The 84,419-nt window shown below is 45.0% G+C and carries 79 protein-coding genes, 1 pseudogene and 1 riboswitch (1 of these 81 only partly in view); of the genes and pseudogenes, 21 read left to right on the forward strand and 59 right to left on the reverse strand.

The window, feature by feature from the left end; genetic code table 11:
• From nuoF to DSOL_RS07555, 11 genes are all read right to left on the reverse strand, one after another.
• Positions 1 to 134: the 5' portion of an NADH-quinone oxidoreductase subunit NuoF gene (nuoF, locus tag DSOL_RS07510; RefSeq protein ID WP_075364250.1), read on the reverse strand. The gene continues 1,654 nt to the left of window position 1, outside the view; the window shows 134 of its 1,788 coding nt (coding positions 1-134); the start codon lies at positions 132 to 134; its stop codon lies off the left edge, out of view.
• Positions 135 to 146: 12 nt separating this feature from the next.
• Positions 147 to 629 carry an NADH-quinone oxidoreductase subunit NuoE gene (gene nuoE / locus DSOL_RS07515; RefSeq protein WP_075364251.1) on the reverse strand — a complete coding sequence of 161 codons (483 nt, stop codon included), beginning with the start codon at positions 627 to 629 and terminating at the stop codon, positions 147 to 149.
• 12 nt (positions 630 to 641) lie between these two features.
• Positions 642 to 1,241, reverse strand: a complete 600-nt coding sequence (locus DSOL_RS07520) for a 5-formyltetrahydrofolate cyclo-ligase (RefSeq protein WP_075364252.1) — start codon at positions 1,239 to 1,241, stop codon at positions 642 to 644.
• A 287-nt stretch (positions 1,242 to 1,528) separates the two neighbouring features.
• Positions 1,529 to 1,777 carry a hypothetical protein gene (locus tag DSOL_RS27900; RefSeq protein WP_170871464.1) on the reverse strand — a complete coding sequence of 83 codons (249 nt, stop codon included), beginning with the start codon at positions 1,775 to 1,777 and terminating at the stop codon, positions 1,529 to 1,531.
• A 314-nt stretch (positions 1,778 to 2,091) separates the two neighbouring features.
• Positions 2,092 to 3,120: a tRNA (adenosine(37)-N6)-threonylcarbamoyltransferase complex transferase subunit TsaD gene (tsaD, locus tag DSOL_RS07525; protein WP_075364324.1), complete on the reverse strand. Its 1,029-nt coding sequence runs from the start codon at positions 3,118 to 3,120 to the stop codon at positions 2,092 to 2,094.
• On the reverse strand, positions 3,117 to 3,584 hold the full coding sequence (rimI, locus tag DSOL_RS07530; RefSeq protein ID WP_075364253.1) for a ribosomal protein S18-alanine N-acetyltransferase: 468 nt from the start codon (positions 3,582 to 3,584) through the stop codon (positions 3,117 to 3,119). Before rimI ends, tsaD begins: the two co-directional genes overlap by 4 nt.
• Complete coding sequence (tsaB, locus tag DSOL_RS07535) at positions 3,577 to 4,311, reverse strand: tRNA (adenosine(37)-N6)-threonylcarbamoyltransferase complex dimerization subunit type 1 TsaB (protein ID WP_075364325.1); 735 nt, start codon at positions 4,309 to 4,311, stop codon at positions 3,577 to 3,579. The genes rimI and tsaB overlap by 8 nt, the downstream gene beginning before the upstream one ends.
• A gap of 121 nt (positions 4,312 to 4,432) precedes the next feature.
• Positions 4,433 to 4,909 carry a tRNA (adenosine(37)-N6)-threonylcarbamoyltransferase complex ATPase subunit type 1 TsaE gene (gene tsaE / locus DSOL_RS07540; protein WP_075364254.1) on the reverse strand — a complete coding sequence of 159 codons (477 nt, stop codon included), beginning with the start codon at positions 4,907 to 4,909 and terminating at the stop codon, positions 4,433 to 4,435.
• 291 nt (positions 4,910 to 5,200) lie between these two features.
• Complete coding sequence (locus tag DSOL_RS07545) at positions 5,201 to 6,136, reverse strand: DMT family transporter (protein WP_075364255.1); 936 nt, start codon at positions 6,134 to 6,136, stop codon at positions 5,201 to 5,203.
• 4 nt (positions 6,137 to 6,140) lie between these two features.
• Complete coding sequence (locus DSOL_RS07550) at positions 6,141 to 7,322, reverse strand: amidohydrolase (RefSeq protein WP_075364326.1); 1,182 nt, start codon at positions 7,320 to 7,322, stop codon at positions 6,141 to 6,143.
• Positions 7,288 to 8,220: a DMT family transporter gene (locus DSOL_RS07555; RefSeq protein WP_075364256.1), complete on the reverse strand. Its 933-nt coding sequence runs from the start codon at positions 8,218 to 8,220 to the stop codon at positions 7,288 to 7,290. The genes DSOL_RS07550 and DSOL_RS07555 overlap by 35 nt, the downstream gene beginning before the upstream one ends.
• A gap of 165 nt (positions 8,221 to 8,385) precedes the next feature.
• Here DSOL_RS07555 and DSOL_RS07560 point away from each other — a divergent pair, with 165 nt between their 5' ends.
• Positions 8,386 to 9,681, forward strand: coding sequence for a glycosyl hydrolase family 18 protein (locus DSOL_RS07560; RefSeq protein ID WP_075364257.1), 1,296 nt, complete (start codon positions 8,386 to 8,388; stop codon positions 9,679 to 9,681).
• Positions 9,682 to 9,687: 6 nt separating this feature from the next.
• On the opposite strand, the gene DSOL_RS07565 is transcribed toward DSOL_RS07560, so the two are convergent.
• The 5 genes from DSOL_RS07565 to DSOL_RS07585 all read right to left on the reverse strand — a co-directional run bounded on the left by DSOL_RS07565 (position 9,688) and on the right by DSOL_RS07585 (position 17,932).
• Positions 9,688 to 11,838, reverse strand: a complete 2,151-nt coding sequence (locus DSOL_RS07565; protein ID WP_075364258.1) for a Tex family protein — start codon at positions 11,836 to 11,838, stop codon at positions 9,688 to 9,690.
• A 111-nt stretch (positions 11,839 to 11,949) separates the two neighbouring features.
• Positions 11,950 to 12,636: a DUF2225 domain-containing protein gene (locus DSOL_RS07570; RefSeq protein WP_075364259.1), complete on the reverse strand. Its 687-nt coding sequence runs from the start codon at positions 12,634 to 12,636 to the stop codon at positions 11,950 to 11,952.
• A gap of 109 nt (positions 12,637 to 12,745) precedes the next feature.
• A complete protein-coding gene (locus DSOL_RS07575; RefSeq protein WP_075364260.1) occupies positions 12,746 to 14,806 on the reverse strand; it encodes a methyl-accepting chemotaxis protein in 2,061 nt (686 codons plus the stop codon).
• Positions 14,807 to 15,023: 217 nt separating this feature from the next.
• Positions 15,024 to 15,118: riboswitch (cyclic di-GMP riboswitch) on the reverse strand.
• 178 nt (positions 15,119 to 15,296) lie between these two features.
• A complete protein-coding gene (locus DSOL_RS07580; protein ID WP_075364261.1) occupies positions 15,297 to 16,655 on the reverse strand; it encodes an MATE family efflux transporter in 1,359 nt (452 codons plus the stop codon).
• 116 nt (positions 16,656 to 16,771) lie between these two features.
• Complete coding sequence (locus DSOL_RS07585; RefSeq protein WP_075364262.1) at positions 16,772 to 17,932, reverse strand: aminotransferase class I/II-fold pyridoxal phosphate-dependent enzyme; 1,161 nt, start codon at positions 17,930 to 17,932, stop codon at positions 16,772 to 16,774.
• Between the two features lie 235 nt (positions 17,933 to 18,167).
• Between DSOL_RS07585 and DSOL_RS07590 the strand changes: the two genes are divergently transcribed.
• Entirely contained in the window at positions 18,168 to 18,545 is a 378-nt protein-coding gene (locus DSOL_RS07590; RefSeq protein WP_075364263.1) for a YopX family protein, read from the forward strand.
• A gap of 79 nt (positions 18,546 to 18,624) precedes the next feature.
• Here DSOL_RS07590 and DSOL_RS07595 read toward each other — a convergent pair whose 3' ends face one another.
• Genes DSOL_RS07595 through DSOL_RS07610 form a run of 4 tightly spaced genes read right to left on the reverse strand, consistent with a single transcriptional unit; the run spans position 18,625 to position 22,165 of the window.
• The gene (locus DSOL_RS07595) at positions 18,625 to 19,041 is read right to left on the reverse strand and encodes a cobalamin B12-binding domain-containing protein (RefSeq protein ID WP_075364264.1); all 417 of its coding nucleotides are present in this window, start codon (positions 19,039 to 19,041) and stop codon (positions 18,625 to 18,627) included.
• A 21-nt stretch (positions 19,042 to 19,062) separates the two neighbouring features.
• Positions 19,063 to 20,700, reverse strand: coding sequence for an acyl-CoA mutase large subunit family protein (locus tag DSOL_RS07600; protein ID WP_075364265.1), 1,638 nt, complete (start codon positions 20,698 to 20,700; stop codon positions 19,063 to 19,065).
• Positions 20,701 to 20,705: 5 nt separating this feature from the next.
• Complete coding sequence (gene meaB / locus DSOL_RS07605; protein ID WP_075364266.1) at positions 20,706 to 21,650, reverse strand: methylmalonyl Co-A mutase-associated GTPase MeaB; 945 nt, start codon at positions 21,648 to 21,650, stop codon at positions 20,706 to 20,708.
• Positions 21,647 to 22,165 carry a cob(I)yrinic acid a,c-diamide adenosyltransferase gene (locus DSOL_RS07610; RefSeq protein WP_075364267.1) on the reverse strand — a complete coding sequence of 173 codons (519 nt, stop codon included), beginning with the start codon at positions 22,163 to 22,165 and terminating at the stop codon, positions 21,647 to 21,649. Before DSOL_RS07610 ends, meaB begins: the two co-directional genes overlap by 4 nt.
• A 316-nt stretch (positions 22,166 to 22,481) precedes the next feature.
• Between DSOL_RS07610 and DSOL_RS27905 the strand changes: the two genes are divergently transcribed.
• Complete coding sequence (locus DSOL_RS27905) at positions 22,482 to 22,622, forward strand: hypothetical protein (protein ID WP_170871465.1); 141 nt, start codon at positions 22,482 to 22,484, stop codon at positions 22,620 to 22,622.
• Between the two features lie 159 nt (positions 22,623 to 22,781).
• Here the strand turns inward: DSOL_RS27905 and DSOL_RS07615 are convergent, their stop codons facing one another.
• From DSOL_RS07615 to DSOL_RS07650, 8 genes are all read right to left on the reverse strand, one after another.
• Complete coding sequence (locus tag DSOL_RS07615) at positions 22,782 to 24,176, reverse strand: GntP family permease (RefSeq protein WP_075364268.1); 1,395 nt, start codon at positions 24,174 to 24,176, stop codon at positions 22,782 to 22,784.
• 60 nt (positions 24,177 to 24,236) lie between these two features.
• Positions 24,237 to 25,415: an acetyl-CoA C-acetyltransferase gene (locus tag DSOL_RS07620; protein WP_075364269.1), complete on the reverse strand. Its 1,179-nt coding sequence runs from the start codon at positions 25,413 to 25,415 to the stop codon at positions 24,237 to 24,239.
• A gap of 22 nt (positions 25,416 to 25,437) precedes the next feature.
• Entirely contained in the window at positions 25,438 to 26,184 is a 747-nt protein-coding gene (locus tag DSOL_RS07625) for an SDR family NAD(P)-dependent oxidoreductase (protein ID WP_075364270.1), read from the reverse strand.
• Positions 26,181 to 27,761: an acyl CoA:acetate/3-ketoacid CoA transferase gene (locus DSOL_RS07630; protein ID WP_075364271.1), complete on the reverse strand. Its 1,581-nt coding sequence runs from the start codon at positions 27,759 to 27,761 to the stop codon at positions 26,181 to 26,183. The genes DSOL_RS07625 and DSOL_RS07630 overlap by 4 nt, the downstream gene beginning before the upstream one ends.
• A 307-nt stretch (positions 27,762 to 28,068) precedes the next feature.
• Positions 28,069 to 29,802 (reverse strand): sigma 54-interacting transcriptional regulator, encoded by a 1,734-nt coding sequence (locus tag DSOL_RS07635; protein WP_075364272.1) that lies wholly within the window; start codon positions 29,800 to 29,802, stop codon positions 28,069 to 28,071.
• Between the two features lie 64 nt (positions 29,803 to 29,866).
• Positions 29,867 to 30,727 carry a hypothetical protein gene (locus tag DSOL_RS07640; protein ID WP_075364273.1) on the reverse strand — a complete coding sequence of 287 codons (861 nt, stop codon included), beginning with the start codon at positions 30,725 to 30,727 and terminating at the stop codon, positions 29,867 to 29,869.
• Positions 30,724 to 31,227: an anti-sigma factor family protein gene (locus tag DSOL_RS07645; protein WP_075364274.1), complete on the reverse strand. Its 504-nt coding sequence runs from the start codon at positions 31,225 to 31,227 to the stop codon at positions 30,724 to 30,726. The genes DSOL_RS07640 and DSOL_RS07645 overlap by 4 nt, the downstream gene beginning before the upstream one ends.
• A 20-nt stretch (positions 31,228 to 31,247) precedes the next feature.
• Complete coding sequence (locus DSOL_RS07650; RefSeq protein ID WP_075364327.1) at positions 31,248 to 31,757, reverse strand: RNA polymerase sigma factor; 510 nt, start codon at positions 31,755 to 31,757, stop codon at positions 31,248 to 31,250.
• 264 nt (positions 31,758 to 32,021) lie between these two features.
• Between DSOL_RS07650 and DSOL_RS07655 the strand changes: the two genes are divergently transcribed.
• The 8 genes from DSOL_RS07655 (at position 32,022) to DSOL_RS07690 (ending at position 41,560) form a co-directional block, all read left to right on the forward strand.
• Positions 32,022 to 32,627 carry an undecaprenyl-diphosphatase gene (locus tag DSOL_RS07655; protein ID WP_075364275.1) on the forward strand — a complete coding sequence of 202 codons (606 nt, stop codon included), beginning with the start codon at positions 32,022 to 32,024 and terminating at the stop codon, positions 32,625 to 32,627.
• Positions 32,628 to 32,731: 104 nt separating this feature from the next.
• Positions 32,732 to 34,312 (forward strand): PucR family transcriptional regulator, encoded by a 1,581-nt coding sequence (locus DSOL_RS07660; RefSeq protein ID WP_083642371.1) that lies wholly within the window; start codon positions 32,732 to 32,734, stop codon positions 34,310 to 34,312.
• Between the two features lie 167 nt (positions 34,313 to 34,479).
• A complete protein-coding gene (locus DSOL_RS07665; RefSeq protein ID WP_075364277.1) occupies positions 34,480 to 35,205 on the forward strand; it encodes a TorD/DmsD family molecular chaperone in 726 nt (241 codons plus the stop codon).
• Positions 35,153 to 37,354: a molybdopterin-dependent oxidoreductase gene (locus tag DSOL_RS07670; protein ID WP_075364278.1), complete on the forward strand. Its 2,202-nt coding sequence runs from the start codon at positions 35,153 to 35,155 to the stop codon at positions 37,352 to 37,354. Before DSOL_RS07665 ends, DSOL_RS07670 begins: the two co-directional genes overlap by 53 nt.
• 13 nt (positions 37,355 to 37,367) lie before the next feature.
• Positions 37,368 to 37,934 (forward strand): 4Fe-4S dicluster domain-containing protein, encoded by a 567-nt coding sequence (locus tag DSOL_RS07675; RefSeq protein WP_075364279.1) that lies wholly within the window; start codon positions 37,368 to 37,370, stop codon positions 37,932 to 37,934.
• A gap of 3 nt (positions 37,935 to 37,937) precedes the next feature.
• Positions 37,938 to 38,765: a dimethyl sulfoxide reductase anchor subunit family protein gene (locus tag DSOL_RS07680; RefSeq protein ID WP_075364280.1), complete on the forward strand. Its 828-nt coding sequence runs from the start codon at positions 37,938 to 37,940 to the stop codon at positions 38,763 to 38,765.
• Positions 38,766 to 38,958: 193 nt separating this feature from the next.
• Positions 38,959 to 40,989 (forward strand): molybdopterin-dependent oxidoreductase, encoded by a 2,031-nt coding sequence (locus tag DSOL_RS07685; protein ID WP_075364281.1) that lies wholly within the window; start codon positions 38,959 to 38,961, stop codon positions 40,987 to 40,989.
• Positions 40,990 to 41,011: 22 nt separating this feature from the next.
• Positions 41,012 to 41,560 (forward strand): 4Fe-4S dicluster domain-containing protein, encoded by a 549-nt coding sequence (locus tag DSOL_RS07690; RefSeq protein WP_075364282.1) that lies wholly within the window; start codon positions 41,012 to 41,014, stop codon positions 41,558 to 41,560.
• A 159-nt stretch (positions 41,561 to 41,719) separates the two neighbouring features.
• Here the strand turns inward: DSOL_RS07690 and hydE are convergent, their stop codons facing one another.
• The 16 genes from hydE to DSOL_RS07780 form a co-directional block, all read right to left on the reverse strand.
• Positions 41,720 to 42,799: a [FeFe] hydrogenase H-cluster radical SAM maturase HydE gene (hydE, locus tag DSOL_RS07695; protein WP_075364283.1), complete on the reverse strand. Its 1,080-nt coding sequence runs from the start codon at positions 42,797 to 42,799 to the stop codon at positions 41,720 to 41,722.
• Between the two features lie 89 nt (positions 42,800 to 42,888).
• Positions 42,889 to 44,133: a [FeFe] hydrogenase H-cluster maturation GTPase HydF gene (gene hydF / locus DSOL_RS07700; protein ID WP_075364284.1), complete on the reverse strand. Its 1,245-nt coding sequence runs from the start codon at positions 44,131 to 44,133 to the stop codon at positions 42,889 to 42,891.
• An 18-nt stretch (positions 44,134 to 44,151) separates the two neighbouring features.
• Complete coding sequence (locus tag DSOL_RS07705; protein ID WP_075364285.1) at positions 44,152 to 45,558, reverse strand: aspartate ammonia-lyase; 1,407 nt, start codon at positions 45,556 to 45,558, stop codon at positions 44,152 to 44,154.
• 29 nt (positions 45,559 to 45,587) lie between these two features.
• Positions 45,588 to 47,003 carry a [FeFe] hydrogenase H-cluster radical SAM maturase HydG gene (gene hydG / locus DSOL_RS07710; RefSeq protein ID WP_075364286.1) on the reverse strand — a complete coding sequence of 472 codons (1,416 nt, stop codon included), beginning with the start codon at positions 47,001 to 47,003 and terminating at the stop codon, positions 45,588 to 45,590.
• A gap of 2 nt (positions 47,004 to 47,005) precedes the next feature.
• Complete coding sequence (locus tag DSOL_RS07715) at positions 47,006 to 47,260, reverse strand: TM1266 family iron-only hydrogenase system putative regulator (RefSeq protein WP_075364328.1); 255 nt, start codon at positions 47,258 to 47,260, stop codon at positions 47,006 to 47,008.
• 457 nt (positions 47,261 to 47,717) lie between these two features.
• Positions 47,718 to 49,460 carry an NADH-dependent [FeFe] hydrogenase, group A6 gene (locus tag DSOL_RS07720; RefSeq protein ID WP_075364287.1) on the reverse strand — a complete coding sequence of 581 codons (1,743 nt, stop codon included), beginning with the start codon at positions 49,458 to 49,460 and terminating at the stop codon, positions 47,718 to 47,720.
• A gap of 105 nt (positions 49,461 to 49,565) precedes the next feature.
• Positions 49,566 to 51,452, reverse strand: a complete 1,887-nt coding sequence (locus DSOL_RS07725) for an NADH-quinone oxidoreductase subunit NuoF (protein ID WP_075364288.1) — start codon at positions 51,450 to 51,452, stop codon at positions 49,566 to 49,568.
• 130 nt (positions 51,453 to 51,582) lie between these two features.
• Positions 51,583 to 52,065: an NADH-quinone oxidoreductase subunit NuoE family protein gene (locus tag DSOL_RS07730; RefSeq protein ID WP_075364289.1), complete on the reverse strand. Its 483-nt coding sequence runs from the start codon at positions 52,063 to 52,065 to the stop codon at positions 51,583 to 51,585.
• A gap of 267 nt (positions 52,066 to 52,332) precedes the next feature.
• Positions 52,333 to 53,502: a cache domain-containing protein gene (locus tag DSOL_RS07735; protein ID WP_075364290.1), complete on the reverse strand. Its 1,170-nt coding sequence runs from the start codon at positions 53,500 to 53,502 to the stop codon at positions 52,333 to 52,335.
• A gap of 280 nt (positions 53,503 to 53,782) precedes the next feature.
• Positions 53,783 to 55,186 (reverse strand): sensor histidine kinase, encoded by a 1,404-nt coding sequence (locus DSOL_RS07740; protein ID WP_075364291.1) that lies wholly within the window; start codon positions 55,184 to 55,186, stop codon positions 53,783 to 53,785.
• The gene (locus tag DSOL_RS07745) at positions 55,164 to 55,706 is read right to left on the reverse strand and encodes a response regulator transcription factor (protein WP_075364292.1); all 543 of its coding nucleotides are present in this window, start codon (positions 55,704 to 55,706) and stop codon (positions 55,164 to 55,166) included. Before DSOL_RS07745 ends, DSOL_RS07740 begins: the two co-directional genes overlap by 23 nt.
• A gap of 773 nt (positions 55,707 to 56,479) precedes the next feature.
• Positions 56,480 to 57,772 (reverse strand): DedA family protein, encoded by a 1,293-nt coding sequence (locus DSOL_RS07760; protein ID WP_075364295.1) that lies wholly within the window; start codon positions 57,770 to 57,772, stop codon positions 56,480 to 56,482.
• Between the two features lie 30 nt (positions 57,773 to 57,802).
• The gene (locus DSOL_RS07765) at positions 57,803 to 58,876 is read right to left on the reverse strand and encodes a hypothetical protein (protein ID WP_075364296.1); all 1,074 of its coding nucleotides are present in this window, start codon (positions 58,874 to 58,876) and stop codon (positions 57,803 to 57,805) included.
• Positions 58,873 to 60,789 (reverse strand): asparagine synthase (glutamine-hydrolyzing), encoded by a 1,917-nt coding sequence (gene asnB, locus DSOL_RS07770; protein WP_075364297.1) that lies wholly within the window; start codon positions 60,787 to 60,789, stop codon positions 58,873 to 58,875. The genes DSOL_RS07765 and asnB overlap by 4 nt, the downstream gene beginning before the upstream one ends.
• Before the next feature lie 241 nt (positions 60,790 to 61,030).
• Positions 61,031 to 62,434: a sensor histidine kinase gene (locus DSOL_RS07775; RefSeq protein WP_075364298.1), complete on the reverse strand. Its 1,404-nt coding sequence runs from the start codon at positions 62,432 to 62,434 to the stop codon at positions 61,031 to 61,033.
• Positions 62,412 to 63,107, reverse strand: a complete 696-nt coding sequence (locus tag DSOL_RS07780) for a response regulator transcription factor (protein ID WP_075364299.1) — start codon at positions 63,105 to 63,107, stop codon at positions 62,412 to 62,414. The genes DSOL_RS07775 and DSOL_RS07780 overlap by 23 nt, the downstream gene beginning before the upstream one ends.
• 245 nt (positions 63,108 to 63,352) lie before the next feature.
• On the opposite strand from DSOL_RS07780, the gene DSOL_RS07785 reads away from it, so the two are divergent.
• Positions 63,353 to 63,712, forward strand: coding sequence for a hypothetical protein (locus tag DSOL_RS07785; protein ID WP_075364300.1), 360 nt, complete (start codon positions 63,353 to 63,355; stop codon positions 63,710 to 63,712).
• A 167-nt stretch (positions 63,713 to 63,879) separates the two neighbouring features.
• Here DSOL_RS07785 and DSOL_RS07790 read toward each other — a convergent pair whose 3' ends face one another.
• The 3 genes from DSOL_RS07790 to DSOL_RS07800 all read right to left on the reverse strand — a co-directional run bounded on the left by DSOL_RS07790 (position 63,880) and on the right by DSOL_RS07800 (position 65,511).
• On the reverse strand, positions 63,880 to 64,542 hold the full coding sequence (locus DSOL_RS07790; RefSeq protein ID WP_075364301.1) for a DedA family protein: 663 nt from the start codon (positions 64,540 to 64,542) through the stop codon (positions 63,880 to 63,882).
• Between the two features lie 385 nt (positions 64,543 to 64,927).
• Positions 64,928 to 65,299 (reverse strand): type II toxin-antitoxin system PemK/MazF family toxin, encoded by a 372-nt coding sequence (locus tag DSOL_RS07795; protein WP_075364302.1) that lies wholly within the window; start codon positions 65,297 to 65,299, stop codon positions 64,928 to 64,930.
• A gap of 11 nt (positions 65,300 to 65,310) precedes the next feature.
• The gene (locus tag DSOL_RS07800) at positions 65,311 to 65,511 is read right to left on the reverse strand and encodes a hypothetical protein (RefSeq protein WP_075364303.1); all 201 of its coding nucleotides are present in this window, start codon (positions 65,509 to 65,511) and stop codon (positions 65,311 to 65,313) included.
• A 338-nt stretch (positions 65,512 to 65,849) separates the two neighbouring features.
• On the opposite strand from DSOL_RS07800, the gene DSOL_RS07805 reads away from it, so the two are divergent.
• Together DSOL_RS07805 and DSOL_RS07810 are read left to right on the forward strand one after the other, a co-directional pair.
• Positions 65,850 to 66,095: a hypothetical protein gene (locus tag DSOL_RS07805; RefSeq protein WP_075364304.1), complete on the forward strand. Its 246-nt coding sequence runs from the start codon at positions 65,850 to 65,852 to the stop codon at positions 66,093 to 66,095.
• A complete protein-coding gene (locus DSOL_RS07810) occupies positions 66,095 to 66,490 on the forward strand; it encodes a retropepsin-like aspartic protease (RefSeq protein WP_075364305.1) in 396 nt (131 codons plus the stop codon). Before DSOL_RS07805 ends, DSOL_RS07810 begins: the two co-directional genes overlap by 1 nt.
• Positions 66,491 to 66,796: 306 nt before the next feature.
• Here DSOL_RS07810 and DSOL_RS07815 read toward each other — a convergent pair whose 3' ends face one another.
• From DSOL_RS07815 to DSOL_RS07840, 6 genes are all read right to left on the reverse strand, one after another.
• Positions 66,797 to 69,454: an FtsX-like permease family protein gene (locus DSOL_RS07815; RefSeq protein WP_075364306.1), complete on the reverse strand. Its 2,658-nt coding sequence runs from the start codon at positions 69,452 to 69,454 to the stop codon at positions 66,797 to 66,799.
• Positions 69,451 to 70,113, reverse strand: a complete 663-nt coding sequence (locus DSOL_RS07820; RefSeq protein WP_075364307.1) for an ABC transporter ATP-binding protein — start codon at positions 70,111 to 70,113, stop codon at positions 69,451 to 69,453. Before DSOL_RS07820 ends, DSOL_RS07815 begins: the two co-directional genes overlap by 4 nt.
• Positions 70,106 to 70,771 (reverse strand): ABC transporter ATP-binding protein, encoded by a 666-nt coding sequence (locus DSOL_RS07825; protein ID WP_075364308.1) that lies wholly within the window; start codon positions 70,769 to 70,771, stop codon positions 70,106 to 70,108. Before DSOL_RS07825 ends, DSOL_RS07820 begins: the two co-directional genes overlap by 8 nt.
• 1 nt (position 70,772) lies before the next feature.
• On the reverse strand, positions 70,773 to 71,402 hold the full coding sequence (locus DSOL_RS07830; protein ID WP_075364309.1) for a PsbP-related protein: 630 nt from the start codon (positions 71,400 to 71,402) through the stop codon (positions 70,773 to 70,775).
• A gap of 103 nt (positions 71,403 to 71,505) precedes the next feature.
• Complete coding sequence (locus DSOL_RS07835; protein WP_075364310.1) at positions 71,506 to 71,712, reverse strand: hypothetical protein; 207 nt, start codon at positions 71,710 to 71,712, stop codon at positions 71,506 to 71,508.
• A gap of 128 nt (positions 71,713 to 71,840) precedes the next feature.
• Positions 71,841 to 72,803: a phosphodiester glycosidase family protein gene (locus tag DSOL_RS07840; protein ID WP_075364311.1), complete on the reverse strand. Its 963-nt coding sequence runs from the start codon at positions 72,801 to 72,803 to the stop codon at positions 71,841 to 71,843.
• A 194-nt stretch (positions 72,804 to 72,997) separates the two neighbouring features.
• On the opposite strand from DSOL_RS07840, the pseudogene DSOL_RS29475 reads away from it, so the two are divergent.
• Together DSOL_RS29475 and DSOL_RS07850 are read left to right on the forward strand one after the other, a co-directional pair.
• Positions 72,998 to 73,249, forward strand: a pseudogene (locus DSOL_RS29475) (diguanylate cyclase domain-containing protein); the annotation flags it as partial.
• A gap of 117 nt (positions 73,250 to 73,366) precedes the next feature.
• Positions 73,367 to 74,563, forward strand: coding sequence for an anaerobic nitric oxide reductase flavorubredoxin (locus DSOL_RS07850; protein WP_075364312.1), 1,197 nt, complete (start codon positions 73,367 to 73,369; stop codon positions 74,561 to 74,563).
• Positions 74,564 to 74,661: 98 nt separating this feature from the next.
• Here DSOL_RS07850 and DSOL_RS07855 read toward each other — a convergent pair whose 3' ends face one another.
• On the reverse strand, positions 74,662 to 75,822 hold the full coding sequence (locus tag DSOL_RS07855; RefSeq protein ID WP_075364313.1) for a metallophosphoesterase: 1,161 nt from the start codon (positions 75,820 to 75,822) through the stop codon (positions 74,662 to 74,664).
• A gap of 267 nt (positions 75,823 to 76,089) precedes the next feature.
• On the opposite strand from DSOL_RS07855, the gene ilvA reads away from it, so the two are divergent.
• On the forward strand, positions 76,090 to 77,298 hold the full coding sequence (gene ilvA, locus DSOL_RS07860) for a threonine ammonia-lyase (protein WP_075364329.1): 1,209 nt from the start codon (positions 76,090 to 76,092) through the stop codon (positions 77,296 to 77,298).
• A gap of 40 nt (positions 77,299 to 77,338) precedes the next feature.
• Here the strand turns inward: ilvA and DSOL_RS07865 are convergent, their stop codons facing one another.
• Positions 77,339 to 79,213, reverse strand: coding sequence for a heavy metal translocating P-type ATPase (locus tag DSOL_RS07865; RefSeq protein WP_075364314.1), 1,875 nt, complete (start codon positions 79,211 to 79,213; stop codon positions 77,339 to 77,341).
• Positions 79,214 to 79,329: 116 nt separating this feature from the next.
• Entirely contained in the window at positions 79,330 to 79,749 is a 420-nt protein-coding gene (locus tag DSOL_RS07870; protein WP_075364315.1) for a MarR family winged helix-turn-helix transcriptional regulator, read from the reverse strand.
• Between the two features lie 173 nt (positions 79,750 to 79,922).
• Here DSOL_RS07870 and DSOL_RS07875 point away from each other — a divergent pair, with 173 nt between their 5' ends.
• Positions 79,923 to 80,342 carry an Rrf2 family transcriptional regulator gene (locus tag DSOL_RS07875; protein WP_075364316.1) on the forward strand — a complete coding sequence of 140 codons (420 nt, stop codon included), beginning with the start codon at positions 79,923 to 79,925 and terminating at the stop codon, positions 80,340 to 80,342.
• Between the two features lie 83 nt (positions 80,343 to 80,425).
• On the opposite strand, the gene DSOL_RS07880 is transcribed toward DSOL_RS07875, so the two are convergent.
• The 3 genes from DSOL_RS07880 to DSOL_RS07890 form a co-directional block, all read right to left on the reverse strand.
• Positions 80,426 to 80,830 carry a pyridoxamine 5'-phosphate oxidase family protein gene (locus DSOL_RS07880; RefSeq protein WP_075364317.1) on the reverse strand — a complete coding sequence of 135 codons (405 nt, stop codon included), beginning with the start codon at positions 80,828 to 80,830 and terminating at the stop codon, positions 80,426 to 80,428.
• A 366-nt stretch (positions 80,831 to 81,196) separates the two neighbouring features.
• A complete protein-coding gene (locus tag DSOL_RS07885) occupies positions 81,197 to 81,505 on the reverse strand; it encodes a type II toxin-antitoxin system RelE/ParE family toxin (protein WP_075364318.1) in 309 nt (102 codons plus the stop codon).
• Complete coding sequence (locus DSOL_RS07890) at positions 81,498 to 81,785, reverse strand: type II toxin-antitoxin system Phd/YefM family antitoxin (protein WP_075364319.1); 288 nt, start codon at positions 81,783 to 81,785, stop codon at positions 81,498 to 81,500. Before DSOL_RS07890 ends, DSOL_RS07885 begins: the two co-directional genes overlap by 8 nt.
• Before the next feature lie 267 nt (positions 81,786 to 82,052).
• On the opposite strand from DSOL_RS07890, the gene DSOL_RS07895 reads away from it, so the two are divergent.
• From DSOL_RS07895 to DSOL_RS07905, 3 genes are read left to right on the forward strand one after another with little or no spacing between them, the layout of a single operon-like run.
• On the forward strand, positions 82,053 to 82,421 hold the full coding sequence (locus DSOL_RS07895; protein WP_235838733.1) for a PadR family transcriptional regulator: 369 nt from the start codon (positions 82,053 to 82,055) through the stop codon (positions 82,419 to 82,421).
• A gap of 55 nt (positions 82,422 to 82,476) precedes the next feature.
• Entirely contained in the window at positions 82,477 to 83,664 is a 1,188-nt protein-coding gene (locus DSOL_RS07900) for an MFS transporter (protein WP_170871466.1), read from the forward strand.
• Between the two features lie 27 nt (positions 83,665 to 83,691).
• Complete coding sequence (locus DSOL_RS07905; protein WP_075364321.1) at positions 83,692 to 84,270, forward strand: class I SAM-dependent methyltransferase; 579 nt, start codon at positions 83,692 to 83,694, stop codon at positions 84,268 to 84,270.
• The last annotated feature ends 149 nt before the right edge of the window (positions 84,271 to 84,419 follow it).

The following is an 84,419-nucleotide window of genomic DNA, read 5'->3' on the forward strand; positions in this document are numbered from 1 at the left end:
GTTGATACAATACTTACAGAATCCTGAAGGCCTTGGCGTATTACTTCGTCCTGCAAAACGTCAATAATTTTGTGTGCACCAGATGAGGCGCACCCCGTCCCCGCACAGACGAGAATCCGTTGGTTTTCTGCCATCCCTTTATCCCCCTACTCGTATTTGGCTAATATTCCTGCAAGACTCTCAGGTGATAATCGTCCATGAACCTCATTATTGATCGATATCACCGGTGCAAGGCCACAGGCTCCAATGCATGCCACAATTTCCAAAGTATAGCGCCCATCTTCCGTCGTCGCTCCATCTTTAATGTTTAAGGATTTTTCCATAGTTTCCAATATCTTGGCTCCTCCACGCACATGGCAAGCCGTCCCCAAACACACATTGATTAAATTTCGTCCAACAGGTGTTAAGCGAAACTGGGAATAAAACGTAACCACACCATAGATCTTAGCAAGTGGTATCCGCATTGCTTTACTAATGTACTTAAGCACATGAGCTGGCAAATATCCATAAACTCCTTGAGCTTCTTGCAAGATTGGAATGAGAGGTCCATTCTCATTTCGATACCTGCTAATGATTTCATCCAATTTGATTTGCTTCGGGTCCACTAAATTTTCACATGCGATGCCCAAATGAATCCCCCCCTATTGAATTCCTAACGTTCTAAAATCGTAAACATCGTTCTCTGTGATCAACATCGTCATTTTGGCATCGTGCTTGTCAACCGGTACCTGTGCAATAACTTGACATTCAAAACAAAGAGCCACTCTTGGTGTTAAGGGATTTAGCCGCATAAAGAAGCGATCATAAAAGCCACCACCATACCCTAAACGATCTCCTGAAAGGTCAAACCCTGCACCGGGCACGATAATCAAATCAATTTCAGATGGATCTGTTTCCCCTTTATTCAGCTTAGGTTCGCGAATTCCCCAAACTCCTGGTTCAATATCTTCTGTAAGGTCTCCTACTTCGATGGGAAGAAGTAGGCCATGGGATGCACAACGCGGTAATATCAGCTTTTTGTTGAGCGCTATCGTCGCCTCCGCTAAAGCCGTAGTCTCTACTTCATCGCGGAAGTTAAGAAATAACATGACAACTTGAGCCTGTTGGAACTCTGGCAAATTCTGAATTTTTTGCTGAATAATTCTGCTTTTGGTCTCTCTCTCTTCCTCTCCCAAAGCGGCTCTCTGCAATAAACATGATTTGCGTACTTCGGCCTTTAAAGACTGTTTTGCCTCATTCATGTCAGTACAACCCCTTTGGTAAAATCTCATGCTTATTAAAAGATTCGCTCAATAGGGGGAAATTCCTTCTCTGGTTTTTAAAGAATTTTGTATTATTTTGTGAGAAATGAGAACACACAATGATATCCACATTTGAAATCTTGGCATTCCGCCTTTTCCCTAGGTTATCCACACTATCCACAGGCTCTGTGGGTAACTTTATCCAAAGTGCTTTAAATAAGTCAAAAACCTAAAAACCGCTTCAATGACTTATCTACAGACTTATCCACATTATCCACAGGTTGGCCTTATCCACAGGACGTACGCTCCCTCCTCCAGCAAAGTAATTTTGGGATACTAAAAAGCGAGGAAATCCACTTCCTCGCTTTGTCTAGTATCTTTCGTCCTAATTTGTCAAGGCTGGTATAGTACCCTAAAGGCTCATCTAGCAGCAACCTCACTCCCAAACCAAAGCCCCGAGCTTGAACGGCCAATTCGGTTCTGCACCGTCCTAACGCTTGCACACACAGACGATGCACATGAAATGTGCCGTCCACCCAAACGCTCCATTTCCACGTTCTCCATTCCCCGACCCGAGCCACGGAAGCAAGAGAACCGTCCCTTCGCTTCCGTTCCCAGACCCCAGCCCGGGACGCAGTGTGACACGAGCGCGACGTATTTACGTAAGCAGACTAGCAAACTTCCGTTAAAGCGACCGACCCCAAATACGGGGCAGTGCACAGGGAGGTGCACTGCCGCCAACTGCGCCAAGGAGGGCGCAGTTGGCGGGAACCCCGCTCCCCAAAGCCGGGAGCTTGAACGGTTAGTTTGCTCTGCGTCGTAACACCGAGCGCTGTGTCACACAAGTCCCTCACACAAGCCCCAGCCCAGGAACGGCATTAAGAGTCCAAGGAGCGTAATCTCCAGCTAAATAATGATAATACCCTGCCACCGCAATCATTGCCCCGTTATCCGTACAAAAGAGAGGGGGCGGAGAAACTAGACGGACACTCCGTTCCGCCAAGGTCTGAGCTAAGGTTTCACGCAACAAACGATTCGCCGCAACACCACCCGCCAGCAGAAGCGTCTTTACTCCGGTCTGGTCAATAGCCATCAACGCTTTCCGAACTAGTACGTCTACAATCGCTTGTTGAAAAGAGGCTGCAAGATCCGGTACGCGGAGGGTTTCTCCCCGCATATGTGCGGAATTCAAGGTGTTTAAGACAGCCGACTTCATGCCACTAAAGCTAAAATCCAAGCTTGTCGGTTCTAACATAGCCCTAGGGAACTTAAACGCTTGCGCATCCCCCTCCTGAGCTACTTTTTGAATTTGAGGCCCACCTGGATAACCTAAACCCAAAGTTCGAGCCACTTTATCCAATGCCTCGCCAGCAGCATCATCCCGTGTCTGCCCTAGCACTTGGTACTGTCCGTGGGCTTCAAATAAGATTAAATGGGTATGTCCTCCTGAAACCAATAAAGACAAAAATGGAAATTCAATATCCTGATGATGCAAAAAGTTGGCATAGATATGCCCTTCCAAGTGATTAATACCAAGCAGCGGAATTCCGGCTGCGTAGGCCATAGCCTTCGCTCCAGAAACTCCCACTAAAAGAGATCCTACCAGCCCAGGACCATGGGTCACCGCAATAGCCGATAAATTGGAAAAGCCGACCTTTGCCTCATCTAAAGCTTGCTGGACAACCGGTTGAAGATGAAGACTGTGTTCGCGCGAAGCGATTTCGGGCACAACTCCACCATATTTTTGATGCGTCGCAATCTGAGACGAAATGACATGACTACGCAAATCCGTTCCGTCAACCAAAATGGCCGCTGAAGTCTCATCACAACTCGTTTCAATCCCTAAAATGATAACCTGGTCTTTCTGGCTACCTGTCACAACACATTCACATCCATTCCCAATTCCACCCACATAATTAACGCATCCTCCTGGGTGTCTGCATAATACCCTTTCCGAACCCCAGCAGTGGTGAAACCTAATCTCTTATATAAAGACTGTGCCTGGCTGTTTGAAGTCCGAACTTCGAGCGTCATCCGTTCCATGCCCTGCTCTACCATTCTGTCCATCATGGAACGCATGAGATACTCGCCCCAATGTTGCCCACGATAGTCTGGAGCAATGGCGATGTTGGTGATATGCCCTTCATCAAGGATAAACCAAAGTCCCATGTACCCGATAACCTGACCCTCTAACTCTAGGCAAAGATAACGAGCGTACTCGTTGTCTTTAAGTTCCGCCTTAAAAGCCTGTAAAGACCAAGGAGTGGAGAAAGAGGCACGCTCGATTTCCAGGATGGCTTGGAGATCGTCCATCTGCATGGGACGCACAATCCCTTTACTCATGCCCCTTATGCCCTTCTTTCTTACGGGCTTCCTCTTTTTTGGCCCAGTTGACCTCCGCTTCCGAAAAACGAATGTAGTACGGTTGAACCCGTTCACCTACGCCCGTTTCTTGCCATCGTTGCCAAACCTCACGTACGGCATAGGCACCCCTTGGCAAACTCATATACTCTGGCAAAATCACAGTTTTCTCACCCAAAACCTCTACAATTCGCCCCTTAGCCTTTGTCACTGCATCCCCAACAAAACAAATCGGACGCTCCAAACCCTTCAAATATTCCAGCCATTGATCTGTGGGCAAAGCCTGAGGAGGGGTTAAACACTCTGCCTTCTCTTCCCCTCTCGTCCAATGATAACGCGCCGTGTACCATTCATTTTTACGCGCGTCCAGAATAGGAACAATGTCTTCTGTTCTCCCCAGCCCTGCCCAGGCTAAGGCATCGAGAGACACTACGCCAATAAGCGGAAGGTTTAGCACTTGGGCCAATCCCTGGGCGGTCGCAATTCCGATCCGAATTCCAGTAAACGAACCCGGTCCTCGCACCACCCCGATCATGCTTAACTCCTGAAGTGTCCAAGCCGAGGCTGTAAGTAATTGCTCAAGCATCGGAATAAGACGCTCTGAGTGAGTCTTTGTGGTATGTAAAAAACCCTCAGCAATAAGCCTTCCGTCTTCCGCTAAGGCCACCGCTGTCACTTTTGTTGTCGTATCTATCGTTAAATATTTCATCGGACCTCCGAACCTTTCCATCTCGTTTAAATAGTTATAATTCATCTACTTCCAAGACTCCCCAACCGGCCTCGATGTTCAGCTTTAGCCGAATGAGTTCACTGCTGCCAAATAACTTAAGTCAAGCCATAACTTTTAAACGTTGCTCCCAATCACGTTCTCGAGCGCGAAAGATAATCTCACGTGGAGATTCTCCGCTCCCAAGGATCTCCACTTCTAAGCGATCTTCTGGTAAATAATCTTCCGCAATTTGGGGCCATTCAATTAAACAGATGGCATCCTCTACGAATGCATCTTCAACTCCGATCACTTCCACCTCTTCAGGACGTTGAAGTCGGTATAAATCCATGTGAATCAAGCGGGCTTTGACCCCTGTTCCCGTAAGTTGCCCTAAATACTCATGTTGCAAAGTGAACGTTGGGCTGGTCATGGGGCCTTTGACACCTAACGCTTCGCCGACCCCTTGTGCAAAGGCCGTTTTTCCTGCACCCAGATCCCCTATTAAAGACACGACATCTCCACCCTGCAAATGCCTACCCAATCGATTTCCCCACTCTCGAGTTTGCTCAGCTGTTATACTCGTAACTCTGTATTCCATGCTTGTCTGGTTAAGAAAACTTGGACAAACTTTAACCGTTTCCTTTCTTAATAAGTTTTTTTATATGCTCCAAGTTTTTAACGCACATCTCAATGTATCTCTAAAAAACATTCTTACAGCAACCCGATCGATACTCTTTTTGACAACTCGTGGGATACACTTCTGAATTTGATATCCTTAACAGGGAAATATTATAATGTTATAGATAATGTAACCTGTTTAGGTGAAAAATATAGGGAATGTGCTCAATGTGCGATAATCGGACCTCGTACTTCACACCTCGAAGCTCGATTAAGCACTCTCCATCAGTGGTGGAAGATTCGTTCTGCCAAAACTATTCGTGCCCCAGACTCCTAAAATAATTAGGGTTATCCCCACAGCCTGAAGCCAACCAAACTGCTCTCCCCGAAAAACCACACCCGAAAAAACCGACACAACCGTAACAAGATTTAAGATAGGTGCTGTTTGGGAAGCTGGCAGTTTTGCATACATATAATTAGAGAGGAAAAACGCAAGAACTGACGATATAATTCCCAAATAGAAGATCGCTTCTACCACACTCGCCAATTGAAGCGGTTTAAAGTAAGCCGAGATAGATCCTTCGATTGCGCTTTGGCCTACTCCTAGCACATTAAAGATCACAGTCCCTGCCCACATCATAATAAAGGTGATCTCTAGGGGAGCAAACGTCCTAGAGGAGTGCCTTGCAAGAATACTGTACGCACTGGCTGACAAAACAGCCACGAGAAGAGCAAGAATTCCCCAAAGATGTTCACCGACCTGAAAGCTTCCTTGAGCAGATACAATTAATATCACACCAAACACTGAGGCCAAAATCGAAAGGACCTGCTTTGAATTAAGTCTTTCTTTAAGAAAAACCGCAGCCATGACTGCAATTGCTACTGGAACCAAAGCAATAACCATACCCGCCTCAGAGGCAGAAGTCCACTTGACTCCCCAAGTCTCCCCTAAAAAGTAAATTCCCGGTTGAAAAAGTGCTAGGAGAACTAATGAGAAAATAGGTTTTCCTTTGAGGTCAATGCGGATCACGCCAATCAACTTTAACACCGTGAGCAGAAGCGCTGCGACCCCGAAACGAAAACCAAGCAGCTGGAGGGGAAACGTATGGTTTAAGGTCTCCTTAGTAAATAAAAAGGAGAAACCCCAGATCACCGCCATGCCGATTCCAGCAAGGATGGGCAGGCTTGAAGATGATTTAGAACTCATACGCTCATTCACCCGCCCTGGGTTCTGGATTTACAATTTTGCCGTCAATAATGACATAAAGCGGTCGGGCCGTGATGACAAAGGGATGTTCACTCCAGATGACAATATCCGCGTCTTTCCCCACCTCCAGAGATCCTATGCGCTCAGACACCCCCAAGATTTCTGCGGGATTAATGGTAATAGCCTTAAGTGCATCCTCCATGTCCATCCCTGCTTTGCACGCTAAAGCCGCACAGAGTGGAAGCTGTTCAATCGGGGTGACGGAATGATCGGTCATGATGGCTACTTTTACCCCTGCTTTGGCTAATATACCTGGCGTTTTAAAGGATTTATCCTTAAGCTCAATTTTGGCACGGTTTGTCAGCAAAGGCCCTACAACGGCGGGGTACCCCAACTCCGCGAGCTCCTCCGCAATTTTATGTCCTTCTGTACAATGTTCAATAACGAGATCGACCTCGAATTCTTGTGCAATACGGATGGCCGTCATAATATCATCCGCACGATGGGCATGGGCTCGCAGAGGAATTTCATGGTTAATTACCCGTACAAGGGTTTCTAAGCCCAAATCCCGCTCCGGGATCTTATCTGGGTCCGTTTTTCCTTCTTCCAATTTATCTCGGTAAACCTGCGCATCCACTAAGGCCTGTCGAAGGAGCGCAGCCGTTCCCATCCTGGTCATGGGCATTTTCTTTTGTTCGCCGTAAACCGACTTGGGGTTTTCTCCGAACGCCACTTTCAAACCAGCAGGATCACGGACAATCATCTTATCCACAATTTTCCCAGCTGTCTTCATGACTACCCCTGTTCCCCCAATGACATTTGCACTCCCAGGCCCCGTAAATACCGCCGTCACTCCACCCAAACGAGCGTCACGGAAACCCTCATCTTCCGGGTTAATTCCATCAATCGCCCGCATGTCCGGTGTCACAGGATCTGTCATTTCATTAAAGTCTTCCCCTTCCCACCGGTAAATCTCTTCGCCGATACCCACATGGCAATGCGCATCAATAAACCCGGGCAATACGAGACACCCCACAGCATCGATCACAAGTGCATCCGCCGGAACATCTATGTCCAATGTTTCTCCGAGCGCCGTAATTTTTGTTCCCTCGATCAAAACCCCTCCCACAAATTCACGTCCAGCCATCGTTTTAATCGTTCCGTTCTTTATAAAGAGCTTCCTCATTGCCTTGTTCACTTTGACTCCTCCAGTTTAATAATAAAATTCCACCTAGAACTAGGCCTCCGCCAATCCATTGATCCCCTGTGGGAAACTCATTCAGGAAAACAGCTGCCAGAATAAACGTCATGGGTAACTCAAAGGTACTGAGAATGGCCGCTTTATCTGAACCCAGCCGATTGATCCCCACCAAAACCATATAGAACGGTATGATCGAGGCAACCGTAGCCAGCAAGAGCCCTATTTTCCATGTTTGAGCATCCTGCCAAGGAATACTCATAATGTCCCCCTTTAAGATAAACAACAGCACTATAGCGCAAACCCATTGAGAATAACACATCGCGACTAAAGGGGATACCTTCGCTAAGACTAATTCCCCAACAATATTAAAGGAGGCGTAAGCCATGGCTCCAGCCAAACCAAGGATGATACCGACCCAAGCAACTCCACTTACTCCCGAAAAGATTCCGCTTGCCAAGGTCGTTCCTGCCAAGGTTAAGAGGAAGGCCACCATCTCTTTTCGCCCCACCTTTTTGTGCCATATCATCACTCCGGCTACTAACACCAACGCCGGATAGAGATAAAGAAGTAAAATTGCCACAGAAACCGGCAGAAACTGAAGGGAATAAGCGTATAATAGGCTAGTTCCCAAGGTCCCGACCACCCCTTGAACGACCAAAAGCTCCAACGCATGAAGCGTGACCTTAAATATCTCACGTTTAAAAACCACAGCAAAGATAAGAAGAAGTAGTGACGATATCCAAGATTGTAGGACAATAACTTGGATCGGACCCAGACCAAGTTGGAACGCCCCTTTAACTAGTATCGACATCAAGGCATAGCCCGTCCCTGCTGCTAGGACAGCGCCAACCCCCTGCAAACGCCTCTTTTGAACGTACTGCACGTAAGATGACCCTCTTTCCATTTGCTTATTATAACAGACTCTTATCTTTATCACAGCACGGAATTAAAGGGGTCCTGAATTCCCATGCGTGCCCTCTGTCACAGTTTACTGGTCCGACTGAATACAATAGTTATGGCAAACGCAACTTTGAGGAGTGAAAAAGATATGAGGATTTTAAAACAAGGCATGCGCGGTTCAGATGTTGCTGAAGTTCAAACTCGTTTAAAAATCTGGGGATATAATCCAGGTCCCGTTGACGGGATCTTTGGTGGCATGACTTTGAATGCAGTAATCCAATTTCAAACCGCTCGTGGGCTAAAGCCCGATGGAATTGTAGGCCCTATTACTTATAATGAATTGCAAAAAAGTCCGTCCTCGCCTGGAACGATACCCTACGTTATTAAGTCTGGGGATACCTTCTATTCGTTAGCCCAAACTTATGGAATTTCGCTGGCAAGTTTAATCGCTGCAAACCCTGGGGTTGACCCGAACAAGCTGTACATTGGGCAACAAATTCGAATTCCACAGACTGCCCGCAAACGATCCGTTGCAGGATGGATTCCTTACTGGCTTCAAGATGAAGCCTTCGCCGTGATTCAAAAGAACTCAGACCTCTTTACCACTATATCTCCCTTTTGGTATGAACTTACGGCAGAAGGAGACCTAACTGTCTTTCCGAATGGTGAAGACCCTAAAATCATTAGCTTCGCTAAAAATCACGGGATTGAATTTATTCCTCTGATTGCCAATAGTTACAACAGTCAGCCCGTATCCACCGTCCTCAATGACCCCGCTCTCCGCCAAAAGCACATCCGGAATATTGTCAATAAAGTATCTCAAATGGGCTACGACGGAATCGAAATTGATTATGAAAATCTCCTAGTGACAGACAAAGAGGTCTTTGTACTCTTCTTGCGTGAGTTGAAAGCTGCCTTAAGTGGCATTAACAAAAAAGTTGTAGCTACTCTAATGGCTAAGACAGCCCCCACAGGTACTACGAGTGGCGCAACTGCCCATGACTATTATGGCATAGGGCAAGTCGTTGATATTGTCCGAATCATGACTTACGACTATAGCTGGGAAACACCCGGACCTATTGCTCCTGCGGATTGGGTAAAACAAGTGCTCACCTACGCTGTCACGGTTATTCCTCGGGAAAAGTTGGAAGCCGGATTACCCACCTATGGTTACGATTGGGGAACGGGAAGAACAGGAATCTCCTATCAAGATGCCATAAACATCGCTAAAACGTACAATGTCCAAATCATTGAAGACCGTCAGAACGGTCCTCATTACAAGTACACCGACAATAATGGTACCCCCCATGAAGTATGGTTTATCAATGCCCGTAACTTCAAGACACTCCTGGAAATCGTTAACCAGTTAAACCTGCGAGGAATCTCTCTCTGGCATCCAGGAAATGACGACCCCGCCATCTATGATGTCATCCGAAATAGTTGATTTCCTTTAAACACGCATGGAAAGACTCACACGTTCTCTCGCCTTATCAATACCCAACACACGCACTTTAACTATATCCCCCACAGCGACCGCTTCCATGGGGTGTTTGATAAACTTGTCGCTCAGTTGAGAAATATGCACAAGCCCATCGTGTTTAACACCTATGTCCACAAACGCTCCAAAATCCACGACATTGCGCACAGTTCCCTCTAAGACCATACCTTCGTTGAGATCCTCCATATGAGTGACATCTCGCCGTAATAACGGTCGTGGCAAGTCCTCCCGAGGATCTCTGCCTGGTCTTTGTAGGGCATCCAAAATGTCGCGAACAGTAGGAACTCCAGCCCCAAACTCTTCAGCCAGCTCTTCAGGTACTAATAGAGCGAGCTTTTTGCGCACTTCAGCGAGGTGATTCCGCAAATCCCCAGGCGTGTTGCCCACCTTTTTTAAGATGTCTTCAGCCAGGGAATAGGATTCCGGATGGACTGGCGTGTTTTCCAGAGGATTAACGCCATCCGGGAGACGAATAAATCCTGCACACTGAATATAGGTTTGCGCTCCAAGCCGCGGAATTTTCTTAAGTTGATCACGTCGGCTGAATTTCCCATGTTCATCCCGCCAAGTTACGATGTTTTTGGCAACCGCTGGCTTCAACCCAGCCACGTATTGAAGCAAAGAAGCCGAGGCGGTGTTTAAATCGACACCTACAACATTAACACAAGATTCCACGACCCCATGCAGAGATTCTTCTAATCGCTTAGGCTGTACATCGTGCTGATATTGACCCACCCCAACCGCTTTCGGTTCAATCTTCACCAGTTCTGCCAAGGGATCTTGAAGCCGCCTGGCGATGGACACGGCACTCCGTAAGGAAAGATCAAACTCCGGAAATTCTTCGCCTGCCAATTTTGAAGCGGAATACACGGACGCCCCAGCTTCACTTACTAAGATAAACTCGGTAGCAAGCCCGTCCTCCCGAATCATCTCAGCCACAACTTCTTCCGTTTCCCTGGAGGCTGTCCCATTTCCGATGGCTATGATATTGGCATCAAACTCAGCAATGGCCTTCCGCAAGATATCCTTGGCTTCTTCTCGTTTGTTCTTTCCCGTATGTGGATAGATAACCCCAACCTTAAGGAGCTTTCCTGTCTCATCCACGACCGCCCACTTACACCCTGTCCTGAATCCGGGATCAAGCCCTAAAACCATTTTCCCTCGAACTGGTGGCTGAAGTAAAAGCTGTCGAAGGTTGGCCGCAAACACTTTTATGGCTTGTTCTTCCGCTTGAGCGGAAAGTTCAGCTCGAATTTCCCGTTCAATCGAAGGTTCGATCAATCGTTTATAGGCATCAAGAGCCGCCTTCTGAACAAAAGGAGCACAAGGGCCCGTTTTGACATAAAGCCGTTCAATAATTCGCTCTAGAGTTTCTAAGGGAGCTTCAATTTTCACAGATAAAAACTCTTCTTTTTCTCCGCGATTCAGAGCTAAAATTCGATGGGGAGGAATCTTGCGGACAGGTTCCTTATAATCATAATACATCTCAAAGGAGGACCGTTCTTGGGCTTTCTTCGCCACTGCAGAGGCCACCACATCCGCAATGCGCAAGGTCTCTTCCCTGATTCGTTTGCGAAGAATGGCATCATCCGCGATGGTTTCCGCGATAATATCCATCGCTCCCGACAAAGCTTCCTCCGTTGAATTCACATCTAACTCCGCATTGATATATCGTTCTGCTTCTGCTTGAGGATTCGCTCTAACTCCAGAATATTGAGTCAACAGCCACGTTGCCAAAGGCTCTAGTCCCTTTTCTTTAGCAATGGTTGCCCGCGTGCGACGTTTCTGTTTATAGGGTCGGTAGAGATCTTCGACATCTTGAAGCACCGTTGCCGCCGTAATTTGAGCCGACAGTTCTTCGGTCAGCTTCCCCTGTTCATCAATCAGACGCACGACTTCTGTTTTCCGCTGATCCAAACGCCGCAAATAGTCTAAACGCTCCACAATGTCGCGTAGCACATTTTCATCGAGTTCTCCGGTTGCTTCTTTACGATAGCGGGCAATAAAAGGGATGGTATTTCCCCCATCCAATAAGTTAACTGCTTCTTTGACTTGGGTTATCTTTAGACCAAGTTCCTTGGCAATGACTTGAGTAAATTCCAAAGGTAGTTACCTCCCTAGATCCTATTGCAAATCGCCTAAACCTATTGCAATTAGTATACCATTCTTAGCCGACCGAAGAAACTAATCTTGTATATATTACCATCTCGCAATTCATTGATGATATTCTTCTTTAGCCACTCTCCATTGTTCACGCGCTCTGTTGACAATTTTCTGTTCATCTTTGGCATCTTTATGTTGAATGACTTTAGAAAAGTACAAAATAGCCTTTTGATATTGCCCTAAGCGACGGCTCAGCTCTCCAATCATGAACAGAACGTTTAATTCAGACATGGATGTGCCCGTGAAATCCGAATGAACAAACGATTCTTCATAGGCGTTAAGTGCGGAAGCTAGAAAACGGCTTTCTTGTTCCGGCATTTTTTCGGCCCGATACAGCCATGCAAGACGTAAGCAAAGTCCTGCCAGAACGGCATTTTTTTCTTTTTTGAGGGACCCTGCTAAGATAGCCAGTTTATAGGATTCCAAAGCCTGTTGAATGTCCCTTACCTCACCAAAATTTCGTTTTGTCCAGTGTTTTGTAATGTTCGAGTGAATGACCTCTCTAGACCCTAAGGGGAACTGATCTGAAAACTCTTCTGAAAAAGCGAAACCACACTCTGAACAAACATTGACAAAATAAAAGTGAGGATTATAATTCCCCTCCCGATAATGTGGGCAAAAATCACTATCTATTTGATAAGGGATCGAAAACCGGGAACGCACTTTTAGAGTAGTAAACGGCTTGCCACAAAAAACGCACACCATTTTTTTCTTATAAAAAGGATCAATTGATGACATAAGATTTCCCCCCAATGGAATATTAGCGCAAAAGGCATAAACCTTCTGGTTAATGCCTTTTGCTAATTCTTCGTATCTTTACCCTTATGTTAGGCATCTACTTAGAACATTAAAGCTTAAACATGGTTACACTACCCTGAAAATCCGTTGCCATTTGGGCCAGAGAGGTAGCCGATCTGCGAATTTCCTCCATAGAAGCGCTCTGCTCCTCTGTGCCCGCAGCTACATTTTCTAGGCTACCAGCTATTTCCTTTGGAATATTTGCAACCTCCATGATTGATAAAACAATTGCCTCTGTACTGCTGCCAACCTTCTCCACCACTTCAGAAACTGCCTGTGCCTGTTTCGAAAAGTCGTTGACTCCCTGCAAAATGTCTTGGAACGCTTCCCCAGCTGAGTTAACCATAGTAATACCGTCTTGAACAGCAGAGGTACCATCATTCATTGTCCGAACTGCTTTCGTGGTTTCCTTTTGAATCTCGCCAACCAACTCACTAATCTTTCCGGCTGCGTCACTGGACTGTTCTGCAAGTTTGCGCACTTCGTCTGCAACCACTGCAAACCCTCTTCCCTGCTCTCCAGCCCGTGCAGCTTCAATTGCAGCATTCAGGGCAAGGAGATTAGTTTGAGCAGCAATGTTTGTTATCAATGCCACGATTTGACCAATTTCCCCGGATTTTACCCCTAGGCTATTCACTACATCTGCAGCCTCAGTCACTTTACTACTAATCGCTTGCATCTCATCAACGGCTTTTCTCACAACACTATTTCCATTGGAAGCCTTCTCTGAGGTAGCAAGTGATCCTGTCGTCACCTTTTGGATATCGTTAGTGATCGTCTGCATATGCACAGAAACTAATTGGGCCGACTGTACAGTAGCATCTACCCCCGTGAGTTTCTGTTGAACGCCGTCAGACACTTCCTGAATGGAATCAGCGATTTGTTCTGTTGTCCTGCTGCCCTCATCGGCACTGGCGGTCAGTTCCTCAGCAGAGGCGGCTAATTGCTGAGAACTGTTCACAATTCCCTCAATAATTCCCTTGAAATTCCCTATCATCGTGTTTAGGTTTCCAGTCATCTGGCCGAACTCATCTTTCGATCGAACCACAATGCTTTTACTAAGATCCCCCTGTACAATATCTGTCGCAAACTGGTTGACAGTTTTAATATTGTTAACAATATAACGGCTATAAAAGAGAAGAACGACACCTATGACAACGATTGCTAAACCAAAAATCGTGAGCATCCTGTATAACAATGTATTTAATGGGGCTAATAAATCAGCCTCCGAAACGTCTATGGCCAACGTCCAGCCGAATCCCGGAACCGGTGCATAATACACCCTTCTATTTCCTTCTCTAGAATAGGTAAACATTCCTTCTTTGCCATTGAACATAGTTTTGGCGGCATCACTCAAGCTTTTGTTAGGATCTTCCGTGATCTTACCCTTCATCACTTTTGTTTGATCTGGATTTGCGAGAAATTGCCCCTCTCTATTTAGCAGGTAGACATCAGCTTTGATATTCAAATGAATATCACGGATTAGTTTCTGCAGAGTCACAAAATCAAGGTCTCCGGTCGCAACTCCCACGAAATTTCCTTGCTCATCGTGTAATGGCACGCAGGCTGTGAGCATTGTAACCTTTGTCACTGCATCGAAGTAGGGATCCGTCCAGACAATCTTCTCTTTCGAATTCTTGCCAGTTTTATACCAATCTTGATTAGGATAGTCATACTTCTCGTTACTATATTCATCCGTAAAAACTACCTTGTCTTTGTCTTTATAAGCATAGGGTCCAAAGTATTTAACGTCTTTTTTGTAGGCATAGGGCTCAAAAAACAGGCCCGTTCCAAAGGTTACATCCCCAGTTTCGACAGTTTTCACAAGCAGATTAGAATACTGCTCTGGGCTAAGGCTAGCACTAGCGGAGTTTGCCGTTGTAGCAATTCCTTCAACCAAAGTTCCATGTTCAGTTAGTTGTTTCTCGATATCCTTTATTGTTCCCTGTAACTTAGCACTCATCTTATTTTGGATCTCATCGCTCAACAGTGATTGGGAATATTTATAACTAATTGCCGTCATGACCACTAATGTGACAATTATTAAGGGTAAAATAGTAAGCATTGTTTTACCACGAACACTAGAAACATTAAACAATCTCTTGAACATAACATCATCTCCTCTCAAATTAAAAGCCCTCGCATGTAACCCTTCGTTTCGCGTCCTTGATAACTCATTGTTTGAACCCTCTATCAGCCTCCACTCCATCCTATATAGAGAACCTGGCTGACGCCAAGCCTTAGTTGCATAACTTATACTTTCTGACGGGAGAACAAAAAATATCTATCTACCGAACCTTCAGCAGATAGACATTTGTCATGTACGTTTCTGCAACCCGGCTATCTTTGATAGACATTCTGTACTATCCTAAGACCCGTGGCTTTGCGTCTCAATCTCTCGATAGATTTGCCCCTTATGATTTTGTGTACTAGTATAATTGTAATGCAAAGGCCAAAAAATAGTCATCGTCTATGCTAATAATCACCTATATTGAGGTATCATTCTACAAAAATCCCGTTTTTCCTTCAATTTTAAAAAAATTCATAAGGCTAGCCAAGTACACATAAGCAGTTTTATCTAGGACCCTTTTCAGCAATTATTATTTAGTCTCGACAATGGATTCTCCATAATGTAAAAGTTTAAGGTCCTGTGATAGCCATACCGCCGTCAAAACGGCAGAAGCAAAATCCGAAACCGGACTAGCTAACCAAACACCCGATAATCCCCAAAATTTCGGCAAAATCCAAATCATGGGGACCAGAAAAATAAGCTGACGAGACAAACTCAAAAATAACGATTTTCGTGGCTTACCCGTTGCTTGAAAATAACCCACGACAGTCACTTGGAAACCGATGATTGGTAGCATCATCAAATATATACGCATTCCACTTGCTCCGATACGGACGAGCTCAGGATCTGTGCTGAAAAGGGACATCAATGCCGCGGGAAATAACTCGACGATTAAGAAGCCAAAAATCATCACACCAGTGGCACCGATCACCGCTAATTTCAAAGCCTGTTTAACTCTATCATATCTTCTTGCTCCGTAGTTGAACCCTAGGATTGGTTGAACCCCTTGTCCGATCCCAAAGATCGGCATGAAGATAAGCATGGTAATGCTCGTAATTACTCCCATTGCCGCAATTGATAAATCCCCACCGTGGATAGCTAAAGCATTATTTAAGAACACAGTTACAAAACTGCCCACTAACTGCATAGCAAACGGAGAAAGCCCGATACCCAATATGTCTTTGACTAAAATCCATTCCGGCTGGAGATTCCGTAACCTGAGTTTAAGCATCGCTTTATTCCCCAAGAAGTAATACATGACCCAAGCAGCTGTAACGAACTGAGAAATTACAGTGGCGAGAGCGGAACCCGCCACGCCAATATGTAAACCAAAGATAAATATAGGATTGAGAATTGTATTTAATACTGCTCCCAAAATCATAGTGTACATGGCGATTCTCGGGTTTCCTTCTGCCCTGATAAAATTATTCATTCCAAACCCGATCGATTGAAAAACAGCTCCCCCTAGAAGGACACTAATATATTGTTTGGCGTAAGGTAGAACCTCTGAACTCGCCCCAAGGCCCACCAAAAGAGGATCCATAAAAAGGTAACCCAATAGGGTAATGATCAACGAAATCCCAACAAGCAGACTAAACGCATTGCCGACAATCCGTTCAGCCTCTTCTCTTTTCTGCTGACCCAACCGTATGGAAATTACAGAGGTCGCGCCAATTCCGATTAACATCCCAAAGGCCATGATGGCTAATGTAATAGGAAAGCTGATTGCAATCCCCGAAAGTGCCAATGACCCGACTCCTCGACCCACAAAAATTCTATCAACGATGTTATATAGACCATTCACCAGCATTCCGATAATTGCCGGTACAGAATAACTAAGTAGAAGTTTTCCAATCTTTTCTTCTCCAAGTTGTTGGGAACGAATCATCCTATCTCTCCTTTATGCTATATAGCCATTTATTGGACATGACATATTTTCTTATTATATCAGAATTATGTTAATTTTATAGAAGCGATTTCCTATCACAAGCGTACGTATTAAGGCTAGCGCATCAAAAACTGCTGAATTCGCCGTACTGCTTCTTGAAGGACACATTCATTTTGAACCATCGCTATCCTCACATACCCTTCACCATGCTCTCCGAAAGCCACTCCAGGCACAACAATCACACCGGCTTCTCGAGCTAAATCCATCGCAAAGGATACTGAGTCTTGTTCTGTAGGAACGGGCGCCCAGATAAACATCGAACCTTGAGGAATTGGCATTTTCCAACCCACTAAGGCACAACCCTCAATCAAGAGGTCCCGCCGTCTCTGATAAGCGCACCGATTTTCTTCAATCGAGTCCTGCTCAGAGCTTAGTGCATAAGCCCCAGCAGCCATTACTGGACCAAATACTCCATAATCAATATTCGATTTGAGTTGAGAGAGATTCCGTATAGCTTCCGCATTTCCTACGACAAATCCTAACCGTGCGCCAGCTAAATTGTATGTCTTGGAAACTGAATGGAATTCAATGCCGACTTCTTTTGCCCCTGGTGCCTGTAAGAAACTTACAGGTCTGTAACCCTCAAATGCTAATTCAGAATACGCTGCATCATGACAGATGAGAAGATCATACTCTTTGGCAAACTCCACAACCTCTTCAAAAAATGAAAGTGGCGCTACTGCTGCAGTGGGGTTATTAGGATAATTCAAAAACAACAGTTTTGCCTTGCGGGCTAAATTCGGATCAATTTGCCGCAGATCTGGTAAAAAACCGTTCTCCTCTAATAGCGGAACTGCAACTTTCTCCCCACCCGCAAGCAAAAGACCCGCTGTATAAATTGGATATCCCGGATCAGGAATCAGCGCTAGATCCCCAGGATCTATATAGGCTAGGAAAATGTGGGCCAGCCCATCCTGAGAGCCCATTAGAGGCAATACCTCAGTTTCAGGATCCAAGGTAACCCCAAATCGTTCTTGATACCACTCTGCGCAAGCGCTGCGAAAGTTCTCCGTTCCACGAGTTAGGGTATATCCATATTGGGTACCATCAAGTACCGCCTGACTGAGAATCTTACGAATTTCCACCGCTGGGGCCTGATCTGGACTCCCGATACTCAGATTGATTAAGTGCTTTCCCGCTCTCTCTAGTTCTCTTTTCAAATTATCCATTTCGGTGAAAACTGACGCTCCTAAACCTTCTAAACGTTTTGATGGCATAATCTCACTCCGTTCTCCTTATCCCCAGTCTCTTCTGCTCTAGCCTTGTTTCTTCCTTTCTCACTGGGCCTTGTCAATCACTATGTACCTTATTTTATCACGTATAACTGCAGATCATAAGGTTTTTCTGAGTCATTGGTAAAAGATACAAGCTCCCTTACCCTCTTAAATGTAACCCTTTCTTACGTACAATTAAGAAAAGGCCTTTCGCAGATTACTAAGGAGGAACCACAAATTGAGAGAACTAAAATTTAGGGTTTGGGACAAGGTTAAGGAGAAAATGTTAAAACCACAAGCTATAAGTTTTGATACACAGAGTTCAGTTCCATTTGCAGTGAGTGTACCCGGTCGATCATGGGAACCGATCGGGAAATTCGAATTACTTCAGTGGAGTGGTCTTACTGATCAAAACGGATTGGAAGTGTATGAAGGCGATTTAGTCAAACTCTCCTCAATCATTTATAAAGTCATTTGGAATAAAACACTAGTGACTTTCGAACTAGAAGAACTAGGGACTTCCTCAAAACGTGATATTAGCGAGGTAACATGGGGCAGTATTATAGGTAATGAATTTCAAAATGCACCATTTCATCCTGAAACATCCTTGTTCTGAGTTATAGCGGTATTTTTTTATTAAAGAAGGCGCTCGTCAATATCTGACGAACGCCTTCTTTATAATCCTCTATGTCTGTTCAGCCAACTTCATCTTTACCCGCTAATTTCTCGTTAATCCAGCTCACAATCTCAGTCGTGGTTGCTCCCGGGGTAAATAACGCCTCCGCGTGCCCATCATCGATAAGAGAAACGATATCCTCCTCAGGAATTGTCCCCCCGCCCATAAGTAAAATGTCTTCAGCATTCTGCTCTTTCAGTAGTTCCTTGATTCTCGGGAAGATCGTCATGTGCGCTCCGGACAGAACACTGATTCCAATTAAATCGACATCTTCTTGGATCGCCGCTTCCACAATTTGTTCTGGAGTTTGATGCAGTCCGGAGTATATGACTTCCATTCCGGCATCACGCAGTGCCCGGGCTATCACTTTAGCACCCCGGTCATGCCCATCCAATCCCGGTTTACCCACTAGGACACGTATTCGAGTCTTATTCATAACGTTCCCTCCCACACTGTACTAAAATACGGCTTGTTCCCGATACTCCCCAAAGACTTCTTTGAGGACTGCTATCATCTCACCCTCAGTAGCATAAGCCCGTACTGCGTCCATAATCTTCGGGATCAGATTATCGGATCCTTGAGCTGCAACCTTCAAATCTTCCAACGTCGTCTGTACCCTGATGTTATCCCTGCTTTGTTTTAAAGCCGTAAGCCTGATTACTTGGGACCGTTCAACTTCAGGGTCAATTTTTAATAAATCAATTTTGTCCTTTTCCTCACTAACAAAGTCATTAATACCTACAATAATCCGGTCTTTGCTCTCGATCTCTTGTTGATAGCGGTAAGCTGCATCCGCAATTTCCTGCTGGAAGAAATTCTCTCGAATCGCACCCAGAACCCCACCCAATTCATCAATTTTTCGGAAATACTCTTCAGCGCCTTCCTCCATTTGATTAGTGAAGGTCTCCACAAAATACGATCCAGCCAGCGGATCGATGGTATTTACTACACCCGTTTCATAGGCCAAAACTTGTTGCGTTCGAAGAGCAATCTGAACTGCTTTTTCCGAGGGCAACGCCAAGACTTCGTCCATGGAATTAGTGTGCAACGATTGAGCTCCCCCTAAAACAGCAGCCATTGCTTGATAGGCTGTTCGCACGATGTTATTTTCCGGCTGTGGACCCGTAAGGGAACACCCCGCGGTTTGGGTATGGAATCGGAGAAGTAGGCTCTCTTCCTTTTTCGCACCGTACTTTTCCTTCATATGACGTGCCCAAATCCGGCGAGCAGCACGATACTTAGCAATTTCTTCAAAGAAATCCGTATGCGAATTGAAAAAGAACGATAGGCGTGGAGCAAAGTCATCCACATCCAACCCAGCTTTAATACCTGCCTCAACATAAGCAAATCCATCAGCAAGTGTGAATGCCAACTCTTGCAATGCCGTTGCCCCAGCTTCCCGAATATGGTAGCCGCTGATACTAATGGTATTCCACTTGGGCACATTATCTTTGGAAAACTTGAAAATATCCGTTATCAGACGCATTGAGGGATCTGGAGGGAATATCCAAGACTTTTGAGCAATGTATTCCTTCAAAATATCATTTTGGATTGTTCCGGTTAATTTATTTGCAGATATCCCCTGTTTCTCCGCAGCAACAACATACATAGACCAAATGATGGAGGCAGGCGCATTGATGGTCATTGAGGTACTGACGCGGTCAAGTGAGATATCCTGGAACAAGGTTTCCATATCTTGAAGTGAATCGATGGCCACCCCAACCCGACCGACCTCTCCGTAAGCGCGTGGGTGATCCGAATCATAGCCCATAATGGTTGGCATATCAAAAGCCACACTCAAACCAGTTTGCCCTTGGCTGAGTAAAAACTTGTACCGCTCATTAGATTCTTTGGCCGTGGCAAACCCCGCAAACATCCGCATAGTCCAGAGTCGTCCTCTATACATATTAGACCGAACTCCGCGTGTATAGGGATACTCGCCTGGATTTCCCAAATCCCGTTCATAATCAATGTCCGCTGTATGCCCCGGTGCATAAAGCGGATCAATCGGAACACTAGACACTGTAAAGAACGGCCCTTTTCGCTCCCTCTGAGCGTCATAGTTCGCTTTCCAGCGCAAGAAGTTATCACTCATCTTACTCATCCTCCTTTAAAACGCTCTTCCCATAACAACCTCGCTAGTTCGTAGGGATCTTCACTGTCTAAATTTCCCCATTTTTGAGTTGCGGCTTCCCATGCATCCTCGAAAGCTGCACGAGTTTCATCTTCCCATTGGCGCCATACTTCCAGTCGGAGACGTTCTTTACGGTGCTCATCCCTCTGCCCAGATTCCAGCAAATACGCGCGATGAGCCTCAACTTTTTCGTACAATTTCTCCAACCCGTTTTCGCTAATGACACTGGTTAAAACGACAGGCGGACGCCAAGGTTTTCCATCGCAGCTCAAATTCAACATCATTTCGATGTCGTTTTTCATGCGTTCGGCCCCTGGCAAATCCGATTTATTAATAACGAACACATCTGCGACTTCCATAATTCCAGCTTTGATGGCCTGAATTCCGTCCCCTGTTCCGGGGTTAAGTACCACCACGACGGTATCTGCCATCTGCATAATTTCAAGTTCAGACTGACCAACTCCCACCGTTTCTAAAAGGAGTCGCCCATACCCCCCGCCCTCTAAAATGCGTAATATATCGGATGTTGAACGCGTCACCCCTCCAAGGTGTCCACGAGTCCCCATGCTTCGAATAAAGACATCTCTGTCTGTCCCATGGGCTTGCATCCGAATCCTATCCCCCAAAATGGCCCCGCCAGTATACGGGCTACTGGGATCGACTGCAACAATCCCCACTCTCTCGTCCTTAGCACGGTAAAGTTTAGTCAACGCTTCAACCAACGAGCTTTTTCCCGCGCCCGGTGGACCCGTTATTCCAACTACCATTTGATGTCCAGTCTGTTTTAAGACAGAACGCATAATATACGCTCGCTCAACCCCGTCTTCAACCCATGATATGAGTTTAGCGGTTGCCCGACGATCTCGTTCAAAAAGGCGTGCTATCCATTGATCAAGTGCTCCCTTGTTCAAAATTCCATCCCTGCCTTTGCTTCGACCCCTCGTTGGTAAGCATGCCTTTGCTCAGTCATTTCGGTTACGGTATCCGCAATTTCCATAATTTCGGGTGCGGCATATCGACCCGTCAAAACCAAATTGAGATGAAGTGGCCGCTGTCGGACTAATTCTAGGACTTGGGCAACGGTTATTAACCGAAAGGCCACTGCGACTAAAATTTCATCGAGAACAATAAGATCAAACTTATCCTCTTCAAACCAGCGCCTTGCAAGATTAAGCCCATCTTGAGCCATTTGAATATCAATGGGATCTGGGTTTTCATACGAGACAAAGGATTTCTGTCCCGATTGAACCAATGTAAAATTGGGTAACAGGGAGGATATCTTTACTTCTCCGTAATCCTTACTCCCTTTCATGAATTGTAGAAATCCAACGGTCTGGTTATGACCAAGAGCTCTCAAACTCAACCCCAAAGCAGCAGTGGTCTTACCCTTCCCATTCCCTGTATAAACCAGTATAAGTCCTGACATACCTCCTTACCCCCCTTCTCTCTATAGACTAGTAAACTACCTTGCCTCCTTATTAAAAATTTCAGAATTTAGTACTCAATTCTAGATATTCTTTATATTACCTCCTTTGTGAAAATTTTCTTTATAAAGGATACAGTGACTTCGTCATTATTTATGCATGTCTCAAATAAAATATCCCTTCTTTAAGAGAGAACATCTCTACTCTTTATTCCCAACTTTCTAAGGTTCTCTTAAGATTTATGGTGTAGACTAATCATATGATTCATAGACCATAGAGTTAATCTAACATAGAGATTATTGAAGGGAGCTTCGGCTTATGCGATTTTCAACAGGGCTATTAGACTGGTTATTTGGAGAAAAAATCATACTTCAAGGACCTGATGAAAAAGGGAAAATTGTTAAATGCAAAGTCACTAAAAAATGGCTTGAGCAAGCGCAAGGGTCTGGTAGAGCATGAGCACTTCAGCGTAAAGAAAACTTGGCTAGCGCCAAGCCTGGCGAAGGCGTTCGCCTTAGTTGAACTTATGCCACCTGGAATTTATACTTTTTGATTGGTACAAAAAGGGAGCAGGAACCAACTTACGTTGATTTCTACTCCCTTTCGTGGTTTCAATCATTATACGAAATGGAAAACGCCTTGCAATAAGATAAGAACAAAAACAGTTCCTGTTTTAATAAGGGTCATAACAAAGATATCTTTGTAAGATTGTTTATGAGTCAAACCAGCAATTCCAAGAAGTGTGATAACTGCGCCGTTATGGGGTAGTGTATCCATTCCCCCTGAAGCCATGGAAGAAACACGGTGAAGCAATTCGGGGCTTACATTGGTTTTTGCAGCCCAATCCAAGTAATGCTTACCAAAGGTATCCAAGGCAATACTCAAACCACCTGAAGCTGAACCTGTCACCCCGGCCAAGGTGTTTACTGTCACCGCTTCAGACAACAGGGGACTGCCTCCTGCATTAATCCCTGTCAAAGCATGGGCTATAGTCTGAAAACCAGGCAGGGATTTAATAACATTACCAAAGCCTACTTCAGAAGCGGTATTCATGACTGCTAACAAGGAACCAATGGCTCCAAGATTAATGGCTTTAGCTACATTCCCTTTAATGCGCCGAGGGTTAATTATAAAGGCTAGCATAATTCCAACAATCAACGCAATCATCAGAGCCCAGTTGTTCATCGTTCCCACAACTCCGGCTTTAGGAATGCTGTAAGGTGCTTGGGATACCCAGGACGTGATGTTCCAATGGGGAAAAATCAGCTTTTGTAAAATCAAGGTCACTGCGAGCACCGAAACTAGAGGCAAAGCAGATAGCCAAGGGTTGGGCAAATTACCATCTTCCACAAGCTCTGGTTCGTTCTTATGATTCGTTCCATACCCTTCTCCCGCAGCGTGTGCCACCCGTTTTCGCCACTCTAAATAGGCTATACCTGCAACCAACACGATAATAGCACCTAGGGTTCCGAAGACCGGAGCAGCATAAAGGTCCGTGTTAAAAAACTTCATCGGGATTGAGTTTTGAATCTGAGGTGTACCCGGAAGAGCATCCATGGTAAACGTGAAGGCCCCTAAGGCGATTGTTGCTGGGACAAGACGTTTGGGAATATCCGCTTCTTTAAAGATCGATGCTGCAAACGGATACACGGCAAACGCTACGACGAAAAGACTTACCCCACCATACGTGAGAATCGCCGCCGACAAGACCACCGATAACATCGCTTGTTTTTTTCCGAGCTTTTGAACAATTGCTTTAGCAATCGCTTTTGCTGCACCCGATTCTTCCATGACTTTACCAAACACAGCTCCCAAGAGGAAGAATGGGAAGTATACTTTCAGATAGTTTGCCAGATTCGGCAGGAATATTTCCGTATACGTGGGCATAATTGCCATTCCGGAAAATATGGCCGCCAGTATTGCAAAAACAGGGGCGAAGAAGATGACCGAAAAGCCGCGATAGGCCATGAACATTAAGAGTCCCAAGCTTAAAATAATTCCTAAGACTGCCATGAATAACACCTCCATGAAATTTTGCTTTGCTTTTTCTCTAAGTCCTCTTGCAGCGGGTATTTAGCTCTGAACAACCATGGCCGTCCCCTGTCCTCCACCAATACAAAGTGTAGCGAGCCCTCTTTGAACCTTTCTCCGTTTCATCTCGTACAAGAGGGTTACTAAGATTCGCGTCCCACTAGCCCCGATCGGATGCCCTAAAGCAAGCGCACCACCGTTAACATTCGTTTTTTCCATATCGAAACGAAGCTCTCGGGCCACTGAAATAGTTTGGGAAGCAAAGGCTTCGTTGGCTTCCACGAGATCGATATCCTCAATCGTGAGCCCTGCTTTGGTCAACGCTTTGCGGCTGGCCGGAATCGGTCCTGTACCCATGATTTTAGGATCAACTCCAGCTGAAGCCCAAGAGACTATGGAAGCCAACGGTTCTATCCCTAATTCGAGGGCCTTTTCCTTAGACATTACGACCACAGCGGCCGCTCCGTCATTAACTCCTGAAGCGTTCCCCGCAGTCACTGTCCCTTCTTTTTTAAAGGCTGGACGGAGTTTCGTTAAGGATTCAACGGTTGTACCATAGCGCGGAAATTCATCTTGCTTAAAGACTATGGGTTCTCCTTTCCTCTGGGAAATCTGAACAGGAACAATCTCCTCTTCAAATTTACCAGACTTGATAGCTGCCTCTGCCCGATTTTGGCTCATCAGCGCATACTGATCCTGTTCCTCACGAGAAATTCCGAACTGTTCAGCAATGTTCTCCGCAGTAATACCCATGTGAATATCATAAAAAGCATCCATTAATCCATCTTGGAGTATGACGTCAATCAGCTCGCCATTTCCCATTCGATAACCTGTTCGGGCCTTTGGCAGGACATACGGTGCCATCGACATACTTTCCATTCCACCCGCGACAATGATCTCAGCATCTCCTGAAATGATAGCTTGAGCCGCACTCTCAACGGATTTAAGCCCTGATCCACAAAGTTTATTCAGTGTCCACGACGGTACTTCTTGAGGAATACCGGCCTTTATGGCAGCCTGCCGTGCGGGATTCTGCCCCAGACCTCCTTGCAAGACGTTGCCCATAATCACTTCATCGACTTGTTCCGGTTTTATGCCAGCCCTTCTTAGAGCCTCTTTAATGACGAGTGCCCCTAATTCGACAGCCGGGACTTGTCCTATTGTGCCTCCAAAGGATCCAATCGGGGTTCGAACTGCGCTGACAATAACAACTTCTCTCATGTCTCATCCTCCTGTATTATGATTAAATAAGAAATCCACCATTAATATCCAGAACTGCACCTGTGATATAGGAAGAAGAATCTGAGGCTAAAAAGAGCGCCGCATCGGCTACTTCTATCGGTTCAGCAAAACGACCTACCGGGATTTTGGCGATCAGAACTTTTAGTTTATCCTCAGGGTATTTATTCATCATGTCCGTATTGATATACCCCGGTGCCAAAGCATTACAGGTAATGCCCTTGGTGGCATTTTCAGCCGCTGTTACTTTTGTTAATCCAATTAGCCCTGATTTCGAGGTTGCATAATAGCCTGTCCCGAAAATCCCCATCCGTGCAGTCAACGAAGAAAGATTCACGATTCGTCCATAGCCCTGCCCGCGCATTGAGGGCAGAACAGCTTTTGTGCAAAGAAAGGGACCCGTCAGATTGACCGCCATAACCGCCTCCCAGTTCGCTAGATTTCCCTTGTGAAGGAGACCATCTCGATTAATTCCTGCGTTGTTAACCAAGATATCTACTCTGCCAAACGTTTCGATCACCTTTTCCACCATAGCGTTCACTTCAGCTTCTTGGCTGACATCTGCTAAGAAAAGTTCCGCCTTGACCCCCAGTTGCCGGAGTTCTTCTACCGTTTCCATGGCCTTACTTTCGTTGAACGCTATGTCATTGACCGCAATCGTTGCGCCTTCTTGGGCGAACGTTAAGGCAATGGACTTGCCTATTCCTTGACCGCTTCCCGTAATTAGGGCTACTCTATCTTTAATTTTCATTTTGCGACACACCTTTCATTAACTTCCCGACCCTTTTGCATGAGATCAGGGTAAAATAAACTCGGATCCATGGTATTTAACGTTTCAGAAATAATGGGCTTGAAATCCATCCGCGCCAAAATGTCCTTTTCAAGATCAATCCCTGGAGCAATTTCTTCTAGCACAAGACCTTGTTCTCCTAAGCTGAAAACGGCTCTCTCTGTGATGAACAACACCTTTTGCCCCTTCTTGCGTGCATAGTTTCCACTAAACGTGATATGCTCCACCTCTTGGATCAGCTTGGATATCTTACCTTCTTTTAAAATTTCAAGCTTTCCGTCTTTAACCTCCACTTCTAGGCCATTGGCTGTAAATGTCCCACAGAAAATAACCTTTTTGGCTGTTTGAGAAATATTTATAAATCCCCCTGCCCCAGCAATGCGTGATCCGAAACGGCTAACATTGACATTCCCTTCTTGATCCATCTGAGCCATCCCTAAGATTGCAACATCAAGTCCGCCACCATCGTAAAAATCAAACTGGTAGGGTTGATCCACAATACAATCTGGATTAAAACTTGCCCCAAAGCTCGCCCCTCCAGCAGGGACTCCCCCAATCGGACCAGATTCCACCGTCAAGACAAATTGATCCAACACTCCTTCTTCAGCGGCAACGGAGGCTACCCCCTCGGGAACTCCAATTCCTAAATTGACAATCGCCCCTGAATTCACTTCCTTAAAGGCTCTTCTGGCAATAATCTTGCGCTCATCCAGAGGAATGGCTTTGAGTTCTGTTAAGGGAAATCGTATTTCCCCACTGTAAGAGGGATTATATTGCTCGCCGAACGACTGCATATGATATTCTGCTCGGCTTGATATCACGACCGCATCCACTAAAATTCCCGGAATCTTGACATCTCTGGCCTTAATACTTCCAGCTTGAACCACCCGCTCCACTTGAACTATGACTAACCCCCCACTGTTTTTCACAGCTTGTGCAATCGACAGACCTTCTAAAGTAAGAGCTTCCCGTTCCATGGAGATATTTCCATCTTCATCCGCTGACGTTCCTCTTAAAAGAGCCACATCTATGGGAAATGAATGATAGAGAAGGTAATCCTTTCCCTTGAGTCGGATAAGCTCCACTAAATCTTCCTGCGTGATCTGGTTAAGCTTCCCTCCATCCCGGCGTGGATCGACAAACGTTTCCAATCCAATGTGGGTTAACGTCCCCGGCTTGCCTGCTGCAATATCTCGGAAGAGATGGGTAATCACCCCTTGGGGGAAGTTATAGGCTTCAATTTTATTTTCGACGGCCATCTTACCTAACTTAGGTGCTAGATTCCAGTGCCCACCAACGACACGCTTGACAAGACCCTCATGCCCTAGATGGTTCATCCCGCGATCTTTAGAATCCCCCTGCCCTGCTGCGTACACCAGCGATATATTTTCAGGGTGACCTGTTGCCAGAAATCTCTTTTCCAAGGCCGTGGTCAGTTCTTCTGGGTGTCCAATGCTGACAAAACCATCAATGGCGACCATACTTTCATCATTAATTAACGCCATCGCTTCATCTGCTGTTAAGATCGCCTTCTTCATTTCTTACCCTCCTGTTCATAGTTTCAGGGTATCCGAATCATTGATTCATAGACAGTCCATTCATGCTTTCGTGCACCTTGCAGAAGAATCAAAATTTGCGCACGACTTATGTTTAAGCAAGATCCATGCCAAACGCAAAAAAACCCTGAAGGCCTTTACCTTCTAGGGTTTTTTGAGGGGGGTATTGTTAAATAGATAACTATGTGTAGCATATTCACTACAAGTAGTTATCTGTTTAATCCGAAAAATCCTTATTGTTCCCTATTGTCAGATCACTGTATCTCTTTCGCTACATATCGCGAAATCACTACACCATTCCATCGCTAATTTCCCCTTCTAAGCCGTATTTCTCCATCTTCTTGTAAAGATTGGTTCTATGAATTCCCAAGAATTCCGCTGCTTTTGTCTTATTTCCTCTGGCAGTCTTAAGGGCTTTTATGATTGCCCTACGCTCTGCATCAGCCATTTCAAGCGTCAAAGTCTGAAGGGATGTAGTCGATCGCCGCCCCTCCAAGTCTTGAAGATAAAGGGGAAGATCTTCAAGATGGATCACATAGCCCTCGGCAACATTAATGGCCCTCTCTAGTGAGTTCTGCAGTTCGCGAACATTTCCGGGCCACGAGTAAAGCTGGAATAATTCCGCCACCCGACGATCGAGAATTTTCACAGATGATCCCAATTCCCGTTGGAATTTATCTAAAAGATGTTCACTTAAAAGCAAGACATCCCTTTCCCGCTCTCTCAGAGGGGGAATCGTCACCGTAAAAACATTTAACCGATAATAAAGATCACGTCGAAATTCTCCTACGTTCATCATCTTTTCTAAATCTCGATGGGTGGCTGCTATTACCCTGATGTCCAGATGTTGCAACCGGTTACTTCCCACTCGTTCCACTTCTTTTTCTTGCAAGATTCGCAGAACTTTAGCTTGCATCCCAAGCGGAAGATCCCCAATTTCATCCAAAAAGATCGTCCCTTTATTTGCCAGCTCAAATTTCCCAGGTTTGCCTCCTTTTTTGGCTCCGGTAAAAGCTCCTTCTTCATATCCAAAAAGCTCTGATTCTAAAAGTTCTGCAGGAATTGCCCCACAGTTCACTCGCACAAACGGTTGATCATGACGCAAACTAGCAGCATGAATGGCATGCGCAAAAAGCTCTTTTCCTGTCCCACTTTCTCCACGTAAAAGAACGGTTGACTTTCCTAGCGCAGCCTTTTCAGCCAATACCTTAGTCTGCAAAATAGCTTGACTCTTGCCTATGATATTGCTAAAGGTATAGCGGAATTTCTGATAGTGCTTTAATTCTTTCTCATAAAACTTAAGTTTATTTTCCAATACATCGAGTTTCTCAGCCAGCGTACGCAGATCCTGAACATCACGAAACATAACTTTCCCCACAGCACCGATGAGTTTTCCATTCTCTCTCAGGGGAAGACGCATCACCATCGCTTCTTTGCCATTAATATCCATGACCTCGCCGATTTCTGCATGTCCCGTTTGAGCAACAATATGCATTCGACTTGTAGGCAAAATCTCAGTACAATGGCGACCAACTGCATCCTCTTGCGCTATATTAAGGAAACGACAGTAAGTTTTGGTAATCCTTGTCACAATCCCTTGACTGTCGACCACCATCACGCCATCATAGGCTTGTTCAAAAATGTTTTCGAGCCCCGTTAGGCTATTTTGGGTGTTATCTAAGCGAGATAATACTCTTTGCAATTCACTGCCATCCTGAAAAACTGCGACCGCACCCACCATTTTCCCATCTTGATCAATGGGTGAACGACTTGTAATAACCATCCGGTCCCCGATCATAAGTTGATCAGCGTTTGATTCTTCCTCTTGTAATACCCTAAAGAGTTCAGAATTTGGAATAACCTCCGTTATTTTCTTATTAAGAATATCCTGCATCCCTAAACCAATTAAGTGAGCTGCAACTGGATTACAATAGCAGACCAAATCTTGATCATTAATCACAATAATACCAGCGTTAATCGCTTGAAAAACTTGATCCAATTTAATTATCTGGTTTGGTTTCATACGTTCCCCTCTCTTTTGCAGTATTCCCGTTCATCCTACCGGTATACAAAACTAAATTTCTGATCTATACTAATATCTTTGGCTGCTTATACCGAAGCCAAAGGAGCGTCCAGACGAGCCCTAACCCCATGATTCCTGACCCTACTAAGAAGAGAACCCCGATCAGAGGAAGATTGACTAAAGCCACAAAAAAGATTGCTTCTATCAGAAGGCTCGTCAAAACTGGGTATTCTAATAGTTTTACGGACAGCCACTTCTTCCCTATATATTCCATGATCGGAACGATGCCGAAAACGACGGCTATTAGGTTGGCAATAAGCATCAAAATAGCTAGAGGGATACCGATCACCGTCAGAGAAAGAAGAATAATAAGGGCAAGGAAAACCAGCGAGACAGCCGTGCCAATTCCAAATAAGCGGGCAGCAGAAGAAGCCAATAACTCTTCAGATCGTCTTGAGGATTGCCTTACGTAATTTCTCAGCAGATAGCCTAAACAAGTCAGTAAAATAATACCCAACAAACTCCCCATGAACCTTAAAAACCAAAATCCAGCCACCACCGCTCCAGCAAGCAAAAAGTTATTAATGAATTTCAAGGAGAAATTCAATTCAAAGATTCCCTTTTTAGCAGGTCTTTGTGAGAAATTATGCACGCTTCCACCAAGATCGATGACTAAATCAACTTGAGAATCTGGTTCAAGATAAGTATCCCCATTGATGACGAGAACAATATCATTGACAGTGCCCCCAATTCGGGCATCGGAACCCACCGCCAAGACATTCTCAATCATCTGCCCTACGGGAACCACAACCGGATTCCCACCCATCTGTGTGAGCAACGTACCTGCAAATGCTGACAACGGTGCCATCATCAGAAAGATCCCCGTCAGAAATGCTACCATCATTAACTGGCTCTTCTTCATCATGACAACACCTCCTCAAATTGAAATCCCTTGAACAAGGCTCGTAGGAAGTACACCCCAAGGACTGCGAGAAAAACGACGGCCAGTGTGATCCCCAGCCCAATTACCGGAGGCACAACAAGCGTGATGAACGTCAGCCATGTATGCATTAATACGGATGTTGTCTTATAAAACAAGCGGAGTACACTAAGCAAGAACGGAGAAAATAGTGAAAGGATTGGAACCCCCAGAACGATAAGTGCAAGACCAGTCCAGCGTGCTTGCTTGTGAGCGACTCTGTGCTCTTTTCGGATCGAGGTCAATATTCGTTCTTCCAAATCATCGGGAACAGGAATACTATTCATAGCTTGTTTGATTTGGAAGCTAAGCTTCTGAAGTTCATCAGCCCATCCTTGGCAATTCGGACAAGACAGCAAATGATTCCTAATTAACGTTTCTTTTAAAACCGGCAATTCCCCATCGAGATATTCGGTAATCTGGGCCGTGCATTCAGAACAATTCATGTTTTTCACTCCTTCACTCTTTAATCCGAAAGAATCTTGCGTAGTTGTACCCTCGCACCATGAATTCTAGATTTTACTGTTCCCAGAGGAATAGAGAGCATGTTTGCAATCTCCTGATAATCATAACCCTGCCATTCTCTGAGCATTAATGCTTCTCTGTATTCTGGAATCAATTGAAGGATAGCCTCTTGCATCTCTAACCGTTGATCCGATTTTTGAGGGTTCTTTTCAAGGATCCGATCTAATTCTGTGTCCGGCACCGGGGTCGGTTTCTGTTTTCTTAACCGGTCTAAGCAACTGTTGGTAATAATCCGCTTGAACCAAGAATTAAACGCCCGCAGATCCTGCAATTCGTTAATTGAGCGATAAACTTTCAGGAAAATTTCCTGTGCGACATCTTCCGCCTCATGTCCATCGTGCAAGAGTACAGACGCAGTGCGATAAACATAAGGGGTGTATTGCTTAAGCAAGCGGGCAAATGCTTCCTCATTCCCTGAACGAACTTGTTCAATCAGCTTTAACTCTGTCATGTTCACAGCATCAGTTCGTCCCCTCTTAGCAAATTCCGCGCAGTTTTATCTCAGTTCAGCCCTATTCTACCTTACCATCATATCATACCCATTAATGTGAAGCTTTCTTTAAACAAGCCGCATGTACTATTCATAATGCGCTGTCATAATCTCTCAAATAACAAGACGAGGAAACTTTGTAAAAAGTTCGCGAACCTTTTACAAAGTTGCTTCGTCTCTATAAGTGGATGACAATCAAGTTTCCAAGTATAAGGAGGATATAGCATGAATTCATTCGATCTCTTTGGCTACCATTTGATCAACCAGTGGGCAGGACATGTACCCCTACTCGATAAATTTATGTCCTTTACCGCTCAATACGCCTTGGAACTATACGGTCTTTTGTTTCTGGTTGCTTGGTTTACCATGCCAGAGTCCGAAGGTAACCGCCGACACGCCCTGATCGTGGCGGGATTTTCCGGGATTTTCGCCTTGCTGATTAATGTTCTCGTATCTCATGTATGGTTTCGACCACGCCCCTTTGTTTCCCTCCCAAAAGGATCGTTCACCCAGCTCATTCCCCACTCTATTGATGCTTCGTTTCCCAGTGATCATGTATCGGGCAGTTTTGCTTTTGCAGCAGGATCATGGAAAAACTCTGATCGTTGGGTAAGTTATAGCTTTACCACCTTAGCAATCCTTGTGGCAGTTGCCCGTGTCTACACAGGAGTTCATTGGCCTACAGACGTCATCGCTGGAGCCATCGTCGGATTTTTGAGTGCTCGAATCATGTGGGCTGTTAGTCCTCTTTTAAAACCCGTAAGTCAATTTGGTATGCGTTTATTCCACTTTGGTCCCTATGCATTGGTCCCTTCGAGCAAAGGAAAATAATCCACGACCCGCAAAATTGGTTTCGGATCTTGTAAATAGTTGTATACTAACTAAAAGACAGGATATTATACTGTGTACCAATTACATTAAGACGAGGTGGATGGATGAAGAACCCCAACCTCCCCCAACCGATCACGATTGGTCGCCTCCAGGAGGCTTTATTGTTGCAAACCCTAGGCGACACCCATGCCTCGATGCAAAACTTTTCCGAGTTATCCGTTCATACACTCCGCTTCACAGGGATTAAAACCTTCTCCTTACCTTTTACTGGTGAAACAATCACATTGGAACCCCGCGATGACTCGACTGTTTCTCTGAAGCTTGAGATTTCCAACGAACGATTCGTCTTGCTCTTTACCCAACAAGAACCTTCTTCCTGGCCATCCTTTTGCGCCAAAGCAACGGATTGGTTAGAGCGAGAACTAGGTCGTATCCTGCTAGCCAGTGAACATTATTCTCAAATGATTGTTGAACACTTGACCAACGGAGATGGATTTTCGTTTTTGAACAACGTACAAGAGATTTTCGGGTGGGATATCTTCCTTTTGAATAAACAACTTGAAATTCTTAAATGGGCAGGGGGGAAATCCCTTCCCGTAGCCCCCATCTCTTTCACCCCCCCAAAGCTGTCCCACCCCCACCCATCACCTGACTCACCTTTTGTTCAACTCTCTAAAGGGCAGTGGACCCAGAAAGAGTACCAAACCCTTCCCCTAACCTGGTGTCCGCTTTCAGGGGCAGAAGGAACCTTGGGCTTTCTTGGTTTAGCGGCCAACCTTCAAGATATCGGAAGTATTGAACGCTTTTTCCTCTCGAAAACTGCTACCCTCATCTTACTTGAACTCGCTAAGACACAGTGCCTTCAGGACAGTGAACGCCAACATCACAGAGATTTTCTCTTTGATTTACTTTACAATAATTTTGACTCTCTGGAGGTTATCATTTCACGAGGCAAGTTATGGGGATGGGATTTCTCGAAACCTCACTTTGTGGTTGTGGGTGAAATTCCCGGTTATAATCCCGATTCCGCCGAAAGCGAACGCTTTGAAGACTTTTTCACCCAAATGGCTTTGAGTTTGCGTTCTCGCCACTCCAAGGCAATTTGTCTCGAACGCAATGGTCAAGTTGTCTTCCTTTTTCCGCTCCAGGACATGATCCCCCAAGCAGAATGGCATGCTCAGGCATTTCATCTTCTTAAACCGATCATTCAACAGGTCAATACCTTTTCCATAAAAGAACCCTTCCTATTTGGCCTGGGCAACTTGTATTCCTCTGCCCGTTATCTACACCGAAGCTTTCAAGAAGCAAGAACAGCACTCGAATTAGGACAACTCTTAGACAATCCAGAACGCTTAATATCGTTTAGGGATCTTGGGATTATGCGTTTATTACATCGGTTTGACCGTCAAGAGCTGGAAGACTATCGTTCAGAAGTTCTCGGCCCTCTTCTGAAATTTGATAAGGAAAGCAATCTTGCTCTTGAAGAAACATTGTTAGCTTATTTCTCCTGCAATACAGACCTTAATGCTGCGGGAGAGAAGCTTTTCCTCCATCCGAACACCCTCCGCTACCGTCTCAAAAAGGCCTCAGAAATTTTAGGCCGTGATTTATCCTCTTTAGAGAACCAAGTTAATCTCTTTCTTGCCCTTAAGATTGGTCGCTTAAAAATGATATGGCCGGACTGAGTCCCTTCTCCCCTTGCGGAGAAGGGCTTTTGTTTTTTTCTACAACTCCAGACCTCTTATTTCATATTCCGCTCTAAAGGGACAAAACAAAGAAAAACGAACTATGCTATAGAGCCTAAGTGAATATAGGTACAAGATATCTCGCCTATGAGAAAGGAGGGCTTCTTTTGACACATCATCACCATCGTCACCCAGGCTCACCCACCCCAGTTCTCAAGATTCATGAGGACTTGCTGCTCGCACTGAGTCTTATCTTCGCCGAAGGAGGAGAAAAACTAGCCAGTACCTTAGGTCCACTCTTGAAATCTTGCACGGCCTTCGCCAACCACTATCAACTTGACGAACTAATTTCAGCCACAGAAACCTTGGCTCACTGCACAAACACGGATGACGACGAGTATCGCTTGATGTGCTACGAGTTTAACCGCCTCTTTGTCGGCCCGACTTCTCCTGCAGCCCCCCCCTATGAATCCGTTTATTTGTCACCTGACCATTTAGTGATGCAAGAACAAACCTTAGCTGTCCGTAAACTGTACATTCAAGAAGGCTTACAGGCTTTAGCTCAAGGGGGTGAACCTGATGATTTTATTGCCACTGAACTTGAATTCGCAGCTTACCTCCTTAGGCGGATTAAAATCGTCCAGTTGGCAAAAAAAGACGTTCAAGCTTTCCACTACGAGAACCTTTACCACGAGTTTTGGGGGCAACACCTTGGCCGTTGGTTAGGACCATTTGCCCAAACCGTTTTTCGATCAACCGAGCATCCAGTCTTTTCTGCCATAAGTCAAGTGCTCGAGGCCATCAACGATTTCCATGCATTAAACACGAAGGGGGATCCTTATGAAACTAACGCGACGCAAATTCCTTGGAGGAGCGGCTGCGGCTGTCTCTAGCCTTACCCTATTTAATTTTAATATGTTAACCAATTCTCCCTCTGCCATTGCAACGAATCAACTTTCTGATACAATGAAAACATTTCGCAATGTCTGCCCCCGCAACTGCTACGACACTTGCGGTCAGATTAGCTATGTACAAGACGGCATCCTCAAAAAAGTTGAAGGAGATCCTAAGCATGGCTATACCAACGGCAAACTTTGCCTCAAAGGATATACTTACACCCGCCGTGTCTATAGCCCCGATCGCATTAAATATCCCATGAAACAATCTCCTCGTGGTTCCGGCAACTGGACCCGGATTAGTTGGGATGAAGCTATGGATACCATCGCCAAGAAAATCCTAGATTTAAAGAAGCGCTATGGTTCAACACTCCCGATCTGCTTTGATAAGTACTCTGGAAACTTTGGTATTGTTCACTATGGTGCAGAAGGGACAATGTCCAGCCTCGGCTATACAACTCGGGCCCTTGGAACCCCTTGCTGGCCCGCTGGAATTGATGCCCAGACCTATGATTTCGGTACGCTTTATTGTAATGACCCCGAAGACATGGTCAATGCTAAGTATATTATTCTCTGGGGACAAAATGCCGCTTGGACAGCAATTCACACATTCCCTTTCATTAACAAAGCTCGGGAACGCGGTGCTAAACTCGTTGTCATTGATCCGATCGTAACGTCCACCGCTTCAAAAGCGGATCTCTACATTCAAGTTAACCCCAGCACAGATGGGGCTCTCGCTTTGGGCATGGCTCGCTATATTATCGATAATAACTGGGTCGATTGGGAGTATGCACGCGCCAACAGCGTCGGGTTCGATGAATGGGTGGACTATATCAAAAAAGATATAACCCTGGACTGGGCTTCTGAAAAAACAGGAGTGCCTAAAGACATTATCATGGAAATTGCCAGAGAATACGCAACAGCAAAACCGGCCAGCATGTGGGTTGGCTACGGCATGCAGCGCCATATTAACGGCGGTCAGAACGTCCGCATTATCGATGCTCTCGGAGTCATGACAGGCAATGTCGGAAAATCCGGTGGGGGCGTCAACTACGGTCACTTAGAAACATGGGGCTTCAACTATAATGCTATGATAAACTCTGCCCCTAAGGGTTCTAAAGGGTTTATCGGCCCAGATGGCAAAGAAGGGGATCGCTCCATCAACATGAACAACTTTGCCCACGATGTCTTAGCCCAAAGCGATCCTCCGGTGAAAATGCTATGGCTTGCTTGTCGAAATCCTGGCTCCCAGGATCCTGACACTCACGCCATCGAAAAAATGTTCTCCTCCATGGAATTTGTCGTTACCGTAGACTCCTTTTTCAATAAGACCGTCGAGATGTCCGATATTGTTTTGCCAGCAACCACGCATTTTGAAGACTGGGATGTCATGGCCAGCTATTGGCACTATTGGGTCGGTATCAACCAAAGGGCCATTGACCCTCTGTACGAATCAAAAAGTGATGTTGAACTAGCCATGCTACTCTCTAAAAAAATGAATGCCTTGGAACCAGGTTCTTGTACCTTCCCTACGTCAGGATCACCAGAGGAATGGTTAGCCAAAGAGTTTAACCCAGGCATGCTTAAAATGCTCGGGATTAACGATTATAAAGAACTTATCAATGCGCCGCGCAAGGCAAACCTGCCTTCTGCTTCCTGGTCCGATGGAAAATTCCGCACCCCTTCCAAGAAGATTGAAATTCACAGTGAACTTGCCAAGAAGAACGGGCTGCCCGCCCTCCCGATATGGGTCGAAGAAATGAAGACCCCAGAGAAATACCCGATCCGCTTCATGACGCCCCATCCGCAACATGCTTTGCACTCCCAGTTCCAAAACCTGGACTGGATGATGACCGCAAACCCTGAGCCCAAGGTAGAGATTCACCCTGTTCTGGCCGCTAAATACGGCATTTCGGAAGGAGATATGGTCAAGATTTATAACGACCTTGGCTCCGTCACTGTTAAAGCCCACCTAACTCAAACGACTTCTCAAAATGTCATCGTAGCTTATGAGTCTTGGTATAAAAACTCTATCTTCAATGTTAATTACACCTTAAAGGCAACACCAAGCGATATGGGTAAACAAGCGACCGGCAACAACGGGGTAGCCTTTCACGATAATTTCGTAATGATTGAAAAAGCATGAGGAGGAATCCCTTTTGAGTAAACAACTTGGCTTTTTACACAACTCAGAGAAATGTGTGGGCTGTCGGGGATGTGAAATGGCCTGCAAAAATGAATATCAAATTGATGCCGCCCCCCAGTGGCGTAAGGTTTTTCAACTCCATGAAGAAGATTACCCACTTCCTACCCGCATGTTTTTCTCTATGGCTTGCAACCACTGCGCTCATCCAGAATGTCTCCGCGTCTGCCCGGTAGAGGCCTACACGAAACGCGAAGATGGGATCGTGGTCCATGATCCTAATCGCTGCATTGGCTGCCGTTTGTGTACCATGGCTTGTCCGTATGATCGCCCGCAATTTAACCCAGCAAAAAAGAAAGTTGAAAAATGCAATTTGTGCTATCAGCGCATTGACAAAGGAGAAAAACCAGCTTGTGTCGCCGGTTGTATTACAGGGGCCTTGGAACTTGTGGAAATAAACTCAAGTCTTGACCAAGAGATCGGGGTACTCAAGACTTTACCCGGGCTACCCAGTCCGAATATCACAACGCCATCGATTCGATTTATCGGACCGAAACAAGGCAAACAAATAAGGAGGGGTTAACCTATGGGAGACTTGGAATGGCCGTTAATTACCTTTACCGTTCTGGGACAAGTCGGAATTGGGATCATCCTCATGCTCTGGTGGTTAAACCGTGATCACCTTGATAGCAAGTTATTAAGAAAAGGTACCCTTGTTTCTGGGATCTTACTGGCCCTAGCTTTGTTGGCTTCACTGTTTCATCTTGGGCATCCTGAAGCGGCCTATCGTGCCTTAACCCACCTGGCTTCCTCGTGGTTAAGCCGTGAAATTCTCCTATTCCTCCTCACCTTCCTGGCCTGGATCTACCTCTATTGGAAGTCAAGGCAACCATCAAGTAATCCTTCCTTCGGCTTAGGAGTTACTTCTGTCCTTGGTTTGATGGGAGTTGTTAGCAGTGCCATGATTTATGTCCTACCCCGTGTTCCAGCTTGGAATAACATCGGACCGGTTTTCTTCTTTTTACTAACCACTGGCTTACTCGGGGCACTTTGCACTTTAGTCCTCGGGAAAGAACTTTTACAACCTGCTCAAAGGAAACGTCTGCTACAAGGGTCACTCGGATTCACTATTTTGAGCTTACTCATCACTATAGTCTATGGTTCCATGCTCAGTGCAACTGTAGAAGGAGCAGCTACCTTAAACTTCCTTTTGAGCAACCCACTCTTTTGGGCTCGCGCTCTTCTGGGATGGATAGCTCCCCTCGTTCTTTTGATTGCCCTTCTTAAAAAGGGTCACGTTGAAAAACCTCAATTAATTGTAGTCGTTACTGTACTGGCTGCCCTTGGGGAAATTCTCGGTCGGATCCTTTTCTATCTTAGCGCGGTAGGCATTCATATCAACGCCTTGTTCTAATTTCTCCAAATTGAATGATTTTCCGCAATGCTAAGGAGCCCGGAAGTTGGGGGGTGAAAACCCCATGCTTTCTGGGCTCCTATATTGTTTAACTCACAAAGTAATTTCCCTATTTCATTCATACTCAGAGGTTTTTTAGTAAACTCTAACGAATAATACAATACGAGAGAATGCATCGTAAGGATGATCATATATGGGATTACATTATAATCTATGTCCCCGTAACTGCTATGATACGTGTAGCATTGTAAGCACTACCCGCAAGGGCGTGCTTATCTCTGTCACCGGAAACCCCCATCACGAATACACCAAGGGAAAACTCTGTCCGAAAGCTCTCGATGATGTGAAAAAGGTTTACAGTCCTCAGCGCATCCGTTTCCCTATGCGCCAGAGGAGTCGTTATAGTGGTTTTTGGGAGCGAATTTCGTGGGATGAAGCGTTAAACCTTATCGCAGAAAAAATTCTTGACCTTAAAACGCAGTATGGAACCACTTTGCCTCTCGCCCTAAATAAGTACTCAGGAAATTTCGGCATTTTGCACAATGCTATGGAAGGTCTCTTCACAGGCCTCGGAGCAACCACCAGAGCGGTCGGTTCCCCATGTTGGTCGGCAGGAGTTGATGCTCAAACCTTAGACTTCGGAACGTTCTTTTGTTCGGATCCGCAAGACATGGCTAAGTCTAACTTAATTTGGCTCTGGGGAGTCAACCCGGCTTGGACAGCCGTGCACCAAATGCCCATTATTTTTGAGGCCATCGATCGCGGGGCAAACGTTGTTTGTTTTGATACGCATTTTAGTGCTACAGCCGCCCGAACTCATCAGTTTGTACAGGTCCGACCGGGCACCGATGGGCTTCTGGCGTTAGGATTTGCTAAGGTGCTTGTGGAAGAAAACCTCATAGACCCCAACTTGAGTACCTATACGTTAGGGCACGAAGAATTCATCCACTATCTTAAAAGCGACATTTCCCTTGAGCACTGTTGTGAAATTACGGGAGTTCCTATACCCACTATACGCAAACTTGCCCTTGAATATGGCCAGACCCACCCGGCTTGTATTTGGGCAGGTTTTGGTTTACAGCGTTATACCAATGGAGGACAAACCTTGCGTGCTATTGACGCCCTAGGGGCACTGGCTGGACACCTTGGCGAACAAGGGGGTGGAGTTCAATACGGTCAATTTGAAACCTGGAGTTTTGCTGGGATGTTACAGAACCCACCCCATCCCGACAATCAGATGGACCGTCTCTTAAACATTAATCGATTTTCCGAGGAGGCTTTGGCCTGTAGCGATCCCCCCGTTAAGATGCTCTGGATTTCCGGAAGAAACCCTTTATCCCAAGATGGGAATCTTGAGCAATGGAAAAAACTGATCCGTCAACTGGATCTGATCGTCGTGAGTGACCTCTTTCATTCCAAATCCTCCGAAGCAGCCGACCTTTTTCTTCCCGTAACGACGCATTATGAACACTGGGATATGAACTCTAGTTATTGGCATTACTGGGTGGGAGTCAATGAACCCGCTATTCTTCCAGTCGGAGAATCTCACTCTGACTTACAGATTGCCTGGGATGTTTCCTCACAACTCAATAAACTGGTACCTGGAAGCTGCACGTTTCCCACATCAGGAGATGAGAAGGCGACCCTACTACGTGAACTCGGCCCCCAGATGTTAGATATCCTAGGCCTAAAAAATCCCGAGGAAATTCTAGAGGATCCGGTGAGGGCCAAGTTTCCCCGAACGGTTTGGGAAAATCGAACATTTTCAACTCCTTCCGGACGGTATGAATTTCTTTCGACCCAAGCTGCTAACGCCCAACTTCCATCCCTTCCAGTCTTTCTGCCCCCCCTTAATCCTTCTCTGAACACCCCATTGCGTCTGTTGACTCCACATCACCACTCAAGTATTAACTCTCAGGTTTATGTCTCCGACGCCCATACTTCTGAGGTCATCTTAAACCTCGCGCCGGAACTCGCCCGACGTTATGGGTTAATAGCTGGAGACCGTGCCCGGATTTGGAATGAGTTAGGCCTGATAGACGTGGTCATTCAACCTGAAGATGGCATTTCGATGGATGTTGTCATTATTTTCCAGAGAAAAATCGAAGGGTCTTCCCCACTTAACAGCCTAATTGGCACCCCCTTAACCGACATGGGACATCTCACACTCGGCGCCCCTGGATTTGCGTTAAATGAGACCTTTGTCAATTTGCAAAAACTATAGACCTAATGGAGTGTGTAACGTGATGGTTAAACAATTAGGTTTCCTGCTGGATGTTAATCGTTGTCTCGGGTGCGGAGCTTGTGCCAAAGCCTGCCAAACTTACAATCAGCTGCCTTCCCCTCTTGCTTGGCGCCGCTTGCGTATGGTTGAGAACTCCTCCAAAGAGCATATTCAAAGATTTTATCTATCCTCGGCCTGCAATCATTGTGGCGATCCGGAATGTCAGCGTGTCTGCCCATCCGGTGCCTATGCCAAACGCCGCGATGGAATCGTTGTACATCTCACCGAAAAATGCACGGGCTGTAAGTCTTGTGTCGCCTCATGCCCCTTTGGCGTTCCCCAAATCAATCCTCAGACCAATAAAGCGAGTAAATGCCAACTATGCTACCAACGCTTAGATCAAGGAATGCCACCCCACTGCGTGCAAGCCTGTCTTACAGGCGCCCTTCAGCTCAAAGAACTTCAGGACCTTCCGGCAAACCAACTATTACGGCTCACTGCCCCTGTTCCGAGCCTCCGACTAACACGCCCCTCTGTTTTCTATAAACCGCCGAGAGCAACCAGACTATAGAAAAGTCATTAAAAAAGGGACCGCCTTTGTAATAAATTACAAAACTAGCGATCCCTTTTTGTTTATTTTTACAAAACCAAACGTTTATAGCTACTTTATTCTCTATTATTAGTATAGGGCAAAACCATCAGGTCGTAAAGCTAATTTTAACGATGTATTTTATAGGAACTCTGTGTCGGTTCCCCATGAGATAAACTGCTGACTATCCCCTCTACCCAGATCCACTTCAAAGCCCACCGACTGAATTCTTCGCTCTATGCAATATCGGCAATCTTCCGGATGATCATCTCCACAAATCTTGTTTTCGTAAAGTGCGTACTGTTTCCTTACGGATGTGGGAGTAATAATCGGCATAACGACATTGGCGCCTGCTTTCAAGGCCATCTCCCTACCTTGCGGATGCAGAGTTCCAAGGGCCGTCGTGGCCGGAATAAGGCTATCCGGAATAAGTAGCCGCGCCAAGGCTACCATCACTAACGTATCTTCTATCGTTCCACCCTTTTCCGCCCCCAAAGGGGTCTCACTATGCGGAATAAAGGGTCCAATCCCAATCATGTCTGGATGGAGTTCCTTCAAATAGCACAGGTCTTCTGCCAAATCAGCGAGTGTCTGTCCGGGAAGCCCAACCATAAACCCAGCTCCCACTTGGTAGCCAATCTCCTTCAAAGCATTCAAACAGGCCCGGCGATCCTCAAAGCGCATCGTCGGATGTAACGTTTCATACAGTTTCTTCGAAGCCGTTTCGTGGCGCATCAAAAAGCGATCTGCGCCGGAGGCAAAGAGGCTTTGATAGGTTTCCGCTCTCCGCTCGCCGATCGATAACGTAACAGCTACCTCTGGATAATAACGTCTTTTGATCTCGTGAATCAAAGCACCGAGTAGCTCCTCTGTATACCAAAGGTCTTCACCACTCTGCAAGACAAACGTCCGATAGCCTAATTCGTACCCCTTATCACAGCAGGCTAGGATTTCTCCCGGGGTTAACCGATAACGTTCCACCTTAGCATTGGAAGCTCGGATTCCGCAATAAAGGCAATCTTGCCGGCAAATATTTGAAAACTCGATAAGTCCTCTTAAGTAAACTTTATTTCCGTAATAAGTTTGTTTCGTCTTAAGTGCATTGCTGTACAGAATCTCTCTATCCTCAGAAGTTATGGTTTCTAGGAGATCTGTGATTTCCTCTTTTGTAAGATCGTTCGTTTGATAGACTTTCTCTAATAAATTATGTTTCTTATTCACAAAATCGCCCCCTCCCCGAACAAGGGGACAGGTACGTTGTTTCAAATACTGGAAGGAGAAACAATGTACCTGTCCCTCTGTTTCACCCTTTACAATGGATCTTCTTCCAATAACATCTTGGCCAGCGGGAATGGTTCAAGCGCTCTGGGAAGTAATCCCTGAACATAGGCAATGAGAATTCCGTAGTTTACGATGGGCACATTAAAATAGTTTGCTCGTTCTACTCTACTGAGCATCCCGGTTCTGTTCATCATACAGGCTCCACAGTGTACGATAAGGGCATATTTCTTGATATCGTCCGTAAAGGTAACTCCGGCCGAGTAGTCAAACTCTATCTGCTTACCCGTTCTCTGACGTATCCACCTGGGTATCTTCACACTCCCTATATCATCCGATTGTCTGTGATGGGTACACCCTTCGGCTATTAAAACCTTATCTCCATCTTTAAGCTGATCAATCGCTTTGGCCCCTCTGATAAATTCCGTTAAATCTCCCTTTTGTCTGGCAAATAGGATTGAGAATGAGGTCATTAAAATATCCTTGGGGGTATCTGCTGCGACCTTTAAAAATACCTGGGAATCCGTGATCACGAGCTTCGGTTTTTTAGCCAGATTACTTAAGGTTTCTCTCAGTTCGTATTCCTTGGTGACAATCGCCATAGCATCACTTTCCAAGATGTCTCGTATGGTCTGCTGCTGAGGAAGAATTAATCTCCCCTTGGGAGCCGCCTTATCAATTGGAGTAACCAGCACAACAAAGTCACCAGGGTTGATTAAATCCCCGACAATTTTAAACGTATCTTTATCCTCTGGGATAACAGAGATGATGGCATTTTTTAATTCTTTGATTCCCTGTTTTTTAAGAGCGGACACTGCAACGACCGGGGTTTTTAATGCTTCTTGCAATTGAGTTGTCATTTTTTCATAATCGTCGTTTTTCAGGGTATCCAGCTTATTTAAAGCCACAATAATTGGCTTCTTCTTTTCCTTAAACTTAGAAATGATCAAGCGATCCTCTTCACTGATTCCGGCCTGAATATCGACGATGAGCAAGGCCACATCTGTTTTATCGAGAACCTCCAAGGTCTTCCTTATCCTGAGCTCTCCTAATTCTCCGACATCGTCAAGTCCGGCTGTATCGATGATGACGCAGGGTCCTATAGGCAATATTTCCATTGATTTGAACACCGGGTCAGTCGTTGTACCTTTCAGTTCGGATACTATGGCCGTTTCCTGTCCTGTTAGGGCATTGATCACGCTTGATTTTCCCGCATTTCTCTTCCCAAAGAGCGCTAAATGGACTCTCACCCCTCTTGGGGCTTCATTCATGCTCATCCCAATCCCTCCACAAGATCATTTTACTCGTCTCCCCGGTATCCCTGGTTTTGTGACTTCCAATGGATTCAATATCTCATCAATCCTGGAATCTAGAAAATCCGATTCTTCTCTCAGTACATCTCTTATTGTCTTATCTTCTCTTAAAGCTTTTCTAGCTATATGGGCGGCTTGATCATACCCGATATGATGAATTAAAGCAGCAGCTAGTGCCGCTGACTTTTCAAGAGTCTCGTGGCATTTTTTTACATTAGCTTTGATTCCTTTAATGCACTTCTCCCTGAATAGAGTGACTCCCTGATTCAAAAGCTCGAGTGATTCCAGCAAACTTTCCGCGATCAGAGGCATAAAGGAATTAAGTTCAAGTTGTCCGGCAGAAGCTGCCATCGTAATAGCATAATCATTGGCCATTACTTTCATGGCCACTTGGCCGATCATCTCAGGTATGACCGGATTCACCTTTCCCGGCATAATCGTTGAACCGGCCTGCATCTGAGGAAGTTCTATTTCACCAAAACCGCCTTTAGGGCCTGAGGATAACAATCTTAAATCATTGGCTATTTTTAGCAGATTCGTGCTGCAAGCTTTTAAGAGCCCTGAAACTTCTACAAAAACATCATTATTTTGTGTTATATCCATGGGATAGTCAGACCTAGCTAAACCTAATCCGGTTAACTCCTGAATGGTATCCGTGATCATGAAGATATACTCATGAGAAGCATTGAAGCCGGTACCAATGGCAGTTCCTCCAAGATTAATCTGCCTCAATCGTTCTTCTCCCTTGTAAACTCTCCAGCGGTCTCTTTCAATGCCCTTGGCATACGCCCCAAATTCCTGTCCCAGCATCATGGGTAAGGCATCCATCAGCTCAGTCCGGCCCAGTTTAAGCACATCACTAAACTCATTTTCCTTGCCCTGCAAAGCTGCCTGAAGTTCCGCAAGGGAATAACTCAATTTTCTGAGCATATGGATGGCAGCAATCCTCAGCGCTGTCGGATAAACATCATTGGTCGATTGCGACAGGTTCACATCATTCAAAGGATGTACGACGTCATAGTCGCCTTTTGTTCCACCTAAGATCTCAATAGCCCTATTAGCAACGACCTCATTGACATTCATATTCGTGGATGTACCTGCTCCCCCTTGAAAAGCACTTACGATAAATTCCTGATCGAATTTCCCTTCAATCACTTCCTCACAGGCCGTAATGATGGCCTGTGCTTTTTCCTCCGTCAGTTGCTTTAAGCGTTGATTGACCATAGCTGCCGCCTTTTTAATCAACGCAATTTCATAGATGAGTTTTAGATTGACACTTCTTGACCCTAAATTAAAGTTTTCTTGAGCTCGTTTGGTGTTAATCCCGTAATATAGAGTTTCCGGAATCTTCCGTTCTCCAATAGAATCCTTTTCCAATCTAAAGTCCACTTTCTACCCTCCAATGACTCTACCCCTACTTAGAACCTCAGATCTCTCTCTCCACCTTCTATTCTCTTAAGTTTTTCTTTGGCAGCTTCTCGAGCTGCCTCTTTAGGAATATCCTGGAGACCTTTTTCGATGACCTTTCGTCCTAATTCTTTCATTTCATCATCCGCATAGTCTAAAAGGAATTCCCTAAAGGTAAGCAAAGCATTCGGTTGACAAACATTATGTATTTGTCCCGCCTTAGCCAAAGCCATAAACCGATCCCCGGTTCTTCCTTCTCTATAGCAGGCGGTACAGTAGCTTGGCACATACCCACTCAAACACAAACTTTTAATCACTTCCATCGGGGAACGATGATCTGCCACTTCAAATTGTGGTTTTTCCTCTGTTTTATTGATGCCATGTTCCTTCGAGTATGCACCCACTCCTGTGCATGAGCCAGCACTATACTGTGAAATTCCTAGAGCTAATACCTCTTCCCTAAAACCAGCTTCCTCTCTAGTGGAGAGAATCATTCCGGTATAGGGAACAGCCAATCTCAAGACCGCGACTATCTTTTTAAAGTCATCATCCGCAACAAGGTATGGCAGATCATTAAGATCCACTCCTTCAGCTGCTCTCAGTCTAGGGACCGAAATGGTGTGCGGTCCTACTCCGAAGGCTTCTTCGAGATGTTCCGCATGCATCAGCATGGCTATGGTTTCGTATTTGAAGTCATATAAACCATATAAGACACCAATACCGACATCCCCAATTCCAGCTTCCATGGCTCTATCCATGGCGGTCGTATGCCAATTGTAATTATGCTTCGGTCCCGACGGATGCATTTTTTCATAAACTTCCTGATTATACGTCTCCTGGAATAGGGTATAGGTACCTATTTCCGCATCTTTTAATTGTTTATAATCCTCGACGGTCGTAGCAGCCACGTTAATGTTGATTCTTCTGATACTCCCATTATCAAATTTCAAGGAATATATTTTCTTGATGCACTCAATCACATAATCCAAGGAACAATTAACAGGATCCTCTCCTGCCTCTAGGACAATTCTTTTATGTCCCAAAGATTCTAAAATTTTCACTTCCGCTTCCAATTGTTCCATCGTCAGCTTACTTCTCTTCAGACTCTCATTACAGGCCTGATATCCGCAATAGACACAGCCATTGACACAATAACTACTGATATAAAGGGGTGCGAATAAAACGATTCTTTTGCCATAAATCGTCTCTTTGATCTCTTTTGCGGTCTTAAACATTTCTGCCAGAACGTTTTTATCGTCGATAGTTAGCAGTACTGCTGCTTCTCGGTGGGTTAATCCTTGGCAAGTCTTTGCCTTGTCCAAAATCGTCCTTACTAAGTCTTTGTCTTTAGCCTTTTCAATTCCTTCTTTTAATGAGCTCCTAATTTCTTCATCAATAATATAATCCTCCGCCAAATACTCTTTCATTGTCACTCCTCCATTTTTTTGGTTAATGCTGATTTAACATTGACCCCTTTAATTTTCCCCAGCTTACCCGTCATCGCACTAATTTCATCCGAGGTCCCTTCAACGATCAAAGAGATAATTGATATGCCCCTTTCCGGACGAGGGATTCCCATTCTTCCAACGATGATGCCCGCTAAATCGTGTAACGTTTCATTCACCTTATTAGCACTTTCAAATTCTTCAATCACAATGCCTATAACACCAATTCTTTTATCCATGCTTTTTGTTTCCCCCAAATGAAAAAACCTTCTACAACAGTAAGAAGGCTCCTTAGTGATTTAAACCCTTCTCCTTTTGCTCAGAATAATCCTCACAATCAGGTAAACGTTTGATAAGTCCACTATGCCGGAAACCTCCAACACAACAGATACGTCAATTATATATTAAGTTATACGATGACTCGAACATGGACGTTCGAGATTAGAGCACCGCCATGGATGGCAAGGTGCCGTGATGGCGAAAAGGGACCATCGCCATGGATGGCTAGATGCCGTGCGGCGCTGAGCCTCTGGATAGGAACCACAAGGATAATGCTTGGACCCTGTGGTTCCTTACTGGATTCGATTTCCAGCAAATTACCTGTTCTACATTATTCCAATGCCTTATTAAGTATACTATTTTCGCCTCACATAATCCTTTGTTTCTAGAGGGGATTTTACGGCAGTCCTTTATTGACTAAATTTTCTTACGTGCTGTATAGCAGGTGTGCAGTAATTGATGCGCCCTTTCTCCGTATGGTTCGCCCAAATAATCTTTATACAGACCTATAATGGCTGGATTTTCGTGCGATTTGCGCAAGGGCTTGGAGCGGTCTTCGCAGTATATAGCTCCAGCTCGGGCTGAAATAATATCCATATTTCCATGGTGATAGGGTTGTCCACCACCCCCGATGCACCCACCCGGGCAAGCCATGATTTCAATCACGTCATAATTGGTTTCCCCGGCTTGTATTCTCTCGAGAACAGTACGAGCATTACCCAGACCGTGGATGACCGCAATTCGATAATCCCGTTCAGCGATCGGGATAACCGCTTCCTTAATCCCATCCATTCCCCGGAGAGCCTCAAACTCCACTTTCTCCAAAGTTTCACCCGTGAGCACCTCATAGGCGGTCCGCAGGGCGGCTTCGAGAACACCTCCTGTTGCTCCAAAAATCACGGAAGCACCCGTCGATTCCCCTAAGGGGTGATCAAACTCTTGGTCTTTGAGATGATCAAAATGAATGCTGGCTTCCCGGATCATGCGAGCAAGTTCACGTGTAGTGATGACGATATCCACATCCGCGGTTTCTGCCCCTTGCGAGAGTTCAGGGCGGGCCGCTTCGTATTTTTTAGCGACGCAGGGCATGACGGAGACAACGGTAATGGTTTTGGGATCAATCCCCAACGTTTTAGCATAATAGCTTTTGATCAATACCCCTAACATTTCATGGGGGGATTTACAGGTTGAAGGAATGTCTAATAGATCTGGGAATTGATGTTCGAAGAATTTGACCCAGGCAGGGCAACAACTCGTGAGAAGAGGCAGACGTCCGCCATGTTTTATGCGGTGAACAAGCTCGGTTGCTTCCTCCATAATCGTCAGGTCAGCAGCAAAATCCGTATCAAAGACGCGGTCAAAACCAAGCCGCCGAAGAGCAGCTACCATTTTGCCCGTAACAATCGTCCCCGGTTCTAAGCCGAATCCCTCCCCCAGAGCGACACGTACGGCTGGAGCTGTTTGTACGACGACAAATTGATTGGGATCGTTGAGGGCCTTCCAAACTTTGTCCACCTGGTCCAGCTCTGTCAATGCGCCAGTGGGACATACCGCAATACATTGTCCGCAGAACGTGCAAGCAGTTTTGCTAAGTGGTAAATCGAAGGCCGTTTTAACCACCGTTCCAAAACCACGCCCCACGGCTGAGTAAACACCCACCGTCTGTACCTCATTGCACATCGTTTCACAGCGGCGGCAGCGAATACATTTATTAGGATCTCGAACAATGGAAAAACTCGACGTGTCGATTTCAAACTCAGATTCTTCCCCTTCATAGGAGATATGGCGTACGCCTAATTCTGAAGCTAAGGATTGGAGGTCACAATCTTGGTTTTTGGCACAGGTCAAACAAGACTTAGGGTGGTCAGAAAGGAGAAGTTCAACCATGGCTCGTCTAGCCTGGATGGCACGTAACGAATCCGTTCTAACGACCATGCCACTCGCTACTGGGGTTGAACAGGAGGAGGCCAAATTACGTCGACCCTCGATTTCGACCACGCACACTCGACAGGAAGCGATATTATTATTGTAATGCATTTCATTAAGTTTCAGATAGCATAAGGTTGGAATATCTATGTTTACAGTTCGGGCGGCGTCTAAAATGGACATTCCTTCCGGTACGGTAAGGGATATGTCATTGATGGTTAGTTGTATATCCATATGGAGTCCTCCTTTAAAGAAAACTTGGCTGGCGTTGAGCATGCGAAGCGGCCGCCTAGTTGCACTTATGCCCACGCATTCTAATAAGCAGGGTACAGGGGTACCTTAATGGCGGATGATGGCGCCGACGACGCGACATTGTTCCATGCATGCCCCACATTTTAGGCAACGTTCTTGGTCGATGATGTGACGTTTCTTAGTTGAGCCAGTGATGCAATGCATCGGACATTTCTTGACGCAAAGGGTGCACCCTACACACTTTTCTGTGATTTCATACTTTAGCAAGCTCTTGCAAACGCCAGCTGGACAGGTTTTGTCGACAACATGGGCAATATATTCTTCCCGGAAATACTTTAAAGTGGAAAGGATGGGATTGGGCGCACTTTGTCCTAATCCGCAAAGGGCCGTGTCCTTAATGATAAGACACAGTTTCTCCATATTATCCAAATCCTCTAACGTCCCTTTGCCTTCCGTGATCTTTGCCAGGATTTCATAAAGACGTTTGGTACCGACCCGACAGGCGGTGCAGCGGCCACAGGATTCGTCCATCGTAAACTCTTGGAAAAATTTGGCGATATTGACCATACAGTCGTCTTCATCCAAGACAATGAGCCCTCCAGAACCCATCATGGAGCCTATGGCAGTTAAGGATTCATAATCAATGGGGGAATCTAAATACTTGGTTGGAATACATCCGCCAGAGGGGCCTCCAGTTTGTGCCGCTTTAAACGTTTTATGGTGCTTAATACCCCCGCCAATGTCAAAAATAATTTTCCGAAGGGTTGTCCCCATAGGGACTTCCACAAGCCCTACATTGTTGACTTTACCTGCTAAGGCAAAGACTTTCGTTCCTTTGCTTTTTTCCGTGCCAATCCCGGCAAACCAAGCGGCTCCCTTTAAAATAATGGGGGGGATATTGGCCAACGTTTCCACATTGTTGACACAGGTTGGTTTACCCCACAGCCCCTTTTGAGCGGGGAACGGAGGTTTGACGGAAGGTTCCCCCCTGGCCCCTTCGATGGAATGGATCAGTGCTGTTTCTTCACCGCAGACAAAGGCCCCAGCTCCGTATTTTAGCTCAATTTCAAAGCAAAAATCACTACCCAAAATCCCTTTTCCAAGTAACCCGTATTCCCTGGCTTGCGCAATGGCAACTTGTAAACGGTGAATCGCCGCAGGATATTCTGCCCGGACATAAATAAATCCCTCGGAAGCTCCAATCGCAGAACCTGCAATGAGCATAGCCTCTAAAACGCTATGGGGGTCACCTTCTAAGACTGAGCGGTCCATAAAGGCACCCGGATCCCCTTCGTCGGCATTGCAAATGATATATCGTTGATCGGCCTGACTTTTACGCGTCAATTCCCATTTTGAACCCGTGGGAAAACCTGCGCCACCGCGTCCCCGAAGTCCGCTTACTTTAAGGACATCAATAACCTCCAGGGGAGTCATGCGGAAAAGAACTTTAGCTAAGGCTTGATAGCCGTCCGCGGCAATATATTCAAGAATGTTTTCTGGAGCAATATAACCGACGTTACGTAGGGCTATGCGAAGTTGTCCATCGTAAAAGGGGATGTTGGTAGCGAAACGCTCTTTGGTGTTCGGGTCCATAAAAAGAAGGTGTTCTACCTGATTTCCTTGTATGAAGTGTTCTTCGACAATGGTGGTTACGTCTTCTGCCGAAACCTCACAATAAGTTACGTTATCGGGGAAGATCTCGATCATCGGGCCCTTTTCGCAAAAACCAAAACAACCCGGTTGGAAAACTTTAACCTGTTCAGACAATCCCCGTTTGTTCAGTTCTTCTTCCAGACGTTCGGCGATTCGAGGACTGCCTGAGGAGTGGCAACCAGGTCCTCCACAGACCATAACGTGCCTTACCAGACCTTGGGCGTTTTTAGTGCCGACAGAGTCTATAGCCCGTCGTGATTCAAGAAGTTTGAGACTTTGGGCTTGTAATGCATTCAATGCATCAGTATTTTTGAGTTTCATAAGGATTTCCCTTCCTTCAGTGACGCTTGTTTATCGTGGTTCGTGGTTCGAACTTCGACCTTCGAACTTCGGGACCAAATATCGTTCATCGTTCTTCGTGCTTCGTGCTTCGTTCTTCGTGCCTCGCAGATTACGGGCGGTACTTGGCCAAAACCTCATTAATGTCTTGTGCTTCGAGCATGCGTCCATGCACTTCGCCATCGACGATCATGACTGGGGCGAGGCCACAGGCTCCCACGCAGCGCAGAGTTTCTAAGGTAAAGAGATTATCTGGAGTGGTTTCTCCGGCTTTAATTTTAAGCTGATTTTCAAGTTCTTCTTTTAATTTCTCAGCCCCTCGCACAAAACAAGCGGTGCCTGTGCATACGTTAACAACGTGTTCCCCCCTGGGAATCATCGTGAAAAACGAGTAAAAGCTCACAACGCCATAGACTGTGGCGGACGGTATATCAAGTTTCTGCGCGATATGCCACTGTACATTATCGGGCAGGTACCCATATAGTTCTTGAGCATAATGCAAGACCCCAATAAGGTTTTCCTTTTTGTGGGTTAGACTGTCGATATAGTCATCTAGCTTTTGGACAAACTGATTGGGTGAAGCGGTGTCACACATGAAAATCCTCCTTTATTTAATAACAATGCTACTTACATTTACACCTCTCTTTTTTGTTGCTTTTGGGCCCTTGTTTCCATTCAGCCTATTCGACATAGTGGTCTGATGGGCAGGCAATAGTTTATGTGACTAGTTTAACTTTCTTCCCACTGTCTGTCGTGTTTATGGACATAAAATAAGTGTTTTATTAATAAAGAAAATTTAGTGTATTAAGAAAATAGAATCGAAAACTTTGCAAAAAGAAAAAAGGCCCCCATGGGAGCCTTTTTATAATGGAACAAATAGCTTAACGGGTCGGCCAACTGTGCCGTATTTCTGTTCAGATTTTAATGCCCCACTATGTTCTAGAAATTCGAGGTAGCGGCGGACGGTGACTCTAGTCAGCTTAACTCCTTCCGCGACTTCCTCAGCAGAGAGGGGACGGCGATTTGCTTGTAAAAATTGAACGATTTGACCAAGAGTGGCATGATTTAAGCCCTTAGGTAGCCCACCTTCTCCAATATACCCGGCAGAATTTAAACCGGATACCGACCTTTGCCCGGTATCAAACGTATTTTGGAGGGTTAACTCAGTCAATGCCTTGCTACCCTCAGTCTCTGTAACCGTAATAAAGTCGCTTTCAGTTGGGTCTTTCCCGGGATTGAAACCGGTCGCTCGGTTAATTTCCCCTGTTAGAGATTGGATTTGCTCTACCATTTGGTTAAAGGCTTCCTCCAACTCCCCGATTTCCTTAGCACCGGAAACTTTAATCTTCTGGGTAAGATGTCCGGTTGCTACGTCCCGAGTTCCTAACATGATATTGTGCAAGGGATAGATAACAACTCTCTGAAGAAAAAACCAAGCAAGAAGTGCTACCAAAATCGTTAAGGCTAATCCTAGTTCGGCCATTGTGATCAAAGATCGAGTGATAATTTCCTGTTCATAGTCATGGGAAATCCCTACATAAAAAATTCCAATAATGTTACCATCTTCCGCGCGTAATGGAACATAACCCGTTTGGTACCACTGGCCTACTACATTAGCTTCTCCTACATAAGTCTGACCACCCTGCAGTACTGTTTGGGCTACATTAGCAGAAACCTTAGTACCAATCGCTCGTTCGCCGTTTGAACCACGTACCGTGGTAGCTACCCGCGTCTCCCCGAGAAATACGGTCACAGTGTCCCCGGTCAGGCGGGATAAATGATCGACTAAATCGTTATTGAGACTAATTTTAGTGGGCCCTTTATATAGGCTCCCATCATGCACAGACCACGAGCCGGGATATGTTTTATCAATAATTTCCCCACATGTTGCCAAATCTGTTTGTGCTTTGATAATAGCGGCAGCTACGGCGCGATCTTTCATATAAAAACCAAGAACCACGAGGAAGCTAGTCGCTAATAAGATGAGCGAACCCAGCAGTAATATGAGGATCTGATGTTTGAGCGAACGCACAAGTTCACCCCTTTCAACTTAAATACCTGAATTTAGCCGTCTAATTGATTTTAGCTTAATGCCATTTATCCCACGACGGCCAAGGATGGCCTAGTGCAGCAGTGCCATGGATGGCACGGAGCTGCCCGCTTAAAGAAGCGGGGGTATTAGTGGCAATTAGCTATCGGATAAATTCGCGGTTAAAGTTGAAAAACCTCTTATATTATATTAATAATTCAATAATTTCGAATGTCCTGTCAGTTCAGTGCACTTACTTTAGTGGGAGCGGCAGACCTATACGTTATACCCCTTTGCGGGGAAGTACCACGCAAAAACGTGCCCCATGCGGTTCCACATTTTCCGCCCAAATTTCCCCATTATGAGCGTCCACAATCCTCTTGGCAATACTAAGTCCCAAACCATGTCCCGGAACCTTGCGTGAACGCGCTTCATCGACCCGGTAGAATCGGTCAAAAATCACTTCCAGGGCATTAGGCGGAAGTCCTGGCCCATTATCCTCAATCAGAATTTTCACGTTATCCTCGTCGCTCTGGAGACCTATTCGTATCTTCCCACCAGACGGCACATATTTCCCCGCATTTTCCAAGATGATTCGAATGAGTTGTTTCAGATAGAGAGCGTCTCCTCTTAATTCGATGTCCGGGAGCAAATCATAGTTAACCATGAATGAGCGTAAAAACGGCAAACCCTTCGTGCTTTCAATAATAAGTTCGCTTAAATTAAGCGAAACCAAGGTTAACTGCAATTCCTCTCGGGCCAACGTCAATAGGTTTTCCACTAATCTTGTCATCATCTTGGTTTCATCAACCACGGCTGTTGCTGAGTCACGCACAATAGCTGGATCTTCAGCCCCCCAGCGTTGCAAAATATCTGCATGCCCGCGAATGACCATCAACGGGGTTCGAAGTTCATGGGAAGCGTTTGCCACAAATTGCTTTTGCTGTTTAAAGGACCCCTCTAACCTCTCCAGCATATGGTTAAAATTTTGTCCAAGAAGATCTAATTCATCTCCATTTCCCCGCAAGGGGAGACGACGATTAAGATCATTGGCTGTCAACAGAGAAATTTCCCGATTCAAGTCCGCCATCGGGGCTAGGACTTGGCGAGACAAGATATACCCTCCGATCGCCGCTAGGAGCAACGCTGAACCACCCAGCCATAGTAACTGTCTGAGGAGAACAGTCTGGGCCAATTCCACTTCTTCCAAATCGGCCACGGCTTGAAGGGTTCCAATTTGTTTCCCGCTGGACATGATCGGACGAGCCATATAATAGACATCTTTGCCATTCAGAACACGGATTTCGGGGCCTGCCTGTTGTTCCACCGGAAGCTGGGCACTGATATTTCCACTCATTTGTAGGACTGCACCTTGCACAGAGGTCAATTGCAGGGTTACACCCTTAGGCACATTTCCTTTCAGGGCCTCTGGATCACGAATATCCACAGCCTGCCCTCCCTGCTGCTCATCGAGTGAGCCAAGGACACGAGTAACTGCATTCTCCAAGACTTGGCGCTTTTCTTGATGCAAAGCCTGGCTATTTCCCCAATACGTTAAAGTAGAAAGCATAAGAACCGTCAAAAGAAGCAAAAGAATGTACCACAGGGTAATTTTCCAAGCTAATCCCCATTTCAGTTTTGGAAATCGGCACTTCCAAACGTTCTTAATCCTCTGAGCGAAGGACATACCCGACTCCCCTCACTGTATGAAGATAATGCACCTGAAATCGTTCATCAATCTTGCCCCGTAAAAAGCGGACATAGACATCCACGACATTCGTTTCCCCGTAATAATCGAAACCCCAAACATTTTCAAGAATGAGTTCTCTAGATAAAACATGGTTCGGATGTTCCATGAACAAGGTCAATAATTCATCCATTGCGAACGGTTTTGTGAGATAATCATCGGCCCCAAGGTCCAAGCCAAAGACTTTATCTTGGACTTCATCTTTGGCGGTCAGAAGCAAGATAGGAGTATTCTTAAGTGCTCGAATTTGTTTGCAAACGTCATAACCATTCAGAAAAGGCAACATGATATCTAAAAGAATCACATCCCACTCATTTTTTGAGGCTATATCGAGCCCAACACTGCCATCCCAAGCTAGTCTCACGCTGTGACCCTGATGCTCTAATTCCAGGGCAATGACTTTGGCAATGGCACGATCATCTTCAATCAATAATATAGTCAAAGGAGTATCGGCTATCATAGTTTCACCCTTCTTCATTTTCTTTTGTTAGTTTTTACGACATTTTCACGTATTATCATAAACTCCTCGTTTACACCATAATGTTTTTGTTGAATAAGAAAAGCGGTCACAGGAAAATGATACTGTCTCATCATTTGTATAAGAGATTGACTTGGGAACCAGCCATCATCAATCGTGATAAAAACGGCTCTCTCGGTAGTTGGTACAGACCATAAGACATCCGCAGACTTTCCTTGGACAATCGATGAAGATGTCGACAATTGAGTAGGGGGTGTGCTCTCACTATCCAATGAGGGAGGACTCTGATCAGTTTTATTTTGGGTGTTTGCTTGTGCATTTTGGTTCAAACCAGGAATGCCAGTATCTGTTTTAACCGAGTCGGAAGCTTTTGCTTGGGAGGGTGGGGGGTCTCCCAGCGATATTTGTGTATTAGATGAGGGAAAAACTGTTGAAAAGGAAGGCAAAAAGAAGAGGGGTATCGTGAGTAGGACTAAGGAAGTAACGTAAATTATGGTGCTTAGGCAACAATATTCAACTCACTTTCACATTGATAATATTACAAGGAATAGTTGCAGAAAAAGTCCCCACAGGAAACATCCCGCTGAGGACTTTTTGACACCCAGCCTTCCTATTAAATCACTAAGCCTTGAAAATAAAGCAGTCTGGATAAGCTTTTACCTTGTAGGCAAACGTAATTCCTTTTCTCCTATTGTCTCCATTATTCTCCATTGAGCAAGACCCCAAGTTCAGTGGCAAATGCTTACCCCTTTCGGTTATAGTACGCTGCGATCAACCTTGTAACGATAAAGACGGAACTCATAGAGAAAGACACAAACAAAAGCCCACAGACCACTGACCGTTAAAGCTGTGACCATAGCACTCGGAGTATGAATCTGGAGATAAATTGGACTTAGTCCTAAAAGAAGCAACAACAGAAGTCCCCCGAGCAAAAGCCCCAATTGAGATAACCACGATTTTTCCCGCGCCAGAAGATAGGCAAGGACTGCATAAAATGATAAACCGGCCAGTAAAAACCCTGTATTTGGGGCTTGAAAGGGCACAATGTTTTCAAAGATACTGACATTTTCCCCACGAAAAATAAATCGGAAAAGGTGATCCACAAGGGTTCCCCCACCCCAAGCCAAACCCAGAGGAAGAACATGGGTCCATTGTTTCGTTTCACGCCTTAAAGCAAACAACGCAACTAAGAAGACGCAGAGTATCACCACGTGAGTGCTTAAGGCGTTAATTTGTTGCATCGAGTGAATCACCCAGGGTGGCGAAGCAAGATCCAGCCCAGAAGCGACAAGTTCATCAAATTCAGCAACATCATTAGCCACAAAATCTTGAATCAAACTCATCAGGAAAATAAAGAGTCCCAGGAAAATAACTCCACTAAGCGTTATCAAGAAACGCAGCTTGCCTAACGAACGATAACGACTCGGCAAACGCAAAAACTCAGCCGTCAACCAAGCTCCCCAGCGTTCATGATGCTTATACAAGAGATAAAACGCCAGAAAGAATACGACACAAATAACCCCGAGTAGGATCGAATAACGATGGATAACCGGAAGAATCGTTTCCCAGCGACTCCCTAAAGTCCTTCCTAATATGATAAATAGGCTTGTCCAGGCTACAGCTCCCAGATAGGAAAAAACCGCAAAATTTCGGTAGCTTAACCGACTCAAACCAGCAATATAACCCGAAAGGTGACGAACCCCAGGAATAAAATATCCTACGGTAAGAAGCTTACCTCCATGCTTGTGGTACCAACTTAGCACCTTTTCGAGGCGCTCAGTCCCTGCATGTTTTTTCAGATGTGCCAAAACCTTTGCTTCGAAAAAGCGACCCAGAAAATAAGCAATGGTAATTCCAGTCATACTTCCAGAGGCCGATGAAATGATTGCTAATACAGGATTGAGTTGTCCAGAAAAACTCATAAAACCGACAAACGTCAAGAGAAATTCATCCGGGAGCGGCAGGCCTAATATTGAAACCAGTAAGATAACATATAACCCCAGATAACCATATTGCGTTATATAGTGAATTAATAAAGTTGATGACATTAACTACTCCTTTCTTGTCTAACCCTAACCTTAGAGTACCACTCGCTTTAAGCTCGTTCCCGAAGAATCTGTACTAAATGCATAATAGTACTTTCCAGAAGGAGAGAAAAAGCTGTTTTCCCCCTTCCCAATCACTTTACTCCCTTGAGGAGAGACTTGGTATACCGTCTTCTCAGTCCGAACTAATAAACCGTACACAGCCATGTTACTTACAACTGAACTCTGATCCCACGGGACCTTACCTTCCCAAAAGAGCGTAAAATCCGGACGTTTGGGAGAGGGTTGGTTATCAGAAAGGGTCCAAATTTTTGTCAAATACCCCTGATCCACCGTCCCGAGATATAATTTTTTATTCCAAAGGCCCAAGACTTTATCTTGAGGGTTGGAGGCAATTTGAACCCTTGTAGGTCCGTTTTCCGCCAAAGTTTGTCCGTTAGAGTTTCCCTTAAGATTATAATAAACGGTGCCTTTCACCGGAGAAACAGCCAAATACTCAACATGCTCCCCCGATCGATTCAAACGCCTTAAATTTTTCATCACATCGACTTCATATAAGTTGCTTTGATTTTGCCCTTGCACGGAAAAATAGAGCAGGTTAGTCGCTGGCGAAAGGGAAATGTTCGAGATCTGGGTCTTTTGAAAACTGAGGGGCAAAGGAGAGGCAAAGCGATCGATGGCTTCCCCTTGGTTACCAGACACCTCAAGACTATGAATTCCCACTCCCAACCTCCCTGGGAGGGCAGGATTGACTCCAATTCCTGATTCGAAGATCAATAAAGCGTTGCGATCAGGCAACCATTGATAGGCAATGGCGGTTTTCGTCTGATCGAGCTTCCAAATGACCGACTGTTTGGTAAAATCGTAAATTGAAAGTTGATCTCCACTGCGAAAGGCCAGAAATTGGTCATCAAACGACACTAACGGATTGATGATATTGGGTGCATCTAAGGTATACTGATTAGTCTGAGCCTGAGCCTGCGGGGAAAGACTCGAAGGATTCATAACATGTTGAACCTGCCGATCCAAGACGTAATAAATAGGAATTTGAATGATAATCCCCACGAGACTCCAAGCGATTATTCTCTTCAGCCAGCGAAAAGTCACAAATATCCTCCCCCTATTTTAGGGATTCTGCGGTCCTCAAGATTTTCCGGATAAATCTCTTCCTGCGGATGTAAAGCAAACGCCAAGTACACCTCTAGCACATAGAGCGCCCAGATCAAGCGGGAAGAACGAGGAGAATTGACATTTAGAAGCTCCTCGACTTTGCGAGGCAAGAGATATTCCCGTATACCAGCTCCTGGATCCAGTAATACGCTTTTGATTTCCGGACTCAACTCTTCCATCAGCCAAGCAGTGAGAGGCACGGGAAAACCATTTTTCGGCTGGGAGATTATCTCCTCAGGCAAATATCCCGCAAAGGCGTTGCGCAAAACTGCTTTGCTTTCATGGGGGCGAACTTTGTATTGCAGAGGTAAACTCAAACCCAGTTCAACGAGGTGATGATCAAGATAGGGCAATCTCATCTCCAAACTGTGTTGCATGGTCATCTTATCCGATTTCATCAAGGTATTTTCTGGCAACCAAGAACACATATCAAACTGCAACATCCGTTCCTCTTCACACAATCCTTCGTTTTCCAGAAGCATCTGCTCTGGAAAATAAGGGTTCACTCCTTTAAGTTTTGCGCGCAGGCTTAAGGAGTACAGCTCTTGTTTTTGCCCAGTACGTAAAAGGCCACCCACTCCATGGTAGCGTTCTTTTAGAGAAAGAGAGAATCGTTCCGTCCTATGGGGAAATAGCTGTTCCGCAACCTTCCGAGCCCAAGAGGGAAGCTGATGATAACGGCGGTAATTCGAAGGCTCTAGATACGTACTATACCCACCAAATAATTCATCCGCCCCTTCTCCAGAGAATACCACTTTTTCCCCTTGGGAAGCGGCATACTCACTCAGAAAATAGAGAGGAATGGCTGTAGGGTCCGCAATCGGCTCATCCATGGTCGTGAGAATCTGTCCCAAACACTGCTGAACCTGGGAAAAAGGAATGACTTGTTCATGATGGTTTGTTCTTAGGAGCCGAGCTGCATTTCGAGCTTGATCCAATTCTGAATAATATCGAAAATCTCGCGTGTGGCGAGGTTGTTCAAACCCGATAGCGTACGTACGAGCCTGCTCTTGAAAGAGGGCTTGGTGCATGGCGACCAGACCAGCCGAATCTAAACCCCCACTGAAATAATAGGCGGCCGGGACTTCGTCTGGCCAGCGAATCCGAAGGGCCTCTTTGACTGACGTACGCACACGTTGAGCAGACTCCTCAAACGAGATCTCCTCTTTTCTGTCCGAAATTCGCCAGTATGTTTTCGTACGCACCTGGAGTTCACCTTTTTTATACGTCGCGATTAAAATGCCTCCAGGTGGAACCTTGTGAACTCCTTCAAAAATTGTACTAGGGGCCGGAACATATCGATAACTCAAGTATTGATCCAAGGCTTGAAGATTAATGTTCGGTTTAGCCACCCCGATGAGCAGAGCCCGAAGCTCTGAGGCAAACGCTAACCCTTCGCCATTATAACGAACATAGAGCGGTTTTACACCTAAACGATCACGAACCAGTAACAACCGCCGCAAACGCTCATCCCAGAGAGCCACTGCGAAGGTCCCCCGTAATTTTGATGGAAAATCCAAACCATATTCCTCATAGAGATGAGCTAAAACCTCTCCATCCCCGGTCTGCTCTAAAGTGTGCCCTTTATGCACCAATTCTTCTCGAAGTTCCCTGTAATTATAGATTTCTCCGTTAAAAATAACATGAACATGGCGGTCCTCATTCGTCAGAGGCTGATGCCCTCCCGTTAAATCAACAATCGCTAACCTCCTGAATCCGAAAGCTAAGGTTGGAGAAACATAAAACTCTTCCTCATCCGGACCACGATGCTGCATAAATCTCGTCATCTGCTTGAGACGTGGCACTCGCACATAGTTAGATGGGCCAAAAAGCCCACATATACCACACATAAGACTAGAATCCTCCTTCAATCATTTGCTCTATTACGTTAGGATTCCCGCTTATCTTACGGGTATACAAAAAACCACATAAGCTAACTTGAATCTAATAATAGTTTACCCTAGTAAGATTAAAGGACGATGAAAAATTGCTTATACTTTAATGAAACAAGCGAAGCCTGGCCTCAGGGTCGGAGACTTCGCTTCGCTTGTTATGACTGTTTCAGTGATAAATACTTGGTTGTTTTTAGGTTTAGACCCCCATGCGCGGAAGTACCACGCAAAAACGTGCCCCATGCGGTTCCACATTTTCCGCCCAAATTTCCCCATTATGAGCGTCCACAATCCTCTTGGCAATACTAAGTCCCAAACCATGTCCCGGAACCTTGCGTGAACGCGCTTCATCGACCCGGTAGAATCGGTCAAAAATCACTTCCAGGGCATTAGACGGAAGTCCTGGCCCATTATCCTCAATCAGAATTTTCACGTTATCCTCGTCGCTCTGGAGACCTATTCGTATCTTCCCACCAGACGGCACATATTTCCCCGCATTTTCCAAGATGATTCGAATGAGTTGTTTCAGATAGAGAGCGTCTCCTCTTAATTCGATGTCCGGGAGCAAATCATAGTTAACCATGAATGAGCGTAAAAATGGTAAACCCTTTGTGCTTTCAATAATAAGTTCGCTCAAATTAAGCGAAACCAAGGTTAACTGCAATTCCTCTCGGGCCAACGTCAATAGGTTTTCCACTAATCTTGTCATCATCTTGGTTTCATCAACCACGGCTGTTGCTGAGTCACGCACAATAGCTGGATCTTCAGCCCCCCAGCGTTGCAAAATATCTGCATGCCCGCGAATGACCATCAACGGGGTTCGAAGTTCATGGGAAGCGTTTGCTACAAATTGCTTTTGCTGCTTAAAGGACCCCTCTAACCTCTCTAACATGTGATTGAAATTTCTCCCCATGAGGTCTAATTCGTCTCCATTTCCCCGTAAGGGAAGTCTACGATTGAGATCATTCGCTGTCAAGAGAGAAATTTCTCGATTTAAGTCTTCTATAGGAGTCAGTACCTGACGAGACAATATGTACCCCCCGATGGCAGCCAAAAGCAAGGCCGATCCACCCAGCCACAGTAACTGGCGAAGAAGAACGGTCTGGGCCAGTTCCACATCCTCCAATTCGATCACAGCTTGAAGTGACCCAATTTGTTTCCCATTAGACAGGATTGGACGAGCCATATAATAAACATCTTTGCCATTCAGAACACGGATTTCGGGGCCTGCCTGTTGTTCCACCGGAAGCTGGGCACTGATATTTCCACCCATTTGTAGGACTGCACCTTGCACAGAGGTCAATTGCAGGGTTACACCCTTAGGCACATTTCCTTTCAGGGCCTCTGGATCACGAATATCCACGGCCTGCCCCTCCTGCTGCTCATCGAGTGAGCTAAGGACACGAGTAACTGCATTCTCCAAGACTTGGCGCTTTTCTTGATGCAAAGCCTGGCTATTTCCCCAATACGTTAAAGTAGAAAGCATAAGAACCGTCAAAAGAAGCAAAAGAATGTACCACAGGGTAATTTTCCAAGCTAATCCCCATTTCAGTTTTGGAAATCGGCACTTCCAAACGTTCTTAATCCTCTGAGCGAAGGACATACCCGACTCCCCTCACTGTATGAAGATAATGCACCTGAAATCGTTCATCAATCTTGCCCCGTAAAAAGCGGACATAGACATCCACGACATTCGTTTCCCCGTAATAATCGAAACCCCAAACATTTTCAAGAATGAGTTCTCTAGATAAAACATGGTTCGGATGTTCCATGAACAAGGTCAATAATTCAAATTCCTTTTTTGTCAAGCACACTTCTTGTCCCGCAAAATAGACTTGATAGGCCTGAGAATCGAGCTCCAGTTCTCGAAATTTTAATCGACCTTCGATTTGAACAGGCGGATTTTTACGCCGCAACACCGCTCGTATTCGGGCCATTAATTCATCCATTGCGAACGGTTTTGTGAGATAATCATCGGCCCCAAGATCTAAGCCAAAGACTTTATCTTGGACTTCGTCTTTGGCGGTCAGAAGTAAGATAGGAGTATTCTTAAGTGCTCGAATTTGTTTGCAAACGTCATAACCGTTCAGAAAAGGCAACATGATATCTAAAAGAATCACGTCCCACTCATTTTTCAAGGCCATATCGAGCCCAACACTGCCATCCCCAGCTAGTCCCACGCTGTGACCCTGATGTTCTAATTCCAGGGCAATGACTTTGGCAATGGCACGATCATCTTCAATCAATAATATAGTCAAAGGTGCCTCGACGATCATAGTTTCACCCTTCTTCATCTTCTCTTGTTAGTTTTACGACATAAAACATAGTTGTCAAAAACATTCAGTTATATTATATCTTATTCGCAAAAATTCTTCATTAATAATAGATTAAAGTTGTTATTCAAGTCACACGCTAAAACTTTAATCCATATTTAATCTCCTATACAGAAACAGTTAATCTACGCAGGGTATGATGTCATCAGGGTCAAAGATGATCCAAAAAACATTGGAGGTAAACCATCATGAAAAAATCACTATTCATCACCACAGGCACACTTGCTCTGGCCGGAGCAATGGCCGGTCTCGGAGCCTTCGGCGGCATGGCTTTTGCGTCCACACCAGCCCCAGCAGCAACTCCAACAGCGATTGTTCAGCCTGCTGTTGCAGCGCAGACTACTCAAGTCAAACCCAATTCTGAAAAGCCATCCTTGGGAGAATCCGCCAGTTCAAGCAAAGAGACCGACAACGTTAATTACGCAGAACAAGGGGATCACCAAGGCAACAATGGCGTAGCGGAAACCGGGTCAGGAACTGCAGAAAAGAAATCCGCCGAAGAAACTTCGTCCGGTCCAGACACAGACAACCTCAACGTTCAACAATAATCACAAGCTGATTTCAGAGTTAATTACGCTTTCAAAGGTTAAACTACTTACACTATAAAACAAGCGAGGTCCCGTTTAGTCGGTGGCTTCGCTTCGCTTTGCTTTGCTATCAATACGAGAGGCTCAATCTCAATCTCAATCTCAATTCGATTCTCTCGTCCCCACATTTACGCCTTGTCGTTTCTGCGGGCGAAACCAATGATACCTGGAAGAATGGATATAAAAATGATCGCAAAAATCACGAGTGTAAAGTTATTCCTTACGATAGGTAGATTCCCAAAGAAATATCCCCCGAAGACGACTGTAATAACCCACCCTAACCCTCCGATCAGGTTATACGCCAGAAAGCGCCAATAACTCATGGCGCCTATCCCAGCCACAAAGGGCGCAAAAGTACGAATAACCGGAATAAATCTGGCGATTATGATCGTCTTGCCCCCATGCTTGAGATAGAACTGCTCCGTCTGTTTTAAATGCTCTTGATTCAAAAACCGGGCATTGTCTTTCTTAAACACACTAGGACCAACAAAATGCCCTATTTGATAATTTAGAGTATCCCCTATAATAGCTGCGGCACCGAGGATAATAACCACCACTTGTAAACTCAAAGAACCACTCGCGGCGAAAGCGCCTGCCACAAATAGCAAAGAATCACCCGGTAAGAATGGAGTAATGACAAAACCTGTTTCTGCAAAGACTATAAGAAAAAGAATTAAATACGTCCACATCCCATAACTTTGAATGACTGCACCCATATTTTTGTCCAAGTGCAAGAACAGGTCGAGCAATGTATTAATCAACTTGGTTTCCTCCCTATAATGCGCTGTCATAATCTCTCAAACAATAAGACGAAGTAACTTTACTGAAAGTTCGCGAACCTTTTACAAAGTTACTTCATCTCTATAAGTGGATAACAATCAAGTTCCAAACTCACCAATCAATCCCTATATTATCCTATTATATTTTAGTTCATAGAGGTATCTATTGTTTTTTGGCGAATAAAACTGGAGTGATCTATGTGGTCAACTGGACAGCGTGTGTTTAAAGGAATATTATGCGAAATTCGCAAAAATGTTGTTAGGCGAAATGTCCATATCACCGTATTCCTATCCCGTCAGATTTATGCCCGCATGGTTTCCCCGCTTCATTGTGCAAATGAAATATGAATGTCAGGTTTGTTCACTGAAATAAGAAAAGACCCTTTGAAAGGTCCTACTAATTTTCATGTATTAACTTAATTTGATGAACTAGATATTGAAAATCCCGCGGGTACATTTTACCGATAAAGTCCTCTTCTTTAATAATATTTTTAAAATCTCTTTTTGAAACTTCTAACAATCTTAAACCCAATCCCCATGACGGTTTTGATAGTCCAGCCTTTCTCCAATTAGGGATAGGAATTTTAAATTGATCATGATATGTTGGAGGATCATTGGAAGATTGAGATGTAGTTGAAACTAGAATTATTAAATCGTCTTCTGATTCTCCTATTATAACAACTAGTCTTATTTTAGATTCTCCAGGCTCATCCTCATATTCTACATCAGACCAGAAAATCTCGCCCAGTGAAAAAAAAAAAAAAATCAAACTTTATAATTTTAATATTCCCCTTCTTCTACAATGTAGCGATGATCTTTGTTGTTTTTATCGAACAACAGTTTCCCATCTTTAACTTTAGGGCGAATAGTGATTTCTTTTAGTTTTTTAGAGGATAAAGATATTCCTTTATAGACCTGTTCTTTAGTAAGTGCTGGCATTCCATTTCCCTCCTCTTGAGGACTATTATTATCTTTGTCCATATCTTACCACCTTCCAAGTTCTACTACAAGACTCTATGCTAGTTTTCCCAACTTAGAAGGGGATAATCGTGCAGATGGAGAATTATGCAAATGTCAAGAGGAGGTCTGATTTTGCAAGTCATCCTCACAAGATGGACACTTCGCCTAACTATTAGCGACACTTTGCAAAGATGAATGTGATTGGGACGCGTCGCAAACCCTCGGGACGTTATGCGAAATCGGTGCAGGAGGACGCGCATCCGTGCGCTATAAATTCTGGAATAGTCTTTGTTTATTTAATTTTGCGCCACGGAAATGGTATAATGGAATTATATAGAAACAATAAGGTGGTGCGCCTGATGAAATGGGATGAAGTAAGGAAGATATACCCTGAGCGGTTTGTTAAAATTCAGATACTGGATTCACATATTGAAAATAATATCAGATACATCGATGATATGGCTGTAATTCAGGCATTCGATGATGAGAAGGAAGCAACCCGCGAGTTAGTCAGATCAAAGGATGAAATCCTTGTTTATCACACAGGAAAAGAGAAAATTGAAGTTCCGATCAAGCAAATATTTGGTTTTCGAGGTGTAATCTGATGAAGATTGAGTTTCGAGATGGACTTATATTTTCCTCAATTCGAATATCTTTTCGTGGAAGTACGAAAGTAATTAAAAACATGGTGATTGATACAGGAGCGACAGAGAGCATAATTTCGCCTGATGCGGTTGAGGATATTGGGATTTTTGCTGAACCGGAGGACAGTGTAAACTCTTTTTATGGCTTAGGAGGAAGTTTACACAACTTTTTCTCTAAGAATGTCGAGGAAATTAAGTTAGGCCAGCTTATATTAGATGACATAAAATTGGACTTTGGCGTTATTGATCCCAAAGGTGATATCAATGGACTTTTAGGATTAGATCTACTTATGAAGATTGGTGCAATTATAAACTTGAAGAACTTATCATTAACATTCGAGGCATGCGAACAATAGTATTTGAGGAGCAACACTCGATCTATATGGGAATTCAATCGTTTCTATTCGGGTAAAAACTCTCTTGGTGAGGTCGTTAAAACGAGATTTTTTCTCTTCTTCATCAAGAACAGCAAACAAAACCACCTGTCTTGGGTAGATCCCCCCTCCCCAAGACAGGTGGTTTTTCGCAGCTATTCAATTTCATAGCGGTCATGGACTTGCAACTGTAGCCGAAGAATAAGGAACAAGAATCGTAATAACATGAGTACTTCCACAGGAACAGCAGGTTAGAAGTAGGCCACCATTTCTGGCGGTTTTTCAAGATTACAGATTGCGCATTTCTTCCACAGCCGGACGATGAGAGAGTTTCGTGGTACCCATGACTGCAGCGACGGTAGAAACTAGGGCCGCTCCTGCCAAAAGGACTAAGTAACTCCACGGTAGGGAAAGAAACTCAGGCGGAGGATCAAAGACGCCTGTCAACACCTTCACGAGCATTTGTGCCACCCCTAAGCCTAGAACAACCCCGAGGACACTCCCTCCAGTTAAAATCAGCAAACCCTCACTCCAAACAAAGGCGCCCAACTGATTTTTCTTCGCACCCAGCGCAGCGAGTATAGCAAACATACGCCGCCGTTCTGCCAAGCCCAAAGCCAAGATTAAACCAGTAGAACCTGCCACCAAGATGATGGCAAAAATCAATTCCAAGCGAGTCAGGCCATGCAGATCTATAGCTGTCAAGCTTGAATTAACCGTACGTTGAGTTGAATTGATATCCACAACCTTAGTCCCTGGCAAAGAACTGACCACGGTTTGCGCTCGTGCTGCCAGATCGGATGAGCTCCCCTTGGCACGCATCAACATGATTTCTGCTACATCCGATCCAGTCTGTTGGCTAAGGTATCTTTGATTCGCCACCAAGAAGGAATCTTTAGGAGCGGTCGGGAATTTCCGCACAACCCCCAGAAAGTGAAAGGATACTTCATGGTATTGATGATCCTGAGCATTCTGCAGACGTAGAGTCAGTTTATCACCGAGGTTTAGTTGGTAATCCTTCGCCGTCTCAGCCGAGACCAGGACTCCATCTGCCTGATTTGCCAACGCCGCCAGTGTCGCCTGAGCATTTCCTCCGACAAAAAAGGCATTTGAAATATTAGTCGCTTGACCGATCGTTTTCGGGTTTATCCCAAATATATCCTGCAAATCGTTTCCTACATAGACCAGTCGATGTTTCATAGGCTGAACTGCCGCCACACCGGGCAGAGCGTTCAATTCAGCCAGTTTGCTACTCGGCGGAGAAGCCGTCGTTCCTGTCACCGTAACGTCCGATCCGTTGGTTAATTCGGCATCGACCTTGGATTGGGCGTTATACGTGGTATTGAAGACCGCCGTCGAAACGGCGAAGGATACCGCTAAAGCCACTAAAATGATCCCTCGGGTGATCAAACCACGTTGTCGGGATAACGAAGCGGAAACGACACCCGAAAGTCCACGCGCTAAGGGGGTGAGAAGACGAGCGAGTAAGCCACGTCCTCGTGCTAGTCCACCTTCTAGCAGACGACTCGCTAACAAAACCGCCCCAATCCACAGGAAGAGTGGCGCAATAAAGGCCTCATAATGAATGGACGTCGTCGTTAACCCTTCCGGGGCTAAAACGATCTGATACCCACTACTCGCTGTTCTCCAATACTCCAGCAGGGAAATCAAGAGCACGATGACATCTAAATAAAGCTGTTGCCAAGGCGGCTTGCCTGTCCTTCGTCCCACAATCATTTGAGCCGAAGCCACTGTGGAATGTCGGATTTCTAACCAGGCGGGATACAAAATTGCGAAAAACGCTAAAAGAAAACCAACCCCAGCAGCCCCTAAGGTCCAAAGAATACCGCTGCTCCCCAGCAAGGTATTGAGCGGTGCGAACGATCTGGTTATTAAGGCGGCAAGAATAAGCCCTGCCAGCACTCCACCCAGCGCAACAATCAGCGCCTCAACCGCTTGCAAGCGCAAAATTGTTTTAACCGCAGCGCCCCGAATCTGGAGTAACGCTTGTTCCTTCCGCCGACGTTTCTTGCCGGAAGACGCCACCGATAGCGTAAGCAAGATTGCCAAAATCGCGCCGGGCAACCCTAAGAAGAGAAAGAGTAACCTTGAATACGCGGCATCTGCTTGCACACTGCCTAGACGTGCTGCGATATTGTTGCCCACGATCCCTTTACCCACAATCCGCACTTCTAAATTCTTGGCCATCTGTTGCACGGTTTGATGGGCTGCACTAGGATCTGCTGGCAAAGCATGCGTTATCCTGACATGCAATTGAGTATGCACAGTGTCCGGGCGCACCGTCGCCTGAGGGTCGAAAATCAAGTGCCACTGTTCAGCCGGAAGCAGCAAGACATTATCTGGAGGAGCTTGGGGTGCCGCACCCGGCGGGAGCCCTATGGCCTGAAAGAGGGAGTCGACGTTGGGTAGATCGACGACACCGTCTATTTTGAGATCATAGGGCGGTACGCCGATGCGTTGAATCGTTACTGTATCTCCAGGCTTAACGTGCAAATTGGACGCTGTTTGCTGAGCAATCAAAACCCCCTGGTTAGCCCCCAGCAAATGACGAACTTCAGCTGGGAATTGAGCACGATACTTCGGACTAATACCCAGTATTTGACCTGCGCCCGTCGTTTGAACACTCCCACCCGTGTTGGCCGTCAACCCGCTAACCTCTGCATACCCTACTTCTTCTAGGGCCGTAGGGGCTGCCGACTGGTTGATGGCTTCTTTAACAAGCTGAGCATCCGTAGAGTGTGAAAGCAGAACCTGCCAGTCCACTGGAACATCTTTGACGGCATATTGGGTCATTGTCGCCGCACCAGAAGCAATAAAGGCGCCGATCGAAGCCAAAAGAGCAACCGTAAAGGCTACTCCAAGAATGGCTCCCGCTAAGCGTCCTAAACGATGAGTTAAGATCCCCTTCAACCACGTCCTGATCATACAACGACCTCCAAGACACCATGGTTCATGTGCCAAATTTTGTTCATGCGCTCTGCTATCGCCAGATCGTGAGTTGCCACTACAAGGGCGGTTTCTGACCCCTTAAGAGAGTTAAGCAGAACATCCAATAAATGTTGGGCGGTTGGATGATCCAGTTGCCCTGTGGGTTCATCGGCTAGTATAAGCTTGGGCCGTGAGGCCAAAGCCCTAGCCACCGCCACTCGTTGGGCCTGACCCCCGGAAAGCTCCTCGGGAAGTTTCTCCGCGATGCCCCGTAGGTTAATTCGCTCCAAAGCTTCCAAAGCAGCTTTACGTGCTTCTGCGCCCTCAACCTGTCCTAAAAGCAAGGGTAATTCAACATTTTCCACAGCCGTCAGTTGGGCCAACAAACTTGGCATCTGAAAAACAAAACCCAGTTGTTGCGGACGCAACCTTTCGAAAGTCCCTAGGCTGGGCCATGAAATGCGCCCTGAAGTAGGTCTATCTAACCCCCCCATGAGGTGCAACAAAGTGGACTTACCACTCCCAGAGGATCCCACCAAAGCAATACGATCCCCTGGAAAAACAGAACATGTCGCCTCAGAAAGTGCTGTCTCCAAAACCCCGCCACGAGTATAGGTTTTTCCCACGTTTTCCACTTGAACAAGTTGTTCAGGCATGAGTGACAACCCTCCCATCGACCAGTCGTATGATGCGATCAGCATGAGCTGCCAAAGCTTCACTGTGAGTTGTGATCACGGCTGCTCCGCCTTGGGCCTTATGCCTTGCAAACAAGTCCAAGATTTGTCGTTCCGTTTCTGCATCCACTTCACTGGTAGGCTCATCAGCTAAAAGGATTTTAGGGTTATTAGCCAAGGCGACTGCTAGGGCAGCCCGAGCACTCTCTCCCCCAGAAATCTGACTGGGCAGGGCCTGACGGCGGTGGCGCAAGTGAACCATGTCCAGTAAGTCCAACAGCCGGCGTTCATCCACCTTACGTCCTAACTGCATCTGCAAGCGAATGTTATCTTCCACGGATAAATGGTTAAACAAATTCTCCGATTGACGCACAATCCCAATCTCAGCCGAGCGAATCGCTGCCCGCTCGGCTTCTGCTCGTCGGGTAATTCGCCTGCCTAATACCTCGACATACCCGCCATCCGGTTCATCCAAGCCGGATAAACAAGCTAACATGGTCGATTTCCCACTCCCTGAGGGTCCCATCACCGCGACGATCTCTCCTGATTCGACCTGGAAATTTACCCCCCTCAAAGCTAACGTTTCTTCTTCCTCGTTGTGATAGAAACGGTAAATGTCGAATGTTTCGATAACTCGCATATTACCTCCACCGGAAGCTACCGGACATTTTATTCCACTGGTCAACATTATCCGCTCCCAAGGGAGCACTTAACGTTAAAGTAGCCATTTCTCCATTTTTAGTAAAGAAATATTGGTTGTTTTCTAAACGATCCTGTTTACCTGTCACTGGATCTGGAACAGAATTCTCTTCATAGGATATGACCACCGCTGATCCTCCAGGCAAATTCACGTTCTTCACACTTTTTACCTTGACAGCCCGTCCCTTGGTCTTTAACTCAACAACTTGGCTCTTGTTGACACTATCTAAGGTGGGTGGAGAAGAAACCTTTGCAACGACGACTTGCACACTGTTCAGCTTATCCTTAAAGCTAACATCGCTTCCCTTGGCTGTTCTGGCCCATCCTTCCGGTACGTCAAGCGAATAACTCCCAGCCTGTGAAACATAGTTTACAAACAGTTGGTTATCCGGAATATCTCCCGCAGGACTAGGTTGAGTACCTGCCGCTTGATTTGTTCCAGCCGCTTGTTGGGATTGTTGGACTGAACCCGAGCTATTGGTTGAGGCAGTACTATTTGCTCCACACCCACTGACTATGGTCACTAAAGTCACAACTGTGACCAAGGCTATAGGCAATCTTAGTTTTGACATCGTTGCTAATCCTCCTTAAACATATCCGTTTTCATGCAATCGTCGTAAAAAACACGGGAGTTCAGAGCACTCCCGTAAGCTCGTTCATCTAAAGACTCACAAATCAAGCCAGCTTGTCAAACTTGTTTCCTAAATTAGTGGGATTTTGCGATTTTGTCCCTTTGGCGGATGAAGTTTGTTGGGCTTCAGCCAGGCGCTCACTCATACTTTCCTTCGCTTCTTCGCCCATACTCATCTTAGTCGCCCTCACACTATGGTTGATGGTTGTCATACTGGGCAGCAAACCGCTACCACCGATTGCTGTAATCACGTGATCCATCTCCTTTCTTCTAGAAGTTTAACCCTTGCTCGTTAAAGGAAAATGAATTGAACATTAAAATTTCATTAATAAAGCCTAGCGAGGAAAATCCTCACTAGGCTAGCTAATATAGTTGATCGTCACGGAGCCACGACAAAGGCTGTGGGAATATAGCGTTCCCCAAAAATGTCCCAAAGCTTATTCTCAATTTTGCCATTATACACGAATTCTGAAGAAGAACCACCATCTAGATTGACAGCATTTACTGCATGGTAATTATTAAAGACGTTCATCAGATCCCGCAAAGTTGCCCCGATACTCCAAGTCGGTTGCCGACCATCAATCACCACAAAAATGACGGTTCCATCTGCAGTCTGACCTATCCCAGTCCTAGGGGCTATTCCCCAGCCGCCGTCTCCTGAAATCACAGACTTGCCATCAACAATAAGATTGGGGCCAAAGGTAACCGCTTCACGAATGTTTTTCTCTTGTAATTGACTGGCTGTCATGTTGCCAATGATTAATTTACCCTGATTATCAAATCCAATAATATTAACCGCCTGATCCTGAACATTGTTGTGGACCAAGTTCCCTGCATGCACAGTTAACCCGTCAGGAAAAGCTCCATTTCCTTTACCATTGGGATCATAGAACCCTCCGGCATTAATTCCAGCAATTCCTCCCAGGTCCTTGACAAGATCGCTGACCCGTTCTCCCGTCACACCAATTTGTTTCGTGACAGCCACTTTGACTCGTTTGGGATCTTTTATCAGCATCACTTTGCCTTTGAAGCTAGGACCTTGAATATCTTCAATTGTAATTCCCGAACTCGCATCCGTCACCTTTGTGCGAGCAATGGTATTACTACTGCTGATTCCCTGAGAATTGTTAAGATTCATAATCCGATCGATTTCCGCCTGGGATAGAAAGGCTTTAACAACTTGAGGGTGTCGAGATGTATAAACCGAACCCACAGCCATTACTTTTAGGGACTGGAAAGGCCCCCAAAACACGATGAATGGGGCAAGTATCACCACCATAATGAGGTTGTAGCCCAAAAAGGCCATAATTACCTTAAATCTTTTAGAACGCTTCGTTTTCATAGGAACTTTCCTTCTCCTTCTTTGGTATTTAATCATTTTTAGATTTTAGCATTCAAAAATTAAAAGGAGATTAAAAACCAATGTTGATTTCTGCCCTGCCCTCAAAAGGATAAGATTTCTTGTCAAGATGACCGTGTGTAGCAGGATTATTTTGGGTTAGCGTAGAAGGATTAAGGTTATGGGCAAGATTACTAGGCAAACGAATATCCTTAATTATGTGTGACATTGACTTCTTTAAGGCTTATAATGATCACTATGGACACCTTCAAGGAGACGAATGTCTTAAGAAGGTCGCTACTGCCTTGAAGGAATCTGTGAAACGTCAAGGCGATTTACTTGCTCGTTACGGAGGAGAAGAATTTGTTGTCGTTCTACCAAATACCGACGAGGCCTACGGGGAGATGCACCCCTCTATCAAGCAAAACAAACGGGTCGTAACCGCTTAGTCTTTGCAAGAGACTCTACGATACCCTCAAGCGTCGTCTGAGCTTTCGCAAATCAACCTTCAAGTTCTAACGGTCTTAGATACTTTGAAAACCAAAACTATTCGGGAGGGATTATTCATGAGTTTTGAAATTAACAAGAGTGTAACGTATGTGGGAAAAATCGATTGGGAATTAAAAAAGTTTCACGGTGATGAACTCTCTACACACCGAGGCTCCAGCTATAATTCTTACCTTGTCCGTGACGAAAAGATAGCCCTCATTGATTGTGTTTGGACTCCCTTCGCTAAAGAGTTCGTTGCCAATTTGAAAAAAGAGATCGATTTAAATACAATCGATTATATCATTGCTAATCATGGCGAACCCGATCACAGCGGGGCTTTACCTGAATTAATGAAGGAAATTCCTAATACCCCTATTTATTGTACCGCCAATGCCATCAAATCCTTAAAAGGCCAGTACCATCAGGATTGGAATTTTATACCCGTCAAAACGGGCGACAAATTAAGCCTTGGGTCCAAAGAGTTTATTTTCATTGAGGCAAGAATGCTCCATTGGCCTGATACGATGTTCACCTACTTGACTGGAGATAATATCCTTTTCAGCAATGACGGTTTTGGTCAACATTTAGCGTCTGAGCATATGTTCAATGACTTAGTCGATCAAGCTGAGTTATACCACGAAGCCCTAAAGTATTATGCCAATATATTAACTCCGTTCAGTACCTTTGTTGATAAGAAAATAACTGAAATCTTGGGCTTCAACCTGCCCGTTGATATGATTTGCCCAAGTCATGGTCTCATATGGAGGGATAATCCCTTGCAAATGGTCAACAAATACATGGAATGGGCTAAGGATTACCAAGAAAATCAAATTACAATCATTTACGATACGATGTGGAACAGTACCCGCCAAATGGCCGAAAATATTGCCACAGGGATAAGATTGAGTGATACGAATGTTACCGTTAAATTATTTAATTCCAATTCCACTCATATGGATAAAAACGACATCATCACAGAAGTCTTTAAATCCAAGGCAATCCTTGTTGGTTCACCGACCATAAATAAAGGAATCTCTTTTTCCGTCGCTGGAATCCTAGAAATGATCAAAGGGTTAGCGTTTAAAAATAAAAAAGCAGCTGCCTTTGGTAGTTATGGTTGGAGCGGTGAAGGCAATAAACTTATTTCAGCCGAATTGGAACACGGCGGGTTTGAGCTCCTTAACGATGGGCTAAAGGTAACCTGGAACCCGGATGACGAGAGCCTCATTAAGTGCCAAGAATTTGGACGGGCCATTGGACAAGCACTCAAGTAAATAACGAACAGTAACTAAAAAAGCAGGGTGAGCATTTGATAACGCTCCCCTGCTTTTTTATAGTCTTTCCTGAAAATAACTGATTTCAACTTTAAAGCCTACTGCTTAAACTTTATCGTAATATCCACAATTTCCGGGGTATTCCCCACCCGAATTGGGGGGCCCCACGTCCCATAACCCGAAGAAACGATGAGTTGGAAATTCCCCTTGCGAAGGTATCCCCAGTCATCTTCGAAGATACGGTGCGTAATAAACTGAATGGGAAACATTTGGCCAGCATGCGTATGACCGGACAATTGCAAATCCACCCCTTGTTCAGCAGGCTCTTCTAATTGCGATGGTTGATGATCCATCAAGATGATTGGAAGTGAACGGTCTACTCCTTCCATTAAGGTTGTTAAGCTTTTTCTCTTGACCCTGTTGACACGCTCACTCGACCGATCATCTCGCCCCATAAGATAGAAACTTCCGGCGATTTCCTGGGAGCTATCCCGTAATACCTTTACCCCTGCATCACCCAGGTATTTGATCGCTTCCTCGGCATTCCCACCAATGTACTCATGGTTACCCAGTACCGCAAAAACACCGTACGGAGCGCTTAGTTTACGAAAATTATCGGACACTTGTTGTTTATTAGACGATTCGATATTTTCGTCGAACACATCCCCCGCAAACAGGACTAGATCAGGTTTTAGTTGATTAACTGTATTGACCATTTTCGTAAGATGATCGTTGTGAACGATTGTTCCTAGGTGGATATCCGAAACCATGACAACATGCAACTGTTTTAGCGACCCCGCTTGTTTAGGGATTGACAAATCATAATGGTTCACCCGGGGATGACGGGCATTCCATGCCCCATAACTTACAATACCAACGACCAATATAAAAACGATGAATCCCAAAACGGGGTTCAAGCTCCGTTTTATTTCCACCGGTACAAGTCGAAGAAAATGGTCGATCAATCGTAGTAAATCTAACACTGTGATTACCAATAAAAAGTACCACATAAACGCCAGCCAATAAGCCCCAACTAGAGTCATTCCTTCGTATAATATTTTTGGAAGAAATTTCTGGCTAAATCGGCTGAATAAATAGGACAGGGATAACAGCCAAAAAACGGGCCAATAAACTTTGGGAACTAGGAAAGGGACAAAGCTAAACAAAGCCTGCCACCCCCGCAGACCAATGTAATAATTCAGTCCACCATAAATTATAAAAATTACACTACCCACTAAAATAAAAAAAGGATTGATCATTTGACGACAACCACCTCCGAGTTTTAACTATAACACAAGGTTCCATTTTTATGAACTTCTTTCTCATTTCTTTCTTACCTTCAACAATCAAGTTCCAAACCGCGTGTAGGAAATTCTCCACTTATCTTGTTTTGGATGGAAATACCGAGCATAGTAATCATTTTTAAAGGAATTCTATATCTAACAATGAATGAACAAGCAACGGATATGCATGTAAGTTTACTCTCTGCAAAGCATGTTATTTTATTTAAGAAAGGAAGCCTAGACATGGATATTTCCCTTGATGACGTATACAAGGCAAAAGAGACGCTAAAGGGGATTGCCTATAGAACGGCGTTAGTATACAACTCGATCCTTAGTGATCTGAGCGGCAACCAGGTTTATGTTAAGATGGAAAACCTCCAGCGCACGGGCTCTTTCAAACTCAGAGGAGCGTACAACAAGATTGCACATTTGACCGGAAAAGAGAAGCGATGTGGCGTCATCGCCTCATCTGCTGGTAATCACGCCCAAGGTGTCGCCGTAGCTGCAACCATTTACGGCATCAAGTCGACAATTGTCATGCCTAAGCACGCTCCTCTCTCCAAGGTAACGGCAACACGTCGGTTTGGTGCAAATGTGATTCTTCACGGTGAGGTGTATGATGAAGCTTACGAGGAGTCTCTGCGCATTCAGCAGGAGACCCATGCGACGTTTATTCATCCCTTTAATGACCCGCTGGTGATTGCTGGTCAGGGAACCATTGCTTTGGAAATCCTTAAAGATTTGCCTGACGTGGAAGTCGTCGTTCTACCTATTGGCGGCGGCGGATTGATCTCGGGAGTCGCCTTGGCGCTGAAGACTTTAAACCCGGATGTGAAGATTGTTGGCGTGCAGAGTAAAAACAACCCTTCGATGCAGAAATCAATTGCGCTTCATCAACTGGTGACCATCAAGGGAACCCCATCCATTGCCGATGGGATTGCTGTAAAAACACCCGGTGACCTGACGTTTGAACTCGTTCAGCAATATGTCGACGAAATAGTTACCGTAGACGATGATGAAATCGCCAGTGCTATGCTTTTTTTCCTAGAAAGTGCCAAAGTCGTTGCGGAAGGTGCGGGAGCTGCTTCCGTTGCAGCTATCATGCATGGTCTTTCCCATTATAAGAATCGTAAAATGGTTGCATTACTGAGCGGTGGAAATGTCGATGTCAACATCCTCGCCCGTACGATTGACAAAGGACTAGTAAAAAATGGACGAAAATGTTTCCTTACCACTGTTATTCAGGACCGTCCCGGAGCTCTGGCACAACTGCTACAGTTTACTGCCAGTATGGGAGCCAACGTCCTTGCCGTTACACACAGGCGGGAAACCCTAGATATTCCGATGAGTTATGCCAAGGTGGAGCTCGAGTTGGAGACCACGGACACAGAACAGATTCGAACAATCAAGAAGCTTCTCGAAGAAAATTACTATCGGGTTGAAATTCAGTAACGAACTTAGCGCTAAACGTAATGAAAGTAGACGGCCGCTATTATCTCAGTAAGCGTAGGCCGCTGATGATGACGATGATTGTACTCCCTTCGTGTCCAATCACTCCTAAAGGCAGATTAATATTCCCGAAAAAATTAGACAGGACAAGCACGAAAATAACGGCAATGGCAAAGGTCACATTTTGTTTGACCACCCTGGTCGTGCGACGCCCTAAGGCAATGGCATAGGAGACCTTAGAAATGTCGTCAGCCATCAGGACCACATTAGCAGTCTCCATGGCTACATCGGTTCCGGCAGCACCCATGGCGATACCGACGGAAGAAACCGCCAAGGCCGGTGCATCGTTAACACCGTCGCCGACCATGGCTACTTTGCCATATTCCCCTAATTTTTTTATAATATCAACTTTATGTTCCGGCAGCAGTTCGGAATATACTTGGTCAACGCCTACCTGCTCACCCATGATTTTCGCAGTTGAAGAGCTGTCGCCGGTCAACATCACAACCTTAATCCCCATTTTTTTAAGTCTACTAATTGATTCCTTCGCTTGCGGCCGCAGGGTATCTTGTACCGCTAAGACACCAATTCGTTCATTTCCCACCTGAACAAAGATTACCGTATTCCCTTGCTTCTCCAGTTCCTGGACAGCGTTCATTTCCTCTTCCGGGAGTTTTTGTCCTCCGATCAAATCCAGTTTTCCGATTCGATATTCCTGACCCTCCACTATGCCATGTACCCCAAACCCAGGCACAGCTTCTAGTTTTGAGGCTGAGCTAAGGTGGAGATTTTTCCCCTTCGCCTTACGGATTATAGCCTTAGCAATAGGGTGTTCTGACCATGTTTCAAGAGAAGCGGCGATGCTTAAAACCTCATTTTCAGTATAGTTTCCATAGGGTATCACTTGAGTAATTCTTGGTATTCCCTCTGTGAGAGTTCCGGTTTTGTCAAAAGCTACTACGCTTACGTCACCGATCGTCTCCAGATAGGCACCTCCTTTGAATAAGATTCCTTTGCGTGCTCCGTTCGATATCCCGGATAATACAGCGGGCATAACGGAGGAAACCAGAGCGCAAGGGGAGGCTACGACGAGAAAGATCATGGCTTTGTAGATTGTCTCACTCCAAGACCACCCTATAACAAAGGGTGACAAGACTGGGATCAAAACCGCACCGGTAACCACGATTTTCGCGTAAATACCTTCAAATCGCTCCATGAATAATTGACTGGGTGGTCTTTCACTTTGCGCTTCCTGAACCAGATGGATTATTTTAGCAAGTAAAGTGGCCTCTGCTGGTTTGGTCATTTCGATGACTAAGGCTCCCTGTCCGTTCATGGTTCCGGCAAAAACCTCGTCCCCCGCCGACTTGTCTATGGGAATCGATTCCCCCGTAATCGATGCCTGATTCACAGAGGAAAATCCCTCACTCACAATCCCATCCGCCGCAATCCTTTCTCCCGGCCTCACCAACAAGTGGTCGCCTTGCTGCAATTCTTCGACTCGAACTCGCTTTTCCACGTTTCCGTGTAACACAATAGCCTCTTCCGGGCGTAGTTTCATGATGGACTTAATTTCGTCATTCGTTCGCTCCAGAGTATATCCTTCCAGGGCACCACTTAGGGAAAAAATTAAGATTAAAATAGCCCCGTCTCTCCAAAATCCGATACTGGCTGCACCAATGGCCGCCAATACCATTAGCAAATCGACATCTAAATCTTTTTCCTTAATCAAGGTTTGCAGCCCTTCCCAGGCTTTCTGATATCCACCTATGGCATAGGCCAAAAGGTAGAAAGGAACTTCGAACTCAGCATGACCATATTTTCCGGAATACCAAGCCAGGATAATAAATCCTAAGCTGAGGGCTGTAACAATCAAGCCCTTGTGCCTCGACCCAAGAATATTCCAAGACGTTCTCATGTTGATTTCTCTCCTTATACTTTCTTTCACATACTTCACTATATACTTTATGTACCCTCTTATCTTGACTCCATCAATCCATAGATCGATGGAGTCGTCATGAAATCCCCAACGTTCTAAAAAGTTTCGGCATTGATCTTTTTTAAAGTGTGCAAAAACTGATTGATTTCGTCGTCACTCAGAACGGACGTCATCTGCTCTGTCAGGTTCAAATGGTAGTCATGATGCTCCTCAAATACTTTCTTTCCTATATCAGTCAAACTAATAAGATTAACGCGCCTATCTTCTTTCGTCGATTCACGGCGGGCAAAATTCTTCTTTTCTAAGCGATCCACCGTTACTGTAGTGGTTCCTGTCGTAACCCCCAACTTCTGGGCCAAACCTTTCATATTTATTTTTTCGTGTTCACCGAGGACCTCTAAGGCATGCGCCTCAGAAACCGTTAGCTCACTAGATCGCACGATTGAATTTTCCCAGGAAGAAAACCCATTGAAAAACGCCAAAAGTTCATGAGTCAACTCTTCATTGATAGTCACTATGACTCCTCCTCTGAATATTTAGTAAGTAACCCATAATGTTTTATGATAATAATGTTTGAATTTCAAGATATATGATAACAAAAATACTCTTCGCTGACAAGTGAAACCCATCCTGCTTGACAATGAACTCCTAGATAACTATCATGGATTACATTAGGAGAGAGAATACTATGAAAAAATTAAGCAGTCGTTTTTCAATTGCTGTCCATATTTTAACCTTAACAGCAATAACCGAAAAAAATTGCACATCGGAATATATCGCTTCCAGTGTAAATACTAATCCTGTTTTAATTCGTAGAATTATAGGATTTCTGAAGAAAGCAGGCCTTATTAATGTTCATGGAACGGGTGGAACATATATACAAAAGGATATCTCAAAAATAACACTACTCGATGTCTATAATGCCGTTGAAGTTACCGAGGATCATGAGCTTTTCAATTTCCATAAAGGGAATTGTAAATGTAAAGTGGGCGCTAATATTGAATCGATTGTAGGCGCTACCTTGAATAAAGCTCAAATTGCAATGGAAAATGAGTTACGTCAAGTGACCATTCAGAATATCGTTAAAGAATTAAATAAGATTAATTAGAGAGACCATCTGATAGAATTGAAGAAATACAAAAAGTAGGGACATTGAATTCCCTACTTTTTGTTATAGTTCCACTTTATTTCTTAGAATTTAACCACTTCAATCGGGTCAAACCCTTTGCTAACCTTAACCTCACCACTACCAATGTAAAAAATTTCTACAATCGGATTTGAGGCATTTTCATACATTTTTTGAACTTGAGCAGAGACCTTAGCGAAAGCTTCCTCTTTTTCAGCTGCATCAGTTACAAACGTTGCCTTACCTGAAATCCGAACATTGTATTCGTTACTAACACAAGAGAATGCGACGTTTGAGTTAGTTTTCATTTGCTTATATACATCCTTTGTATTTGTGGTCATAAAATAGAATTTATTTTCTTGCGCAAACTGATACTGCCATCCCCTGACTTCAAGTTGTTCACCATTTGTGGTAGCAAAATAGCCCGTAGCTCCATCAGATAGGATTTCCTTAATTTGTTCAAGTGTCATTACTCTAGCCCCCAAAATTTAATTGTATCACCTAAGACATTATTCCCTCTTCATACTGTAACCAGTATAGTTACAATGATAACAGTTGTCAATATCTATGTTCAAAGTCCGTCATTTGTATTTTATTTTTCTTTATACATGTTGTCTGATATCTCTGTTTTGAAAGATTACTTTATTTGCACCGTGTATGCCTACTTCCCACCCGTGCCGTCTCCATTGGGATCACCGTTATAAACATTGTTGACCCCACTTCAAAAGTTGTACTCCACCTATTATTTGTTTTGATATTAAACAAAGACACCCTTCGGGTGCCATTAATTAATAACTTATTTTGGTCTGTTTGCAAAGAATCCATGTGCCACTTTGCTAGGCTTTAATAAGTTTTTCAAGATTCATCTTTGCGTAGATAATCCTATGTATTTCTACATCATGTTCTGTCACCACATAGAACACAAGGTAGTTTTTAACAGGCAACATTCTGTATTCGGGTTCAAGGGGTTCTATTGCTTGATACACCTTGCAAGAATAAGGAAATTGTTGAAGTCGAGATATAGAACTGTCAAGGACATCAACCAAATCCATTGCAGCCTTTGGTGCTTTAAGATAATCGGCGATATAGCTTGTAATATTCCTCAAATCCTTTTGTGCCAAAGGTAGATAGTTCAACTTATGCATTATCCTTGCTTACCTTATCAGCAATGTTTTTCCTTAAATCAGAAAACACTTCTTCATGCGAGTATCTCACATCGGTAGATTTTGCTTCCAGTTCCGCCTCTTTTAACTTAAAGCATAGTTCACTTTCAAACTGCTTACGTTCATAGGCCTCAATACTCATGACAACCATGTCCCCATATCCATTCTTGGTCAAGAACACTGGTTCCGATGTTTCATGCACCACCCTTGAAATATCCGCAAAATTGTTTCGCAAATCTGAAACTGGTCTAATCAGTGGCATATCATTCACCTCTTATTACGAGTTGTCAATTTAACATAATATTATCATAGTTATGCTACATTATCAATCTTACGATTTCTAGTACATCCTTGAAACAAGAGTCAAACAAGGAACCTGTCCCCTTGTTCAGCAACGTGTTGTGGGCGTTCAAAAAACCTTGACTTTTCTATAGTTTAGAGTTAACCTATATTTGTTATACTGTTATAGACAGTATACTGCTTTTAACATTCTACTCTTTTGCACTAATACTGTTTAGCAGATACTGTTTTGAACAAACAAAGAGGTGAAAAATTGATGTCTAAAAAACATGGTCGGCACACTCCAGCTTTTTTACTTCTTTTATTGGCCGATGCCCCCTCTTATGGAGGGTTACTTCTGACGCGATTAGAAACCGAACTTCCTTATGTTTTTTCTGATAGCGCCATTGTTTATCGCAGCTTACAAGAGATGGAAAAAAACGGTTCGGTCGAATCTAGCTGGGAAACACGAGAGAGCGGTCAGCCCAGAAAATGGTACACTATTACCCCTAAGGGAAAGCAGGATCTTAAGGAACAAGCGGAAGACATTCGCCAACGCTATGCCAATTTTGAGTATTTTCTATCTCACTACAAAGCTTTAAGCCAGGATAACGATTAATAACTAACTTTAGAACATGAAACGGATTGCCATTATTTTTGAGAGGAGTCTTTTTATGAACCAGAAGCACCAGATTCAATATTCCAAAATTGGTGTACTCTCTTTAGCCCACATGTTAAATGACCTATACAGCAATTATCTTCCCCAGATGCTCCCTTTTCTGGTTGCGTTAACGCCTGGCTTTACAGCCACTCGTGCAGCTATTTTAGTTTCCGCTTTTACCATAACCTCATCGTTGGTTCAACCGCTTTTTGGCTATTTTCTGGATCGTCAAGGGAAACGTTGGCTCGTTCATGTAGGAACTTTATGGATGGCGATCATGCTCAGTTTAACCGGAATAGTCCATAACTATGGGTTACTTGTTATCCTTGCAGCCTTAGCCGGACTCGGCACAGCCGCTTTCCATCCCCAGGCCTCCACCATGGTTAACGTCTTAAGCGGCGACCGTAAAGCCGTTTTACTTTCTGCTTTTGTAGCCTTCGGTAATTTTGGTTTTGCCTTGAGTCCACTCCTTCTCGTTCCATTATTCCAAGCTTATGGGTTACAAGCTACCCTTGTAACTGTAGTCCCAGGTATTTTCGTAGCTATCTTGCTACTTCTTTATGCGCCACGTAATAATGTTTTGTCCGGTGCCAACACACCGTTTTCAGTGGTTGTGCGCTCTCTAAAATCCGCAGCCTCGGAACTTGTTGCCATTATCGGTGTGATCGCCATTCGTTCTCTGGCTTATACGGGGATGTTAACGATGCTTCCCCTGTACTTTAAGTCTCAAAATCTATCGAATATTGCAGCAAGTCATCTCGTTACTATTATGCTCGCTGCTGGGGCAATTGGTGGGGTTATAGGGGGTTTTATTTCCGATTTTTATGGACGTAAGCGTTTAATTGTCGGTTCCCTGGTTATCTCTACACCGTTATTCTTTGGTTTTCTCTATACCCAAGGCACTCTGAGTACGATTTTTCTGGCTTTCGCCGGGGCAGCCTTATTGTCCAGCTTTTCAGTCACTGTTGTTGCCGCTCAAGAGGCAATTCCGGACAACAAAGCGTTGGCCGCAGGGCTGACAATGGGATTTGCCGGTGGAATAGGCGGTCTAGCTGTCATTCTTATCGGTCGCATCGGTGATATTTGGGGTCTTACATCGGCGGTCACCGTTATTTTCCTTCTTCCTATCTTGGCTGGTCTGATTGGTTTGTTTATGAAAAGCCGCCCTGCAGCCCGCACCCAACGCATAGCAGCTCGCTAGAACATGAATTGAAAAGGAGGGAAATGTATGTCAACTCACCAAAATTTTCATCATCACAACCATGAGCAAAGGGAAAAGATTCTGCCACCCGCTAAAATTCTCTCCCGCTTCGGTCTTAAGGACGGTCAGTATTTAGCCGATTTAGGCTGCGGACAGGGTTATTTTACACTCAAAGCTGCGGAAATCATCGGAGTTCAGGGAAAAATCAAGGCCGTTGACATCAATACAGAACGATTGCAGTTCCTGCGACAATCAGCCCAAGAATGCGGGCTGGCGGAGCGAATTGAGACTTATTTGGCTCAAGGAGAAAGTATCCCCCTTCCGGATAAGGATGTGGATATAGCTCTTATTTCTAATGTTCTACATGAATTACAGGATCCGCTAAATTATCTGCGGAATACCCAGCGAATTCTTAGAAACAATGGAGAGATTTGGGTCATCGAATGGCAGAAAAAAGAGACTCCTATGGGACCACAATTAAGTGAACGTCGTTCACAGGAAGAATGGGTAACAATTCTGGAACAAGCAGGTTTTGAGGATATTTGGGTGCAAATCTTTAATCCAGCCCATATTCTTTTTCGAGGTAAAGCATCAGAGTCTATATAAGTTCTTCGCAAGATTATGCTCTTATATGAATTTCAAGAATCCTAGGCCAAAACCTAGGATTTTCCTTTTTGTCCTAATGATAAAAATTATGTTTATCATTAGGAACAATTGCGACGAAGATCATCCAAGTTCTGCATCCACACCACAAT

The organism is Desulfosporosinus metallidurans (assembly GCF_001936615.1).
GTDB lineage: Bacteria > Bacillota > Desulfitobacteriia > Desulfitobacteriales > Desulfitobacteriaceae > Desulfosporosinus > Desulfosporosinus metallidurans.

Excerpts from the sequence above, each read along its gene's own strand:
- DSOL_RS07810 (WP_075364305.1), top strand. The coding sequence starts at position 66,095 with ATGAAGATTGAGTTTCGAGATGGACTTATATTTTCCTCAATTCGAATA.
- DSOL_RS07620 (WP_075364269.1), bottom strand. The coding sequence starts at position 25,415 with ATGAGAGAAGTTGTTATTGTCAGCGCAGTTCGAACCCCGATTGGATCC.
- DSOL_RS07820 (WP_075364307.1), bottom strand. The coding sequence starts at position 70,113 with ATGCCTGAACAACTTGTTCAAGTGGAAAACGTGGGAAAAACCTATACT.
- DSOL_RS07840 (WP_075364311.1), bottom strand. The coding sequence starts at position 72,803 with ATGAAAACGAAGCGTTCTAAAAGATTTAAGGTAATTATGGCCTTTTTG.
- DSOL_RS07520 (WP_075364252.1), bottom strand. The coding sequence starts at position 1,241 with ATGAATGAGGCAAAACAGTCTTTAAAGGCCGAAGTACGCAAATCATGT.
- DSOL_RS07600 (WP_075364265.1), bottom strand. The coding sequence starts at position 20,700 with ATGAGTGATAACTTCTTGCGCTGGAAAGCGAACTATGACGCTCAGAGG.
- DSOL_RS07815 (WP_075364306.1), bottom strand. The coding sequence starts at position 69,454 with ATGATCAGGACGTGGTTGAAGGGGATCTTAACTCATCGTTTAGGACGC.
- DSOL_RS07685 (WP_075364281.1), top strand. The coding sequence starts at position 38,959 with ATGGGATTACATTATAATCTATGTCCCCGTAACTGCTATGATACGTGT.
- DSOL_RS07900 (WP_170871466.1), top strand. The coding sequence starts at position 82,477 with ATGAACCAGAAGCACCAGATTCAATATTCCAAAATTGGTGTACTCTCT.
- DSOL_RS07780 (WP_075364299.1), bottom strand. The coding sequence starts at position 63,107 with ATGATCGTCGAGGCACCTTTGACTATATTATTGATTGAAGATGATCGT.
- DSOL_RS07725 (WP_075364288.1), bottom strand. The coding sequence starts at position 51,452 with ATGAAACTCAAAAATACTGATGCATTGAATGCATTACAAGCCCAAAGT.
- DSOL_RS07640 (WP_075364273.1), bottom strand. The coding sequence starts at position 30,727 with ATGATGAAGAAGAGCCAGTTAATGATGGTAGCATTTCTGACGGGGATC.
- DSOL_RS07545 (WP_075364255.1), bottom strand. The coding sequence starts at position 6,136 with ATGAGTTCTAAATCATCTTCAAGCCTGCCCATCCTTGCTGGAATCGGC.
- DSOL_RS07570 (WP_075364259.1), bottom strand. The coding sequence starts at position 12,636 with ATGTCATCAATTGATCCTTTTTATAAGAAAAAAATGGTGTGCGTTTTT.
- DSOL_RS07830 (WP_075364309.1), bottom strand. The coding sequence starts at position 71,402 with ATGTCAAAACTAAGATTGCCTATAGCCTTGGTCACAGTTGTGACTTTA.
- DSOL_RS07580 (WP_075364261.1), bottom strand. The coding sequence starts at position 16,655 with ATGATTCGTTCCCAACAACTTGGAGAAGAAAAGATTGGAAAACTTCTA.
- DSOL_RS07680 (WP_075364280.1), top strand. The coding sequence starts at position 37,938 with ATGGGAGACTTGGAATGGCCGTTAATTACCTTTACCGTTCTGGGACAA.
- DSOL_RS07715 (WP_075364328.1), bottom strand. The coding sequence starts at position 47,260 with ATGGATAAAAGAATTGGTGTTATAGGCATTGTGATTGAAGAATTTGAA.
- DSOL_RS07775 (WP_075364298.1), bottom strand. The coding sequence starts at position 62,434 with ATGTCCTTCGCTCAGAGGATTAAGAACGTTTGGAAGTGCCGATTTCCA.
- DSOL_RS07905 (WP_075364321.1), top strand. The coding sequence starts at position 83,692 with ATGTCAACTCACCAAAATTTTCATCATCACAACCATGAGCAAAGGGAA.
- DSOL_RS07645 (WP_075364274.1), bottom strand. The coding sequence starts at position 31,227 with ATGAATTGTTCTGAATGCACGGCCCAGATTACCGAATATCTCGATGGG.
- DSOL_RS07650 (WP_075364327.1), bottom strand. The coding sequence starts at position 31,757 with ATGACAGAGTTAAAGCTGATTGAACAAGTTCGTTCAGGGAATGAGGAA.
- DSOL_RS07865 (WP_075364314.1), bottom strand. The coding sequence starts at position 79,213 with ATGAGAACGTCTTGGAATATTCTTGGGTCGAGGCACAAGGGCTTGATT.
- DSOL_RS07880 (WP_075364317.1), bottom strand. The coding sequence starts at position 80,830 with ATGACACTTGAACAAATTAAGGAAATCCTATCTGATGGAGCTACGGGC.
- DSOL_RS07610 (WP_075364267.1), bottom strand. The coding sequence starts at position 22,165 with ATGTCAGGACTTATACTGGTTTATACAGGGAATGGGAAGGGTAAGACC.
- DSOL_RS07575 (WP_075364260.1), bottom strand. The coding sequence starts at position 14,806 with ATGTTCAAGAGATTGTTTAATGTTTCTAGTGTTCGTGGTAAAACAATG.
- DSOL_RS07560 (WP_075364257.1), top strand. The coding sequence starts at position 8,386 with ATGAGGATTTTAAAACAAGGCATGCGCGGTTCAGATGTTGCTGAAGTT.
- ilvA (WP_075364329.1), top strand. The coding sequence starts at position 76,090 with ATGGATATTTCCCTTGATGACGTATACAAGGCAAAAGAGACGCTAAAG.
- DSOL_RS07785 (WP_075364300.1), top strand. The coding sequence starts at position 63,353 with ATGAAAAAATCACTATTCATCACCACAGGCACACTTGCTCTGGCCGGA.
- DSOL_RS07630 (WP_075364271.1), bottom strand. The coding sequence starts at position 27,761 with ATGAAGAAGGCGATCTTAACAGCAGATGAAGCGATGGCGTTAATTAAT.
- DSOL_RS07660 (WP_083642371.1), top strand. The coding sequence starts at position 32,732 with ATGAAGAACCCCAACCTCCCCCAACCGATCACGATTGGTCGCCTCCAG.
- hydG (WP_075364286.1), bottom strand. The coding sequence starts at position 47,003 with ATGAAAGAGTATTTGGCGGAGGATTATATTATTGATGAAGAAATTAGG.
- tsaE (WP_075364254.1), bottom strand. The coding sequence starts at position 4,909 with ATGGAATACAGAGTTACGAGTATAACAGCTGAGCAAACTCGAGAGTGG.
- DSOL_RS07855 (WP_075364313.1), bottom strand. The coding sequence starts at position 75,822 with ATGATCAATCCTTTTTTTATTTTAGTGGGTAGTGTAATTTTTATAATT.
- DSOL_RS07615 (WP_075364268.1), bottom strand. The coding sequence starts at position 24,176 with ATGGCAGTCTTAGGAATTATTTTAAGCTTGGGACTCTTAATGTTCATG.
- DSOL_RS27905 (WP_170871465.1), top strand. The coding sequence starts at position 22,482 with ATGCGATTTTCAACAGGGCTATTAGACTGGTTATTTGGAGAAAAAATC.
- DSOL_RS07800 (WP_075364303.1), bottom strand. The coding sequence starts at position 65,511 with ATGGACAAAGATAATAATAGTCCTCAAGAGGAGGGAAATGGAATGCCA.
- DSOL_RS07690 (WP_075364282.1), top strand. The coding sequence starts at position 41,012 with ATGGTTAAACAATTAGGTTTCCTGCTGGATGTTAATCGTTGTCTCGGG.
- DSOL_RS07825 (WP_075364308.1), bottom strand. The coding sequence starts at position 70,771 with ATGCGAGTTATCGAAACATTCGACATTTACCGTTTCTATCACAACGAG.
- DSOL_RS07885 (WP_075364318.1), bottom strand. The coding sequence starts at position 81,505 with ATGCATAAGTTGAACTATCTACCTTTGGCACAAAAGGATTTGAGGAAT.
- DSOL_RS07850 (WP_075364312.1), top strand. The coding sequence starts at position 73,367 with ATGAGTTTTGAAATTAACAAGAGTGTAACGTATGTGGGAAAAATCGAT.
- DSOL_RS07670 (WP_075364278.1), top strand. The coding sequence starts at position 35,153 with ATGAAACTAACGCGACGCAAATTCCTTGGAGGAGCGGCTGCGGCTGTC.
- rimI (WP_075364253.1), bottom strand. The coding sequence starts at position 3,584 with ATGAGTAAAGGGATTGTGCGTCCCATGCAGATGGACGATCTCCAAGCC.
- DSOL_RS07890 (WP_075364319.1), bottom strand. The coding sequence starts at position 81,785 with ATGCCACTGATTAGACCAGTTTCAGATTTGCGAAACAATTTTGCGGAT.
- DSOL_RS07655 (WP_075364275.1), top strand. The coding sequence starts at position 32,022 with ATGAATTCATTCGATCTCTTTGGCTACCATTTGATCAACCAGTGGGCA.
- DSOL_RS07740 (WP_075364291.1), bottom strand. The coding sequence starts at position 55,186 with ATGTCCTTCGCTCAGAGGATTAAGAACGTTTGGAAGTGCCGATTTCCA.
- asnB (WP_075364297.1), bottom strand. The coding sequence starts at position 60,789 with ATGTGTGGTATATGTGGGCTTTTTGGCCCATCTAACTATGTGCGAGTG.
- DSOL_RS07585 (WP_075364262.1), bottom strand. The coding sequence starts at position 17,932 with ATGCCATCAAAACGTTTAGAAGGTTTAGGAGCGTCAGTTTTCACCGAA.
- DSOL_RS07760 (WP_075364295.1), bottom strand. The coding sequence starts at position 57,772 with ATGTCATCAACTTTATTAATTCACTATATAACGCAATATGGTTATCTG.
- DSOL_RS07745 (WP_075364292.1), bottom strand. The coding sequence starts at position 55,706 with ATGATAGCCGATACTCCTTTGACTATATTATTGATTGAAGATGATCGT.
- DSOL_RS07720 (WP_075364287.1), bottom strand. The coding sequence starts at position 49,460 with ATGGATATACAACTAACCATCAATGACATATCCCTTACCGTACCGGAA.
- DSOL_RS07805 (WP_075364304.1), top strand. The coding sequence starts at position 65,850 with ATGAAATGGGATGAAGTAAGGAAGATATACCCTGAGCGGTTTGTTAAA.
- DSOL_RS07635 (WP_075364272.1), bottom strand. The coding sequence starts at position 29,802 with ATGAAACCAAACCAGATAATTAAATTGGATCAAGTTTTTCAAGCGATT.
- hydF (WP_075364284.1), bottom strand. The coding sequence starts at position 44,133 with ATGAGCATGAATGAAGCCCCAAGAGGGGTGAGAGTCCATTTAGCGCTC.
- DSOL_RS07595 (WP_075364264.1), bottom strand. The coding sequence starts at position 19,041 with ATGAATAAGACTCGAATACGTGTCCTAGTGGGTAAACCGGGATTGGAT.
- DSOL_RS07730 (WP_075364289.1), bottom strand. The coding sequence starts at position 52,065 with ATGTGTGACACCGCTTCACCCAATCAGTTTGTCCAAAAGCTAGATGAC.
- DSOL_RS07875 (WP_075364316.1), top strand. The coding sequence starts at position 79,923 with ATGAAAAAATTAAGCAGTCGTTTTTCAATTGCTGTCCATATTTTAACC.
- DSOL_RS07625 (WP_075364270.1), bottom strand. The coding sequence starts at position 26,184 with ATGAAAATTAAAGATAGAGTAGCCCTAATTACGGGAAGCGGTCAAGGA.
- DSOL_RS07790 (WP_075364301.1), bottom strand. The coding sequence starts at position 64,542 with ATGACAGCGCATTATAGGGAGGAAACCAAGTTGATTAATACATTGCTC.
- tsaB (WP_075364325.1), bottom strand. The coding sequence starts at position 4,311 with ATGAAATATTTAACGATAGATACGACAACAAAAGTGACAGCGGTGGCC.
- DSOL_RS07550 (WP_075364326.1), bottom strand. The coding sequence starts at position 7,322 with ATGAGGAAGCTCTTTATAAAGAACGGAACGATTAAAACGATGGCTGGA.